The following is a 113360-nucleotide window of genomic DNA, read 5'->3' on the forward strand; positions in this document are numbered from 1 at the left end:
AGCAGGCCCATTTTTGAGGCCGCTGCGCGGCCTATCGGGAGCAAGTCGAATCGTCGCACCGCCCCTCCCACAGTGATAGCGTCAAGTCTTAACTGACAGGTATTGGGGAAAGCCCCCACATTTTTATATTCCGGGCATAAAAAAACGCCGCGTATCTTGCGATGCGCGGCGTCCTTTACATCAACATACCGTTAAGCTTGAACTACCGGAATGTTGGCGCTTGCTGCGATCTTGCGGAACTCGGCGATCTGGTCGAAGTTCAGGTAGCGATAGACGTCACTGGCCATGGTGTCCAGTTTCGCAGCGTAACCCATGTACTCTTCGACGGTCGGCAGGCGACCCAGGGTGGAAGCCACTGCCGCCAGCTCGGCCGAAGCCAGGTAGACGTTCGCGCCGTCACCCAGACGGTTCGGGAAGTTACGGGTCGAGGTCGACACCACGGTCGAGTTCGGCTCTACGCGTGCCTGGTTACCCATGCACAGCGAGCAGCCTGGCATTTCCATGCGTGCGCCAGCCTTGCCGTAGATGCCGTAGTAGCCTTCTTCGGTCAGTTGGTGAGCGTCCATCTTGGTCGGCGGCGACAGCCACAGACGGGTTGGCAGCTGACCCTTGACCTGTTCCAGCAGCTTACCGGCAGCGCGGAAGTGACCGATGTTGGTCATGCACGAACCGATGAACACTTCGTCGATCTTCTCGCCGGCAACGCTCGACAGCAGACGGGCATCGTCCGGGTCGTTCGGTGCACAGAGGATAGGCTCGTTGATGTCGTTCAGGTCGATCTCGATGACTTCGGCGTATTCCGCGTCGGCATCGGCTTCCATCAGTTCAGGGTTGGCGACCCAGGCTTCCATCGCTTGGGCGCGACGTTCCAGGGTGCGTGCATCGCCGTAGCCTTCGCCGATCATCCAGCGCAGCAGGGTGATGTTGGAGTTCAGGTACTCGGTGATGGACTCTTTGGACAGCTTGATGGTGCAACCGGCAGCCGAACGTTCGGCCGAGGCGTCGGACAGTTCGAAAGCCTGTTCCAGCGTCAGGTCGTTCAGGCCTTCGATCTCCAGGATGCGGCCGGAGAAGGCGTTCTTCTTGCCTTTCTTCTCGACGGTCAGCAGGCCGGACTGGATGGCGTAGTAAGGAATGGCATGAACCAGGTCACGCAGGGTGATGCCAGGTTTCATTTTGCCTTTGAAACGCACCAGGATCGATTCCGGCATGTCCAGCGGCATGACGCCGGTGGCAGCGGCGAACGCAACCAGGCCGGAACCGGCCGGGAACGAGATGCCCATCGGGAAGCGGGTGTGGGAGTCACCACCGGTACCGACGGTATCCGGCAGCAGCATGCGGTTCAGCCAGCTGTGGATGATGCCGTCGCCAGGGCGCAGCGATACGCCGCCACGGGTCATGATGAAGTCAGGCAGGGTGTGGTGGGTGGTCACGTCGATCGGCTTTGGATAGGCCGCGGTGTGGCAGAAGGACTGCATCACCAGATCGGTCGAGAAGCCCAGGCACGCCAAGTCTTTGAGTTCGTCACGGGTCATTGGACCGGTGGTGTCCTGGGAACCCACGGTGGTCATCTTCGGCTCGCAGTAGGTGCCTGGACGAACGCCTTTGCCTTCCGGCAGGCCGCAAGCCTTGCCGACCATCTTCTGTGCCAGGGTGTAGCCTTTGCCGGTATCGACAGGGGCTTCAGGCAGCTTGAACAGGTCGGTAGGGCCGAGGCCCAGTTCAGCGCGGGCCTTTTCAGTGAGGCCACGACCGATGATCAGCGGGATACGGCCGCCAGCGCGGACTTCGTCCAGCAGCACCGGGGTCTTCATTTCGAAGGTGGCCAGGACTTCGTCGGTACCGTGCTTGCAGACTTTGCCGGCATGCGGGTACAGGTCGATCACGTCGCCCATGTTCAGGTTGGACACGTCGAACTCGATCGGCAATGCGCCAGCATCTTCCATGGTGTTGTAGAAGATCGGGGCGATCTTGCTGCCGAAGCAGAAGCCGCCGGCACGCTTGTTCGGTACGTAAGGCACGTCGTCGCCGAAGAACCACAGTACGGAGTTGGTTGCCGATTTACGCGACGAACCGGTGCCGACCACGTCGCCCACGTAGGCGATCGGGAAGCCTTGGCCGCGCATTTCTTCGATCTGCTTCATCGGGCCGGTCTTGCCTTGCTCGTCCGGTACGATGCCTTCACGGGCCATTTTCAGCATGGCCAGGGCGTGCAGCGGGATATCAGGGCGGGACCAGGCATCCGGGGCAGGGGACAGGTCGTCGGTGTTGGTTTCGCCGGTGACCTTGAACACGCGCAGGCTGATCTTGTCGGCCAGGGTCGGACGGTTCTTGAACCATTCGCCGTCGGCCCAGGACTGGATCACGGCCTTGGCATGCACGTTGCCGTTCTTGGCTTTTTCGGACACGTCGTGGAACGCATCGAACATCAGCAGGGTGTGCTTGAGTTGGTCGGCCGCGACAGGTGCCAGGGTGGCATCGTCCAGCAGTTCGACCAGGGTCACGATGTTGTAGCCGCCTTGCATGGTGCCCAGCAGTTCAACGGCGCGTTGCTTGCTGATCAGGGGGGAAGTGGCCTCGCCCTTGGCCAGGGCAGACAGGAAACCGGCCTTGACGTAGGCAGCTTCGTCAACGCCTGGTGGAATGCGGTTGGTGATCAGGTCAACGAGGAATTCTTCTTCGCCAGCCGGAGGATTTTTCAGCAGCTCGACCAGGCCTGCGGTTTGTTCGGCGTTTAGCGGCTGGGGAACGATACCCAGTGCTGCGCGCTCTTCGATATGTTTGCGGTAGGCTTCAAGCACAGTTATTACCCTCATCAGTGGTCCCACGGGACGCTCATCCAGAAATGAACGGCACGCATGCGCTCAGGGGCTTTTTGGGCCGCAAAGCCAGCGCTGCCGGCATTCCTCACAGAAGCTGCTTTCAAAGTTTTACGCCTGCAGAACGGAGCTGATGAGGGTTGGCGCGGGCTTTGACCTACCGGGTCATAACACGCGCCAACACCGTTCTGAAGGAACGACTGTGCTCGTGACGCTTTGAAAACAGCTTCCAGCGGATATTATTGGCGCCTTACAAGGCCGGATGATTCTACGGCAAAAAAAATCTAAAGGTAAGTTGCCTGACCAAGTTTGCAGGGTGATCAACCTTAGACAAAGGGCTAACATGGCCCATTGTTCCGCTGAGCCGGGTGCCGTTGCCCATGTCCAATTCAACCATCAAGACCCCGTGCGTCGGCCTGTGCTCCACGGTTTACGGCGATCTCGTGTGCCGTGGCTGCAAGCGCTTCCACCATGAAGTGGTGCAGTGGAATGGCTATGACGAAGAGGCAAAACGTGCGGTCTGGCTGCGGTTGGAGCAGTTGCTGGTGCAGGTCATGGCCGGCAAGCTGGAAGTGTTCGACCCCAAGACGCTGCGCAGCCAACTGGAGCGGCGCAAGATTCGCTTCGTGCCGCACCAGTCCGAGTATTGCTGGGCCTACCAACTGATTGCCCGGGGCGCGCGGGTGATTTCCAACCTGGAGGCTTACGGCATGGTGCTGCTGCCGGAGTTCCGCGATTGGACGTTGCCGCAGCTGCGCGATGCCATTGATCGTGAGTTTTTCATCCTGTCCGAAGCCCACTACCAGCGCTACATCGCCCCGGATTTCCTGAGGGATGAGTCACTACATCTGTGAGAGGGGGCTTGCTCCCGATGGCGCCGGGTCAGTCAGCTCATAGGTAACTGAACCACCGCTATCGGGAGCAAGCCCCCTCCCACAATTGCACTTGATTGACTGGAGGAGCGGGTCAGGCTTTGTTGGCCAGTTCTTCCAACTGATCCATCAGGGTGCCGGGCTTGAGCACCAGCACATCGCTTTCCACGGCGTCGAGTATCACTTCCGCCGTATTGCCGATCAGCGCTCCGGAAATCCCGGTGCGCGCCACGGTGCCGATGATCGTCACCGCCGCTTGCAACTTATGCGCCTCGAAGGGGATCAGCACATCCGCCGGCCCTTCTTCGATATGCAGGTGGGCATCGTCCACATCGAACTCGGCCTGAAACGCCTTGCATTGCTCGCGATAACGCGCCTCGATGGTTTCCTTGAGCTGGAATGTCGGGTCCGCCGCCGACAACATCGGCGACGGATGGGCGCTGATCACATGCAACTGCGCCTTGGCCAGGCTGGCGATATCAAAGCCGTGGTCGATGATCGTATTGTGCAGGGCGCGATGCTCGCCGTCGTTATTGCCCACGTCGATGGCGGCCAGAATCACCCGCCCGGCCCAAGGGCCTGCGGTCTTGACCAGCAGCACCGGCGTCGGGCAATAACGCAGCAGCTTCCAGTCGGCCGGGGTGAGCAAGGCCTTTTTCAGCGGGCTGTCGGGGAAATGTTGCTTGATCACCAAGCCGCAGCCTTCGGCCTGCTGCACGTCGATGATGGTTTCATGCAGGCTGTCATTCCACGCCTGCTCGGTGGTCACGCTATAGCCGTCTTCCTGTAAACCGGATTTGAGCAGGCTCAGCAGCGCCGAGTGCTCATGCTTCTTGTCGCACACCAGTAAGTGCAGGTGCGCGCCGGTGACCCCGGCGATCAGCTTGGCGCGCTTGAGGGCCAGGCTTTCCGAATGTTCGGGTTCGATGACCACCAAAATGCTGCGGATGGCTTGCATAATCGGGATCTCCAGTAAGAGGGGGCATGTAACCACTATAGTTGCTGCCCGTCAGGCGGCATGTTGATACACATCAAGGCCCGTGACTGGTGGTCTGCGGCGTGGTCGGTATAATCGGCGGCCTTTTGTGATCCTTTTGCCCGTGAGCCCGATGAACCTGCCCGAAATCCACGAATTCCTCGGCTGCCGCACCCCCGACGCCTGGGTCCAGGCCGCATTGGCCGATCAGGAAACCCTGCTGATCGACCACAAGAACTGCGAGTTCAAAGCCGCCAGTACCGCTTTGAGCCTGATCGCCAAGTACCACGGCCATGTGGACTTGATCAATATGATGTCGCGCCTGGCCCGCGAAGAACTGGTGCATCACGAACAAGTCATGCGCCTGATGAAAAAGCGCAAGGTCGAACTGCGCCAACTGCACGCCGGCCGTTATGCCTCGGCGTTGCGTAAAGTGGTGCGCAGCCACGAGCCGGTCAAACTGGTGGACACCCTGGTGGTCGGTGCCTTTATCGAAGCGCGCAGTTGCGAGCGTTTCGAAGCACTGGTGCCGCATTTGGACGAAGAACTCGGCAAGTTCTACTTCGGCCTGCTGAAAAGCGAGGCTCGGCACTTTCAAGGTTACTTGAAGCTGGCGTACCAGTATGGCGACGCCAAGGATATTGCCCAAGTGATCGAACGGGTGAGGGCGGCCGAGCAGGAACTGATCGAGTCACCCGACGTCGAGTTCCGCTTTCACAGTGGCGTGCCAGCCTGAAGCGACCGCCGTGCCGATCAGCGCGGCGGCGCCCGCCAACAGCAGGATCACCGTTTGCGTGCCCCAGGGCGCGGCCAGCAGCGCAATCGCCAGGCCCGCCAAGGGTTGCGCCAGATTGTTGAGCAGTGTGATCACGCCGACTGTCTTGCCGAAATCCTGGACCGGAATGACCCGCTGACGGGTGCTGCGCAGGTAGACGTTGAACATCTTGTCGAAACCGGTGACCAGCAGAAAGCCCACGGCGTACAGCCATACGCTTGGGCTGACGGCCATGATCAGCGCCCCGATGCCGATCATCGAATACGACAGACCGCCCAGTACCCTCAATGGCAGGTCGGCCCGCGCCAGGTAAAACAGAATGCCGATCGTCACCAACGCTCCCAATGCTTGCAGCAACGCATACGCATCCTTGCCGGCGGCGAACTGGCCGGTGACCAGCGCCGCCGAAGTGGCGAGCGTCACGCCGATGATCAGGTTCACGCCCACCGCCAGGGTAATGACCCGCCTTAATTCCACCCGGTTGCGGATATGCCCGAATGCGATGCGCAACGGTTGCAGCCAGATATCCGGATGTTGCTCGAAGGTTTGCAGGTCTACCGCGCTGGTGCGCCGCCAGATCCGCATGGCCAGGTCCGCCAGCCAGAACAACCCGGCAACCCCCAGCACCACCCAATGCCAGGCCCAGATTTCCAGGAGCAGCGCGGCCGCCAACGGGCCCAGCACCAGGCCGCTCTGGTCGGCGATCTGTGAATAGGAGAGGGTCTTGGAGTAGGTGTAGTGTTTGAAAATATGCGGCATCAGCACTTCCCGCGCCATGATGCCCTGGGTGGTCAATACCCCGCATAACGCCGACAGCAGCACGATCCAATAGATACCGTCGAATAACGCGTACAGTCCTACCGTGATGGCACAGGCCAGCGCCCGGTAGACCTGGCTGATATGCAGGATGCGCACGGCAGGGAACTTGTCGCACAGGGCACCGCACACCGGGAAGGCCAGGTAACGCGGCAATGACTCGACAAAAAATGCAAAGCCCGCCCAGGCCACGCTCTGGGTGGTCTGAAATACGATCAAGGGCACGATGAACAATAGAATCTGGTCTGCCAGCCGCGACAGGAACAGCGAAACGAAGAACGCCAGGTAATCCTTGCGCATACAACTCCCTGTGAATGGCGTTAAAGATTGCAGGCTATTTGTTAAAAACTCTTAAAAGCATGAAGCTTCGTTGGGGCGTCATGGCCAGATGCTTCAGTCGAACAGCTTGCCACCTATAATGGCTGCACTTCAATCGGCGTTTGTACACTGAGAATTTATGGAAAACCTGGGGCTGGGCAAAGTTCTGCTCGTTGAGGACGATGAAAAACTGGCGGGGCTGATTGCGCATTTTCTGGCGCAGCACGGTTTCGAGGTGCGGGTGGTGCACCGGGGCGATAAAGCCCTGGCGGCGTTCCTGGACTTCAAGCCGAAGATCGTCGTGCTCGACCTGATGCTGCCGGGCCAGAGCGGCCTGCATGTGTGTCGTGAGATTCGTAACGTGTCTGACACGCCGATCGTGATCCTCACCGCCAAGGAAGATGACCTGGACCACATCCTGGGCCTGGAGTCCGGCGCTGATGACTATGTGATCAAGCCGATCAAGCCGCCGGTTTTGCTCGCACGCCTGCGTGCCCTGCAACGCCGACAAGTGCCCGAGCCCACCGTTCGCGGCTCCCTCGAATTCGGCCACCTGTCGATTGACCGTAGTTGCCGGGTGGTCAGCCTGGGAGGGGAAACCATCGACCTGACGACCATGGAGTTCGAATTGCTGTGGTTGCTGGCCAGCAATTCGGGAAAGATCCTCTCGCGCGATGACATCCTCAACCGCATGCGCGGTATTGCCTTCGACGGCCTCAACCGCAGCGTCGACGTCTACATCAGTAAATTACGCAGCAAACTCAACGATAACCCCCGTGAACCGGTGTGCATCAAGACCATCTGGGGCAAAGGCTACCTGTTCAATCCTTTCGCGTGGGAGGTTTAGATGCTGCGGCTGTTTCTGCGCCTGTATGTGATCCTGGCGCTGGGTCTGGCGGGGGCGATCTGGCTGGTCAACTACACCTTCGATGAGTTGACGCCTGAAACCAACGAAGTCTACAACCGCGAAGCGTTGCGCGGCCCGGCTTATGCCTTGGTGGAGCAACTGCGCACGCTGCAAGGGCCGGCGCGCGAAGCTCGGCTGGCCGAGTTGCAACCGCATTACGGGTTGCGGCTCAAGCTGGTCCAGAGCGACACACTGGCGTTGAACGAGCGCGAAAAAAATCTGCTGCGCGCCGGCCAGCTGGTGGTTCGCGGCGACTTCATGGAGTTCATCTCCAGCATCGACGGTGGCCCGCAGCTGTTGGAAATCAAGTTGCCGGAAGAACCCAAGTGGCTGTACCTGTGGGCCTACGGTTTTCTCGGCCTGTGCCTGGCCGTGGTGCTGTATTTCTGGGTACGCCCGCACTGGCGTGACCTGGAGCATATCCGCTTGGCTGCGCAACGTTTTGGCGATAACGAGCTTGGCTCGCGCATCCTGCTGCCGCGCCGTTCCACCGTGCGCGAACTGGCCGGGCACTTCAACCAGATGGCCGAGCGTATCGAAAGCCTGATCGCCAACCAGCGCGAACTGACCAACGCCGTGTCCCACGAATTGCGTACGCCGATTGCGCGCTTATCGTTCGAGCTCGATCAACTCAAGCAACAGGCCGACCCGCGCCAGAGCCGTGAGTTGATCAATGACATGTACGCCGACCTGGGCGAGTTGGAGGAGATGGTCTCCGAATTGCTCACCTACGCCAGCCTGGAGCGTGGCGCTACGCAGGTCACCCGGGAAAGCATCGAGGCCCATAGCTGGCTCGACAGTGTCATCGGCAGCGTGGCCCTCGAAGCGGAAGCGGCCGGTGTGCAGCTGTCGTTGCGTACCTGTGAAGTCGACGTTATCCAGATCGAACCGCGCTTCATGGCGCGGGCGGTGATCAACCTGCTGCGCAACGCCATCCGTTATGCCGAGCGCCGCGTGGAGGTGTCGCTGGTCAAGTTCGGCACGGGTTACGAAGTGCGGGTCAGCGATGACGGGCCCGGCGTACCGCTGGAGGGCCGGGCGAAGATCTTCGAACCTTTCATGCGCCTGGACTCCAGCCGCGACCGCCGCACCGGTGGCTTCGGCCTGGGCCTGGCGTTGGTGCAGCGGGTCAGCCAATGGCATGGCGGCCAGGTCGAAGTGCTGGACTCGGAGTGGGGCGGGGCGTCGTTTCGGATGACGTGGGCGTATGCCGAGTAGCAGTCTCTAGTAGGAGCGAGCAAGCTCGCTCCCGCGTTCTAATTGTATGGTCGGATCAGAAGGTGTATTCCACCATCCCCATCACCGACGTCTGCAACCGTCGCTCCACAATCGGGCTCTTGCCCGCCTCATCCGCCAGGTACTGCACGTCCAGCAAGGTCGAGAACCGGGTGTTTTCGCTGATCGGCAGGCTCCACGCCAGGTTCATGCCATTGCTGATGTTGCCGGCTCCGGCCTTGTATTCCTTGAAGCGGCTTTGTGCAGCCTGACCCGTGGTCACGCCGTACCAGGTCTGCAGGTAGTTACGGTCACCAAAATGGCTGCTCAGGGTGGCGTCGACGGAGCCAAAGCGGCCTTTATAGAGGTTGGTGCCCAGGCTCAACTCCAGGTGGGTGAAGGCCTTGCCGGTATCCTTGTGGTCATTTTCCTTGAGGGCGTGTTCCAGCGTCGCGCCGACAATCACGCCGCCGAGTTTATAGCTGGCGCTCACCCCCAGTTGCGGGCGTGACTTGATCTCGCCCATGCCTTTGAGGCGTTTGGAGCCGGCATGCAGGGTTTCATTTTTGTCCTTGCGTGAACCGCTGGCACCGACATAAGTGCTGAAGCTTGCCGCGTCGCCTTCGTAGCGCCATCCCAGGCCCTTGCCGGTGTCGAGGAAAATCCCCCAGGGGCTGACAATTTTGCCGCCCAGTTCCGGCCCGGTCCGGCGTTCGTCACTCCCGCTGTAGCGGGGCGCGTTGCTGACGCCGAGCTTGAGGCTGTATTGCCAGTCTTCGGCAATGGCGCTGTCGGCGGCGGCGAGCAGGCATACCGAGGTGAGGGACAGGCAAAGGTGATTTGAGCGCATTGAGGCGTTCTTCCTTGGTTAGAGATTCAGAGGTTTATGCGGTGCTTGGGTGCGCTTGAAGGAGTAACCCGAAGCGCTGAGGCCATTGACCTGACGGCTGACGGTGTCGCCCAGGCCATAGCCATTACCGGCCAGTACCGCGTGGGCGTTGTCGACGGGCAATAGGATGTAGTCGGTCAGCGGCTCGCCATGCAGTTGGCCGCGCAATACCAGGAAACCTTCTTCCAGGCGTACGCTGATGCCGCTCAGCGGCGCGTTCGGCTCATGGGTGTTGAGCACGTGATAGGTGCCGATGGTGTCGGCCCAGGCCAGGGGCAGCGGCGGCGGGTCGACGCGCTCACCGATGGCGATGCGTTGGCCATGGCTGCGGGCAGTGAGCATCTGGCGGCCTTGTACGGTCACCACATCCAGCTGCACGCGGCCCAATTCGCCGAGATCCTTGAGCCAGAACCCGAGGACTTTTTTCTGTGCGCGCAACCAGCCGTGCTCGTCACGCACCAATTCAAAGTCAAAACCGGCCAGTTCGCCGGACAGCCGATTTTTATCGTCCTTGAGGCGCAGTACGCCCCAGGCCGTTGCATAAAACCCGGCCAGGCGTTTACGGTCCACGGCCGCCGGCACCTGGCGCAGCTTCAACCCGTGGCTGGGGGGCTGGCAGTCGCCGCTGCACACTGGCGTGCCGGTTTGTGCCTGGAGCATCAAGCGCAGCGCGTCGGTGGACAGCGACACCACCATGTCCTCGGCATTGCTGTCATTGGCCATGATGATCACCGCCAACTGCTGATCAGGCAGCACGCTCAATTGGGCGGCAAAATCATCGCCACCGCCGCTGTGCTGATAGGTCCGAATGCCGGGGCCGACCGGCTCATCCCCACAAGGCGCCAGAAACCAGCCCAGGCCCATCTGGCAATCGAAGTCCAGGGCGTTGCCGGTGTTTTGCTGGGTGAACATCGCCTCGATGGACGCGTTACTCAGCACTTGTCTGCCTTTATAGGTGCCTTGGGCGAACAGCATCTGCACGTAGTGGCTGAGGTCTTTCGGGCTGGCCCACAGCCCGGTGGCCGCGAGGTCACGCACCTGTGCATCGGTGCTGGCCTGGCCGTCTTCGTAACCCATGGCGCGATAACCCAGCTGTGCGCCGGTACCGACGAAGCTGGACTGGTCCATCGCCAACGGCTTGAGCAGGCTGCTTTGTAGCTGAGCCTCGAAGCTTTTGCCGGTGCTGCGCTCAATGGCCGCGCCGACCAAGGCGTAGCCGAGGTTGGAATAGGCCACCTGAGAGCCCGGCGGGCTGCTCAGCCACACACCCGACACACGCATGGGCATCTGGCCCATCGCATAGGTACTGCGCAGGTCGCGCAGGTGCTCGCTGGGCAGGCCGGACTGGTGGCTGAGCAAGCGACGCAAGGTGATATCGCGGTCAGCCGCAGTCTGGTCGGCATGAAAACGCGAACGCACGTAAAACTCGCGCAGGGTTTGCTGGATCGGCGCATCCAGCGCCAGACGCTGCTGCTCCACCAATTGCAACACCGCCGTGGTGGTCAGCAGTTTGGAAATGCCCCCGGCGCGAAACGCCGTGTTACGTGTAACCGGTACGCCGCGCGCCTTGTCCGCCATGCCGAAGCCACGGGTCCAGAGCAATTCCTGGCCATTGACCAACGCAATCGACAATCCCGCCACGTTATCTCGGGCCATGTCCTGGGGAATTCGGGTTTGCAGGTAACGGATGATTGCACCGTAATCACCCTTTTGAATCGGCGGCGGAGCAGGGGGTTGCCCATGGCAACCGATACTGCTCAGCAGGCAACCCAGCAGAGGAATACTGCGCAATGTGCGAAACATGAAGAACACCCGAATGGTGGTTTGGATGCTCAAATGCTAGGGCGGTGGCGGCCGATAATCTTTGACAGCTTTGTCGAGAAACTGTCAAAGACTGTTAAAGATCAGGCGCCAGGAAATCTCAAGGCAGAATCAGGGAAGCCCCTTGCTGAAAAAGGGAAGTTTTCCGGCATTTCCAGAGGATATTCAGACTTTAATCTCAGCGCTCTTGTGAAATCAGGAGCGACACCGCCATGGACGCTACACGCTGGAGCCACCCGTTCAAGGATCAAAACCACCCGTTGTCGCAGTTGACCCAACTGGCCCATGCCGGCGCGGGTTATTACCCCATAGGACGCAATGCGCTGTGGCATGGCGGCGTGCATTTTGACAGCGGCACCGCAGCCCTGCTGGACCAGTCGGCGGTCTACTGTGTGGCAGACGGTGAGGTCGTGGCTTACCGCATCGATGAGCATTCACCCAACACTACTTACGTGGACGACGACCAGTGCGTGGCGAAACCGTTCTCGCGCAACTTTGTACTGGTGCGCCATCGTCTTGCGCCGCCGACCATCGCAGGCCACTCACAGACGCCTCCCAGACTGACCTTCTACAGCCTGTATATGCACCTGCAGGAGGGGATGTTCTATCGCGACGACTCAAAGCACGTTCGACCTGCCTTCTGGCCTGAAGAGGCAACGGATGGCGCGGTTGTGCTGCAAGCGCCTGTCGCAATCAAGGCCGCCGATCTGATCGGGCACATCGGGCTGTATCACTGCGCGGATACAAAGCGCCCGGAAAGCAAACTGCATCTGGAAGTGTTCAGTGGTGATGACGTCGAAGGCTTTATCGACGCCAGCCGGGCTTGGGCGCAACAGTTGCCTGCCGATGAACAGACTTGGCTCAAGCTGGTGGCAGGCACTGTCGTCGTCCCCCATCAAGAGGGCTTTGGCGTTGCGCAATGCCCCGTTCCCGGCACTGCCGGTGCGGTCAGTGGTGCTGACTTGCTACTGCCCAAAGTGTTGCTCGACAGCTTGCCGCCCGAGAGCAAAATCAGCAGCGCCCTGGGTAGGAAGTGCACATGGTATCGCCTGGATGGGTTGCTCATGGATGCCGACAACCATCCGCTCGATGGCTGGGTCTGCGAAGAGGTGGGGATTACCCCCTGGGTCAGTCCGTGGTCGTGGGAGGGCTACTCCATTGTCTACAGCCTCGACTCTTCCCTTGGCACGCTTGCCGCGCTGTGGCGTGACCTGGGGCGGTTCAGCGAGGCTCAACTTGCACGGTTTGCTCGCGTGGCGGACGAGGGCAACAGAAGCCGCATAAAAAGCCGTCTCTACGACATCATCGACCGCAATCGCGATGGACGGGTCACCGCTGCCGAGCTGCAGGCAGCCATTCGCCGGCCGGCTCACGCGCAGTCGATTTCACGGTTGATCATTCATACCGAAAGCGAATGGTCCCAGCCGAACAAGTGGGATGGGTTGGACGAGTTGCTAGGCCACAGTGGCGCAACACCGCACTTGAACTGGTTGGCGGAGAAACAACGGATCAATGCGCTGTGTTGGTGGGAAGAGGTGGCGCCGAAGCTTGGCCTGCCTGCGAATGGGGCGGTGTTTCACTTTCATCCGGTGGGGTTGGTGGGGCAGTTCTGCGCGGCTAATCCATTGGCAATTACTCCGGCACAACTAAAGCAAATATTTCCCTTGGCCGACGATGCCGATATTGAGGTGGTAGTCAATGAAATAAACGGTCGATTAGTCGAGTTCAAGTTGGACACCCGGCTTAGGCAACGGCACTTTTTCGCCCAGATCAAGGGCGAGGTGGGGGCGTCTATGAAAGCAGTGACCGAAAGTTGGGAGTTTTCCCCGGAGGTACTTAAGTCGTTCAGTGTTTACTATCGAACGCATCCTTTGGAGGCGGAACAGGATGGATATTTGAAGGATTCGAATGGACGGATTATTCGTAGAGCGAATCAACACGAAATTGGGGTGAAGCATTTTTTGCGCTTAAATGGAAATCGAAGGTCTCATCCTGCAGATGGGTATAATTTCAGGGGGAGGGGTTTGTTACAACTTACGGGCTATGAAAAATACAAGGGTTTCAAGGCTGGTTACTCAAGATACTGGAAGGGTGTAGCGCCAGATACAGTCGGGCAACCAGAGCTGATTAATGAAATGCCTACGGCCATAAGGAGTGCAATATGGTTCTGGATTGATCTCAATATTTTTAAACAGGTGCAGTCTGGTGGTTATTCAGATGTCGTAAGAGTTACTAAAGCTGTAAATGGTGGGACGATGGGACTTGAGGAAAGGAAAGCAGCCTACAGAATTGCTGAAGGCGCACTGAAATGAAGATGACCCTGTTTTTTATAGGGCAGCTACTAATGTTTTCCAGTCAGAGTGTTTTTGGCTCCGAAAGTAGCCTCTGTAAGGCTAATGAAACAATGATCGCGTCGTGTCATTTGCATGAAGGGAAAAATAGGGTGGTGTCTCTGTGTGCAAGTGCGGACAGTACTTTGGTTTTTTATAGAATTGGCAAGGAGCAAAGCATGGAATTGGTAAATGACTTTTCGAAACGACGAGTATTATCTCGATGGGTGGATAAAGCTACTTACACTACATATTTTGGATTTAGGTTGCCTCCTTATTCCTATGTTTTTGGTGTGCCGCAGCAGACGTACGGAGCTAAGGCGTTCCTGGAAGCTTATAAAGACGACAAAGAAATTATGTTGCGCGTATGCACCGAAAACTCTTTTGGAGAGACGGCGCTTAGAAGTGAAGCTATACGCGAGGTGCCAGATGATCTTGTAAGGGGTAATGACTTTCTGTTTCCGCCTTATTGAGAGTTCTTGTTAGTTTGGTATGGTTTTAAAAACTCACTGCTCTGAGAGTTGCTTACGCGGAATTACAATGTGTGTGGTGTCACTCGCTCATGCCACTGAGCAATCGACTCCTCAGGATACTCATCAAACTGCAAATCCCCCTTGCGCACCGTTACCTCCACCCACGGTGCCTTGGACCCCAGCATCAAGTGCGTATGTTCCGGCGGCACTGGCAGTGGTGTGTCGATGGCTGACGCGAACGGGTGGATCAGCTCTGGCCATTCCGGGCTGAACAGCCATAGGGCGCTGCCGCATTGCGAACAGAAATGCCGCTCGGCGGTGCTGGCGTGGGCACGGCTGGCGCCTTCTGGTTTGAGCTTGGCGTGGTAGATCGAAATCTGCTTGCGCCCCTGTACCTTGAGACTCTTGGCGTCGCCACCGAGGTTGATCGCGTAGCCACCGCCGCCCTGGGTCTTGCGGCAGATCGAGCAATAGCAACGCTGGTAGGGGTAAGGGTGGGCGCTGTTCAAACTGAAGGTGACAGCGCCGCAATGGCAGGATCCTTCTAGCTGCATGGGAGTCTCCTTGGCAAGGTGACTGTTCAGCTTAGGCGGTTTTCGGCATCAAGGTAGCGATCAATGCGCGAATGGTCCCTGGCAAGGCGTCCAGTTCCCGCACCAGGATACTGCGCTCGCGAATGGCCCACGGCTCCTGGAGCTTGACCGCCACCAGTTGCATGGTGCGGCTGTGCCGCACGGCGGCGGATTCGGGGATGATGCCAATGCCCACGCCGGCCTCGACCATTCGGCAGATCGCCTCGAAGCTCGAGACCTGAATGCGCAGCGACAGCTGTTTGCCGAGTCGGTCGACGTGTTCGCGCAGAAAGCTCAGCAACGTGCTGCCCTCATGCAAGCCAATGTGCTGATAGGCGAGGGTCTGTTCCAGCGTCACTGACGCTTGACCGGCTAACGGGTGATCGACGGGTACCATCAACACCAGTTCATCGGTGCTGAAATGCAATACCTGCAAGCCTGCCGCTTCCACGGGGCCGGCAATGATGCCCATATCGCTGGTGCCATCCAGCACGCCGCGCACGATATCCCGGGACAGGCGCTCTTGCAGGTCGACCGTGACGCCGGGGCGCTGCGACAGGAACCCCGCCAGCACCTCCGGCAGAAACTCGGTGACCGCCGTGGTATTGGCGAAGATGCGGATATGCCCAGCCGAATCCGCGCCGTATTGGGTGAATTCGCTTTTCAGGTAGTCCACCTGGCGCATGATCAGCCGCGCATGGTGCAGCAGGCGTGCGCCCGCCGGGGTGATTTCCACGCCACGGCTGTCGCGGTACAGCAGGCGCGTGTCGAGCTGGCTTTCCAGGGCCTTGATCCGCGCACTGGCAGCGGCCGGCGAGAGGAACGCACGCTTGGCGCCCTGGGTCAGGCTGGGGGATTCAGCGATATGGATAAACAGGCGCAGGTCGGCCAGGTCGAAGTGCATGCAAAACTCCGGGAGCAGAATGGCGGCGTTCAGCATAACCGAACGCTGGTTTATTGAAATGCAAATTCTCAGAACGGATGAGGGCTTGCATGATCCGGGGCAGACACCCACTGCCCGAGGACCTGGACCCCATGAGCGCCACTGATTGGATCGGCCGAAGTGAAACCACGCACGACCTCCTGAGCCATAACCTGCTCAAGCGTATCGCCGCGACGTTCGGTGAAGAGGTGCCGAGCGATGGCGAAGCGATTGCGCCGTTGTGGCAGTGGTGCTTTTTTCAGGATCCACTGCCGGAAGCGGCACTGGGCACTGATGGCCACCCGGCCCGTGGCGGGTTCCTGCCGCCGGCGGATAACCGCAATCGCATGTGGGCCGGTGGCCGCATTGAATTTGTGCAGGCGTTGCGGGCCGGTGCGGCAGCCACTCGCGTGTCCACGATCACTGCCGTAGAAGAGAAGGCCGGCCGCACCGGCTCGCTGCTGTTTGTCACAGTGCGTCATGACTATTCCCAGGACGGTCGCCTGGCGATCCGCGAAGAACAGGACATCGTCTACCGCGAACCCACGCCACCCAAGCAGGGCGGCGGTGAGGCACTGCCCCTCAGCGAGTGGCGTGAAGCCGTCGAGCCGACCCCCACTTTGTTGTTTCGCTACAGCGCCGTGACCTTCAACGGCCACCGCATTCACTACGACTACCCCTATGTCACAGGCACCGAGGGTTATCCGGGGTTGGTGGTGCATGGGCCATTGATCGCCACCCTGAGCCTGCGTGCCTTTTGTCGTGCCCACCCTGAAGCCCGGTTGCGCCGTTTTGCCTACCGTGGCGTGCGCCCGTTGATTGCACCGCAACCGTTTGAAGTGGGCGGTCGGATCACCTCGGACGGTGTTGCCGAACTGTGGGCCGGTAACGCCGGTGGCCTGGCGCAACAAGCCCAAGTGCACTTCGAATAACCCCAGAACAACAGGCGGAGAGCCGTTACATGACCCCTAATGACCTTGAAGAACTCAACGCTATCCGCGACGGCGTGCGTGCGTTGTGCGCTGAATTCGATGCCGCTTACTGGCGCAAGATCGACGAAGAAAAAGGCTTTCCCGAGGCGTTCGTCAAGGCCCTGACCGATGCCGGCTGGTTGTCGGCGATGATCCCGCAGGAGTACGGCGGCTCCGGCCTGGGCCTGGCCGAAGCCTCGGTGATCCTGGAGGAAGTGAACCGTTGCGGCGGCAATTCCGGCACGGTGCACGGCCAGATGTACAACATGTTCACCTTGTTGCGTCACGGCAGCGAGGCGCAGAAGCGTTTCTACCTGCCCAAGCTCGCCAGTGGCGAATTGCGCTTGCAGTCCATGGGCGTCACCGAGCCCAGTACCGGCACCGACACCACCAAGATCAAGACCACCGCGATCAAACGCGGCGACAAGTACGTGATCAACGGCCAGAAGGTGTGGATCTCGCGTATCCAGCATTCCGACCTGATGATCCTGCTGGCGCGCACCACGCCACTGGCCGAGGTGACGAAAAAATCCGAAGGCATGTCGATCTTCCTGGTGGACCTGCGCGAAGCGATCGGCAATGGCCTGACCGTGCAGCCCATCGCCAATATGGTCAACCACGAAACCAATGAGCTGTTCTTCGACAACCTGGAACTGCCGCTCGACAGCCTGATCGGCGAGGAGGGCAAGGGTTTCAAATACATTCTCGATGGCCTGAATGCCGAGCGCACGTTGATTGCCGCCGAGTGCATTGGTGACGGCCGCTGGTTTATCGAAAAAGCCAGCGCCTATGCCCGCGACCGCGTGGTATTTGGCCGACCCATCGGGCAGAACCAGGGCGTGCAATTCCCGATTGCCGAAGCCCATATCGAAATCGAAGCCGCTGACTTGATGCGCTGGCGCGCCTGCGAGGAATACGACCGCGGCGCCAATGCCGGGGCCAGCGCGAACATGGCCAAGTACCTGGCGGCCAAGGCGTCCTGGGAAGCTGCCAACGCGTGCCTGCAAACCCACGGCGGTTTTGGTTTTGCCTGCGAATACGACGTGGAGCGCAAATTCCGCGAGACCCGCCTGTACCAGGTGGCGCCGATCTCCACCAACCTGATCCTGTCCTACGTGGCCGAGCATCTGCTCGAACTGCCCCGCAGCTTCTGAGGCTTTTGACCATGAGCCATACCCTAGCCTTGTGTCGGTTCCTTGCGCAGCTGGATTACGAGCAGCTGCCGGAAACGCTGCTGGCGCGCACCGAAGAGCTTTATCTGGATTGGCTGGGCTCGGCCCTGGCCAGCCAGGGCATGCATCCGATCCCGTTGTTTGAACGCTATGCACAAAAGATGGGGCCCGGCAGCGGCCCGGCGCAGGTGATCGTCAATGGTGGCAGCAGCAGTGCGTACTTTGCCGCCCTGGTCAACGCCGCCGCCTCGCACCTGGTCGAGCAGGATGACCTGCACAACAGCTCGGTGCTGCATCCGGCCACCGTTGTGTTTCCGGCTGCCCTGGCCGCCGCGCAGGACCTCGGTAAATCCGGGCGTGAGCTGCTGCTGGCGTCGGTCGCCGGTTACGAGGCCGGGATCCGCATCGGCGAATTCATGGGCCGTTCCCACTACCGAATCTTTCATACCACGGCCACCGTCGGCACGCTCGCCGCTGCGGTGGCGGTGGGCAAATTGCTGGGTTTCAACCAGGAGCAGTTCGTCAACCTGCTCGGCAGTGCCGGCACCCAGGCCGCCGGTTTGTGGGAGTTCCTGCGCGATGCCGCAGACTCAAAGCAACTGCATACGGCCAAGGCCGCGGCGGATGGTTTGCTCGCCGCTTACCTGACAGCGGATGGGTTGACCGGCGCGCGCAATATCCTGGAAGGCGATCAGGGCTTGGCGGCCGGCATGTCCCAGGATGCGCAGCCGAGCCGCTTGTCGGCCGGCCTCGGGAACCGCTGGGCGTTGCTGGAGACGTCGTTCAAGTTCCACGCGTCGTGCCGTCACACCCATCCTGCCGCAGACGCGTTGTTGCACCTGATGCAGCGTGAGGGTTTGAGCGCCGCCGATATGGCCCACGTGCAAACCCGTGTCCATCAAGGCGCAATTGACGTACTGGGGCGCGTGAAAGTGCCTGCCACCGTGCATCAGGCCAAGTTTTCCATGGGCACGGTACTGGGCCTGATCGCGGTGCATGGCAAGGCCGGGCTGACCGAGTTCCACGAACTGGCGTTGAGCGATCCGGCGGTGGCCAGCGTGCGCGACAAGGTCAGCATGACCCTCGACCCCGAGGTCGACGACGCCTACCCGCAACGCTGGCTGGGCCGCGTTACGGTCACCACCACCGATGGCCGCACCCTGCACGGCGCGATTGACGAGCCCAAAGGCGACCCGGGCAACACCTTGAGCCGCGTCGAACTGGCCGACAAATTCCGCCGGCTCTGTCAATTCAGCGGCGCACGCACACCGGCACAGGCCGATGCCCTGATCGAAAAAGTCTGGAACCTGCGCAGCGCAGCGTCCATGGCCCACTGGCTCTGAGGAACTGCCATGACTCATCAACGACCGCTGGACGGCATCACCGTCGTCAGCCTGGAACACGCGATTGCCGCCCCGTTTTGTACCCGTCAGTTGGCCGACCTGGGCGCTCGGGTGATCAAGATCGAGCGCCCCGGCGCCGGTGACTTTGCCCGTGGCTATGACGAGCGGGTGCGCGGCCTGGCCTCGCACTTCGTGTGGACCAACCGCTCCAAGGAAAGCCTGACCCTGGACCTCAAGCAGGATGAGGCAGGATCTATCCTCGAAACCTTGCTGGCCGATGCCGATGTGCTGGTGCAGAACCTGGCACCCGGCGCGGCGGCACGCATGGGCTTGTCGTTCGAGGCGCTGCATGAGCGTTTTCCGCGGCTGATCGTCTGCGATATTTCCGGTTATGGCGAAGGCGGGCCTTACGAAAAGAAGAAGGCTTATGACCTGCTGATCCAGAGCGAAGGCGGCTTTCTGTCGGTGACCGGTGGCCCGGGTGACGAGCAGATGGCCAAGGCCGGTTGTTCGATTGCCGACATCTCCGCCGGCATGTACGCCTACAGCGCCATCCTCTCGGCGCTGTTGTTGCGTGGCACGACGGGGCAGGGCAGTCGCATCGACGTGAGCATGTTGGAAAGCCTGGTGGAGTGGATGGGCTACCCGATGTATTACGCCTTCGATGGCGCCCCGCAACCACCGCGTGCCGGTGCGGCGCACTCGACGATCTACCCCTATGGGCCGTTCCCGACCGGCGACGGCGGCACGGTGATGCTCGGTTTGCAGAACGAACGCGAATGGGCGGCGTTCTGCGACAAGGTGCTGCTCACCCCTGAGCTTGCGACGGATGAGCGTTTCAGCGCGAACTTCAAGCGTTCGGCCAATCGTGAGGTGCTGCGCGCGATCATCGTCGACCGCTTCGCGCAGCTGGATACCGAAGCCGTGATCCAACGGCTGGAGCATGCGCAGATCGCCAGTGCCCGGGTCAACGATATGCAAGGTGTGTGGGACCACCCGCAACTCAAGGCGCGGGACCGCTGGCGTGAAGTCGCAAGCCCCGCTGGCCCGTTGCCGGCGTTGTTGCCACCGGCACGCAATACCGCGTTTTCGCCACGTATGGACGGGGTGCCGGCGCTGGGGCAGCACAGCCAGGCCATCCTCCATCAGATCGGTTACTCGGCTGATGCCATCGACCGCCTGCGCACGCGTGGCGTTATCTGAAAAGGAATGTCAGTGATGTCCCAATCTTTAGTTCGTTCAGCCCTGTTTGTCCCCGGCAGCCGCCCGGAACGTTTCGCCAAAGCCCTGTCCAGTGGGGCCGATGCGGTGATCGTGGATTTTGAAGATGCCGTGGAAGAACCGCTCAAGCGCCAGGCACGGGATAACCTCGCGGCGTTTTTGACCGTCCAGCCTGATGCCCGGGTGTGGGTGCGCATCAATGCGCCTGGGCATGCCGAGCATTTTGCGGATGTGGCGTTTTGCAAAGCCCATGCGAGTGTGGCCGGTGTGCTGTTGCCGAAGGTGGAGAGTGCCGCCCAGGTGGCCGTGGTGGCCGCCGCCGGTAAAGTGATCTGGCCGATTATCGAAAGCGCACGGGGCTTGCTGGCCATCGCCGAGATCGCCCATGCGCCGCAGGTGGAGCGTCTGTCATTTGGTGGCCTGGATCTGGCCCTGGACTTGAACCTGAGCAGCCAGTCGGCGGCGGCACGGTTTGCGCTGGATCAGGCGCGCCTGTCGCTGATCGTGCATTCCCGCGCCGCCGGCCTGGTTGCGCCGCTGGATGGCGTACATCCGGCAATCGACGATCCCGAGGGCCTGCACCGTTCGATCCGCCATGCCTATGAAATGGGCTTTGCCGGAGCGCTGTGCATCCATCCCAAGCAGGTCGCGGTGATCCATGCCGCCCTGGCGCCCAGCGCCGAAGACCTGGCCTGGGCCAGGCGCGTCGTGGAGGCCGGAGCCCATGGGGCAGGGGCCTATCAGATCGATGGGCAGATGGTGGATGCGCCGGTATTGCTCAGAGCCCAACGATTGCTGGCAGCCCGGACCTGACTGCAAAAACCGGATTGAACGTGGGAGGGGGCTTGCTCCCGATGACAGTGGATCAGTACCTGATGTGTTGACTGACACGCCGCTATCGGGAGCAAGCCCCCTCCCACAGGCGTGTCGATTGTTTATGCGGTTGGCGTTCAGTTTGGCAGAACGCAGGTATCTGGAATTCTAAATTCACTAAACGCTTTACATCAGGCACCTTGCCTCACAACACAACAATAAGAAGGTGATTTTCCATGCTCAAGCTATCCCGGGCGCTGCTGTGCGCCGCCACCTTGTTTGCCGCAGGCCTGGCCCAGGCGGCGGACCCGATTGTGATCAAGTTCGCTCACGTGGTCGCCGAGAACACCCCCAAAGGTCAAGGCGCGCTGCTGTTCAAGAAGCTCGCCGAAGAGCGTCTGCCGGGGCAGGTCAAGGTCGAGGTATACCCCAACTCGTCGTTGTTCGGTGATGGCAAGGAGATGGAAGCCCTGTTGCTGGGCGACGTGCAGATGCTCGCACCTTCGCTGGCCAAGTTCGAGCAATACACCAAACAGGTGCAGATCTACGACTTGCCGTTCCTGTTCAACGACCTGGCGGCCGTCGACCGTTTCCAGGCGGCCCAGGGCAAGGAGCTGCTGACCTCGATGCAGGGCAAGAACATTCTCGGCCTGGCCTATTGGCACAACGGTCTCAAGCAACTGTCCGCCAACAAGGCACTGCATGAACCCAAGGATGCCCGTGGCCTGAAATTCCGTGTGCAGGCTTCCAGCGTGCTGGAAGAACAGTTCAAGGCGATCCGCGCCAACCCGCGCAAGATGAGCTTTGCCGAGGTCTACCAGGGCCTGCAGACCGGCACGGTCAACGGTACGGAGAACACCTGGTCGAACTACGAAAGCCAGAAGGTCAATGAGGTGCAGAAGTACTTCACCGAGTCCAACCATGGCCTGATCGACTACATGGTGATCACCAACGCCAAATTCTGGAATGGCCTGCCGCCAGACGTGCGCAGCACCCTGGAGCAGATCATGGCCGAGGTCACCGTCGAGGTGAACAAGCAGGCCGAAGCGCTGAACCAGTCGGCCAAGCAGAAAATCATCGACGCCAAAACCAGCGAAATCATCGAGCTGACACCCGAGCAACGTGCGCTCTGGCGCGAAGCCATGCGCCCGGTATGGCAGAAGTTCGAAGGGGAGATCGGGGCTGACCTGATCAAGGCGGCGGATGCCGCCAACCAGTAACACCCCGAGCCTTGCACTTACCTATCTCTGCCTCGCGAGGTTTTGCCATGCAAACGCTAAGGCGCGTCTGGGAGCACCTTGAGGAAGGCTTCATTGCCTTCCTGCTGGCCGCCATGACCCTGGTGACATTCGTTTACGTGATGCTCAACAACATCTACACGCTGTTCTTCGCCCTGGCCGACAAGTGGGCTGTAAGCAGCCCGTTTTTCAATGCCCTGGGTGACCATACCATGACCTGGGCGCAGGACATGACCTGGAGCGTGGCACTGACCAAGGCCATGTTCGGCTGGCTGATCTTCTTCGGTATTTCCTATGGTGTGCGGACCGCCGGGCATTTGGGTGTGGACGCTCTGGTCAAGCTGACCCGGCGCCGCGTGCAACGCCTGCTGGGCATGCTGGCGTGCCTGTGCTGCCTGGCCTACGCCGGGTTGTTCATGGTCGCCAGCTACAAATGGGTCAGCGCGGTGATGACGGCCCATATCGGCGCCGAAGACCTCGACCAGTACGGCGTCGATGTCGGTGACATCGTAGTGATCGTGCCCATCGGGTTTGCGCTGGTGTTTATTCGCTACCTGGAAATCTTCTACCGCCTGTTCACCCACCGTCAGGTCGGGTTGGGGCTGGCCGACGAGGCCGGTGAGGCCAGCAAGTTGGCCGGCAGCCATGAGGAGCGTCACTGATGGCCGTGCTCTGTCTGTTTTTGCTGTTGTTCGTGTTCATGTTCCTTGGCGTGCCGATCGCGATTTCCCTGGGACTGTCCGGTGCGGTGTCGATCCTGATGTTCAGCCAGGACTCGGTGAGCTCGCTGGCAATCAAGTTGTTTGAAACCTCTGACGCCTACACTTTCCTCGCGATTCCGTTCTTCCTGCTGTCTGGTGCGTTCATGACCACCGGGGGCGTGGCGCAACGGCTCATCGACTTCGCCAACGCGTGTGTCGGCCATATCCGTGGCGGCCTGGCGATTGCGGCGGTATTGGCGTGCATGCTGTTTGCGGCATTGTCAGGCTCTTCGCCAGCCACGGTGGCGGCGGTGGGCTCGATTGCCGTGGCCGGCATGGTGCGCTCCGGGTACCCCAAGGAGTTTGGCGCAGGGATCATTTGCAACGCCGGCACCCTGGGTATCCTGATTCCGCCTTCGATTGTGATGGTGGTGTACTCGGCGGCCACTGAAACATCAGTGGGCAAACTGTTCATGGCCGGGGTGGTGCCTGGGTTATTGCTTGGCTTGATGCTGATGGTCACGATTTATATCGTTGCGCGCATCAAGAAACTGCCGGCGCAGCCGCGCGCGACGTTGCGTGAATGGCTGACCTGTGCGCGTCGGGCGTTCTGGGGCTTGCTGTTGCTGGTGATCATCCTCGGCGGCATCTACAGCGGCATGTTCACCCCGACCGAAGCGGCGGCCGTGGCGGCGGTGTATTCGGCGTTCGTGGCGTTGTTCGTGTACAGGGACATGAAGCTGCGCGACTGCCCCAAGGTGCTGCTGGAGTCCGGGCGCCTGGCAATCATGCTGATGTTTATCATCGCCAACGCCATGCTCTTCGCCCACGTGCTGACCACCGAGCAGATCCCGCAGGAAATCACCGCCTGGGTGATCTCTGAAGGGCTGACGCCGATTGGCTTCCTGATCATGGTCAACATTGTGCTGCTGGTGGCCGGCAGCTTCATGGAGCCGTCGGCTATTGTGTTGATCCTGGCGCCGATCTTCTTCCCGATTGCGATGAAGCTGGGCATTGACCCGATTCACCTGGGGATCGTGATGGTGGTCAACATGGAAATCGGGCTGGTGCATCCGCCGGTGGGGCTGAACCTGTTCGTGACCTCGGCGGTGACCGGGTTGACGCTGGGGCAGACCATTCGTGCAGCGATGCCGTGGTTGATGATCCTGTTGGTGTTCCTGATCATGGTCACCTACTTGCCGTTTATTTCCCTGGCACTGCCGCACTGGCTGGGCATGTAGCGCGGTCAAGCGGTGTGGGAGGGCAAGCCGCTCCCACACCCAGGCGCTATTGGTCCATGGCACTCAAGATCGCATGGGCCACCTTGACCCGTTCGGCATTCGGGTAGTTCTTGTTCGCCAGGATCACCACACCGATGTCCTTGCTCGGTACGTACGCCACATACGCGCCGAAACCACGGGTAGAGCCGGTCTTGTTGAACAGCACGTTGGCCGGTTGCACGCGCGGTGTACTCAGCCATTGAACCTTGTGCGGCTCCATGGCCATCGGCGTGGAGTTGCCGTCAATCAGCGCTTGCAGCGTGATGGGGTAGGGGTAGGACTCCCAACCCAGGCCCTGGGTCATGCCGTTGACCGTGTAATAACCGGTCTGGGTGGTGGCGATGGCCTGCTGCAACGGCTTGCCCAGGGTCTGCGGGTGCAGGTTGGCGATCACGTAGCGGGCCAGGTCCTGGCTGCTGGTCTTGATGCCGTAGGCTTCGCTGTCCAGGGCGCCGGGGCCGACGCGTACGGGTTTCTGGGCGCTGTCATAGCCTTGGGCGTAGTCGCCAGCTCGGGCAGCGGGGACGCTGACGTAGGTGTTCTTCAAGCCCAGCTTGGGCAGCAGGGTTTTCTCCATGGCGGTATTGAAGGGTTGCCCCAGGCTTTGGGCCGTAAGGTAGCCGAACAGGCCGATGCTCGGGTTGGAATAGAGCCGTTGGGTGCCGGGGGCGTAGGTGGGTTTCCAGTGTTGGAAGTAGTTGAGCATGGTCGCGGCGCTGTCGGCGGCGTCGGGAAACTGCAGGGGCAGGCCGCCTGCGGTGTAGGTTGCCAATTGCAGCAAGCTGATGCCGTCGAAGGCACTGCCGGTCAATGCGCTCAGGTGCTCACTGGCCTTGTCCGACAGCTTGAGCTTGCCGGTGGCCTGCGTATACCCGCCCAGGGTGGCGGTGAAGGTTTTACTGACCGAGCCGACTTCAAACAAGGTGTCTTCGGTCACGGGCTTCTGGGTTTCCCTGGACGCCAGGCCGTAGTTAAAGTATTGCACCTGGTCCTTGTTGACCACCGCGACCGACACGCCCGCAATGCCTTGTTGTTGCATCAGGGGTTGAACGCTGCTGTCCACGACCTGGCGCATATCGGTGGCCGCCATGCAGCTGCCGGAGCCGAGCAGTAAAGCGCAAATCAGAAGTTTTTGTAGAGGGGCATTCATGGTGACTCGCTTCCCTGTAGGTGATGTACTGACGATTGGGGCCTGCGCAGGCGTGGCAAATCTAGGTGGATTCCGGCTTTGCGGCAAACGATGATATCTTGCAGCTGGCATTAGAAAAATTAAGGTCAAGGCATGCTTCGCTCTCATCTACCGCTGAATGCCCTGCGCGCATTCGAGGCTTCCGCCCGCCACCTGAGCTTTACCCGCGCAGCTATCGAGCTGTGCGTGACCCAGGCCGCAGTCAGCCATCAAGTGAAAAGCCTGGAAGCGCAACTCAATGTCACCTTGTTCAAGCGCCTGCCACGCGGCCTGATGCTCACTCGCGAGGGCGAAACCTTGCTGCCTGTGCTGCGCGAATCGTTTGATCGCATCGCCCATACCTTAGGCCAGTTCGAAGGCGGGCATTACCGTGAGGTGCTCACCGTGGGCGCCGTCGGTACCTTTGCCGTGGGGTGGCTGTTACCGCGTCTGCCGGATTTTCAAAGCCGCCACCCGTTTATCGACCTGCGCCTGTCGACTAACAACAACCGCGTCGACGTCGCCGCGGAAGGGCTCGACTACGCTATCCGCTTCGGTGCAGGCGCCTGGCATGGCACCGACGCCTGCCAATTGCTGGCGGCACCGCTGAACGTACTCTGTGTGCCGCACATTGCCGAGCAGTTGCAGGTGCCCGCAGACCTGTTGAAACACACGTTGCTGCGCTCCTACCGGGCCGATGAGTGGACCCACTGGTTCCAGGCGGCCGGGTTGCCCGCCGATACCGTGGTGCCGCGCAGCATCATGTTCGATTCATCCTTGGCCATGATGGAGGCGGCGCTGCAAGGCATTGGCGTGGCACTCGCCCCGGCGATGATGTTTTCGCGGCAGCTGGAAAGCGACGTGATCCGCAAACCGTTCGACATTGGCATCACCACCGGCAGCTATTGGCTGACCCGCCTGCAATCGCGGGCCGAAACCCCGGCCATGCTGGCATTCAAGGGCTGGCTGAAAGAGGCGGCTGGGCAGGGCTGATAGTTTTATCTTTGAAACAAAATGAAACATTCGTCACGGGCTACCCTCTACCGTAGCCCCTACCGAGTGCCTTCATGAAAAGTCCGCGCCCCTCCGACCGTATGCCCCACCTCACGCAATTGCGCAACCTGAAGATGGCCCGTTCCGCCCACGCTTATGTGCGCGGCAGTACGGTGCAGTTTTATGAATGGCTGCACAGCCAACCCGGTCGACGCTTGCCTCATGGCCCGGCTATCTGGATCTGCGGCGATTGCCACGCGGGCAACCTAGGCCCGACCGGGGATATCAAGGGGCGCATCGACATGCATATTCGCGACCTCGACCAGACTGTGATCGGTAACCCGGCCCACGACCTGGTGCGCCTGGCCCTGTCCCTGGCGACCGCCGCTCGCGGCTCGGACCTGCCGGGCGTGACGACCGCCCGCATGCTCGAAGAAATGATGGTGGGCTACGAACAAGCCTTCAAAGACAAACCCGACGAAGTGCCGCCACGCCCGTCCCAGGTCAAGGCCGGCATGCGCAGCGCAGTTGAGCGCACCTGGAAGAACCTGGCGCGTGAACGTATCGAAAATGCACGGCCGAGTATCCCGTTGGGCAAGCACTTCTGGTCGCTGTCGCGTGCGGAAAAGAGTGCCCTGCAAAGCGTCTGTGCGTCCGATGAGATCCAGCAACTGGTGACGTCACTCAAAGGCCGCCCCAAAGATGCCAAGGTCGAGCTGCTGGATTCGGCCTATTGGGTCAAGGGGTGCAGTTCCCTGGGCTTGCTGCGTTATGCGGCGTTGTTGGGAGTGGGCGACAAGGACGAACAGGAATACTGCCTGATCGATATCAAGGAAGCGGTCGGCGCCGCCGCCCCCCGTGCGCCGCGGGCGAAGATGCCCAGGGACAACGGTCGCCGCGTGGTCGAAGGCGCCCGTCAGCTGTCACCGAGTTTGGGTGAGCGCATGGTTGCCACGCGGTTTCTGGATCACGGGTTCTTCATCCGCGAATTGCTGCCCCAGGACATGAAGCTGGAACTGGACGAGTTGAGCGAGACCGATGCCATGCACGCCGCCGGTTATCTGGCCCGCGTCGTCGGGATCGCCCATGCCCGGCAAATGGACCGCGACACACGCAAGGCGTGGATGTCGGTATTGCAGGAGAACCGTTCCAGGCAGTTGGATGCGCCTTCCTGGTTATGGACCAGCGTGGTGCAACTGGTGGGCAGCCATGAGCAGGGCTATCTCAACCATTGCCGCAGGTATGCGCTGGAGCACTGACCACGGCAGCGGCGACATCCAAATGCGACGCAGGGTCAGGTGTGGCGAGCAAGCTTGCTTGCGCTGGGGGGCGAAGCGCCCCCATAAAGCGGGAGACTGCTGCGCAGTCAACGGGAGCAAGCTCCCTCGCCACAGCAAGCTCCCTCGCCACACAAGCCCGCCCCACAGGACTCATGACATTCAGGCCAGATACTTGCGGAACCAGCCGAGGGTGCGTTCCCACGCCAGGTTCGCGGCCGCCTCGTCGTACCGTGGCGTTGAGTCATTATGGAAGCCATGGTTGGCGCCTTTGTAGAGGTACGCCTCATAGGTCGTCCCGGCCGCCTTCAAGGCCTTTTCATACGCCGGCCACCCTTCATTGATCCGCGTGTCCAGCTCGGCGTAATGCAGCATGACCGGCGCCTTGATGCGCGGTACGTCCTTGGCCTCCGGTTGGCGCCCATAGAACGAGACCGCCGCACCCAACTCCGGATAGGCCACCGCCGCTGCATTGGTCACGCCACCGCCGTAACAGAAACCGGTTATCCCGACTTTGCCGGTGCTGGCGTCGTGGTGCATCAACCACTCGATGGCGGCGAAGAAGTCGTTCATCAGCTTTTCGGGATCGACTTTCTGCTGCAGCTCCACGCCTTTTTCATCGTTGCCCGGGTAGCCGCCCACCGATGTCAGGCCATCCGGCGCCAGGGCGATAAAACCGGCCTTGGCCAGGCGCCTGGCGACGTCTTCGATATACGGGTTGAGGCCCCGGTTTTCATGCACCACCACCACGGCCGGCACCTTGCCACTGGTTTTGGCCGGGCGCACCAGGTAACCGCGCACGGTACCGTTGCCTTTGGGCGAAGGGTAGGTGATGTAATCGGCGACGATATCCGGGTCGGTGAATTTCACCTGCTCGGCCAGGGCATAGTCGGGGCTCAGGGCCGCCAGCAACGCGGAGGCGGTGAGGCCGCCGAAGGTGAACAGCGCGGCGCGGTCGAGAAACTCACGACGGTTGAGCTTGCCGTGGGCATAGCCGTCGTAGAGTTCCAGCAGTTCGGGGGCGAAGTCTTTCGCGGTGAGACGCGTCATCGGGGCAGTCCTCGGGAGCGGTGGCGTTCACTGTAGACCAGGATCAACCTTCGCGGCCATGGGCGGCGGCGGCCAATTGCCCGGTGTCGACGCGCACGAACACCGAGTCGCCGATGGCCGTGAGGACGTCGCCGGCGTACACCTCGCAGACCACGCGGCTTTTACGCCCGACCTCGCCCTCGACCCGTGCACGCAGGGTCAGTGTCACGCCCATGGGCGTCGGTTTGATGAATTTGATCCCGAGGTTGCCGGTCACGCAGTCGATGCGCGGCAAGGTGCCGGGTTCACGCTGCTCTGCGCGGTAGTGGTAGGCCATGGCGGTCCAGTTGGAATGGCAGTCCACCAACATGGCGATCAGGCCGCCGTAGACCAGGTCCGGCCAGCCGGTGTATTGGGGCTGGGGTTGATGTTCGGCGATCAGGTGGACGCCATCGGCATCCCAGCGGCTCTTGATGTGCAAGCCATGCGGGTTGCTGCCACCGCAGCCGTAGCAAATGCCTTGCGGCGCGGTGATGTCCTGCAGAGAAGGGGGCAGCATGCAAAGTCCTTATTGTTCTGGGCGACTACTCTGTTTAACAGCCCACGGGCAGAATGGGAACCAGGCGTCCTTACTTCTTGCGGAGCGTTGCATGAACCGTCGAACTTTCCCCGCTGTGCTGCTGGTGCTTGCCCTCATTGGTTGCTCCAGTGCCCAGGCCGTGGAGTACAAGGACGTCAACCGCACGGCGAGCCAGATCAGCTTCACCTTCCAGCAGTTCGGGCAGCGGGTGTATGGCACCTTCAGCGATTTCGAAGGAACGCTGACATTCGACACGCAGAAGCCCGAGGCTGCCCATGCGTTGCTCAAGATCCAGCTGGCCAGCATCGACGCCGGCAGCCCGGATGCCAACACCCAACTGCAGCAACCTGCCTGGTTCGACACCGCGACCTACCCGGTGGGCGTGTATGAATCCAGCGGTGCCGTCGCCTTGGGCGAGAACCGCTACAAGATCAGCGGCCACCTGACGATCAAAGGCATCACGCAGCCGGTGGTGATCGATGTGCTGCTCAAGGAGCAGGGCGGCATCGGTGTGTTCGACGGCGAGTTCGTACTCAATCGCGCAGACTATCGGATCGGCGAGGGTGAGTGGGCGGGCAACAGCGTGGTGTCCAACGACATCCACATCAAATTCAAGATGGTCGCCCCTCAACGTTAACGCGCGAAATGCTTGGCCCCGGCCACGCAGCCGATCACGGCCAGGGTCACCAGCAGCATGCCAAGGCTGACCTGTTCATGCAGCAGGCCCGCCGCCAGCGCCAGGCCGAAGAACGGTTGCAGCAACTGCAACTGGCCGACGGCGGCGATACCGCCCTGGGCCAGGCCGCGATACCAGAACACAAAACCGATCAACATGCTGAACAGCGACACGTAGCCCAGGCTCAGCCAGGCGGGCAACGGGATGCCGCTGAAACTGTGCGGCGCCAGGATCACGCTCAACGGTGCCACCACCGGCAACGACACCACCAGCGCCCAGCAGATCACCTGCCAGCCGCCCAGGCTGCGCGACAACCGGGCGCCCTCGGCATAACCCAGCCCGCACACCAGCACCGCCAGCAGCATCAGCAAATCGCCCGCCGGCGCGGCGCTCAAGCCTTGCGCAAAGGCATAGCCCATCACCAGCGCGCTGCCCAGGATTGAAAACAGCCAGAACACCGGCCGTGGCCGCTCCCCGCCACGCAATACGCCGAATACCGCCGTGGCCAGGGGCAGCAGGCCGATAAACACGATCGAATGCGCCGACGTCACGTATTGCAGCGCGAGGGCGGTCAGCAGGGGGAAACCGATGACCACGCCCAGGGCGACGATCACCAGGGGCATGTATTGCCCGCGCGAGGGGCGTTTTTCCTTGAACAACCGCAGTAGCAACAGGCCGAGCAAGCCTGCGAGGGTGGCGCGGATCAGGGTCAGAAACACCGGATCAAACGCCATCACGGCCAGGCGTGTGGCGGGCAATGAGCCGCTGAAAATCAGCACGCCGATAAAGCCGTTGATCCAACCTTGGGTACTGCTATCGAGGGTGCTGAACCGCGAGGTACGTTCCATGGAAGATGCCCGAAGAAAGAAAAGTTGCGTGTCCGGCATCCTAAAAGTGAAGATTGAGACAATCAAAGAATTGTCATGGATACACCGCCTATGCCGCGCGCCCGCTACAAGTCGCTGGTCGACCGCTTCGCCGCCGATATCCGCAGCGGGAAGATGCTGCCTGGCACACGACTGCCGACCCACCGGCAACTGGCCGCCGAGCATGGCCTGGCCCTGGTCACCGCCAGCCGCGTGTATGCCGAGCTGGAGGCCATGGGCCTGGTCAGCGGTGAGACCGGCCGTGGCACGTTTGTCAGGGAGATTGCGTTGCCGCCGGGGCAGGGCAGTGGCCAGATGATCGTCGCTACGGGCATGCTCGACCTCAACTTCAACTACCCCGCGTTGCCTGGCCAGGCCGACCTGTTGCGCACTGCGTTGCGCCAGTTGGCCCTGTCGGGTGACCTCGAAGCCCTGTTGCGCTATCAGCCCCACGCCGGTCGCCTGCACGAGCGCGCAGCGGTGGCGCGACACTTGTTGAGTCGGGGGTTGGCGGTGGACGCTGAACAGGTGCTGGTGGTCAGCGGCGCCCAGCACGGCTTGGCGGTAAGCCTGATGGCATTGCTCAAGCCCGGGGAGGTGATCGCCGTGGATGCACTGACGTATTCGGGCTTCAAAGTGCTGGCCGAGACCCTGCACCTGGAGGTCGTCGCGATTCCGGTCGGTGCCGAGGGGCCGGACCTTGAGTTCCTGCAGCGTTTGTGTCGCCAGCGACCGGTGCGCGCCGTGTATAGCATTCCGACCTTGCACAACCCTTTGGGCTGGGTGTTGAACCTGGCACAGCGTGAGCAACTGGTCGAGATTGCCCGTCGGCACAATCTGATGATTATCGAAGATGCGGCCTACGCATTTCTCGCCGACGACGCGCCACTGCCCTTGGCGAGCCTGGCGCCGGAGCGCACGGTGTATGTCGGTGGCTTTTCCAAGAGTGTGGCCACGGGACTGCGCGTCGGCTTCATCGCTGCGCCGCTTGCCTGGGTGAAAGGGTTGGAGCGCAGGATCATGGCCACCACCTGGAACGTGCCGGGGGTGATGAGTGCGATTGCCGTGGCCTGGATCGAAGACGGCACCGTGGCGCGGCTGGAGGCGCAAAAACGCCAGGATGCCCGGATGCGGCAGGCTTTGGCGGCGCAGGTGCTGAAGGGTGTTGATTACATCAGTCACCCCTCGTCGTACTTTCTATGGTTGCCGCTGGGGGAGGATGCCCGCGCTGACCAGATCGCCATGACCTTGCAGCGCGAGCAGATTTCCGTGTCCACCGCCGAGCCGTTTGCGGTCTCGGCCTACGTGCCCCACGCGTTGCGACTGGCGCTCGGCTCGGTGGAAATACCGGCGTTGCGCGAGGCGTTGCTCAAGGTGCGCAAGGTGGTGGCATGGTGAGTCAGTACTTGTAGGCTTGACGCCCGATCAGCAGCCACTTGCCTTGCTGTTTCTGCCAGACCTGGAAGTTGTCGATATCGGTGGGCACTTCGACGCCGCTGTTCACCGCCAAGGCGTGAAAGTGGTTGCGCACCAAGGCGGTGTCGCCGTCGAGCGTGATGGTCTGGTTCTGCATCTCCAGGGTCTTGAATGCGCTAGTGTGGTTTTCCAGGTCGGCGATGAATTGCGCCTTGTTCTGGACCTTGCCGCTGGAGTGGCCGTAGGTGAGCTTGTCGGACGTCAACGCGTGCAGTTGCTTGAGGTCCAGGTGGAGCATGGCTTGGGTCAGTTGGTCGACGGCCTGCGCCACCTCTTTTTCGGCGGGGGCGGGCGCAGCTGAGACCGCAGCGGAAAACAGGCACAGAAAACCGATCAGCACTTTGATGTTGGGCATGGGTGTTTCCTTATTGTTGTCAGGGGGTACGAACACTTAAGTCGTCGTACAACCATGCCGTATTTTTAATCTGCAAGGAAAGTGAATTTTTTGAATGCCTTTGAAATATTGGCATAGGTCACGCTTTAAATAGCGTGCGACATCATATGACGTCTCAACACTTGCTCAGTTTCTTTCTGGAATTTGCCCCACTTCCTGCCTTTGTGGCACATGGCTATGCTAGCGCCACACTGATCAAATCCACCAGGAAGCCAGCCATGCTACCGAACCCAAACTACCAGGCCGTTCAACCCTCCATCGGTGCAGGGAGGCCGGTTGCGAACCCGGCGTCGGTCAAAATCGACATGATCGCTATCGCCCGGGGTTGAAGCGTTGATGATTACCCAAGGCATGGAAGTATTGATTGACTACGGCCTCCACTTGGCGCCAGGTCTGTTGCTGTTCGGGTTGTGGTTTGCGCTGACGCCCAGCACCTTGTCCGCAATGCGCATCCTGATCCTGCTGGCGGCGTTCGTATTGATGCGCGACGTGATGACGCCGCTGGGCATGTGGTCACTCGGCAGGGAGGCGCAGATCGCCTTCACCCACAATACGTTCGTATTGGCCATGCTGGGTGGTTTATCGGCGTTGCTGATCCTGTTGCTGGCGCGGATCGCTCCGCAGTTGTGGCAGATGGTGCGCTGGTCCATCGGCAATCCGGCTGTTGGCCTGGCCGTGGGACTGTTGGTGGGCTGCCTGATCGGTGTGCCGCTACGGGTTCATCAAGGTATCGACGCGTCCGCGATCCATGGCTATTGGGTGTGGCTGCCGGGCATGCTGGTATTGGCTTACGGCGCCAACGCGCTGGAAGAGGTGTTGTTTCGCGGGTTCCTGCAGGGTTACCTGGAGCAGCAGCTCACGCCGTTGCGTGCCGCCTTGATCAGCGGCGTGGCCTTTGCCGCCTGCCATACGTTCCTGGCCTTGAGTGTGACCCAACTGGGTGCGACGGTGTTGCTGTTCACCCTGATCGAAGGGCTGGCCTGCGCCTGGGTGCGGATGCGTTATGGCGTGTTGCCAGCCACGCTGACCCATGGCACGGCCATTTTGTTGATAGCCGTGCCGTTGGTTTGAAATGCAGTCGAAAGTGGGAGCGGGGCAAGCCCCCTCCCACAGGTTATCCGTCGTCGACTCAATCGCTTAACTGAGAGGCATTAGGGCTTGCCCGATATCAGTCTGCCGCCAAGGGCGGAGTACGCGGGGGAATCACGCGTTTGCTGCCGGTGGCTTCAAACGCCGAAGCGAAGCGCAGTAGTTGCGAGTCGTCATAGGCACGCCCGGCAAAGGTCAGCCCCACCGGCATGCCGATGTCCGCCATCACGCCCATCGGCACGGTGACGGTGGGCACACCCAGGTGTCGAATGGCGAGGTTGCCATTGGCGACCCAAACCCCGTTGCTCCAGGCGATATCGGCACTGGTTTCGTTCACATCGGCATCTGCCGGGCCCACGTCGGCCACGGTCGGGAACAGCACGGCGTCCAGCCCCAGGTTGTCCATCCAGTCTTCCAGGTCAATCCGCCGGGTTTGCTCCAGGCCACGCAGGCCGTCGGGCACGGTGCTGATCTCATTCCACGGTGTGATGCCACGTTTGGCCATGCGCACGTACTCGTCCATGCCGGCGGCCAGGTCGTCTTCACGGTTGGGCAGGGTGCCTGGGTCGTGCGGGAAGATCTGCGGGCCGTCGACATCGGCCAGGCGATTGAGGGTCGGGTCGCCATTGGCACGCAGGAAGTCATCGAAGGCCCAGGCCGACAGCTCCCACAGTTCGTCGTGCAGGAATTCCTTGGACACCAGGCCGCGGGTAAACACGGTCGGCGCGCCGGGGCGGTCGCCTTCGCAGTTGGACACCAGCGGGAAATCCACCTCGATCACCTCGGCGCCGGCGGCTTCCAGCGCCTGGCGGGCGGCTTGCCACAGGTCGATCACGCTGGCACGGGTGTTGATCTTTTGCCCGGTCGGCCCGCCGATCCCGGGTTTTTCGCTGGTGCCGGCCTCGGGGTCGGCGTTGATGTACATGCGCGGCACGCCGAAGCGTTTACCTGCGAGTGTCTCGCGAGGCGCTGCCAGTTCAGCGTAGGAAACCGGGCGCACCGAAGCCACGCTCGGGATCGGCACCCAGGGTTGCAGGCGCCACAGGTCGCCACGGGTGTCGGGGTCTTCGGCAACCACCACATCGAGCACTTCCAGCAGGTCGGCCATGGTGCGTGCATACGGCACCACCACGTCCATGGTCGGCGTCAACGGCCAGTTGCCGCGCACCGAAATCACCCCACGGGACGGGGTGTAGGCGCACAGGCCATTGTTGGACGCCGGACCGCGCCCGCTCGACCAGGTTTCTTCGGCCAGGCCGAATGCGGCAAAGCTGGCGGCTGTCGCGGTGCCTGCGCCGTTGGAGGAGCCGGAAGCAAAGGGCGCGGTGAGGTAGGCGGCGTTGTACGGGCTCTCTGCGCGGCCATATACGCCGCGTTGCATCCCGCCATTGGCCATCGGTGGCATGTTGGTCTTGCCCAGGCAGATGGCGCCACCGGCCCGCAGGCGCTCGATGGTGAAGGCGTCGCGATGGGCCGTCAGCTTGGCGAAGGCCGGGCTGCCCGAGGCGGCCGTCAGACCCTTGACCAGGTAGCTGTCTTTGGCGGTGTAGGGGATGCCATCCAGTGGTCCCAAGGTTTCGCCCTTGGCCCGACGCGCATCGGACGCCTTGGCTTCTTCAAGGGCCTGGGGGTTGCGCACGACCACGGCGTTCAAGGCAGTGGCCGTCTGCGGGCCGTCATAGGCATCGATCCGCGCCAGGTAGGCCTTGACCAGTTCAACGGCAGTGGTCTGGCCGGTTTCAAGCGCCGCGCGCAATTGGGCAATGGAGACTTCGGTAACTTGCATCACGTTTTTTTCGCCGCCTTCAGGTGGGAGGTATGGCGGCAGTCTACGGACAGATATTTCACAAAACCAGCGCCGCATAATCCGCGTAGGCGGCACGCATTACTTGCCATGTAGCCGCGTCAGCGGGAATCAGATGTTCGATCCGCAGCGAAGTCAGGGTGATGTCCTGAGGCATGCCAAACGTGGTGAAGGTCGACAGGAAGTTCAGTTCGCCCCGCTTCGAACGGATACGCGTCAGCACCAACGGCGGCATCGACCCGGGCAGTTCGGTGCCGGCCGGTGTCGGTAAGCCCGCCAATAACGTGGCCAATCCGGGATTACCCAGTGCTTCGCGGGTTGCCCGTTGCCAGGCCAGGCTGCGGATTTCTTCGGCGTTGATCAGGTGATCGCCCAGGCCACCTGTCTGCAGCAACGTGGTGAGCAGGTTGATGCCATCGGCCGCATCCGGCGGGATGCCCACCAGTTCAAACAACACGCCGGTACTCGCGTTCGCCGCCAACACTTCCCACTGGCTGCCCAGCAGAATCGCTGGTGCAGGGTTGTTGGCATGCAACACATGGCTGACCGCCTCGCGAATCGCCGCCATGGCGGGCGATGCCAACGGGGTGGCGGCGTAGCGGGGGGCATAACCGGCGGCGAGGAACATACGGTTGCACTGCTCCAACGGGGCTTCCAACGCCGTCAGCAGATTATGCAAGGTGCCCGGGCTCGGCTTGGCGCGGCCGGTTTCGATGCAACTGAGGTGACGCTGCGAGACGCCCGTGATCAAGGCCAGGTCCAGTTGGCTCAGGCGGGCGTGGCGGCGCAGTTGGCGTAACAGTTCGCCGGCGCTGACAGTGATGTCCATGGCGTGGTCATGACCTCCGAGGTCATTGCGAGGGCCGCCACCTTATCACTAGGGTGAGCCTCGTTCACTGCAAGGAAGAGTCCATGTCCAGAAGACCCTCTATCGCCCTGGCCGCTCTGCTCGGGTTTTCGCTGTACAGCCTGGCGGTGATGCTCACTGCCGAGCAATCGTTGCTGGCGTTCGGCTGGGAGCTGATGACGCGGCCGGACACGGCGCAGGTCGTGATCGACCTGTACCTGATGGCGGTGCTGGCATGTGTGTGGATGTATCGGGATGCGCGGGCCCGGGGGCGCTCGGTGATTGGCGTGCTGCCGTATTTTTTGCTGACGGCGGTGTTCGTCTCGGTGGGGCCGTTGTTGTACATCGTTGTGAACGCCTACCGGGATGAATGAGCGTACGCGCCGGTACGGTCCACCAGGCGAATGCTGTCGCGCCCACCCCGCTTGGTTTCATAGAGTGCGCTGTCACCCAGTTCAATCAACACCGCGAGGCTGTGCGGCGGTTGGTCGAACAGGTTGGCGCCGATACTCAACGTGATCGGCGCGGGCGTGGTGAAGGACTGCGAGGCGAATTGGTGGAACTGGGCACGCAGGCGGCTGCCCAGTTCCACGATCCGCTCGGTCGAGGTGTCGTTGAGCAGGATCACGAACTCATCGCCGCCCAGGCGGGCGGCCAGCGAGCCGTCGGGGGCCACGGTGCGAATCATCTCGCTCAAGGTGATCAGCAAGCGGTCGCCGGCGGTATGGCCGTAGAGGTCATTGACCAGTTTGAAGTTATCGATGTCGATCAGCAGCAGCGCGCCCGGTTGTGCCGCTGAAACCTGGGTGAGCAGGGGCGGCGCGTGCAGGTCGAGGGCGCGGCGGTTGTAGAGGGCGGTCAACGGGTCGCGGGCGGCCAGGTGGGCAATCTGTTGTTCGCGGCGGTAGCGTTCGGAACCGGTCATCGACAAGGCAATCAGCATGATCGCCATGGCGCCCTCCACCAGGGAGACCTGGATGATCTCGCCCTTGAACGCCGTCAGGTCGATCAAGGTGCCGGGGATCAGCACCGACAGGGCCTTGGCCACATAGAACGCGCCATGGATCAGCAGCACGTAACGCAGTTGCACCGCGCCGATGCTGAGGGATTTGCCATGGGGCCGCAGCAGGAAACTGGCGCACAAGGTGGGCAGTGCCACCAGCAATGACTGCACCGCCAGCATGATTTTGGACCATAGCAGGTCGGCCGGGAGCATCAGCAGCCCGAACCATATGGCCGGCATCAGTAGCCAAAACGCTGACAGCCGCCGCTGGGTGAAGCGTGCCACGCCCAACAGGAATAAAAAGTGCGCGCTGACCAGCAAACCGTTGGCGAACCAGATGCCGATCATCCAGAAGCCGCTGCTGCGCAGCAGGGCGAGGATGGAGCCGAAGCTGATGATGGCGAAGCCGGCGCTCCAGAACAGCAGCGAGGGTTCGCGCACGCTGCGCCATTCAACGGCCAGGTACAGGGCGGCAGCGGCTGCCAGGGCAACGGTGAGTGCCAGAATGGTCGGGGGATCGAGCGTCATTGGGTGCCGGGTCTGCCTGGGTGTGCGCTAAAAGCCAGGATTGTAAGCGCACACGCAGGTTTCTCAGAGCATTCATCGTGCTGGCGTACGGCCAGCCGATGATCGGCGGGTCAGGCGCCTTTGGTCGATGGCAGCAATATCGTCAGGATCCCCACCAGCGGCAGGAACGAGCACAGTTTGTAGACGTACTCGATGCCGTGGCTGTCGGCGAGCAAGCCGAGCAGTGCCGCGCCGATGCCGCTGAAGCCGAACATCAGGCCGAAGAAGATCCCGGCGATCATGCCCACATTGCCCGGCACCAGTTCCTGGGCATAGACCACGATGGCGGAAAAGGCCGAGGCGATGATAAACCCGATCACCACGCTCAAGACCGCCGTCCAGAACAGGTCGACATAGGGCAGGGCCAGGGTGAAAGGGGCCGCGCCGAGGATGGAGAACCAGATGACTTTCTTGCGCCCGATCTTGTCGCCGATCGGGCCGCCCGCGAAGGTGCCGACGGCCACGGCGCCGAGGAACAGGAACAGGTACATCTGAGAACTGGCGACCGACAGCTGGAATTTTTCGATCAGGTAGAACGTGAAGTAGCTGGTCAGGCTGGTCATGTACCAGTATTTGGAGAACACCAGCAGGGCCAGCACCACCAGGGCGAAGGTCACGCGGCCTTTGGACAAACCATGGGTTGCCTGGGTGCCTTGCTTGAGCTTGAACAGGTTGAGGTGGTTGCGGTACCAGCGGCTCAAGCCATACAGCACCAGGATCGCGAAGACCGCGAACAGGCCGAACCAGGCGATGTGCGTCTGGCCGTAGGGAATGATGATGGCCGCCGCGAGCAACGGGCCGAAGGCGCTGCCGGTGTTGCCGCCGACCTGGAAGGTCGATTGCGCCAGGCCATAGCGGCCGCCCGAGGCCAGGCGTGCCACCCGCGAGGTTTCCGGGTGGAAGGTCGACGAGCCGACGCCGACCAACCCCGCTGCCAGCAGGATCGCCGGGAAGGAACCGACGAACGCCAGCATCAGAATGCCGATCAAGGTGCAGACCATGCCCGCCGGCAACAGCCAAGGCTTGGGATGGCGGTCGGTGTGGTAACCGATCCAGGGCTGCAGCAAGGACGCGGTCAGTTGAAAGGTCAGGGTGATCAGGCCCACCTGGGTGAAGCTCAGCCCATAGTTGGCTTTGAGCATCGGGTAGATCGAGGGCAGCACGGCCTGGATCAAGTCATTGATCAGGTGCGCCAGGGCGCAGGCACCGAGGACGCGCATGACCAGAGGGCTTATCTGGGGCGCAGGGGTTGCAGCGGCGGGTGACGCGGTCAGTGTCGACATGCAGGCATTCCATACAAGGCAGCGTTCCAGGGCTGCCAGTACTTGAGCTGGCTGCCCATTTCAAATTGTTTCGGCGTTCATGCTAGATTCGGCGTAAATGCCTGTCTCGCGAAAATCGGGAGGCAACTATCGCAAAAAGGGCGAAATGATCAAACCATTGGATGAATTTTTGCAGGAGATCGATGAGGGCGACTGGGCGGTGATCAGTTCCGCCACCGATTATCCTGAAAACTGGGTGATCCCGGATCACAGCCACGAAAAACACCAACTACTCTACGCCATCGAAGGCGTGATGGTGGTGCACTCGGCGCAGAACCAGTGGACGGTGCCGTCCAATCGCGGCTTCTGGATGCCCAGCGGGCAAGTGCATTCGCTGCGTTGCGTGGGCACGCTGAAGATGCGCAGCGTGTTCGTGCGCCCGGATGCCTTCCCGAATTTGCCCACCGAGACCAAGGCGGTGAGCATTTCACCGCTGCTCAGTGAACTGATCAAGGCATCGGTGAGTTTGAAGCCGCCTTATGCCGAAGACTCCCGCGATGCGCGGATCATGCACCTGATCCTCGACGAGCTGGCGATTCTGCCGGCGTTGCCGCTGTCGTTGCCCCAGCCCGCCGACTCACGCATCAACCATATCTGCCAGGCGTTGCAACAGGATGCCGGTGATGCATCGACGGTAGCGGACTGGAGCGACCGACTGGGCCTGGACCAGAAGACCATCCAGCGCCTGTTCCGCAAGGAAACCGGCCTGACGTTCGGCCAGTGGCGCCAGCAGGCGCGGTTGCTGCTGGCGCTGGAGCGCATTGCAGTGGGGGAGAAGATCATCGATGTGGCGATCGAGCTGGGCTACGACAGCCCGAGCGCCTTTACCAATATGTTCAAGAAACAGTTCGGCAAGACGCCGAGTCAGTTTTTCCGCTAGGGCGGCCGACCACGGTTGTCAACGAGGCGCGCCGTGCGGCCAGGCAAGCCAGCAGCGCGGCGATACTCAACGACGCCGCGCTCAGCTCAAAGGTCGCTTGATAGCCCCAGTGATCGAACGCCAGGCCGCCGACCGTGGCACCGGCAGTAATCGCCAATTGAATGATTGCGACCATCAAGCCGCCGCCAGCCTCCGCGTCATCGGGCAGCTCGCGCGACAGCCAGGTCCACCAACCCACCGGCGCAGCAGTGGCCACCAGGCCCCAGAAACCCAGCAATGCCGTGGTGGCGACTGGCGAACTGCCCATTACCAACAACGCCACGGCGATCACGGCCATCAACAGCGGGATGGCGATAAGCGCCGGGTAAAGAGCGTTTTTCAGGCACCGTTCTATCAGGAACGTCCCCACAAGGCCGGTGAGGCCGAGCACCAGCAGCATCAATGACAGTGTGGACACACTCACTTGAGTCACGTTTTCCAGGAACGGGCGCAGGTAAGTGAACAGCATGAACTGGCCCATGAAAAATACACTGACTGCGAGCATGCCCAGAGCCACCGAAGCCTTTCTGAGTAAGCGCAGCACGTTGCCGGAATGGGGTGCGGTCTGCATCTTTATCGATGGCAGGCTCACCAGCAGCCATACGCCCGCCAACATGGCGACCGGTACGACGCAAAAGAATGCGCCGCGCCATCCGATCAATCCGCCGAGAAAGCTACCCAGCGGTGCTGCAATGACGGTTGCCAATGCGTTGCCGCCATTGACGATAGCCAAGGCGCGCGGCACCTGGGCCGATGGCACCAGGCGCATGGCAGTGGCGGCCGACAGTGACCAGAAGCCGCCTATGGCCACGCCGATCAGCACGCGGCCGAGCATGAACACCCGATAGTCCGGCGCCAGTGCCACCACGGTTCCCGACAGGATCATCAGTAAGGTCAACCCCAGCAACAGGCGTTTGCGATCAACCCGTGCCGCGACAGCCGCAATGACCAGACTGGTGAGCAAGGCGAACAGTCCGGATACCGAAATGCCCTGGCCGGCCTGACCCTCGGAGATCTGCAGGTCGGCCGCCAACGGCGTCAGCAAGCTCACGGGCATGAATTCAGAGGCGACCAACGCGAACGCCGCCAGAGACATCGCGAACACCGCAGCCCAACCGTGTGTATGAGTGTTAGGGGAGGTCACTTCAAGTTGCCTTTGAAGAAGGCGGTGAGCTTGACGAACGGGATCAGATTGACTCGGTCGTACAGATCCACATGGCCGGCCCCCGGGATGATCACCAATTCCTTGGGCTCGGCGGCACGCTGATAGGCGTCCTCGCTGAATTCGCGAGAGTGGGCATCAGCGCCGGCGATCAATAACAGTGGGCGTGGGGAGATCGTCTCGATGTCGTTGAACGGATAGAAGTTCATGAACTTCACGTTGCTGGTCAGTGTCGGCTGCGTGGTGGTTTGCGCCGACGCGCCGGCCGGGGTGAATTCGCCGCGCGGGGTGCGGTAGAAATCGTAGAACTCATCGCCTACCGCATCGCCGCTGAGGGCGTGCGGAGTGCCGCCGGTGTAGACGCTGTCGCCACCCTGAAATTCCACGTAGCGCTGGTTGGCAGCCTGACGCAGCAGTTGTCGACGTTGCTCCAGCGTTACGCCGTGTTTGAGTCCGTTGCGGTTGGCCGCCCCCATGTCGTACATGCTCACGGTGGCGATGGCCTTGAAGCGTGGGTCGATTTTCGCCGCGGCAATGGCGAAGCTGCCACTGCCGCAGATGCCGATCACACCGATGCGTTCGCGATCAACCAGCGGGCGTGTGCCGAGGAAATCCACCGCGGCGCTGAAGTCTTCAATGTAGAGGTCAGGCAGCACCGCGTTACGCGGCGAGCCTGCGCTTTCACCCCAGAACGACAGGTCCAGAGACAGGGTGACGAAGCCTTGTTCGGCCATTTTGGTCGCGTAGAGATTCGCGCTCTGTTCTTTGACGGCGCCCATGGGGTGGCCGACGACGATGGCTGCGTTCTTGGAGGCCGGCGCAAGGTTTTTTGGCACGAATAGATTAGCCACGACCGGCATGCCATATAGGTTGTTGAAGGTGACTTTTTCGACGGTCACCTTGTCGCTTTTGTAGAAGTTGTCAGCACCGTTGATCATATCGGCTCCCAGTGAAGAAAAAGACGTCAGCAGCACGCTCAGGGCGAGCAAAAGGCTTTTCATGGCGTGATCCGTGAGAAGGTTGGTCCGTGCATTTTCCTGATGTGGCCTGTGGTTCTGTAGTGCGTTTCACTGGATTACTTGCCTGATCCTCTGAGTCTTGGCGTTTGCTGGGGACGTTCATGGGGCGTCCGGGGTAAAGTTCGATGAAGAGAGAAAAGAGCCTTTTATGAAGAACAACCCAACGCCTTTGGATAGCTTGATCCAAGCCATCGGTTCGCAGGTTTGCACGCCGGGTGACCGCCCCATGGCGATCCCGGGCCTGGGCTTTTATCGGCGGGAGCAGCCGGCGGCGCCGGTGGTCTGCATGGTCGAGCCCAGCATTGTGTTGGTCGCCCAAGGTGCGAAGCAGTTGTGGGTGGGCGGGCTGGGTTACGCCTACGACACCTCGCGATTTCTGGTGACCTCGCTGGACATTCCGGCCAACTCCGAGGTGCTGGCCGCCAGCCCGGCTCAACCTTGCCTGGGCCTGACCTTCAAGCTGGACCTGCAGATCCTGGCTGAACTGATCGCCCAGGGTGAGTTGCCGCCAACCCGAGAACGGGCAGCGCTGAAGGGCGTGGGTATCGGTACTGTTACCGAGGGCATGCTCCAGGCGTTCGCGCGGCTGGTGGCTCTGCTGGATGAGCCCGAGGCGATCCCGGTGCTTGCCCCGTTGATTCAGCGCGAAATCCACTACCGCCTGCTCAAGAGTGATCAGGCCGGGCGCCTGCGCAAGATCTGTGCGGTGGACGGTCAGGGCTATCGGATCGCCAAGGCGATTGACTGGCTGAAGCTTAATTACGACGAACCGCTACGGGTGGATGAGTTGGCCGCCCGCGTGCAAATGAGCCCGGCCACTTTTCATCATCACTTTCGCCAACTCACCGCAATGAGCCCGTTGCAGTATCAAAAATGGCTGCGTTTGAACGAGGCGCGGCGCTTGATGTTGAACGAACATCAGGACGTGTCCAGCGCCGCCTTCAAAGTCGGGTATGAAAGCCCGTCACAATTCAGTCGAGAGTACAGCCGGCTGTTCGGCGTGCCTCCCAAGCGCGATGTGGCCGTGTTGCGAGGCAAGCGTGTTGTTACTGTTCGGCCGCCGTTAAGTTAGCGAAGAAGATACAGCCGATCAGCCGCGCAAACAGGCTCAGGGTTTCCGACAGGTTGGGGTCGTCAAACAGCATCGCCCGTGAATCCAGGGCGCACAGCGCGCCGAACAGGCGGCCGTCCGGCAGGAAGATAGGTGCGCCGGCGTAGCTTTCAATGGCGTACTGCTTGACCACCGGGCGGGTTGAAAAACGGCCATCCTGGCTGACTTGCGGGATGAACAGTGCGTGGGGGTTGATGCAGAACTCACTGCACAGGGTGGTTTCCAGATCGAGCACGTCATCCACATGGATGCCCATGTTGGCGGTGTCGTACACGGAGCAGACTATCCACTCCACGTCGGTGAATTTGGCAATGCCGGCGAAGCGCATGTTGGTCAAGCGAGTCACCAATTGCAGGATGCTGGTGGTGGCCTCGATTTCCGCGATGGCGGCACGCTCCTCCGGGCTGAGAAACGAATGGGTCGGGTTGACGCTGGGGATCATGGCTGAACACTCCGATGGCGTGACGGCAGACGCCGCCACGCCAGCCGCTTAGTTGATACGTGGGTGCTGCTCGACCAGGCTCTTGCGCTTGGCTTCCAGCTCGGCAATCTCGGCGTCAATCGCTTCGATCTTCTGTTCGATACTGTCGTGGTGCTCCTGCAGCAACTCCTTGGCCTCTTCTATATCAGAGGCGGCCGGTGCGGCGCCGCGCAGGGGGCGGTTGGCGGTTTCCTTCATGGTCAGGCCGGTGATCAGGCCGATCACGGCAAACGCCATCAGGTAGTAGGCCGGCATGTACAGGTCGTCGGTGCTTTCCACCAGCCAGGCCGTGGCGGTAGGGGTGAGACCGGCGATCAGTACCGAGACGTTGAAGGCACTCGCCAGCGCGCTGTAGCGAATATGGGTGGGGAACATGGCCGGCAGGGTCGAGGCCATCACGCCGATGTAGAAGTTCAGCACGACGGCCAGGATCAGCAGGCCGCCGAAGATCAGGCCGATCTTGCCGCTGGTGATCAGCATGAACGCTGGAATAGCCAACAACAGCAGGCCGATGCTACCGGCGATGATGAAAGGCTTGCGGCCAATCTTGTCGCTGATAAAGCCAATGAATGGCTGTACGAACAGCATGCCGACCATGATCGCGATGATGATCAGCACGCCGCTGTTTTCTTTGTAGTGCAGGTTGTGCGACAGGTAGCTGGGCATGTAGGTGAGCAGCATGTAGTAGGTCACGTTGGTGGCCGCGACGATACCGATGCAGGTCAGCAGGCTGCGCCAGTGCTTGGTGGCGACCTCCTTGAACGACACTTTGGGGCCGTGGGTCAGGCCCTGGCGATCACCTTGCTCGAGTTTGTCCATGTGCTGCTGGAAGGCCGGGGTTTCTTCCAGCGCATGGCGCAGGTACAGGCCGATGATGCCCAGGGGCAGGGCGAGGAAGAACGGCAGGCGCCAGCCCCAGGCTTCGAACTGTTCCTCGCCCAGCACGCTGGAAATCAACACCACCACGCCCGCGCCGAGCACGAAGCCGGCGATGGAGCCGAAGTCCAGCCAACTGCCGAGGAAGCCGCGCTTGCGGTCCGGGGCATATTCGGCGACGAAGATCGAGGCGCCGGTGTATTCGCCGCCCACCGAAAACCCCTGGGCCATCTTGCAGAGCAGCAACAGGATCGGTGCCCAGATGCCAATGGAGGCGTAACCTGGGATCAAGCCGATGGCAAAGGTACTCAGGGACATGATCACGATGGTGGCGGCGAGGACTTTCTGCCGCCCGTATTTGTCGCCCAATGCGCCGAAGAACAGGCCGCCCAGAGGACGGATCAGGAAGGGGACGGAGAAGGTAGCCAGTGCGGCGATCATTTGTACGCTGGGCGAGGCGTCGGGGAAGAACACTTTGCCCAGTACATAGGCGACGAAACCGTAGACGCCGAAGTCGAACCACTCCATGGCGTTACCCAGGGCTGCGGCGGTGATTGCCTTGCGCACCTTGGTATCGTCGACGATGGTGATGTCTTTCAATCCGATGGGTTTGACGCTTTTCTTGCGTAATTTCATGCGGGCCACTCTAAATCTGAACAGGGGAGGTGCCATCGTTGCGATGGCACCGCTCTGTCAGTTCAGATACAAGCGCATACGAAATAATTCACCACTGATTGGTTTTTTTTGCAGTGGGGATGGCCAGGCGTGCTCTTCGCGGAGTAATCAGCAGCGTCATCCTACAACTGTGCCTGCCCGATTCTTCCTATCCCTGCGAGGGCCTCAACAAAGCTGAATCTTTCAGATTGACAGTGCTCGGGCCTCTCGATATAAAAGCCATAAGTTGTACGACGACATATGACGTTACGTGTGTCTTACTAAAAACAATAAAAAGTGATGCCATGAACTTGAACGAGCCCCTCAACGCCCAGCGCGTGGGCCAGGCGGTAGGCAACTATCGCTGGACCATCTGCGCGATGCTGTTCTTCGCGACTACCGTCAACTACCTCGACCGCCAGGTGCTCAGCCTGCTGGCGCCACAACTGTCGACGCAATTTGGCTGGAGCAATACCGACTACGCCAACATTGCTGCGGTGTTCCAGTTCGTCTATGCGATTTCCATGTTGTTTGCCGGGCGGTTTGTCGACAGGATCGGCACCAAGGCGGCGTATGTCGTGGCGATCGGCATCTGGTCCACCGGCGCAATCATGCATGCGTTCGCGGTGCCGATGGGCGAGGGGATTGCGGCGGTCAGCGGAGCCATTGGTCTTGCGGTGATCCCGGTGTCGATTGCCGGCTTCATGCTGTCCCGCGCCGTCCTGGCCATTGGCGAAGCAGGTAACTTCCCCATCGCGATCAAGGCCACCGCCGAGTACTTCCCGAAGAAAGAACGCTCCCTGGCCACCGGCATCTTCAACTCGGGGGCCAACGTGGGGGCGATCCTGGCGCCGATCTGCGTGCCGTTGATTGCCGGGCTGTGGGGGTGGGAAGCGGCGTTCATCGTCATCGGCATGCTGGGGTTTGTGTGGGTCGCGGTGTGGGGCGTGCTTTACCAGAAACCGGAGGAGCAGAAGCGCCTTTCGGCCGAAGAACTGGCCTACATCCGCAGTGACCAGACCCTACAACCCTTTACCCCTGCACCTGCCGGCGCGCCGCAGAAAAAAGTCTCCTGGTTCAAGTTGCTGACCTATCGCCAGACCTGGGCATTCGCTTTTGGCAAGTTCATGACCGACGGCGTGTGGTGGTTCTTTCTGTTCTGGCTGCCGACTTACCTGTCAGCGCAGTACGGCATGAAAGGCGCGGATATCGTTATGCCGCTGGCGGTGCTGTACAGCATGACCATGGTCGGCAGTATCGGCGGCGGCTGGTTCCCCAGTTACTTCATGGCGCGTGGCGATGCACCTTACGACGGCCGGATGAAAGCCATGCTGGTGATCGCGCTGTTCCCGCTGGTGGTGTTGCTCGCGCAGCCTTTGGGTTACCTGAGCTTCTGGGTGCCGGTGCTGCTGATCGGTATCGGTGCCTCGGCGCATCAGGCGTGGTCGTGCAATATCTTCACCACCGTGTCCGACATGTTCCCGCAGAAAACCGTGGCGTCCGTGGTGGGGATCGGCGGCATGGCCGGCGGTCTGGGCGGCGTGGTCATGACCAAGATCGGCGGCTGGGTGTTCGACTACTACAAGTCCGTCAATGATATTCACACCGGCTACATGATCATGTTTGCGATCTGTGCGCTGGCGTACCTGGTGGCGTGGAGCGTGATGAAAGCGCTGGTGCCACGCCACAAGGAAATCACCGATCTGTAAGCGGTGCGGGGCTTGGGTGACCAGGCCCCGATCTACAGATCACGCGCCCAGGTCTGGCTGACCAGGGGCTTGCCGAAGCTTTGGGTGGGTTCTTCTTCGATCAACTCGAAACCGGCTTTCTGGTAGAGCCTGCAGGCGTCGGTCAGCGCACTCATGGTCCAGAGCACCATGCGTTGGTAGCCGGCATGTCGGGCAAAGCGCAGGCATTCGTCCACCAGGCGCTGGCCGATACCCATGCCCCGCGCACTGGCGTCCACGTAGAGCATGCGCAGTTTGGCCGTGGTCTCGTCATGACGTATCACGAATACCGAGCCCACCACCTCACCGTCCTTTTCCGCGATCCAGCAGCGCTCGCAACTGGGGTCAAATTCGCGCAGGTACTTGGCGACAATTTCCGCCACCAACGCTTCGAATTCCCAGTTCCAGTGGTACTCACGGGCATACAACGCCGCTTGCTGTTGCACCACCAGGCCCATATCGCCGGGTTGCGGGTCGCGCAGCAGGTAGCTGGGTGCGCGACCTTTCAGCAGCGTCTGGATGCGCTGCATGGCTGCGGTCAGTTGCTGTTGTTGCAGTTCGGGCAGGCCTTGCAGCAAGGCGATGACTTCCAGCTGGGTTTTCTGTTCCAGGGGCGCGAGCACGGAGCGGCCAAGGTCGCTGAGGTGCAGTTGTACTGCGCGCGCATCAGTGACCGAGCGCACTTTCTCGACCAGGCCCTTCTTCTCGAATCCTTTGATCAGCCGGCTCAGGTATCCGGCATCCAGGCCCAGCATCTGGCACAGGTCGGCACTGGTCAGATCGCCACGGGACGACAACTCGTACATCACACGGATTTCGGTCAGGGAGAAGTCGCTTTGCAGCAGGTGTTCCTGCAGTACACCGATCTGGTGCGTATAGAAACGATTGAAACCACGGATGATGCTGGCGCGTTCGGAAAGGGTGGTGGACATGATGGCGCTCAAATGGTTGCCTGAGGCAACAATATGGTTGCCTCGGGCAAGCATGTCAAACCCTTTGCCTACGGATTGCGCGTCACCCGCCAAACGGTGTTGGCCAAGTCATCGGCGATGATCAGCGCACCTTTCGGGTCCACCGTCACGCCCACCGGGCGCCCCCGGGTCTTGCCGTCGTCGCCGCGAAAACCGGTGGCGAAGTCAACGGGTTCGCCGGATGGCTTGCCGTTGCTGAACGGCACGAAGATCACCTTGTAGCCCACCGGGTTGTCGCGGTTCCAACTGCCGTGTTCGCCGACGAACACGCCGTCGGCGAACTTCTCACCCATTGCGGGGATGGAGAAATCCACACCCAACGCTGCAACGTGGGAGCCCAGGCTGTAATCGGGTTTGACCGCCGCTGCCACTTTCGCCGGGTTCTGCGGCTGTGCGCGGCTGTCGACGTTCTGGCCCCAGTAGCTGTAGGGCCACCCGTAGAAGGCACCCTCGCGCACCGAAGTCAGGTAATCCGGCACCAGGTCGGGGCCGAGTTCATCGCGCTCGTTGACCACTGTCCACAGTTGGCCGGTGCCCGGCTGCACCTTCAGCGCCGTCGGGTTGCGCAGGCCGGTGGCATAGGGTTTGTGCGCGCCGGTGGCGGCATCGATCTGCCAGACCATCGCCCGGTCGATCTCCACTTCCATGCCACGCTCGGTAATGTTGCTGTTGGAGCCGATGCCCACGTAGAGCTGGCGCCCGTCGGCGCTCACGGCCAGGGACTTGGTCCAGTGGTGGTTGATCTGCGCCGGCAGGTCAGTGACTTTGACGGGGGGCGCGCTGGCTTTGGTCTGGCCATCGGTGTAGTCAAAGCGCACCAGCGCGTCCTGGTTGGCCACGTAGAGTTTGCCGTCGGCGAAGGCCAGGCCATAGGGGGCGTTGAGATTGTCGGCAAACACGGTTTTCAGCTCATAAGTGCCGTCACCATCGGTATCGCGCAACAGGGTCAGGCGGTTGCCGCCTTTGACCTGGGTATTGCCCTGGGCCTTGATCACACTGGCAATCACGTCTTTGGGCTTGAGCTTGGCCGCGCTACTACCACGGCCTTCGGCGACCAGAATGTCGCCGTTGGGCAGGACCAGGGTTTGACGCGGGATGGCCAGGCCGGTGGCGATGGCGGTGACACTGTAGCCTTCGGGCACTTTGGGTTTTTGCGAACCCCAGGGCGTGGGTTCGGCAATTTTCATGCTCGGCAACAGGCTGCTTTGCTGCTCCGGCAGCTTGGGGTCAGGGCCGTGAGGTTGCGGTCTGTCGGCTTCGCCGCCACAAGCACTGAGCAACAGTGCTGCGCTTAACAGGGTCAGGGTGTGGGCAGTCTTCATTGGGCACCTCCCGAGCGCAGGCCGGTCCAGGTGGCGGCCAGCGTCAGCAGCGTCACGATCACCGACAGGACCAGCCCGGCAGGCATGGCGGCGTAGGCGTCTTTGGCGTGCTGGAACGCGTTGATCAGGCCCAGCACCCAGGTTGCCACGAGCAATAGCACGTAGACGGTCGGTTGCCCGGCTTTGTGTTCGGCACGCAGCAGGTTGATCAGTGCGCACAACAGCGCAAGACCACAAAACACCAGCGCGCCGGCGATCAGCCATGAGGCGAAGTTGGCCCACTGAATCTGGTAGGTCTGGGTGTAGGCGATATCACTGAGCAGGGCACCCAGAAACAACGGCACGGTACCGGCGAGCAGCGTCGTGTGCAGCGGCCCGGGGGCGTAGCGATAGGCGGGTAGGGTGGTCATGGGATGGCGGCTCCTTGTTATACAACGCCCCTGGAATCGGGGCAGCGCATAGGAAAGGAGCCCTGCGTTTGTCAGATAGTTCAGTGTATTTCGTATCGAAAGAATGACGGCACAGTGCCCGCGCTAGGACTTGAAGCGCCCGACCAGCCCGTTCAGTTCTGCCGACAGGTTCGACAACCGCCCCGAATCATCCTGCGCCGAGTGGGCCAGGGTCTCGACTAAACGTGCCTCGTCATAGATCTGCTGGATATGCCGGTTGATCTCCTCCGCCACGCTGTGTTGCTCTTCGGCGGCGGCGGAAATCTGCAGGTTCTGGTCGCGGATCTCATTGACCGACAACTGAATGCCTTCAAAGCTGTCGCGCGCGCTCTCGATGGACGACACACTGGCCCGGGACAGGTCCAGGCAACTGCTCATCTTCTGCGTGACTTCCTCGGTCTTGCTGCCGAGGGTACCGAGCAGGCTTTCTATCTCGCCGGTGGAGTCGGACGTGCGCTTGGCCAGCGCGCGCACTTCATCCGCCACCACCGCAAACCCCCGGCCTTGATCACCGGCCCGGGCGGCTTCGATGGCGGCGTTGAGGGCCAGCAGGTTGGTCTGTTCGGCAATGGCGCGGATGGTACCGAGTATCTGGTTGATGCTGCGGCTGCCGGCTTCGAGTTCGACCATCGCCTGGGACGACTCGGTCAAGCGCCGACCCAGGCGGTTGACGTTATCGGTGGTCACCTCGATCTGCTGCTTGCCTTCGGCCACCCGGCGATGGCCATTCTCGGCGGATTCCGCCGCGCCACTGCATGAACGCGCGACTTCGTTGGCCGTGGCAACCATTTCGTTGAACGCCGTGGACACCAACTCCACGGCTTCACGCTGGCGCCCGGCCGCTTCGTTCATGTTGTGCGCCACTTCGCTGTTGACCTTGGACGCGTCGTGCAAGTTGGTCGAGGCCGCACCGATATGCTGGATCAGTTGCCGGATCGCGGCGAGAAACTTGTTGAACCAGCCGGCCAGCTCGGCGGTTTCATCCTTGCCCTGCACCTGCAACTCATGGCGCAGGTCACCTTCGCCCTGGGCGATCGACTGCAAGCCGGTGCTGACCTGGCCAATCGGCTTGACGATCACCTTGGAAAACGCCGCGGCAATCAGCCCGAAGATCAGCACCAGCACCGCCACGATCACGGCGGTCAGGTAGGTCATGCGCGTGGCGGCTGCCATGACTTCGTTGTATTCGATCAACCCCACATAACGCCAGCCGAGGCCCGGGGAGGTCCAGACGTTGGCCATGTAACGCACACCGTCGATCACCACCTCGGTGGAACCCTGGGGCGTATCGGCCAACTGCGCATAAGGGGCGCCGAGGTCCTTGAGCGGCTTGAAGTTGTGCGCCGCATTGCGTGGGTCGACCAGCACCACGCCGTCCTCGATCAGCATCACATAGCCGCTTTCACCCAGCTTGATGCTCTTGAGCAATTCGGTGAGGTTCTTCAGCGACACACTGACCACGAACACTCCCTTGGGCTTGCCGGTGTTATCCAGCAACGCCCGTGCGGTGCCCACCAGGGCGACGTCATCTTTGTCGTAATAGTAAGCCGGGGTGCGCACGGTCTTGCCGGGGCTGGCCATCGCCGCCTTGTACCAGGGGCGAGCGCGCGGATCGTATTTGGCCAGTTGCGGGTCATCCGGCCATTTGGCGTAGGTGCCGTCTTCCAGGCCGATGGACAGGATCGCCGCCGACGGATGCGTCGAACCGAAACGCGCAAACTGCTCAATCACCTGCTGGGCCTGCGCCGGCATCGGCTGGCTGGGCGCATTGGCGGACTGGTAGTCTTTCAGCGTGTTCACGGAAGTGTATACAGGATCGGCAGCCATTTGATCGACGTTCTGCACCGTGCCATCGAAGAACTGCCGAATGTTGCCGTCGATCTGGCGGATCTCACGGGTGCTGCCATCAATGAACTGCTCGACCGCCTGAGTGCGCGTATTCATCACGGAGATCACTGCAACCAGGCTCACCGGGATAAAAGCGACGGATACGAAAGCAAGCACCAGCTTATTTTTTATTTTCATCGGGACGACCATCAGCGGGGAGGGCGGCCAAATCACCCTTCCCGAAACTGCGGGTAGGCGATTTGATATCACTGTCTGTTTCGGCTCGATGTGGATAAAGCTTTAGCGGTATTTTGTGTACAACAAGGAATAATTTTGTTCTGAAAAATCGCCTCGATAAGCGCTGTGCAAAGCAGCGATGCACCGATGCACTTGCGTCCGACTCCGACCGACCTTGTCAGCAGCAAGCCAATAACTGAGTCGTCTCGGCGATCCTGGCGTAATCCATTGCCAGGTTACTCAGCGACAGAGCATGCACGTCCTCGGCCGGCCAGAGGTGGCCGCGCAAGTCGGTTTGATCAAAGGTGTAGCAAGCATCCTCGACGACGATGACATCGAAGCCCAGGTTACCGCCGGATCGCGCGGTGGCTTCGACAGAGTTGTTGGTAATCACGCCAGCGATCACCAATTGCTGGATCGAGCGCATGTGCAGCCAACGCTCCAGGCCGGTTGCAGTGAAGGCATCGGGAACGTTTTTTTCCACGACATGCTCATGCTCGAGCGGCGCCAGCGCGGCCTGGAATTCGCAGCCCGGCTGGCCGGGCCAGAACACCGAGCCAGGGGTGCGGGAAATATGCCGGACATGCACGACGGGGCGCCGGGACTGCCGCCACGCGCTGAGCAGGTGCTGTAGGTGCAATTCGGCGTGCGGATTATTGCGTCGCCCAAGCTTGGCGTCGTTCATGCCCTGTTGCATGTCGATGATCATCAATGCCGCGTTTGTCGCTAACGGTTCCATGGCACATCCCTTCGCAGGAGAGGAGCAAAACATATCAGCGATTGCGCAAATCCAGACAGGGATTTGTTCGAAAGCACCCGGCATTGTCTTTACACTGCGATCGCCATCCCGAGTTGAGATCCTATGCCTGCCCACATCCGCTTCGCGCATCGAGAGGACGCGCCTTTGTTACCCGCCATTGAGCGGTCTGCTGCCCAGGTGTTCCGTGAGATCGACGGGTTGGGCGGGTTGGCGGACAGCGCCACCCTGACGGTCGAGCGCCATCAGCAACTGATCGCTTTATCGACCTGTTGGGTGGTGGTCGACGCCAACGATCAGCTTCAAGGCTTCCTCAGCGCAGAACCTCAGGATGGCGTTTTACATATCCATGAGATGTCAGTTGCGCAAGCCGTCCAGGGCCAGGGCTGGGGGCGCAAGCTGCTGGAGACCGCCAAGGACTATGCCCAATCAAATGCATTGCGTGCGGTGACGCTGACGACGTTCAAGCACGTGCCGTGGAACGCTCCGTTCTACACACGACTGGGGTTCAAACCCGAAACGGACCCGCGTCTGGCGCAAATCCTGGCGGATGAATATGCCCACGGGTTTGAGCCTGGCAGCCGCTGCGCGATGTCGTGGAGCATCAGCCTTGGTTGAGCGTATTCACATAAGCATGAAACATGTCCGCCATACCGTCCGCGTAAACCGCAATCTCTGCCGGCGTACGCGGGCTGCCTGAAAAGTCCTTGCCCACCGAACTGAGGGTGGTGAGGATCAGGTCGCACGCCAGGGCGCGGGATTCGTCGCGTACCTCGGGCAGCAGTTCCAGCATGAAACGCTGGAACGCCTGGCGACCTGCCGCGCGCACTTGCACGGCTTCAGGCGCATCCCGATACAGTGGCGCTGCGTCGTGCAGAGCCCCGCGCATCTGCGCTTCCTCGCATTCGGAGTGGATGAAGGCATGCACCAGGGTCCGTAGACGCGTCAACGGTGGCTCGTCGGCAGCGTCGAGGATGTCACACAGCATTTGCGTGGTCTGTTGCCACTCATCACTTTGCAGTCGAAACAGAATCGACGCCTTGTTGGGAAAGTACTGATACACCGAGCCCACACTCACACCGGCCTTTTCCGCCACCCGCGCGGTGGTGAAACGGGTGGCACCTTCTTTGGCCAAAACCTGAGTAGCGGCCTGCAGGATAGCCGCCACCAGTTCGGTGGAACGGGCCTGTTGCGGTTGCTTGCGCGAGGAAATACGCGGGGTCTGGCGGGTGGTCATGGAGAGCTCCGGCTGCTGGGCCAATGCGAATAGCGAAGACGATGAATCACTCGCATACTTTTAATGCGACGAATTAGTCGCATCCTAGCCCCAACCTGACGGAAAGCAACCATGACGACCCTGACCACCGCGCCATTGGCGCCGCTGATCGAACGCCTCTACACCCAAGCCAATGCGGCCACCAGCCCGATCATCGACAGCGTCCCCCGCGAAGAGCGCGACCGCCTGATGCACAGTAAAACCGAATACCTGGCGCTCTACACAATGCTCAAGGACCTGTGGCTGCCGGTCTCCCGCGACACCGGCAACCTGCTTTACATGCTCGCCCGCAGCAGCCGGGCACGGGCCATCGTCGAGTTCGGCACCTCGTTCGGCCTGTCCACGCTGTTCCTGGCTGCTGCCTTGCGCGACAACGGCGGCGGGGTGCTGGTCGGCAGCGAATTCGAAGCGTCGAAGATCGCCCTGGCACGCGAGCATTTCATCGAAGGAGGGGTCAGCGACCTGATCGAAATCCGTGAAGGCGATGCGCTGGTTACCCTGGCCACGGGGCTGCCGGAAACCGTCGACCTGTTGCTGCTCGACGGCGCCAAGTCGTTGTATGGCGATGTGCTGGGCCTGGTGGAAAAACACCTGCGGCCCGGTGCCCTGGTGGTGGCCGACAACACTGACTATTGCCCGGAGTACCTGGCGCATGTGCGTTCGGCGGATAACGGTTACCTGTCCGTGCCCTTTGCCGATGATATTGAGCTGTCGATCCGCCTGCGCTGATACTCCGCGCTGGCTGAACGCCAGCCGCACGGCCCGAAGATCATCCCGGTGGTGGGGTCCATCCACCGGCTTGACCCACCGATCAGCAGTTGATTGGCAAAACCCTGAAACTTCCCGGCGAAAATCCTCATAATAGCGGCCATTTTGTTTAGCTCGTTATTCTGGTGTGCCCGCATGGAAATTAAGGTCAACTTTCTCGACAACCTTCGGCTTGAAGCCAAGTTCGATGACTTCACGGTGATTGCCGATCAGCCGATCCGCTACAAAGGCGACGGTTCGGCACCGGGGCCATTCGATTACTTCCTGGCTTCGTCAGCGTTGTGCGCGGCGTACTTCGTCAAGCTTTATTGCCAGACGCGCAATATTCCGACTGAGAATATTCGCCTGTCGCAGAACAATATTGTCGACCCGGAAAACCGCTACAACCAGATCTTCAAGATCCAGGTCGAGTTGCCGGCGGATATTTCCGACAAGGACCGCCAGGGCATCCTGCGTTCCATCGACCGTTGCACCGTGAAAAAAGTCGTACAGGCCGGCCCTGAATTCGTCATCGAAGAAGTGGACAACCTCGATGCCGATGCCCAGGCGTTGCTGATGCCCAACTCTACTTCCTCGACCGGTACCTACATTGCGGGCAAGGACCTGCCGCTGGAACAGACCATTGCCAACATGTCCGGCATTCTGGCCGGCCTGGGCATGAAGATTGAAATCGCCTCGTGGCGCAATATCGTGCCTAACGTGTGGTCGTTGCATATCCGCGACGCGCATTCGCCGATGTGCTTCACCAACGGCAAGGGTGCGACCAAAGAGGGCGCCTTGGCGTCGGCGTTGGGCGAGTTCATCGAGCGGCTCAACTGCAACTTCTTCTACAACGATCAGTTCTGGGGTGAGGAACTGGCCAACGCGCCCTTCGTGCATTACCCGGATGAGCGCTGGTTCCAGCCGGGCCCCAAGGATGAGCTGCCGCCGGAAATCCTCGACGCCTACTGCCTGAAGATCTACAACCGCGATGGCGAGCTGCGCGGTTCGCATCTGTTCGACACCAACTCGGGCAATGAAGAACGCGGTATTGTTTCGCTGCCTTTCGTGCGCCAGTCCGACGGTGAAGTGGTGTACTTTCCGTCCAACTTGATCGAAAACCTCTACCTCAGCAACGGCATGAGCGCGGGCAACACCTTGGCTGAAGCGCAGGTTCAGTGCCTGTCGGAAATCTTCGAGCGGGCGGTGAAGCGCGAAATCATTGAAGGTGAATTTGCGTTGCCGGACGTGCCTGCCGAGGTACTGGCCAAATACCCGAGCATTCTGGCGGGTATTCAAGGCCTTGAAGCCCAAGGCTTCCCGGTATTGGTCAAGGACGCGTCCTTGGGCGGTGAATTCCCAGTGATGTGTGTGACCTTGATGAACCCCCGCACCGGTGGCGTATTCGCCTCGTTCGGCGCGCACCCCAGCCTGGAAGTGGCCTTGGAACGCAGCCTGACCGAACTGCTGCAGGGCCGTAGCTTCGAGGGCTTGAACGACCTGCCGCAGCCAACGTTCGAAGGCCACGCGGTGACCGAACCGAACAACTTCGTCGAACACTTCATCGATTCCAGTGGCGTGGTTTCGTGGCGCTTCTTCAGTGCCCAGTCGGATTATGAATTCGTCGAGTGGGATTTCTCGGGCCATGGCGAAGACTCCAACGCCCAGGAAGCCGCGACCCTGTTCGGGATTCTCGAAGGCATGGGCAAAGAGTCCTATATGGCGGTGTACGAACACCTCGGTGCCACCGCGTGCCGCATCCTGGTGCCGGACTACTCGGAAATCTACCCGGTGGACGACCTGATCTGGGACAACACCAACAAGGCGCTGTTTTTCCGCGAGGACATCCTCAACCTGCACCGTCTCAGCGATGACGAGCTGAAGGGGCTGGCCGAGCGCCTGGTGGAAAGCGAACTGGATGACTACACCGACATCACCACCTTGATCGGCATCGAGTTCGACGACAACACCGCGTGGGGGCAACTGACCATCCTGGAGTTGAAGCTGCTGATTTATCTCGCCTTGCAGCAATATGAAGAGGCGAAAGAGTGCGTGGAGATGTTCTTGCAGTACAACGACAACACTGTCGACCGCGGGCTGTTTTACCAGGCGGTGAATGCGGTGCTGGAGATGCATCTGGATGAAGATCTGGAGCTGGAGGACTACGAGGCCAACTTCCGCCGGATGTTCGGTAATGAGCGTATGGACGCAGTGATTGGCTCGGTCAACGGCAAGCTGCGGTTCTACGGCTTGACGCCGACCAGCATGAAGCTGGAAGGCTTGGACCGGCATCTGCGCTTGATCGACAGCTACAAGAAACTGCACGCGGCGCGGGCCAACATCACCTCAGCCTGACCCATATGTCGGTGGGAGGGTGCTTGACGCCGGCCAGCACGAAGCTGCGGGGCAACATCATTTCAGCCTGACGCCTTTGTAGTGAGCGGGCTTGCCCCGCGCTGGGGGGCAAGCCCGCTCACTACAGCCACTAGGGGTGTTTAGATGTATGACAGGGCATGGGCCAGGTCTGCGCGTAGATCTTCCACCTCTTCGACCCCCACCGACAACCTTACCAACCCATCGCCAATCCCCAGCTGCGCCCGCGTAGCGGCCGGGATGCTCGCGTGGGTCATGATTGCCGGGTGTTCGATCAGGCTTTCCACGCCGCCCAGGCTTTCCGCCAGGGCGAAGATCCTGACGTTTTCCAGGAAGCGTGTGGCGCCGGCCAGGTTGCTGTTCAAGTCGACTGAAATCATCCCGCCAAACCCGTGCATCTGCCGGCGGGCCAGCTCGTGCTGTGGATGAGACGCCAGCCCTGGGTAATACACCCGTGACACTTGCGGCTGTTGTTCCAGCCAGGTGGCCAGTTCCAGGGCGTTGCTGCAATGGCGTTCCATGCGCAGCGCCAGGGTTTTCACGCCGCGCAGGGTCAGGAAGGCATCGAACGGACCGGCGATGGCGCCGACCGAGTTCTGCAGGAAGCCCAGGCGCTGCGCCAATTCCGGATTGTGACCCACAACGGCGATGCCACCGATCACGTCGGAATGGCCGTTCAGGTACTTGGTGGTGGAGTGCACCACAATGTCGAAACCCAGCTCCAGCGGGCGCTGAATCCATGGGCTGGCGAAGGTGTTATCGGCGACGCAGATAATCCCGCGATCCCGGCAGATACGCGCGATTGCACTGAGGTCGGTGAGGCTCAGCAGCGGGTTGCTCGGCGTTTCGACCCAGACCATGCGCGTGTTCGCCTGCAACGCCGCCTCAAACGCCGCGACATTGCTCAAGTCGACGTAGCTGAAGGTGTGCCCGGCACTGCGTTGGCGCACTTTGTCGAACAGGCGAAAAGTGCCACCGTACAAATCGTTGCCGGAGACGATATGCGCGCCGGCATCGAGCAGTTCCAGCACGGTGGAGATCGCCGCCAACCCCGAGGCGAAGGCAAACGCCTGGCTGCCACCTTCGAGGTCGGCGACGCAGCGTTCCAGGGCAAAACGCGTGGGGTTATGCGAGCGCCCGTAATCGAACCCCTGGTGCACGCCGGGGCTGCTTTGCCGGTACGTGGAGTTGGCGTAGATCGGCGGCATCAACGCGCCCGTGGTCGGGTCTGGAGATTGCCCGGCATGGATCACGCGGGTGGCGAAAGCGCTTTTATCGGACTGACTCATGCAAGGGATCTCCGTAGGTGGTTGAGCAGGTCGACGCGGGTAATCAAGCCGTGGAAGCCTGAGGCGTCGGCGATGATGGCGACCAGGCCGCGATCTAGTTCGGCCTGCAACTCAACCAGGCTGGCACTCGGCGACAAGGTGTGCAGGGTGTTGGTCATGGCGCTGGCAACGATCATGGTGAACTCCGCAGCGTCATGATGTAGCCCCAGTAAAATATCGGACTCGTCGATCACCCCGACCAGTTGCTGGCCATCCACCAGCACCGGCAGTTGCGAGACATCGGCCAGGCGCATGCGCTGGAAGGCGGTGAGCAAGGTGTCATCGGGGCTGACGCTGATCACCCGGCCGTCTTCGAAGCGCCGGGCGATCAGGTCGCGCAGGTCGCCGTAATGCTTGTAGTGCAACAGGCCGGCATCCTGCATCCATTGGTCGTTATAGACTTTCGACAGATAGCGCGTGCCGGTGTCGCACACGAACGTGACCACGCGCTTGGGCACAGTCTGCTCGCGGCAATAGCGCAGGGCGGCGGCGAGCAGGGTGCCGGTCGAGGACCCGCCGAGAATCCCTTCGGCCTTGAGCAGTTGACGGGCGTGGTCGAAGCTCTCTTCATCGCTGATGGAATAGGCATGACGCACGCTGGAAAGGTCGGCAATCGACGGCACAAAGTCTTCCCCGATGCCTTCCACGGCCCAGGAACCAGGGGTTTCCAACTGGCCGCTGCGGCTGTATTCGGCCATCACCGAGCCCACCGGGTCGGCCAGCACTATTTCCAGCTCTGGCTGCACGCGTTGGAAGAAGCGGGTCAGGCCGGTGAGGGTACCGGCCGAGCCGACGCCCACTACGATCGCGTCGACGTCGTGCTGGGTCTGTGCCCAGATCTCCGGCGCGGTGCTGGTTTCGTGGGCCATGGGGTTGGCGGGGTTGTTGAACTGGTCGGCGAAAAACGAGCCGGGAATGTCCTTGGCCAGGCGTGCGGCCACGTCCTGGTAGTACTCGGGGTGGCCCTTGCCGACGTCGGAGCGGGTGATATGCACTTCGGCTCCCATGGCCTTGAGGTGCAGCACCTTTTCGGTGGACATCTTGTCGGGCACCACCAGCACCACGCGGTAGCCCTTGGCCCGGCCCACCAGCGCCAGGCCCAGGCCGGTGTTGCCGGCGGTGGCTTCGACGATGGTGCCTCCGGGGCGCAGGCGGCCGTCACGCTCGGCGGCGTCGATCATGGCCAGGCCGATGCGGTCTTTGATCGAACCGCCGGGGTTCTGCGATTCCAGTTTGAGAAACAGTGTGCAGAGGCCAGTGTCAAAGCGGCTGACCCGGACCAACGGTGTGTTGCCGATCAGCTCGAGTACGGCGGGGCGGGGTTGTACGGGCATGGGGTCACCTGGGGGCTGAAGGGGCCTAAGGGTCAACGTCCGGCTACGGCAGCCTCGATGGCGGCGACGTCGATCTTGGTCATGCTCATCATGGCGTCAAAGGCGCGCTTGGCGATGGCCGGGTCGGGATGGCTGATCGCTGCGCTCAACACTCGCGGGGTGATCTGCCAAGACACGCCCCACTTGTCCTTGCACCAGCCACAGGCGCTGGCCTGGCCACCGTTATCGATAATGGCGTGCCAATAACGGTCGGTTTCAGCCTGGTCGTCCGTCGCCACCTGGAACGAAAACGCTTCAGTCTGCGGGAACACCGGGCCGCCATTGAGGCCCAGGCAGGCAACGCCCATCACCGTGAATTCGACGGTCAACACGTCGCCTTGCTTGCCCGAAGGGTAGTCGCCCGGCGCAAGGTGCACGGCGTCGACGCGGCTGTCGGGAAAGGTCGCGGCATAGAAGGCCGCCGCCTCCTGGGCGGTACCGTTGTACCAGAGGCACAGGGTATTTTTATGCTTCATCTCAACGCTCCACTGGGTTGATGGGTGCGTGGAGTTTAGACGACGCCAGCCATCACAGCTGTCGTTCGACCGCCGCCTTGTCGATCACCGACCAGACGTGCGCAAATCTGCCGTTGTCGACTTCGTAAAAGACGTTCTCATCAAAGACCACCTGTTTGCCGTTGATCGGCAATCCGAAAAACTCCCCACGAGGGTGAACGTTGAAGTTAAGCCGGCTGGCAATCCTGGGCGGGTCGATCACCAGCAGTTGGATGCGAAACACCAGGTCGGGAATTTCGCGAAAGTCGCGCTCCAGCATGGCGCGATAACCCGCGAGCCCTACGGCGGTGGCGTTGTAGGTGACGTCAGGCGCGACGAAATCACCCAGGTGCGCCCAATCCTGGCGGTTGAGGCAGTCGATGTAGCCGTTGTAGAGATCGGTGAGTTCGGTTTTGGTCATCGAATGTTTTCTCTTAAAGGGGGCTTTCCTGTTGCGGGCCAGGACGCTACTTGAGACAACGCATGAATGACATCCGCCGCCATCTTTTCAGCACTGCTCAACCCATCGACTCTGACAATCGGAACGGTTTGCTTCGACAACCACCGTTCGTGGCGCGCCCTGTTGCGCCCGGAAAAGGTCGGGTCGTCGTACCGCGAAGCCCATTCCTTGAAGGCCACATGGATCTCATGCATGTCGCCACCCGGTTCGAGTCTATCGCCATAGCGCTGTTTTTCACGTGCGGCCAGGCGTTCAAGGCGAACAGAGGTTGGCGTTACAACAAACACAATCAGGTCAGCGTTTTTGATCAGTGCATCTCCCCACTCCGCACAAGAACCGGTGAGTACCCAATTGTCATCACCGAAGCGTTGCTGAATCAGCGCCACGCGTTCCTCGGGCGCACGTTTGGTTGTAAACGGTGGGTTAGTGGGTAGCCAATAAAAGTCATCGACATCGAAGTGACGAAGGCTGAGTGAAGAGGCGAGGGCATGACCCAGTGTTGTCACGCCTGCACATGACGCGCCTGTGATGTGGATCCGCACCTTTCCCTCCATACAACGTTGTTTTTGAGGTCAGCAAGAAGCGTTTGGACGTTTATGTACGGGCCTCTAGCGAACATCATGATTGCCTTGCTCAAGCTCGCTTGGCGTGTGACCCGCTTCGTCCCGAAGCGCAAGCCGATGGGTTTCTTTAACCATCCAGGTCAAAAAATCGCGTAGCAGGCACGCAAATGCTTTTGACTCAGCACAAGGACTCCTCGCCTCAGACAAGAAAAAAGAGACCTGCATTCCCATGTCGGGATAGTGATGCACAAACAGCTCGACGTGCTCTTCCAACGTTTGTGGCCACATCAGGTCCTGTTCGACGCAAAGTACTTGAGTCGAGCGGATGAGTTTGCGTGAGGCCTCTCGTTGCAAGCGTAGTGATTGCGCAGGCGTGGTCGTCTGATCGATAACTTCGGCATAGCGTGCCAACACGGTCTCAAAGTCACCATTGACGGCAATGGCGATGTCACGCGACGGCTTGAGCCGATCAAAGCGGTTGCTCAGGTCATTTCCCCACAAGCAACGGCAGTGGTGCTTGAGCCAGTACCCCCAGCTCAACCGATTATCAGCCGCCAGTACTTCAGAGCGACTGCCGATGTCGAAATCGATTTTGATGACTTCAGCATGCTGACTTTCCAGCCTGCGCTTTTTCGATTCGAGTATTTCCAGATCCTGTGATGTAGCGGCGCTTTGCAGCACAAGGGTCAGGTCAAGGTCAGAACCGCCCGGAATGGCGTCGCCTCGAGCAACACTGCCGTAGATATAGATTCCATCCAGTAGGGGGCTCGACTGCGTGAGCGTCGTGCAAACGTCCCGCAATAAATCCTGGAATTGTGGCTGCATCTCGACGTTGGACGGGGTGAGGATATAACCGTCTGCATCAATGCCACGAGGATCAAGTCGTTCCATGAAGCCGTCCGTGAGTTGGAGTGAAAATAGGGGCGGACTGAAATTGTGGTCTGAACCTGGCTTTATTCCTTCAAACCCTGCGTGTCGTTGCAACGACAAATCCTAATGCGCTACCGATAGGTCGTCTATTGTCGAGCACTTCGGACCATGACTGTCATCAGTGTTTCGTCGTCAGGGGACATATTGAGGCGACTGACTACCTCTAGCGCTCAATGACCAAACAAGGCCTTCATCAATGATTCGCAAAGCATTACCTACCGACGCAAGGGCGATTGCCCAGGTTCATATCAGCAGTTGGCAAGATGCCTATCGGGACTTGATGCCTGCCGAATACCTGACCTCGTTGCAAGCCACTCTGGCTCAGCGTGAGGTGTTTTGGGCTCGCTCGATTGAAGCGGGCGAATCGAACGTATGGGTGGCTGAGCTGGGCAAGCAGGTCGTTGGCTGGATCTCGGTCGGCGCCAGCCGTGATGAAGATGCCGCCCAGGGGCAGGTGGGTGAGGTCATGGCGATCTACCTGTTAGCCGGGTGCTGGCACACCGGTATCGGGCTCGCTTTGTGGAAAGCCGGCGAGCAGTACTTGATGGCGCAGGGCTTTCAGCGTTTGACGATTTGGGTCCTGGCCGGTAATCAAAGAGCTATCCGGTTTTATCGCCGGGCCGGGTGCGTGGAGGAAACCGGGAGCGAGCGCGATCTGCAGAGGGGCGGGACAGCACTGGTCGAGGTGAGATACGGGTTATCCTTGACCCCACCCCGGTTGTGAGCCCCGACGACATCATCCGGCCCGGCGTGCGGTCAACAGCACCGTCGCCGCAGCCGACAACAACCCTGCGCAGCAACGATTGAATATCCGCTTGCCCCGTGGCTCGGCAAACCAGCGGCGCATGTGCAGGCCCATGTAGGCATAAGCGCTGATGGCGATCCACTCCAGTGCCAGGAACAGTGCACCCAGTAGCGCGAACTGTGGCGTGATCGGTTGGCCGGGTACTACAAACTGTGGAAGGAAGGCGGTGAAGATCAGGATGGCTTTCGGGTTGCCTGCCGCCACCAGAAACTCCTGGCGTGCCAACCCCCACAAACCCACCTTGGCCGTACTCGCCTGCGCCTCTGCCTGGGGATTGGCCCGCCACAACTGAAACGCCAGATAAAACAGGTACGCTGCCCCCAGAATCTTGATCCCGTAGAACAACAACTCCGAGGTTTGCAGCACCACCGCCAAGCCTGCAGAGGCGAGGGCGATCATGCCGGCGAAAGCCAGCAGGCGGCCGATGCCCGCGAGGCAGGAGGTACGGTAGCCGTAGCGTGTGGCGTTGCTCACGGACAGCAGGTTGTTGGGGCCTGGGGCCATGTTCAGGGCGAAGCAGGCGGGGAGGAAGAGGGTGAGGGTGGTCAGGTCCATGTGCACTCCAGTGTCGACTCGGGCAGAGGTGGTCACTAGGGTAAGAGAGGGGCAGGGGCTGTAACAACCGATGAATTCAAGCCGGTATCCGCTTTGCCTGAGCTGACTGATCCAGAATGACCTTGCCGTTGCTATGAGCACTCGAACTGACGTCTCTTCTCGTTGAAGCGCCACGGAGGTGAAGGCTAGCTTTTTGAATTGACATATCGGTAAATCTCGATATGATCCGGCGCTATGGAATTGATCGAAATATTCAAAGCCCTTTCGAACCCCACGCGGCTTGAGATTCTGCAAGGTTTGAAAGACCCCGCCAAGAACTTCCCTGCACAAGACGAGGGTGACGTTCTCACGGTCGGCGTTTGCGTCAGCAGTATTCAAGAAGGTGTCGGGCTGTCGCAGTCAACGGTGTCGGGTTACCTGACGACGCTGCAACGGGCAGGTTTGGTTGAAGTCCGGCGCATAGGCCAGTGGACCTACTACAAGCGTAATGAAGCAGCCATCAGCCGGCTTGCCGAGATCATAGGCAAAGCATTGTAATTTTTTACATCAGGATATCGAGAAATCGAGATATCCCCAATTGGCGAAAAGAGGATCCTCCATGAAAGCGCTGATACTCAATTCATTTGGCGGCCCGCAATCGTTCGAACTGTGCGAGGTGCCCAAGCCGGTGCCACAAGCGGGGCAAGTGCTGGTCCGAGTCCATGCAACCTCCATCAACCCGTTGGATTACCAGGTCCGGCGTGGCGACTATGCCGATCTGGTGCCGCTACCGGCTATTACCGGGCATGACGTTTCCGGCGTTGTTGAAGCAGTGGGGCCGGGTGTGACGGCTTTCGTTGCGGGCGACGAAGTCTGGTACACCCCACAAATATTTGATGGGCCAGGCAGTTATGCCGAATACCACGTGGCGGCCGAGAGCATCATCGGCAAAAAACCTTCTTCGTTGAGCCATCTTGAGGCGGCCAGTTTGAGCCTGGTCGGCGGGACGGTATGGGAAGCCCTGGTGGTGCGTGCCGCACTCAGGGTGGGGGAAAGTATTCTGGTGCACGGTGGCGCGGGCGGCGTCGGGCATGTGGCGATCCAGTTGGCCAAAGCTATCGGCGCCAGGGTGTTCACCACGGTGCGCGAAGCCAACGCTGAGTTTGTACGCAACTTGGGGGCCGATGTAATCATCGACTATGAAAAGGCGGATTACGTCGACGTCGTCATGGCGCAAACCGGTGGCCTCGGCGTTGACGTGGTGTTCGATACGATCGGCGGCGACACCTTGTCGCGCAGCCCTGACGCGTTGGCACAACTGGGCCGCGTTGTCTCTATCGTGGACATAGCACAGCCCCAGAACCTCGTGAATGCCTGGGGCAAGAACGCAAGTTATCACTTTGTGTTCACCCGTCAGCACCGCGGCAAGCTCGATGAGTTGAGCGCACTGGTAGAGCGTGGCCAGTTGCGACCGCACATCGGGGCGGTCTATTCGCTGGCCGACATTGGGCTTGCCCATGCACGCCTGGAAAGCCGCAACAACGGCGTTCAAGGCAAAATCGCAATTGCCGTTGGGCTATCGCTCATCCCATAGCAAACTTTGTCGACGTTTCAGGGTGAATGGAGCCCGTGACGCGTTACTGGGTATAGACGGGCGGCCGAGATTATTTGTGCACGTTCTTATCAAACATCCCTAAGGCGGCGAAGCGGTGCTTAGTGATGAGCATCGCTCCTGGCCGACATCCGATGTACTGTCCTCGTCCTGCGCCCATCTCATCAATTCATGCACTACTGATATAACTCCTATGTCATTCCTTCCATTTATATATTAATCCTCAAAAGCTATCGTGCACCTACCCCCTTGAACACCTGTATCCCAGGGGGCAGCCCTATGGGCGTGGTGTTCGGCATGTCGGCCGCTAAGCCTGATTTAACCGATCACCCGTTAAACCCTTTTCGTGCGATGTATCGGCTGGCGTCTTTGCGAACAGCACCATTGAGCGACTGACCCTGTTCGATGCCAGAACATCCTGGCTTGAGGATTTCATCATGAAAAAAACCCTTATCGGTATCGCGATGTGCGCTACCACGCCGCTTGCCGCTGACGCTGAAACCGTCAACGAGAACGACCACACCCAGCAGATCCTGCGCGCAACCACCCAAGCGTCGATGGCAGGGCCGCAAGCCTATTTTTCCGGGCAGGTTCGTGTTGATCCGCTGTTTCCTGCCTCTGATGAGATCAATGCGTCGGGCGCCTATGTTAGCTTTGAGCCGGGTGCCCGTTCGGCCTGGCATACGCACCCGGCAGGGCAGCAGTTAGTGGTCATATCGGGTATCGGACTGACTCAGGAGTGGGGCAAGCCGGTACAGAAAATTTTGCCAGGTGACGTCATCGTCTGCCCGGCGGGTGTAAAGCATTGGCATGGCGCGGCCCCGAACAGCGCCATGATGCACCTTGCGGTGACCGGCAGCGTAGACGGTAAAAATGTGGAGTGGCTGGAGAAGGTTACAGATGCCGAATACCGTACGCTTACGTCGTCACAGGCCGTGGCCGCTGAGGCGCTCTCGTTGACGCAACAGGCTATCCCGCTGATCGCGGCATCGATGGCCACCAGTGATCTTGCAGCGCTCGATGTGGCGTTGAACCGGGGTTTGGACGCAGGGTTGACGGTCAGTGAGACCAAGGAAATCCTGGTGCAGCTCTATGCTTACGTCGGCTTTCCCCGCAGTTTGAACGCGCTGGGTGAGTTGATGAAGGTGGTGCAGGTCCGCGTGGAACGGGGCATCGAGGATAATCCGGGTTCCGAGCCGACGCAGGCGATCCCTACGGGGGATCAGTTGTTGGCTGTGGGCAAGGCCAACCAGACAAAAATCGCGGGTGCACCGGTCCAGGGGCCTTTGTTTGATTTTGTCCCGGTGATCAACCAATACCTGCAAACCCATTTGTTTGGCGATATCTTTGCGCGGGATAACCTTGATTGGCAGAGCCGCGAACTGGCGACGGTGGCCGCGCTCGCAGTAACACCGGGCGTAGAGGCGCAGTTGCGTGCCCACGTGGCGGCCAGCCTGCGGGTCGGCTTGAATGTTGCGCAATTGCGTGAGTTGGCGCAGTTACTGCTGGACCACGATCAAGCCCAGGCGGCCGAGCGTGTGGGGGCGGCGCTGGATCAGCACTTGGCTAGCCACGATAACGTAGAGCCTCGCGTAACAAAGTGAACGCGGGTGAGCTCTGGCGGCGGCTTGGGTAATACAGATGGTAGCCGCAGAAGGGTTCGCACCAGTCTTCCAGTACCCGAATCAGCCGCCCCTGAGCCACATGCTCGTGCACCAGATCTTCAGGCATATTGGCCAGGCCCAAGCCTTGCAACGTGGCATCCAGCCGCATGGCGATGGTGTTAAACACCAGTTGCCCTTCGACACGTACGTTGATTGCCTGGCCGTTCTTTTCAAACTCCCACGCATATAGCCCGCCGTGAGTGGGCATGCGCAGGGTGATGCAGTTGTGCGCCATGAGGTCGTTGGGGGTCAGTGGCGTCGGGTGGCGGGCGAAATAGGCGGGTGACCCCACCACCGCCATGCGCATGTCCGGGCCGATGCGCATGGCAATCATGTCCTTGGCCACTTGCTCACCCAGACGAACGCCGGCATCGAAACCTTGGGCGACGATATCAGTGAAACCGTAGTCCACGATGATCTCGATGTTGAGGTCAGGGTTATCCGGCAGCAGCTTGACGAGCACCGGTTGCAATACACTGATTGCCGAGTGTTCACCGGCGTTAATGCGCAGTTTACCCATCGGCCTGTCGCGGAATTCGCTGAGCAGGGCAAGTTCGCTGTCGATTTCTTCGAACCTGGGGGCGATGACCCGTAACAGGTGCTCACCCGCTTCGGTCGCCGACACGCTGCGTGTGGTTCGCGCCAGCAGGCGTACACCCAATCGATCTTCAAGCTGGCGCATGGCTCGGCTCAACGCCGGTTGTGACATGCCGAGCTTCGCCGCTGCACGGGTGAAGCTGCGCTCCTGAGCCACAATCGAGAAGATCGCCAGTTGGTCGTAACGCTCGGTGGTCATTGAGACGGGCCTGTCATGAGCAGCCTGTGATTATGCCAGATCTGTAAGCCCTGTCGTGGTGGGCTGTGCACCGGTAATGAAGTCGAGCATAAGCCGCTCTTCTTCATCCGTTAAAAGAAACGTCTCTGTGCGACCTTCGAATTCTTCCTCTGCTCGAAACAGACATTGGGCAAACACTTTTACCGTGGCTTGCTCTATTTCATAGAGGTCGATCAGCTTACCCTCACATTCGAACAGGGATTGGTGATCGAACGCCCCTAACCTGCGTGCCGTGGTTTTCTGAGTGATCCCTATCTTGTGCAGGGTGCCTCCGTCAAAGCGGATCTTGACGAAATATAACGTCCCGGGACTCGCGGCCAACGCTGAATTCTTTTTGAATACACCCGCTGAATAGCGCCCGGTGGTTGGGGTGTAGGTCAAGGCATCTTCCAGACTCATGCTCAAGAGCCGCGAGTTAAGGGCGGGGAGGGTCAGGCTGTGGGCGGCGGCTACCTCCGCAAGTGTGGAGTACTTGACGCCGGCGACCTCGTAGCGATCCAGCGACGGCAACGGCTCTAAGCCAAGGCTGACCATGAGTGAATGCCCGTTGGCTATCCGGCCCTGGTAGGTTGCCAGTGTGGTCTTGCCGATCTTTTCCCATGCACACGTCGCGCTACGATAGTGCGCCCCGTTGACGACGACAGGGTTTGTCGGCGGTTCAGTGACCGCCTTTTTCGCGGTCCATTTGTTGATATGGATTCTGTTGTAGACGAGGGCTGTCGCAAGGTTGTACTTGCGGGCTAATGCGGCGACTGAGTCAAACCGTTCGCCATCCACGAGGTAGTGTTTTTTCGCCAGTGATTCTCGTACTCGACGGAGATCTTTTTGCCGGATGAGGCTGCCCGATGGGATTTTTTCCTGTCCGATGGCTTGCAGGTCGCTCGCCTCTCGACGCAGTCGATCCAGTAGGGTGTTGTAGGGGACGCGGAAGTGTCGAGCGGCCTCGGCGGGCGTATAAGGATTGCCGTCGATGACCAGTCTGCGGGTGCTGGCCTTGGCTGTGCGCCCATCAACCTTTTTGATCAGCTCAAACGCCTCTTCCAGTGACCAATGCTGTTTCAAACGGGCGAGCAAGGTTCTGTAGGAACAACCAGGCTTGAGCGCCGCATGGGCTTTGCTCAAACTGTCGTAGCCGGTGCCATTTACCTTGACGGCGTTTCTTGCGACTTTGACCGGTGCTGCCGCGCCCGCATGGGTGGACTGCCGCGGCGCCTTTCCATGGAGAATTTCAGCGTCCGACCACCCTCGGTGTGCACGTTTTACTGCGGCGTTGTAAGAAATATCAGCGGCTTTGGCCAGTGCCTTGAGATCCTTGAATGTCTGATTACCCACTTTGTATTGGCGGGACGTTTTCTTGCCAACAGGTTCATGAATCGCTTTTTCCAATGCCCACCCGTCACGCATTCTTGCCACTACGCCTGCATAAGTGACGCCGGGCGACGCTTGGGCCGCCACCAGTTTCTTAAGGGATGTGTAGGTTTGACCTTTGTAACTCCATGGGGCGGGCATTGATCATTCCTTGAAAGTGAATAGATAAAGGCATAGTGCCACTCTCCTTGCTCGACGCAAATACGCTGCTATTGCTCAATTCAATGGGGTGACAGTAACGGTACCCCTTCGTCACAAATGATCCGCATCCACCACAGCCCTGGCGAACGCCTCGGGCGCTTCCTGGGGCAAGTTGTGGCCGATACCGCCATTGACCTGACGGAACTGGTACTTGCCGGTGAACCGCTTGGCATAGTCCTCCGGTTGCGGGTGCGGTGCGCCGTTGGCGTCGCCTTCCAGGGTGATGGTCGGCACGCCAATGGACGGCGAAGCGGCGAGTTGCTGCTCCAGTGCGGCGTACTGCGCCTCTCCCTGCACCAGCCCCAGGCGCCAGCGGTAATTGAAGACGGTGATGGCGACGTGGTCGGGGTTGTCCAGGCCCTGGGCGCTGCGGTTGAAGGTGGCGTCGTCGAACTGCCATTGCGGTGAGGCGGTCTGCCAGATCAGCTTGGCGAAGTCGCGAGTGTTGTTCTGATAGCCCGCCGCGCCGCGTTCGGTGGCGAAGTAGAACTGGTACCACCATTGCAACTCGGCCTTGGGTGGCAACGGGTTCTTGCCGGCGGCCTGGTTGCCGATCAGGTAGCCGCTGACCGACACCAGCGCCTTGACCCGCTCCGGCCACAGCGCCGAGACGATATCCGCCGAGCGTGCACCCCAGTCATAACCCCCCAGCACCGCTTGCTGGATCTTCAGGGCATCCATGAAGTCGATCACATCCTGGGCCAACGCGGCGGGTTCGCCATTGCGCAGGGTTTTATCCGACAGAAAACGCGTGTCGCCATAACCACGGGCGTAGGGGATCAGCACGCGATAACCTTTGGCTGCGAGCAGTGGGGCAACGTTGGCGTAACTGTCGATATCGTAGGGCCAGCCGTGCAGCAGGATCACCGCCTGGCCGTTGGCCGGGCCGACTTCGGCGTAGGCCACCTCCAGCAGGCCTGCCTTGATGTGCTTGAGGGCACCGAAGCTGGGCTGGCTGACGGCGTGTGGAATATTGGTCTCAGGCATTTCGGCATTGGCCACGCCCACGGCGCCGAGTGGCGACAGGGCCAGGGCCAGGAACAGAGAGCGGCGGTTCAACTGAGAGTGCATGGCGAGCCTCCTACGGCTTGATGTGTGCCTGGCTCTCAGTTGAACGCCGGGTGGTATCTGGCGTGTGTCAGCAATGCGCCTCGGTTCAGGGGTTATGTATCGCAGTGGTCGCCATACACACTGCGATACAAAGACTCAGAAATCGACCTGCACACCCACGGTGCCTGATCGTCCGTTGACGGCATTGCTGTCGAGATTGCGGGTGTAACCCAACTCGCCGTAAACGCTGACATCTTGGGCGACCTTCAGCGTTGCGCCGACTTTGAGCTCCATTGTGGTGGATTTCTGCTCGGTATCGATGTCGGTCACGCCGTTGAACCTCACGGTATTCATGCCGGCGCTGGTATGCCAAACGTTGGCCCGCACATAGGGTTGCAGCGGCATGCCACGCACCTGGTAGTCACCCCGCAGCCGCGCGCCAAGGCGGGTGGTGACGTTGGTGTCGCTGTGGAACGTGATTGCGGAGGGACCGTCATTTTGACTATCCAGTGAGCTGCGCCCCACGATGAACTGACCCTGGGGTTCAAGTTCCCAATGTGGGCTGATGGAAAACGGCCAGCCGACTTCGGCCGAGGCCGTCACGTCGCGCCCCTTGACCTTCATCTTGATGCCCCGATCAGACTCGCTATGCCCGTCGATCCAGGACTTCATCAGCACCAGGTCGAGGTAGGCACGGTTGGCCCCAATCAACGTCCAATAGACGCCCAGGCTCTTGTTGCGCAAGGTGACGTCGCCGGCATTGTTGTCCTCAAAGCCGTCATTGAAGCCTTTGATACTGCCTTGCAAACGACCCTGGCCAACGAACAGGCCGGCGCGTTGGGTCTGGCCGTTGTCGTGAGCGTGGGCATAGAGATCGGTGCCCAGTTGGTAGCCGCTCCGCGAGCTGTTCAATGTGGGGTTCACCGTCCCGGTAAAACCCTGGCGACCATTACTGCCATACACCCTGGCCCAGCCGGTAGGGAATACACCGGTCTGTCGCGGTTGGGCCTGGTCACCCTGGCGCTCGTGATAGGTGCCGAGCATGCCTTGCACCATTTGTTGCACTGCGGGATACAACGCGGAATAGAGGGGCACTTCCTCGCGGTAGAGCGGGATCGGCTTGACGACGGGATTAATCGGGGCCGCCGGGTCTACGGGCGTGACGACAGGGTTCGGCGGCAGCGGCGGGGTGCCCGGTACCGGCTCCGGTAGCGGGGTGACGATGACCGGGTCAGGCGGTGGCGTGACAGGAACGGTGTTGCGCAGGTAATAGTTTTGCTCCGTGCCTGGGGTGACACCGCCCTTGAACAGGTAGTAATTGAAGGCGCCTGCGGATACCCCGGAGGAGGTAAAGGCAGTGCCAGCGCCGGTCGCGCCGTTGATCGCCTGCACCACCAGAATACCGTCTTGCAAGGTCGCAGCGCCTTTGCCGCCGAGGTTGGTGACACTGAGGCTGGTGGTGCCGCTGAGGGTGCCTTGGCTCACCACCAGCTTGTCACTGGGCGAACCGTCGCCGTCCAATACGCTACTGAGCGCGAGCCGGCCACCGGTGCCGTTATAGTTACCATTGACGGTCAGACTGTGGGTGGCCGTGGGGGTGCCGGTCATGTCGATCAGCCCGCCGTTGTTCAGTGTGGCCAGTTGACCGCTGGTGAAGGGGCTGATGACACCCGTGTCTACCAACAGCTTGCTTGAGCCGTCGACTGTCATCGTGCCAGTTCCGCTGCCGCTGTCTCCCAGCACGAAGGTGCCGCCCAACTGCAGGCTTGAGTGGTTGTCGAGCAGCACTGTTTCCCAGTTGGTAAAGCGTTCGGGTGTGGCAACCTGGGTGTTATCGAAGGTCAGCTTGTCGTTGCCTGGGCCGCCATCCAATTGCGGTGTCGAGGACACGATGCTCTCGGTCAGATTCTGGAGCAAGGCAGTATCGTCATCGGCGCCCATCAGGATCGTTCCACGAATGAACCCAGCGTCGCGCCAGATGAAGGTGTCGTTGCCCGTACCGGCGAGAATCTGGCCCAGGATCTCCCCACCAGTGACCTGGATGAAATCTTGGCCGCCGCTGGTGCTGATATTGCCGCCGATACGTGCGGTGCCTGAAATCAGGATGGTGTCGTCGTCAAATCCGGTGACCAGGTTGGCGATAATCCTGCCGCCGCGCATATCAAATTCATTTTTCTCCAACCGCATATCCACTCGGTTGATGGTCCCGCCGGTCATCAGTGCCTTGTCGCCGCTTAATAAAGCCCCCGTGATCTCACCGCCGCTCATAAAGAACTGGTCGGTGCCATCTCCCTGGTCCACCGAAAGAACCTTACCTGCACTCATTGCAAAACTGTCGGCGCCTGAGCCTTGTAAAATGGCTCCAGCCTGTCCACCACTGATCTGCATCACATCCTGGCCTGCACCTTGGTTGACTGAGCCGGTGATGGTGCCCTTGTTCAGCCGGAAGATATTGGCGCCATCGCCCATATCCACCGAGCCATTGACCTGTGTGTCGGGTGCATCCAGTTGCACCAGGTCGCCGCCTGGCCCCAAGCGGATATTGCCGCTGATCACCGCATTACCACTGGGGAACAGCACCTGGTTATCGCCCGTCAAGGCGGTAATGCCAGGGGGGGTGCCGCTGGTGCAGGTGAAAATCTGGCCTGAAGGCCCGGGGCTCGTGGTACAGGCCCCTTGGGAAAGAAGCGGCCAGGTGGCGAGCATCGCTGATGCAGCAATGCCCAGGTAAAGCCTGGGTGAAGTTGGTGTGCGCATGATCCGCCCTCGCTCAAGAGGCTCGTTGTCCTGGTACCTGAGCAATCCAGGTAGGGTTCAGGCCATGACAACGTGAAGCGCGATACGGATCAGGGAATACGGGTTACCTGTTCGAAAACACCGGCCAATGCAAAGGGTTGGCATGGCTTTCTCGACTGCACCTCAACTTGTGCAGCACTTTGCGCACCTTAGTCGCAGTTCGCCAGGGGCACCACTGTCAGAAATAACAGGTATAGACGAGTGCCCGGCTAGACAAATACGATCTCATAAGGCTCGCGCATCCGTTCGAGCAGCACCTGGGCCATCATCGGGGCGAGGCCAATTTGCGGGTCGCCGGCCAACTGGCTGGCGTAGGCGTGCGCGGCGTGCAGCTTGCGCGCCACGCTCCAGCTGTCCAGCCGTACCTTGCGCGCGCGCTGCCAGGGAATCACCACGCCTTCCCGTGCCGACCAATGCCAGGCCCAGATGGGTAGTTCATACAACTGCGCACCTACCAGGCTGCACGCCTTGGCGCTGGCCCGGCCGACGGCATCGTGGTCTGCATTGCCGTCGCGGCGCCAGGTGGTGAAGACCACGTCGCCGGGTTGCAGGTAGCGGGCGATGAATTGGCTCATCGGCTGCTCGCGTGCAGGCAGCGCATTGTCGAGGAAGCCACCGCGAATCCATTTCAGGCTGTGCAAAGGCATGCCCAGGCGGCGCAGGGCTTCGACGCTTTCCTGTGGTCGTACCACGCTCAGGCGCCTGGCCGGCCATACGTTCGAGCCAGGATGGCTGGCACTGCCATCGGTGATGGAGATCAACTTCAGCGGATGCTCGCGGCTGCTGAGCAGTTGCAGCAAACCGCCACAGGCCAGGACTTCATCGCCAGGGTGGGGCGCAATCACCACCACGCGGGCGCCGGGCGGCACCAGTGAGGTCAAAGAAATGATGGGTATTTGCGCCAGTTGCGGCGCGCTGTTCCAGATTTGCGCGGGGCCGCGACGGCCTTCGCTTAACGAGGCAGGCTTCATGGGGGTGTCACATCCTTGTCGGTTGATGCGGGGTCGTGCCCGGTTGACGGGACGACTCCTTTTTATTCACCTCAGGCTCCTGCCTGTAGTGAGTGCGCGGCGTTCCAACCCTGGAACGCTGTGCAAGGCGTTATGAGCATAGACAAGGATCTAGCGCTTTTACATGTCGGCCCGGCGTTTTTTTACGCAAGCTGCACCAGGCTTTTCAGGTAGTCACCGAACCCGCCTTGGGCGCGACAATCCAGGCGTGCGCTGGTGATCACCTGCGGCGAATGGCTCCAGGCAATGGAGGCGCCGCAGCGTTCCAGGTTGCGCACCAACTGCACATCTTCATGGCACGCCAGCGGCTCGAAACCACCGGCCTGTACGTAGGCACCGGCACTCACGCCCAGGTTGGCGCCGTGGATATGCCGATGGCCGTCACGGGCCTCATACGCCTGGTGATAGCGAATTTGCGCCGCCGGGTCGAAACCTTCGCTCCAGGCATCCACGGTGACCGTGCCGCACACCGCATCCACGCCCAGCGCCAGTTGCGCTACCAACCAATCGGGGGCGACGCGGCTGTCGGCGTCCGTGCAGGCGATCCATCGCGCGCCCTGGTTGAGCAAGTGTCGCGCGCCCACACCGCGCGCCTGGCCCACATTGCGCGCCTGCACCTGAAGGCTGTGTACCTCGTACGCCTGGGCAATCGACGCGCTGGCGTCGCTGCAACTGTCGAGCACCACGAGGATGTGTACCGCCTCGCCGAGCAAGCCAGGGTGACTGGCCGCGATCATCGCCGCCTTCAAGCACTCGCCCAACAACTTTTCTTCGTTATGGACCGGGATCAAAATGCCGATCATCGCAGGCCCTCATGGCTTGCGACCGAGGTGCCATCGCGGCTCCACAGGTCGAGTAGAAAATCCTCTTCGTGATGCTGCACCACCGGATGCATGCCCAGTCGCTGCTGGAGCAGGGCGTGCACCTGTTCAGCGGTCTGCGGGCAACCCTCGATAAGCGGCCGCCAGTGGCAGGCCAGCAGTTGGCCGTTGGGGGCCAGTGAGGCGAGGGCGCAGTCAATCAGACGGCGCAGATCAGCTGCGTCCAGGTAGTAGCCCAACTCGCTGAGTACGATCAACTCGAACTGGCCGGTCGGCCATTGTTCGGGCAGGCGGCGTTGCTGCACCTGGGCGTGGGGAAAAGCCGAGAGACGCGTCCTGGCCAGGCCCACAGCCGTCGCTGCGGTGTCGCAACACACCAGTTGATCGCAGCGCGTGGCCAGTTCGGCGCTCAGTTCGCCGTTGGCACAGCCGGGTTCGAAGATCGATGCGTAGTGCGCTCGTGTGAGCACGGCCAGGGTCAGGGCGCGCTTGCGCTGTTCATACCAGCGTTGACGAAAGGCCCAGGGGTCGTCGTTGCCGGCAAATAGTTGGTCGAAATACGGGGTGGCCACGCTCATACAAACACCACTTCAAAAGGTTGCAGCAAGCGTTCCACCACATAAGGCGCCAGCACCGGGGCCAAGCCCGCCTGCGGGTCGCCCTCCAGTTGGCTGGCAAAGGCGTGGATGGCGTGACGCTTGCGGGCGACCGCCTGGGGCGTCATCGGGATCTGGCGGGCGCGGTGCCAGGGCACCTGACTGTCTTCGGGGGTGGCCCAGTGCCAAGTCCACACCGGCAATTCGTACAAGGTTGCGCCCACGGCCTGGGCCGCTTGGGCGCTGGCACGACCGACCGCTTCATGATCGCAATGACCGTCCTCACGCCAGGTGGTGAATACCACGTCGCTGGGCTTTAGGTAGCGCTGGATGAACGCGGCCAATTGCGCTTCCCGCGCCGCGACCTGGCTGTCGGCAAAGCCCGCCCGCAGCCATTTCAAGCTGTGCAGCGGCAGGCCAAGGCGGTGCAGGGCCTGGGCCGACTCCTGCGGGCGCACCACGCTCAAGCGTTCCACCGGCCAGCGCCGCGAGCCCGGATGACTGGCGCTGCCGTCGGTGACGGAAATCAACTGAATGGGCCGCTCCAACGTCGCGAGGACCTGCATCAGGCCGCCACACCCGAGCACTTCATCGTCCGGGTGGGGTGCGATGATCACGGCGCGATGGCCTTCGGGCACCAACTGTTCGACGCTGACCACCGGCAACTCGGCCAGGCGCGTCGATGCCTGCCATTGATGCAACGGCGTGCCTTGGCCGACGATCGGATTGGGTCTCATAACTGCCACCTTCCTGTGGGTTCGCCTGCGACCTGTTCACCCAGGGCGGCCAGGTCGCGTTCGGCGTGACTTTGACGCACATACACCGGCAGATCCGCGATCAACTGGGCGAAGTGCGGGTCCTTGCAATAAGGCCCCGCGCCCACGGCCCGGCCGACGTGGTGGATCACCTGTTCAACGGTGTCCTCAATGCAGGCGCGTGTCTGTTGAGCCAACAGCCGCGCATCGGCGTTCGGCTGCCGGTCGATCTGTTCGGCACTGGCGCGCAGTACACACGCGGCGCTGTTCAAGGCACTGTCGACCGCGCCGAGATGGGCGAGGGCGTGAGGTTCGGGGCGTTTTGCACACTGCTCACGCAGCACCTCAGCCAGGCGTTGTGCGGCGCCATACCAACAGGCGGCGATCCCGATCCCGCCTTGCCAGAAACCCGGGCGTGACAGGTAATCGCCCGGGCCACCGACCGCGAGGCCGCGGGCCTCGTTGAAGACGATTTCGACACTGCCGGTAGCCGCCATGCCGACGGCATCCCAGCCCTCGTCGGTCACGGTGATGCCGGGTTGATCCATGGCCACCGCGACCAATTGCTGGCGATCATGCTCATCCCAGGCCGTCAGCAACCCGTGGCTGACCACCGCCGCGCCGGAGCACCAAGCCTTGCGCCCGTCGATCAGCAACCGGTGCCCGTCACGCCGCACCCGCACCTTCGCGGTGGGCGGCTCGGCGGCCCACATGCCCCAGGTGCTGCCCAAGGGCGGCGCGGGGCTGTGCAGCTCGGCGATGATCGCCAAGGCATCGGTATGCCCTTCGAACAACTTGCACAGGCGCAAATCATGCCCAGCCACTTGAGCCAGGCGGCTGAAGCGCGCCAATGTCGCGCCGCCGCCGGGCAACGGCAGCTGGTCCAGGCCTTCCTCCTGCAGCGCCCTCAGCGCCTGGCCGAGGGCCTGCGTATCCGCATAGCCCTGATAGCCTTGAAGGAAATGATGCAACGCCATGTCACACCTCGTCGTCGCGCTGCAGTTCGAACAGCAGCAGTGAACGTCCCGTCACCGCGTACTCGTGGTCGAAATCAAAGCGCTCCTGGCCACGTACCGCGGGTTGATTGGTGTCGAGCAGGCAGGTCCAGCATTCACCTTCAGGCACCGGCGGCAGACGGAAATTGACCATGTCGTGGTGCGCGTTGACCACCAGCAGCAAGGTGGCGTCAGCACCCGCGCGGCGAATCCCGGTTTCCTGGGCGCGGCCATCCATCAACATGCCCAGGCAACGGCCGTGGCTTTCCTGCCATTGTTCGGTGCTCATCTCATTGCCGTCCGGCGCCAGCCATGTGACGTCTTTCACACCGATATCTTCGTTGTAGTCGCCCACCAGGAAGCGGCCCCGACGCAGGATAGGGTAGGCCAGACGCAACTTGATCAGGCGTTTGACGAACTTGAGCAGTGCCTTGCCGTCATCGTCCAGGTCCCAGTTGACCCAGCCGATCTCGCTGTCCTGGCAATACGCGTTGTTGTTGCCGTGTTGGGTGCGCGCAAACTCGTCGCCGGCCACAATCATGGGCGTGCCCTGGGCCAGCAGCAGGGTGGCGAAGAAGTTGCGCATCTGGCGCAGGCGCAGCGCGTTGATTTCCGGATCATCAGTGGGGCCTTCGACGCCATGGTTCCACGACAGGTTGTTGTTGCTGCCGTCCTGGTTGTTTTCGTCGTTGGCTTCGTTGTGCTTGTCGTTATAGGAGACCAGATCGTGCAGGGTGAAACCGTCGTGGGCGGTAATGAAGTTCACCGAGCTGTACGGCCGGCGGCCCCGATGGTTGAACATCTCACCGGAGGCGGTCATGCGCCCGGCGAAATCCGCCAGTTGGCCATCGTCGCCTTTCCAGAAGGCGCGCACGGTATCGCGGAAGCGGTCGTTCCATTCCACCCAGCCCGGTGGGAAGTTGCCGACTTGATAACCGCCTGGGCCGCAGTCCCATGGCTCGGCAATCAGTTTCAACTGGCGCAACACCGGGTCCTGGCGGCAGGCGACCAGGAAGCTGTGGCGCTCGTCGAAGCCGTCACGGTAGCGTCCAAGGATTGTCGCCAGATCGAAGCGGAAACCGTCGACGTGCATCTCGTTGGCCCAGTAACGCAAGGAGTCGGTGACCATTTGCAGGACGCACGGATGGCTCAGATCCAGGGTATTGCCGGTGCCGGAGTCGTTGATGTAGAAGCGCTTGTCGTCGGGCATCAGCCGGTAGTAGGAGGCGTTGTCGATACCGCGCATGGACAGGGTCGGGCCGCGTTCGTTGCCTTCGGCGGTGTGGTTGTAGACCACGTCGAGGATTACTTCCAGCTTCTGCTCGTGCAGGTGCGCGACCATCTCCTTGAATTCTGCGATCTTGCCGCTGGCCAGGTAACGCGGGTCGGGGGCAAAGAACGCGATGCTGTTGTAGCCCCAATAGTTGGTCATGCCTTTTTGCAGCAGGTGCTGGTCGTTGACGAACGCATGCACAGGCAGCAACTCGACCGACGATACGCCCAATTGGCGGATGTGCTTGAGCACATCGTCGTTCATCAACCCGGCGCAGGTGCCGCGTACCGAGTCGCCCACCGAAGGGTGACGCATGCTGATGCCGCGCAGGTGGGTCTCGTAGATGATCGTACGGTCCCATGGCACTCGCACCGGTTGGTCGTTGCCCCAGGTGTGTGCCGGGTCAATCACTTTGCACTTGGGCACGAAGGGCGCGCTGTCGCGTTCGTCGAAACTGAGGTCGTCGTCCGGATGGCCGATGGTGTAGCCGAACAGCGCCTCGGACCATTTGAGTTCGCCCACCAGCTGTTTGGCGTAGGGGTCGATCAGCAATTTGTTATGGTTGAAGCGATGGCCGTTGGCCGGGTCATAGGGGCCGTACACCCGGTAGCCATAGATCAACCCGGGGTGGGCGTCGGGCAGGTAGCCGTGGAAGATCTCGTCGGTGTATTCAGGCAGTTCGATACGCTCAAGCTCTACCTCACCAGCGTCATCGAACAGGCACAGTTCGACCTTGGTGGCATTCGCCGAGAACAGCGCGAAGTTGACGCCCAGACCGTCCCAGGTGGCGCCCAGAGGGAAGGGCAAGCCTTCACGGATTCGCGACGGCTCATTGCCCGACGTCGATGGGGTCTTTTGGGGTTTGCTCATTCGATGTTGCTCCTGCAAGGGTCTTTTTCCGGGCCGAACGAAGCCGCGCTGACGAGGGTTCAGCTGAGAAGTTTGAAAAGTGAGTGCACCTCCTGCCGGCGAGACCGGCAGAAGGCTTATGGCGTCACAAGGCTTAAGGCTTGGGCTTTTTCGGCGCCGCCGGTTTCTTGGCCGGCGGCGGTGCCGGTTTGCTTACCGCTGCCGGCTTGGCTTTTGTCGCAGGCGGCTTGGCAGCGGCCTTCGGTTTGGCGGCGGGCTTAGGTTTGCTTGGCGTCAATGCTTCGGCTTCCGCCAACTTGCGCGCCATCTCCCAGTGGCGTGCATCTTCGCCGTGAGGCTTGCCTTCAGACTCCCAGATCTGATGCGCCAGTTCGCGTATTCGTTTGTCGTCAGTACTCATCACAATGCTCCTCGCAGAAAATTTTCAGCTTTCTTGATCATCAGGATTGATAAAGACATTGACTGGGCATTCCCCCAGGGCAGTGCTGATCAACAACTCCTTGTTGGGTGTGACTGCGCCCGTTTGAAAAAGTCCCTTCCAGTTTTGCGTTATGCCGGTAAACGGTAATTTCACCCGCGTATCGCCCCAAACCCGCGCAGGAATATGCGGCCGTTCACTGTTTTCAAGCAGGCGATGGGGCCAGCGTGGCACCACCACCAGTACGCGTTTGCCCTGCTGTTCGCGGTAGAACGCGACCACGTGTTCGGCATGGGTGCCCTCGACCTCCAAGGGCGTGTAGCTGCCCCGGCTGAACACTTCGGGGTGGGCCTTGCGCAAGGCCAGTACCTGGGCGATCACCGCTTGTTTGATACGCCCATCGCGCCAGTTGGACAAGCCTTCTTCGATGCCCGGTGGTGCCTGCAACGCGCGTTGCCGTGAGCTGAAATCCACCGGACGGCGGTTGTCCGGGTCCACCAGGCTGAAGTCCCAGAACTCATCGCCCTGGTACAGGTCCGGCACCCCCGGCACGGTAAGGCGAAGCAAGGTTTGCGCCAGACCATTCAAGGCGCCGGCCGGTGCGATGGCATCGGCGGCTTGCGCCAGCGCAGTGCGTAATGGCTGGCCTTCAGGGCTGAGCAACAGGCGCGACAGGAACGTTTCAACCCCTTTCTCATAGGCTTCGTTCGGTGCGCTCCAACTGCTCTGCAACTTGGCCTCGCGCAGGGCCTTCTGTTGCCATTGCCAGAGTCGTTGCTGGTAGCCCTCAAGGTCAGGGTTGGCGTTCAGCGGCCAACTGCCGAGCAGTACTTGATAAAGGATCAGTTCATCGCCGGCGGAGGGGCCATTGCCATCCTCGCGTAACGGCGTCGCCAGGTGGCGCCAGTGCTGTACTTGTTCGGCGTACCACGGTGCGCACTCGCTGATCACCGCCAGGCGCGCACGGCTGTCTTCACCGCGTTTATGGTCATGGGTGGCGGTGGCCAGCAGGTTATCCGGAAAGCTCTGCAAGCGTTGTTGGTTGGCGGTGTGAAAGTCGGCCAGGGAGGCGCTGAACTGCTCAGTGCTGAAGCCCACATCGTTACGCGACAGCAACACCGCCGACCGATAAAACGCAGTGTCCTCCACCGCCTTGGCCGCTGCCGGCGAGGTCAGTTGCTGGAAGCGCACGCAGGCATGCTTGAGTATCTTGCGCTCGCGGCCGCGCGGGCGATTGCGCCAGGGCTGGCCGCCCAACCAGTTTTCCAGGTGGTCGAGCACCGGCCAGTCACCTTCACTCAGGATCTCGCGGGCGCCGCTCATGGCGTGCTGGAAGACACGCTCATCGTCGGCACTGCGGCCCTGGGCGCTGATATAAGTGCGATACACCGGGAAGTGCACGATCAGCGCCTGCAACGCACGGCGGATCGCGCCCAGTGTCAGGTCACGCGTCATCACATCGTCGCGGGCCACTTGCAACAGTGCCTGGGCAACGCTTTCAAAGTCGCCGGCCAAGGAGCCGTTGAGGATTTGCTGGCGCGCCAGCCACGCCTCTTCGATGAATGCCGAGGGGCGTTCGCTATGGTGCGTCCATAATTGCGCCAGCGGCTCAAAGCCTTGCGGGTCATGTTGCAGCAGTGACAGCTGGTTCATGAATTCATAGCCTGTGGTTCCGTCCACCTGCCAGTCCTGGCGCAGGGTTTCGCCTTCGCCCAGAATCTTTTCCACGAAGATCGGCACGTGCCGCCCGGGCGCCAGCGCATCCACTCGACGACGCAACTTGCGGCAGTAGCCCCGTGGGTCGGCCAGGCCGTCGACATGGTCAATGCGCAAGCCGTCCACCAGGCCCTGGCTGATCAGTTCGAAGATCTTGGCGTGGGTGGCCTCGAATACGGCGCTGCGCTCGACGCGCAGGCCACCCAGTTCGTTCACGTCGAAGAAGCGTCGCCAGTTGATGTCGTCGGCGGCGGTACGCCAGCTGGCCAGGCGGTAAGTCTGTTGTTCCAGCAACTGGTGCAGTTGCTCGAAGCCCTCAGGCGTACGGCTGTCGAATGCCTTGAGCCGCTGTTCGATGGCCGGCGACACTGCGCTCGCGCGCTCGGCAAGCGCCTGCTTGAGCGCGGCCGCTTCGCGGTAGGCATCGTCCTGATAGGCGAGGGCGCTGAAACGGTCGGCCAATGGTTTGAGCGATTCATCGTGGCCGAGAATCACGCCATAATCTCTCGGGCAGATCGGAAAGCGATGTTCGTAATGCTCGACGTAGAAAGCGCCGTGTTCAGCATCGAAATGCAGGGTCAGCGTGCCGCTTTGCAAGGCTTCGCCGTAGTCGCTGCCCAGGAACGGCATCAACAGTTGGCCCTTGAGCAGCGGGTCGGGGGAGTGCCACTGGATATCGAAGAATTCGCTGTAGGGGCTCAGGCGGCCCCACTCCAGCAAGTCCAGCCACCAGGGGTTGTCGGCACCGCCGACGGCCATGTGGTTGGAGACGATATCCAGGATCAACCCCATCCCGTGCTCACGCAAGGTGGCCACGAGGCGGTGCAGGGCAGGCTCGCCGCCCAGCTCCGGGTTGATGCGGGTGGGGTCGACGACATCGTACCCGTGCATGGAGCCGGCCCGGGCGCAGAGCAGTGGTGAGGCGTATAGATGGCTGATGCCCAGCCGGGCGAAATACGGCACCAGCGGCACCGCATCATCGAGGGTGAAACCTTTATGAAATTGCAGGCGTTGGGTGGCGCGTAAAGGGAATGCTTTCATCGGTCACGCTCGTGGGCCTGGTTACGGGCTACGGCCAGCAGTTCTAGGCGGCGGGCGGCACCGGCATTGTCGAGTAGGCTGGACGCCTCGCCGGGCAGGCGGCGGCGCCAATTGGGGTGGGTGTCGGTGGTACCGGGCAGGTTGGCCTGCTCTTCCAGGCCCAGCGCGTCCTCCAGTGGCAGCAGCACCAACGGTGCACGGGTGTGGCCCAGGTAGCGTACGCTGGCGTCGATCATATGGTCGGTCTCATTGCGGATCTCATCGACGAAATTCTGCGGGTCCTGGCTCAACGCCTGACGCAACGCCTGGCGTTCACGCAGGCGGTGTTCGCTCCATTGCTCCACGGTGGGGGCATCGATCAGGCCCAGTTGGATATTCCATTCGATATCGCGGCTATGCCACCAGCCGTTGAGGGTCGGCAAATCATGGGTGCTGGTGGTGGCCAAGGCGTTATCCGGCCAGTCGAGAATCGGTTTGAATTGGCCATCGTGATGCTGTTCGAACAACAGCACGCGCATGCCAAGGATCGAGCGGCCGCTGAGTTTTTCCCGCAGGCCGTCGGGCACCGTGCCCAGGTCTTCACCCAGCACAATGGCCTGGTGGCGATGGGACTCCAGGGCCAATAGGCGCAGCATGTCATCCACCGGGTAATACAGGTACGCCCCGTCACGTGGCGATGCGCCGTTGGGGATCACCCACAGGCGTTGCAGGCCCATCACATGGTCGATACGCAGGCCGCCGGCATGTGCGAAGTTGGCCCGCAACATCTCGATAAAGGCCCGAAAACCGTTGCGCTTGAGGCCCTCCGGGGAGAATGCGGAGATGCCCCAGCCTTGGCCCGCGCGGTTAAGGATGTCCGGTGGTGCTCCCACGGTGAGGTCGGCCAGCAGTTCATCCTGGCGGCTCCACGCCTGGCTGCCGCCGCCGTCGGCGCCGACGGCCAGGTCAGCGATCAGGCCAACGCCCATGCCGCTGCCCCGGGCGGCTTGCTGTGCCCGTTGCAGGCTGCGGGCGATCAGCCATTGGCAGAAGGCGAAGTAGCCGATCTCGTCGCGGTGTTCCTCGGCGAACTGGGCCAGGGCCGGGCTCTGCGGGGTACGCCAGTCTTGTGGCCAGTGGCGCCAGTCGAGGTCTTCGCCGGCAGCGGCGCGCTGGGCTTGCACGGCTTCGAAGCGGCAGTGGTTTTCCAGGGCTTCACCGCCGGTCTGGCGGAAACTGAGGAAGTCGGCGTGTTGCGGGTGCTCGCCCTGGCGGAAATCTTCATACAGCGTGCGCAGCAAGCGTTGCTTGGCCTTGGCGGCGGCGGGCCAGTCGATCAGCGGCAGTTGTTCAAGGGCATGCAGTTCCTCTTCCAACCCGGCGGCGGCAATCGCGTTGCGTACTTCACGCTCGCCCAGGATGCACGCCGGGGAGGCATACAGGCTGTTGAGAAACAGGCGGCTGGACGGTGAATAAGGGCTGTAGCGCTCGGTGTCGGCGCTGAACATGGCGTGCATCGGGCTGATCGCCAGGGCGTCGGCACCGCGTTCGGCGGCGGAACGGACCAGGTGCTCCAGGGCCAGGGTGTCGCCAAAACCGCCGTCACCGAGGCGCCGCAGGCCATACAGTTGGGCGCTCAGGCCCCAGGCGCGGGCGGGACGGCTGTCGACCGCCTCGGCCACGCTGTAGCAGTGGTCGGGAGCCACGGCCAGGGTGAAAGTCTGGTCGGCGATATGCACACAGTGGTAGCCCAGGGCAATGATGCCAGGCAGCACGGCATCACCGTCGAGGCGCAACTCCAGGGTTTCACCCTGTTCCAGGCTGACCCGGCAGGGCGTGTCCGGCGCGAAGTAGCGCGCCAGGTCCAAGGGCTCACCGGAGTCGATGGTCATGAGGGGCGGCAGGTGCTTGTCTTGTTGCACCTGCTCAAGTTCCAGCAGGCTGGCTTCGATCTCGGCGTCGGTGTCGGCCGGGTGGCCCAGGCCTTTGAGCACCGCGCGCAGGGCGTCGGGTTTCACATGTTGCGGGCGGCCGTTGGCGTCGATCCAATCGACGGCCAGGCCCGCGCGGCTGGCGAGGATTTCCAGGTTCGCTTCGCTCAAGGGTGATCTCCAACAGGGGTTAGGAAGACGCGTGCGCTGAAGGGCGCCAGAAGCGCGCCCTGATTGGCCGGCGTTTGGAAAAGACAGGCGTGCGGCGCTGCGTGTTCGAGGGGCTCGGCGCTCAGGTTGAGGTCGATTTGCAACAGGCTGCCGTTGCCCAGCCGCCAGCGGGCGCTGACGGCGCCGTCGGCCAGCACCCGCGCCCCGAGAGCCACGCAGCCGGGCAAGTGAGGCACGATATGTTGGTGACGCAGGCTCAGCAGTTGCCGGTAGAGCTGGGTGTGTTCGTTCTCGCTAAACGAAGGGATCGAACGCTGGAAGGTTGTCAGGGCATTGGGATCGGGGATCCGCTCACGCTGTTCAGGGTCATTGAAGGCGGCGAAGTCGGCAAACTCATTGCGTCGGCCTTCGCGTACCGCCTCAGCCAGTTCGCCGTGATGATCGGTGAAAAACAGGAAGGGTTCTTCGGCCGCCACCTCATCGCCCATGAACACCAGGGGAATCATCGGCGACAGCAGCAATAACGTAGTGGCGGCTTTCAGGGCCTGGGGTGAACACAACTGATGCAGGCGTTCACCCAAGGCGCGATTGCCGATCTGGTCATGGTTCTGCAAGAACAGTACGAAGGCACTCGGCGGCAGGTGCCCGCTGGGCTCACCGCGAGGGACGCCGTGGCGGTTGGCCTGCCCCTGGTAGATAAAACCTTCGCTCAGGCAGCGAGCCAACAGGGCCGTGGTGTCTGCGGCAAAGTCGCGGTAATAGGCGTCGGTCTCGCCGGTCAGCAGCACATGCAGGGCATTGTGGCCGTCGTCGTTCCATTGCGCATCGAAATCCTGTTCCAGCAGGTTGGCCTGGTTGTGCTCGTTTTCCAGCAACAGCCACACCTGGCGGCCCAGGTCGACCTGTTCGCGCACACGCTGCGCCAACGCGTGCAGGAACCCGGGGTTGTCGATGGCGTGCACGGCGTCCAGGCGCAAGCCGTCGAAGCGATATTCCAGCAGCCACATCAGCGCGTTATCGAGGAAGAAGTCGCGTACTTCCCGGCGATCGAAATCGATCCCGGCGCCCCAGGGCGTGTGCACGTCCTCTTGAAAGAACGCCTTGGCGTATTGGCCCAGATAGTTACCGTCGGGCCCGAAGTGGTTGTAGACCACATCGAGAATCACCGCCAGGCCGTGTCCATGGGCGCTGTCGATCAGGTGCTTGAGTTGTTCAGGCGTGCCGTAGGAGGCCTGCGGTGCATAGGGCAGCACCCCGTCGTAGCCCCAATTGCGCTCGCCGGGAAACTGCGCCAAGGGCATCAGTTCGATAGCGGTGAAGCCCAGTTCAGCCAGGCGTGGCAGGTGTTTTTCAACGGCGGCGTAGCCCCCCAGTGCGCCGACATGCAGCTCGTAGATCACCGCTTCGTGCCAGGGCCGGCCCTGCCAGTGGCTGTTCTGCCAGGGGTAAGCGAGCGGGTCGACGACCCGGCTCCAACCGTGGACATCCGAGGCCTGGGCCCTGGACGCCGGGTCGGGGACATCGGTTTCACCGTCGATGTTGTAGCGGTAGCAAGTGCCCGCCGGGCACTTGATCTCTACTTCGAACCAGCCATCTGCCTGGGGCAGCATGGCAATGGATTTTCCGTCTTTGAATTCAACGCTGACATAAAACGCGTCTGGCGCCCACAAGGCAAAACGCGTGTGTTGCGCGTCCAGCATGATTGCACCGTGGGGCCAGGTTTCCAGAGTCCATGACGGCATCTGTGAAGACCTCCCTTGATTACTTGGCCGATTTCCCTAAAGCCTTGGCCACCAGTTGTTCGTAGAGTTCGGCGTAGGGTTCCACGGCCTGGCACCAGTTGAACGGTTGAGTCATGGCGCGGCTGCGCATCGCATTAAGCAGGCCGGGGAAGGCAAATACCTTGAAGGCGCGGGTGAGGGCGGCTTTATAGCTGTCCACCGTGGATTCATTGAACAGGAAGCCGGTCACGCCATCTTCGATAGTGTCGGCCAGGCCGCCGGTATTGCGCGCCACCGGCAGCGAGCCGAAGCGCTGCGCGTACATCTGGCTCAGGCCGCAGGGTTCGTAGCGCGATGGCATCAACAGGAAATCGCTGCCGGCGAACATGCGGCGGGCATCGGTTTCGTTGAAGCCGATCCGCACGCCCACTTGACCGGGAAAGCGCAGGGCCAGCTCGCGCATGGCCTGTTCTTCTTCCGGCTCGCCACGCCCGATAATGGCGATCTGGCCGCCGTTTTCGACGATAAAGCTGGCCACCGCCTCGGTGAGGTCCAGACCTTTCTGATAGACCAGACGCGAGACCACGGCGAACAACGGGCCGGTGGAGTCGTGCAGGCCGAACAGTTCGCGCACATGGGCGGCGTTGATGGCCTTGCCGTTCCAGTCACCGATATTGAAGTTGTGGACCAGGTGGGTGTCGGTGGACGTTTCCCAGCTTTCATCAATGCCGTTGGGAATACCGCTGAGCAGACCCTGTTGGGTCTTGCTGGCTAAAAAGCCATCCAGGCCGCAGCCGAATTCGGGGGTGGTGATTTCCTGGGCGTAGGTGGCACTCACCGTGGTGATATGACTTGAATAGGCCATGCCCGCCTTGAGGAACGACATCTTGCCGTAGAACTCCATGCCTTCCTGTTGCAGCGCATGCGGTGGAATCCCCAGCTCTGGGGTGGACGCCAGGCTGACGACGCCCTGATACGCCAGGTTGTGAATGGTGAACAGGGTTGGCGTGCGTGACCCGCGCCAGTGCATGTAGGCCGGGGCCAGGCCCGCCGGCCAGTCATGGGCGTGCACCAGGTCCGGGCACCAGTGGATCTGCGCGAGGTTGGCGGCGATGTCGGCGGCGGCCAGGCCCAGACGGGCGAAGCGAATATGGTTGTCCGGCCAGTCGCGGCCGTTATTGGCGCCGTAGGGCGTGCCTTCACGCTCGTAGAGTTCGGGGCAGATCAGCACGTAGATGACCAGCCCATCCTTGAGGTCCATGCGCCCGATCTTGCACGGCGGCAGCGCGGCGTGACCGCCCAGCTCGCCAATGATATGAATCGGGTTGTCGCTCTCCATCACTTGCGGATAACCCGGGATCAACACTCGCACATCGTGCAGATGCGCCATGGCGCGGGGCAGGGCGGCAGACACATCGCCCAGGCCGCCGGTCTTCACCAGGTCGGCGAATTCGGAGGTGACGAAGAGGACTTTTTTCCGATTGGGGTTGTGACTCACGACCGGCCGCACCGTGTTGATGTCAACTAAAGAGCTCGCCCCGCCAACTGGCTGACTAACACGTTCTCCCTGAATACTTGAAACGGCACTGATCATAGTTCTCTCCACGTGTAGGGTCGGTTAGTGGCCCGCTGCCACTAGCTCGATGACCGCATCCTGCGGCCACGCGCACAAGTGCAATACAATTCTGGCAAGGCTTATGCCAGTTGCACGGTTGGCAGAAATAGATTGGATGGGCGGGCATCGGGGTGTTAATCCAGTGTGCTCGCCCTACCTTAAAACTTGACCAGTGGCCGAGTTGGAAAGTTTAGATTTTTTGCGGGGTTTTTGTTTTGGAACGGACCCATCGGTCATGAGTCTAGGACAGATCCCAGAGCCTGTAGGCTTTCTAAGGAAATTTTGTAGGACAAAAAACTTCTAACCCCAAAACCGCAGGTTGTAGTGAGCGGGCTTGCCCCGCGCTGGAGTGCGAAGCGCTCCCATTCATTTTCCGTCGGCAGTACCGGGGTAAGGCCACCAAAACGCCCCACCCCAGTGCAAACCCGCTCCCAGCATTGGTGCAGGGTGCGTCAGCCCAGCACGCGAATGGGCGTACCGGCCGCCCAAGCTTGAACATCCTCGATCATCTGCTGATAGAACTGCCGGTAATTCTGCTCGCTCACATAACCGATATGGGGCGTGGCCAATACGTTGGGCAGGCGGCGGAAGGGGTGGTCCGCCGGTAGTGGCTCTTCGCCGTATACGTCCAGGGCGGCCCCGGCCAAGCGGCCACTTTCCAGCGCGGCCACCAGCGCCTGTTCATCCACAATCGGCCCGCGTGCGGTGTTCACCAGGCGTGCCGTCGGCTTCATCCAGCCCAGCGCCTGGGCGTCGACCAGCCCGCGGCTGCGCTCGCTGAGTACCAAGTGCACGCTGAGGATGTCGGCTTGTTCAAACAGCGCCTGTTTGCTGACCCAGGTTACACCGCATTGCGCGGCCCGTTCCGGGGTCAGGTTTTCACTCCAGGCGATGACGCGCATACCGAACACCTGGGCAAACTGCGCGACTTTCTGGCCAATGCTGCCCAGGCCGAGAATGCCCAGGGTCTTGCCATACAAGTCGCCGCCCAGGCCGACTTGCCAGCCGCCGGCACGCAACGAGTTGGCTTCGGCCAGCAGGTTGCGGGTGGCGGCCATGATCAAGGCCCAGGTCAATTCCGGCGCTGCCTGTTTATAGCTGTCGGTGCCGCACACCTGAATGCCCAGGGCCTGGGCGGCGGCAATGTCGATAGCGGCATTGCGCATGCCGCCGGTCACCAGCAGCTTGAGATCAGGCAGGCCCTGCAGCAGCGCCTTATCGAAGGTGGAGCGCTCACGCATCACGCAGATCACCTCGAAGCCTTTCAAGCGTTCGATCATCGTCGCGGTGTCTGCCGGGTAGTCGTGCAGGAAGTGCACTTGGCCAACTGGCGCCAGCCCTGACCAATCCACCACGCCACTGGCCACCTGCTGCCAATCATCAATGACTGCTATCTGTAATGACATTCACCCGTGCCTCGATCAAATGGGATTAAAGGGCGTTCAAACCCTGCAACAGTGCCGCGTGAAACTGGGCCGGCTCCTCCATTTGCGGTGCGTGCCCCAGCCCGGGGAACTCCACCAGGGTCGCATGGGGGATCAACTGGGCCACCTGCTTGCCCAACACGGCGTAGTTGCCGATCTTCGCCTTGACCTCAGGTGGCGCAAGGTCCTTGCCGATTGCCGTGGTATCGGCGGTGCCGATCAGCAGCAGGGTCGGCATCTGCAAGTCCTTGAACTCGTAGTACACCGGCTGGGTGAAGATCATGTCGTAAATCAGCGCCGAGTTCCATGCGACCTGGGTATGCCCCGGGCCCTGGTTGAGGCCGGCGAGCATATCCACCCAGCGTTCGTATTCGGGCTTCCAGCGGCCGACGTAGTAGGTCTCCTGTTCATACTTGCGGATGCCCTCGGCGCTGAGTTTCAACTCTCGCTCGTACCATTGGTCCACGCTGCGATAAGGCACGTCCTGCGCTTTCCAATCTTCCAGGCCAATGGGATTGACCAAGGCCAGCTGTTCGGTTTGTGCCGGGTAGAGCAGTGCATAACGGGTTGCCAGCATGCCGCCGGTGGAATGGCCGAGGATCGTGGCCTTTTGAATGCCGAGCTTTTCCAGCAACTGATGGGTGTTGATTGCCAATTGCTGGAAGCTGTACTGGTAGTGATCGGGCTTGCTGGAGGTACAGAAACCGATCTGGTCCGGCGCAATCACCCGGTAGCCGGCGTCGCTCAGGGCTTTGATCGAACCTTCCCAGGTGGCGCCGCAGAAGTTCTTGCCATGCATCAGCACCACGCTGCGGCCGTTGGCGTGGCCTTTGGGGGGTACGTCCATATAGCCCATTTGCAGGTGTTTGCCTTGGGACTGGAAGTCAAAGTGTTGTACCGGATACGGGTATTCGAAGCCTTGCAACTCAGGCCCGTAGGTAGCGGCAAACGCCGGGGCGGTACCCAGGGCGAACAGGCCGGACAGACAGGCAGCGCGGACGAGTGACATGGTACGTGCTCCGAATAGAATGCCCGGATGCTGTTTGGAGGGGATTAAGTGGGGATTAACACCCAGTGCAACGTCAGCGCCGCGAGCACGGCGTAGCGCAAACCTTTGGCCAGTGTCACCAGGAGCAGGAAGCGCCACAGCGGCTCGCGCATGACGCCTGCGACCAGGGTCAGCGGGTCACCGATAATCGGCACCCAACTGAGCAGCAGCGTCCAGTGCCCCCAGCGCTCGTAGTGGCGGCGTGCCTTGTCCAGCTGTTTTGTGCTGACGGGAAACCAGCGCCGGGCCTTGAAGTGTTCAACCCAGCGCCCCAGCCACCAGTTCACCAGCGAGCCCAGTACGTTGCCCAAGGTGGCAATGCCCAGCAGCAGCCAGAGGCTGTAGTGCCCGCTGAGCAGCAGCCCGACCAACACCGCTTCGGACTGCAACGGCAGCAGGGTGGCGGCACCGAAGGCCGCCACGAATAAGCCCAGGTAACCTGTGATCATCGTGCCGGGTATTCAGCCACCACCACATCGCTGCCGTCCCGGGTCAGGCCGATCACTTGATAGGCCTCGCTGTGACCGTCGACTTCCATGCCGGGTGAGCCCAGCGGCATGCCCGGCGCGGCAATGCCGAGCAGATCGTCGCGTTTGCGCAAGGCCAGCACCTGTTCGGCCGGCACGTGGCCTTCGACGAACTTGCCGTCGATCACGGCGGTATGGCATGAGCCCAGGCGCGGTGCCACGCCCAGGCGCTGTTTGACGGCGCTCATATCCGCCTCGACGTGGTCGTTGACCTTGAAACCGTTGCTTTGCAGATGGCTGATCCACTTTTTGCAGCAACCGCAATTTGCGTCGCGGTGCACATCGATCGGGATCAGGTCGGCCGCCTGGGCCAGGGTGCTGGTGAACAGGGCTGAAAGCAGGACCAAGCGCAATGGGTTTTTCATTCGGGTGTCGTCCAATACCGGGCAGTAAGCCGAGCATTCTCCCTGCTTTTTTGGTTGGGACACTGTTGTAATGTTTCTAAATTATACGAAGGGCGGGTTTTCCAGCCTGCATTTGAGCCGGTCGAGGGCCGTAGCCGAAAGCTGGACCATGCGCTCACGCAAGCTGGTCAACTGCAATTCGGTTTCGTAGGTCAGCACGCGCTTGAACAGCGTGCCGCCTTGATGGGGCAGCAGGAAATAGTGAATGGAGCCGTCAACGGCCAGAGACGTGAACACGGTCTTGAATTCGCTGGGCGGCCGGGCGATCTGCACGCGATAACTCATGGGCACCCGTACGCCCATGAGATCGATAATTTCCGTGAAGCGAGTGCCGGCCGGCAGTGAACCGCTGGTGCCGGTCTCGGCGCTGAGTGAGGTCGGGTGCCATTCGTGCCAGCGATCCGGCTGGGTCACGTAATCGTAGACAAGGTCGATGGGGGCCTGAATAAAACGTTCCTGACTGACCTGCTCCAAGCGGATCGAATGCTCAACAACGTGCATCACACACCTCCTGTGTGGCGGGAATTTGCACTAGGAACTGTCAGAATAGTCCCACTCCCGAGCATTGCACGGGAGTGTTCCGGTGTTTTTTTCAGCGCACCTTGAAGCGACTCATCAACGCAATCACTCGGCCATTAGCGTCCAGCAGGCTCTGGGTATTGCTTTGCGTGGCATGCCCGCTATGCACCAGCTCTTCGACCATTTGTCGGATCTGCACCATGCTGCGGTTGATCTCCTCGGTCACTGCGCTTTGCTGCTCGGCGGCCGTGGCGATCTGGGTGCTGAGGTTATTGATATGGCTGACCGAGCCGGCCATCTCATCCAGGCCGGTGTTGACCCGTGCCGTGGCGTCCGCTGCCGACTGGCAACTGGCCTGGGTGTTTTCCATGGCGGCCACCGAGGAACTCACGCCGCTGGTCAAGCGTGCCAGCATCTCGTTGATCTGCGACGTGCTGGCCTGGGTGCGCGCCGCCAGCGCACGTACCTCATCGGCTACGACCGCAAACCCACGGCCTTGCTCACCCGCGCGGGCCGCTTCGATGGCCGCGTTGAGAGCCAGCAGGTTGGTCTGGCCGGCAATCGCGCCGATTACCCCCAGGGTCTCGGTGATGCGCGCGGCATCCTGGCGCATGTTCTCCACGGTGTGGGTTGCGCTGGCGACTTCGTCGATCAGCGCGCTGACGCTACTGGACGCTTCGCCCACGACCACTCGGGAGTGATCGGCGTGCTCGTTGGCACGCTGGGTGAACGCAGCGGTTTCAGCGGCGCTGTGCGCGACGGTGTCGGCGGTGGAACTCATTTCGGTGATCGCCGTGACGGTCTGGTCGGTCTCGCTGGCATGCCGCATCAGGATCTGGTTGGTGTGCGCCGAGGTTTGCTGCAACTGCTCAAGGCTCGACGACATCGCGCCGGTGGCCTGGGTCACTTCGCCGATCATGTTTTGCAGGTAGACGATAAAGCGGTTCACCGAATGACCGATGGCGCCCAGTTCGTCTTCGGCGCGGATGGTGATCCGCCGCGTCAGGTCGGCATCCCCGGTCGACAGGGCGTCGATGTTGGTTTTCAGCGTCTTCATGCGCTGTACCAGCTTGCGAATGGCATAGACGGCCAGTATCACCAGCAGCAACACCATCGGAATTTGCAGCAGGGCCAGGCTGCTGAGCACGTCATCGCGTTGCGCCGTAATCAGCGAAGTCGGCAGGGCGGTGGCGAGGAACCAGGGCGTGCCCTCGATGGCGCGCAAGTAGAAGGTACTGGCCACGCCCTGGTTGTCGAACTCGCTGCGTTGCAGCGCCTGGTCGCGGTGGGCGAGGGCCTGGCTGACCTGGGCGGCGAATGCCGAGGTGCCGGCCAGTTCGCTGATGTTTTTCAAGACCACCGGGCCGCTGATGCGCGAGCTGTTGCTGATGATCTTGCCGTCGCCCTCGACGATCAGCATCTGCCCGCCGATGTCTTTTTCCTTGTTGGCCACCAGCTCATTGAAGAAACCCAGCGTCACGTCGATGGTGGCCACGCCATAGGCGGCACCGTCACGCTGGATCGCCATGGCGCAGTTGGTGCGCGGCTCCTGGCTGGCGTCGTCCTTGTAGGCGGCGGCCCAGGCACACTGGCCACGGGGGGAGGCGAGGCCGCCCTTGTACCAGCTCTGGTCGTAATAGTTGGGTGCGGCGTCACTGTTCCAGAAGGTGTTGACCGCCAACTTGCCCGAGGCGTCGCGGTGCCAGAACGTGCTGTGTTTATTGCGCCCCGGAGTACGCTGGTTGGGCAACGGCCAGATCCCGCCACCAAACACTTTCAGCTCACCATATTGGTCCACCAGGCCAGGCAGCACCTTATCAATGGCGTCGCTGTCGAGCAGGGGAATGGTTTGGGTGATGGTGCGTTGCTGGGCCTGAACCTTGTTCAGCTCGCCCTGGATCTGTTCGGCGACTTCACTGATGCGGTTGAGCACGACCTGTTCTTCGGTATGGCGCAGCTTGGGCGCGACCAACTGGCCGATACCCACGACGGTCAATACAAATAACACCAGGACGAACAGCACCAGAAACAGGGTATAGCGGGCTTGGATGGAGCGCAGTGCAGGCATGGGACCGTCCTTACGAAGCGTTTATTGTCGACGCGGCTTTGTTGGAGCTTCGTAGGGCTATCGGCTTGGGATGACGGAGCTTTAGGTACTATCGTGCAAGAAAGTGGCAGCGCCGGCCGGCGGCGCTGCCAAGTGCTGCGGGTCAGATATCCAGCATGGCCATGACTTCTTCCGGGTAGCGCAAACCTGCGGTTGCATCGGCCGGGAAAATCGCATTCAACGCGGCCCGCTCAGCCTCGTTCAGTACGATCGAAACCGCCGCGACGTTCTCCTCCAGGTACTTGCGTTGCTTGGTGCCCGGAATCGGCACGATGAAATCACCCTGCGCCAGCACCCACGCCAATGCCAGTTGCCCGGCGGTCACACCTTTGTCCGCCGCCAGGGTTTGCACCTGTTTGACCAGCAGCAGGTTTTTCGCAAAGTTCTCGCCCTGGAAACGTGGGTTGAAGCGACGGTAGTCATCGGCGGCGAAGTCGTCCGGGCTTTTCAGCGCGCCGGTGAGGAAACCGCGACCAAGCGGGCTGTACGGTACAAAGGCGATACCCAGCCGCTGGCAGGCGGCGAGGCAGCCGTTATCTTCCTGGTCTCGGCTCCACAGCGAATATTCGCTTTGCAGGGCGGTGATGGGGTGCACCTTATGGGCGCGCTCCAGGGTGGCGGCGCTGGCTTCGCTCAGGCCCAGGTAACGGACTTTGCCCTGTTTGACCAACTCGGCCATGGCGCCGACGGTTTCTTCGATGGCCACATCCGGGTCGATACGGTGCTGGTAGTACAGGTCCAGGGTTTCAATGCCCAGCCGCTTCAGCGTGCCGTCGATGGAGTTGCGGATGTAGTCAGGGCGGCCATTCACGCCGCGCAGTGCCGGGTTGGCCGGGTCGCGCACGATGCCGAACTTGCTGGCCAGGAATACCTGGTCGCGCTTGCCGGCGATGGCGTTGCCGATCAGTTGTTCATTGGTATGCGGGCCGTACATGTCGGCGGTATCGAGGAAGTTGACCCCCAGTTCCAGGGCGCGGTGCAGGGTGGCGATGGCCTCCCGGGTGTCAGTGCCGGTCGTGTAGAAATCGGTCATGCCCATGCAGCCGAGGCCGATGGCGCTGACTGTGGGACCGTTTTTGCCGAGTTGACGAGTGTGCATGGGTTCAGCTCCTGTGTGGGGAAGGTCGCCATTGTTATCCTCGACAAAACTTAGATAAACCGGCTAAAAGCACTATCAGTATTCGTAAAATCTAAATAATCCAGGAGCAACCGTCCCTTGGACCGTTTTAATGCAATGCGCGTGTTTACCCGGATTGTCGAACTGGGCGGGTTTGCCAAGGCGGCTGACAGCCTGCAACTGCCACGGGCATCGGTGACCATCCTGATCAAGCAATTGGAAGCCCACCTGGGGGTGCAACTGTTGCAGCGCACCACGCGCCAGGTCAGCCCGACGTTGGACGGCGCCGCGTATTACCAACGCTGTGTGCAGTTGCTGGCGGACCTGGAGGAAACCGAGGCGGTGTTTTCCACGCGCCGCCAGAACCCGCGCGGCACCTTGAGCATCGATATGCCGTCAGGTATCGGGCGTTTTATCGTGATCCCGGCGTTGCCGAGCTTTACCGCCCGTTACCCGCAGATCGACCTGGAGATCGGCCTCAACGACCGCCCGGTGGACCTGATCCGCGAGGGCGTGGATTGCGTGCTGCGCGGTGGCCCGGCCCTGGATGAATCGTTGGTGGCGCGGCCTTTGGTGATGCTCGATCAAATGACCCTGGCCAGCCCGGATTACCTGGCGCGCATGGGCGTCCCGCAGTGCATCGACGACCTGGCCGGGCATCGGATGGTCGAGTACATCTCCAGCGCCAGCGGCAAACGGTTTGGCCTGGAGTTCCAGATCGGCGATGCACTGCGCCCGGTCAACCTGGCCAAGACCGTTGCGGTCAACAGCGCTGACGGTTATTTCGCCGCCTGCGAGGCGGGTTATGGCTTGATCCAGGCGCCGCACTATCATGCAATGGCGCGCCTGGCGCAGGGCACGCTGGTGGAAGTGCTGCCTCAGTTGGCGGTGCCGCCGATGGCCTTGACGGCGCTATACCCACCGCACCGCCAGTTGTCGCTGCGGGTGCGGGTGTTTGTCGATTGGCTGGTGGAACTGTGCGCTCGACCGGGCAATGGCTTGCGGCGCTAGGCTTGTGCCCGGCGATAGGCGCCCGGTTGCTGCCCGGTGACTTTATGGAAGGCCCGGGTAAAAGCGGCGACCGACTGGTAACCCACCGCCAGCGACACGTCGGCCACGGTCTGGTCCTGCTTGAACAACTGGCAGGCGTGGCGCATGCGCATCATCAGCAGCACTTGCCCCGGCGACTGCCCGCACAATTCGTTGAAACGCTTGAAGAACGCCGAGCGCGACAACCCGGTGCAGGCCGCCATGCTTTCCAGGGTCCAGGGATCGGCCGGGCGGGCGATCAACTGTTCCAGCAACTGCGCAAACGCCGGTTGCCGACCCAGCGCGGCCAGGCCGCCGAGATCGGTGTTGTCGATGACTTGCTGGCGCAACACATACAGGAACAACAAATGGCAAAGACGCTCAAGTAAGGTGGGAGAGGGCGCGGGGATACGCTGGCACTCTTGCAGGATCAGTTCGAACAGATTGCGTGCGGCGGTCAGTGACGGGTCACCGGCGCGCAGAATGATCCAGGCGGGCAGGGTATCGACAATCATGGCCGACAAGCCGGACTGGAAATGAAAGAAACCGCAGACCAGCCCCACGCCGTCATTGGCCGTGCTGTCCAGGGGCAGCATCGGGCGCCGTGGACATTCCCGGGCGCCGGCGGCCGTGGCTTCACCCGAGAGCCGATAGGCCAGGTCACGCAAGAGAAACACGGCGTCGCCATTATTCAAGCGCTGGGGCACGGGATCGTCTTCGATATGCAGCCAGCATTCACCCTGCACAATCAGATGGAAACTGGCGCTGGCCAGGCCATGCGTACTGGCATGCCAGTCGCCGCAATAGCGGCCGACATGGAACAGGCTGGTATCGAGTTCGAGGCTGTCTAATAACCAATCGACAAGGGCACTGGACGAATTCATCTAAAGGAAAGACTCAAGAGCAAGTAATCGCTACTTTAGCCTATTGAGTCGATTTTTTATAACCAACAGACTGGTTACACGAACCCATCAGGAGACCACTCCATGTCCCGTGTACCCTTGTTGACCCCGGAAACCGCGCCGGAAGCCGCCAAGCCGTTCCTCGAAAATGCACTGAAAGCCTCGGGGTTCATCCCTAATCTGCTTGCCGTATTGGCTAACGCACCAGCGGCCCTGGAAACCTACGTCACGGTGTCCGGCCTCAACGCCAAGGCGGAACTGAGCCTGGCCGACCGTGAAGTGGTGCAATTGATTGCGGCCACCACCCACGGTTGCGATTTTTGCGTCGCCGGCCATACCGCCGTGGCGCGCAACAAAGCCAAGTTGCCTGAAGAAGTGATCGACGCGCTGCGCCAGCGCGGTGAGCTGCCCAACGCCCGCTATGAGACACTCGCCGCGTTTACCCGTGAAGTGATCGCCACCCGTGGCGATGTCAGCGACGCCGGTTTTGAGGCATTTCTCGCCGCCGGTTATACGCAGGGTCAGGCGTTGGAGGTTATTTTGGGCGTCAGCCTGGCAACCCTGTGCAACTTCGCTAACGTGTTTGCGCGTACCCCGCTGAACCCTGAGTTGGCGCAATACCGTTGGGAACAACCGGCCAGCTGAATCGGCGATGGTCCACCTGCTGTAAAAAGGAGATACATAAATGCTTGACCCAATCTTGAGCCGTTGGCTCGATGTTCAAGCGCAGGCCCTGGATGTGGGCAGTTGCGATCCGCAGGAAGTGTTGCCACGCCTGGCACAAGCCGACGTATTACGTATCGGCGTGCCGAAGCACCTCGGTGGCCTGGGCGGTGATGTGGCCGGTGCGGTGGAAGCGATCGCCAATGTCGCCAGCCACTCCCTGGCGGCGGCGTTTGTCTGCTGGGGCCAGCGCTCCTTTATCGAATATTTGCTGCAAAGCCCGAATGAACGGCTGCGTGACCAACTGATGCCGGACTTGCTCAGCGGCAAGCTGGCCGGGGCCACGGGGCTGTCGAATGCGATGAAGTTTTTGTCCGGAATAGAGGCGTTGCAGATCAGCGCCGAACCGACCGCCGACGGCTGGACCCTCAACGGTCGCCTGCATTGGGTGACCAACCTGCGCAAGAACGGTTTTGTCGCGGCGGCGGCGATCGAGGACGCTCAGGGTGGAGCGCCGTTTATCCTGGCGATCCCGGATTCCGTGGCGGGTTTGCAGCGCTCCCGCGACCTGGACCTGCTGGGCCTGCAATCGAGCAACACGGCCGCCCTGGGCCTGGAGGGCGTCGCGCTGAGTCGTGACTGGTTGTTGCATGAGGATGCGCGCAAGTTCCTGCCGGCAGTACGCCCGGCGTTCCTGGGGCTGCAATGTGGCATGTCGATAGGCTTGGCCCGCCGGTCCCTGGCAGAGGTGGCCAACCATTTGGGCGCCAGCCGCACCGTATTGCGCGATGAGTTGGAAGCGCTGCGCGTAACCTTGGATCACCTGGTCACCGAGCTCAAGAATGGCTTGCTCGCCGGACGTTTTGCCGCAGAGCCGGTGCCGCTGTTCAAGCTGCGCATCGCCCTCGCCGAAACCGCCGGCAGTGCCGTGCAACTTGAGTTGCAGGCGAGCGGCGGCAAGGCTTACCTCACCGCCCACGGCAGCGGTTTCGCCCGGCGCTGGCGAGAGTCGGCCTTTGTGCCGATCGTGACCCCAAGCCTGGTGCAACTGCGCACCGAGCTGCAGCGCCAGGCCAGCCTGTGAGCCGGGCGGTACTGAGCGCCCAGGGCATTTGCCTGGGGTACACCGCCGGCCCGGTGCTGCAAGGCTTTGACTTGCATTTGCAAGCCGGTGAAGTGGTGTCGATCCTGGGTCCCAGCGGGGTCGGCAAGTCGAGCCTGCTGCGGGTGCTCGCCGGTTTGCAGGCGCCCCAGGGCGGTACTGTCACCGTGCTGGGCGAACCGTTGAACGGCCCGCACCCGCGCGTGGCGGTCGCCTTTCAAGACCCCAGCTTGTTGCCCTGGCTGAACCTGGAAAAGAATGTCGCCTTTGGCCTGGATTTCGACCGCCAACCGCGCTTGAGCCACGAACAGCGCCGTCAGCGGGTCGACCATGCGATCGCCGCCGTCGGCCTGCAACACGCGCGCCAGCAGTTTCCGGCACAGCTGTCCGGCGGTATGGCCCAACGTACGGCGCTGGCCCGCTGCCTGGCGCGGCAACCGCAGGTGCTACTGCTGGATGAGCCATTCGGCGCCCTGGACGAAGTGACCCGCGCCGATATGCAGCACCTTTTGCTCAAGGTCAACCGCGAGCAAGGCTCGGCGGCGGTATTGATCACCCATGATATTGACGAAGCGCTGCTGTTGTCCGACCGCATCCTGCTACTGGGCAACCGCCCGGCGCGCACGTTGGGCGAATGGCACATCGACCTGCCGCAACCTCGGGAAGAGCAGGTGGAGGCCATCGGTGCGCTGCGTATCGACATTCTGAAAACCTTACGGCAGGCGAGCCGCCCTCAACCCAACCCCCTTGATCAACAGGAGCTTAACCATGTGTCTGGATGACCTGACCCACTCGCGCCGTGACTTTCTCAAACTTTCGGCGGTGCTCAGTGCCGCCGGTGCCTTGCCCCTGCTGAGCAGCCTGCAAGCGCGCGCCGCCAGCGAGCCGGACGCGCCGGTACGCATCGGCTACCTGCCGATCACCGATGCGACGCCACTGTTGGTCGCGCATAACAACGGCCTGTTCGAAGCCGAAGGCATCAAGGCCGAGCGCCCGGTGCTGTTGCGCAGTTGGGCCCAGGTGATCGAGGCGTTCATTTCCGGGCAGGTCAACGTGATTCATCTGTTGTCGCCGATGACCGTCTGGGCGCGTTACGGCAGCCAAGTGCCGGCCAAGGTGGTGGCGTGGAACCACGTCGGCGGCTCCGGGTTGACCGTGGCCCCCGGGATTACCGATGTGAAGCAATTGGGCGGCAAGTCGGTGGCGATTCCCTTCTGGTATTCGATCCATAACGTGGTGGTGCAGCAGTTGTTCCGCGACAACGGCCTGACCCCTGTGGCTCGCGCCGCGGGCACTGCCATCGCGGCCAACGAGGTCAACCTGATCGTGCTGCCCCCTTCAGACATGCCGCCGGCCCTGGCCAGCAAGCGCATCGACGGCTACATCGTTGCCGAACCGTTCAATGCCCTGGCCGAAAACCTCAAGGTGGGCCGCGTGCAGCGTTTTACCGGCGATGTGTGGCGCAATCACGCGTGCTGCGTGGTGTTCATGCACGAGCATGACCTGGCCAACCGTCCCGAGTGGTCGCAGAAGGTGGTGAACGCTATCGTCAAGGCCCAGGTGTGGACCCGTGACAATCGCGAAGCAGCGGTGAAATTGCTCTCCAAGGACGGCCCGAACCGCTATACGCCCCATGCCGAGCCGGTGTTGAGTAAAGTCCTGGCACCGCTGGCCGGCGACCGCGCCGCCTACCTGGCCGACGGTGCAATCCGGCATGCCGACTGGGACGAACACCGTATCGACTTTCAACCTTACCCGTTTCCCAGCTACACCGAAGAACTGGTGCGCCGCCTGAAGGACACCCTGATCGAGGGCGACAAGAAATTCCTCGCCGACCTCGACCCGGCGTTTGTCGCCAAGGACCTGGTGGATGACCGCTTCGTGCGTAACGCCATCGAGGCGGTCGGCGGCATGCAGACGTTCGGTTTGCCGGACGGGTTTGAACGGCACGAGGAGATCGGCGTTTGAACAACCGCGTAATCCCGGGCTGGCTGCTCGGGTTGATGGGCTTGGCAGGTTTGCTGGGGCTGTGGTGGCTGGGGGTCAAGGTGTTTGGTGAGGCTGACGGTTTGTCGGCGCGCTTCTCGCTGGTGGCCACTGCCGGCAGCTTGTGGGAACTGCTGGGGCGTGGAGACCTGTACCTGCACGTTGCGGTAAGCCTCAAGCGTATTTTCGTCGGCTTGTTCCTGTCGTTGTTGGCAGGGGTGCCGCTGGGGTTGCTGGTGGGCAGTTCGCGTAATCTGGAGGCCGCGACGACGCCTGCGTTTCAGTTTCTGCGGATGATTTCACCGCTGTCCTGGATGCCTATCGTGGTGATGCTGATGGGCGTCGGCGACCAGCCGATCTACTTCTTGCTGGCCTTTGCCGCCGTGTGGCCGATCATGCTCAATACCGCTGCCGGCGTGCGCCAGTTGGACCCGCGCTGGCTACAGTTGAGCAAGAGCTTGAGCGCCACGCGCTGGGAGACGTTGCGCCGGGTGATCATTCCCGGTGTGGTGGGGCACGTGCTGACGGGTGTGCGCCTGGCCATCGGGATCTTGTGGATCGTGCTGGTGCCGTGCGAAATGCTCGGGGTCAGTGCCGGGTTGGGCTACTACATTCTCGATACCCGCGATCGGTTGGCGTATTCGGAGTTGATGGCCATGGTGGTGCTGATCGGGCTGCTGGGCTTTGCACTGGATGCGTTGGCGCGCTGGCTGCATCAGCGGTGGGTGCATGCGCGTTGATACGGTTCATTGGGTATTTTGGCCCGTGGCGAGGGAGCTTGCTCCCGCTGGGCTGCGAAGCGGCCCCCCGCTCTTGGTTTGAAAAGACTGGGCCTGCTACGCAGTCCAACGGGAGCAAGCTCCCTCGCCACGAGGTGTTGGCTAGGTTTAGGGCGTCATGTAAATCTGGAAGTCGCCCGGCACATCCCCTGGTTTCAAGGGCTTCATGGGGTCGGGCAGTTGACGGGTGTCTTTGAGGCCGATGGACTTCGCGATGCCCGGGTTGTCGAATACGCCGATACCGATGGCGCCTGTCAGCTCGGCCAGGCCCGGAACGCCCTCGGCGGTACTCATGTGAGAGGCGCCCACCAGGGCAATCCATTTTTCGGTGCCCGAGTTGGCCTGGATGACCTCCGAGGCGTGGTAGTTGAACTCCTGAAGCCGTTGTACAGAGCCGGAACCTGTTGTGGTGGCGCCATAGAGCGCCTTTACGTCCTTGTGCCGCGTCAAGTAATAGTGGTCCAGAGGCAAGACCTCGATGCCCTTGCTTTCAAATAGCTTTTTAAGCTCCTCGAATGTCGGGCTGGTGCGCGGCATCTGTTTGCCGAGCATGCCGATGCCGTCGTCCACCAGGCCGTAGGGAGGCAAATCGATCAGGCCTTCGAAATACACCTTTTTTACTTTTTGGCTGACAAGCGTATCAATCTGCTGTGCCAGCAATTTGAAACTGGCCATCTGATCATGCTTCTCCCCAAACACGATCCCATCCGCAGCTTGCAAGGAACGGGTAATCAGCTCGGGTATTTCGACCTCTCCCGCCAGGGACGGCAGCGTCGGGCGCGGCACTGGGTTGAGAGCTATCTCGTCATAAAATTCGAACATGTCATCCACGAATTTTTTGAAGGTTTCATCTTTTCCATCACCTCGAATGAAATGGCCGACCTCCAGTTTGCCTTTCGTGGCTTCCGAGTAGCTGCCTTCGGGCAACGCCTTGCGGGTAATTTTGGGTCGTTGACGCAGACCACTGTGATGGTAGGGGTGAACGCGGTGTGTGCCTGGGGTGTGGGTGTTGGGGCTGGGCGCCAATGTCTGCAGGGCCGAGAAGTCCTCAAGGGGGGAGCCGTAGGGCTGCATCCTGTCTGCATCGAAGGCATACCATTTACCGTTGAGCAACACGGCACTGCCTTCGACAGTGTGCTCGCCCAATTTAAAGGTCCCGTTGGCGGCTGACTCAAAGTGTTTGCCGGCTTCCAGCAAATCCACGCGGGTGGCGGTGCCGCGCAGTTTTTTAATGCCCTGCGCGGCAGTGCTCAGCCCGCAAGTCAGTAGTTTTCCAGCCCCCACCCAGAGATCGCCGGTGCCGCTCAGAGGGTTGAGTTCACCCAGGGTGGCGGTGCCGAAGATTTTTCCGACCTTGAGCACTTTGCTGACGGCGGAGCCGGTACTTTTCAAAGCTTTGAGTACCTTGCCGCCAGCCCCGAGGCCGGCCGTGACAAGCGCAAAAATATCCAGCGTCAAGTCGAAGGCGCCTGCACCGTAGTGACCGGCGCGGAAGTTGACGATGGCTGACCTGAGCGGCACAAGGTCCAGCAGAAAATCGGCGACGGCTGCTTGCTGCCCTCGCTCTACGTCATAGGAGGTAAGCCCCCGCGCCTGTTGCTCGAGGCCGAGGGCCGCGACGTAAACCTCGGCGATGTGCTGGCTGCGTTCGCTGGAGAAGCTTTTGGGGACACCGGGGCTAATCCTGACGTCCTGTAGCGTTTGCGCATTTTTGCCTTGCGGCTGCACCCGTTCGGCCTGGAACAGGGTGCTGCCGTTTCGGCTACTTTTGAGGTCGTTGAGGTTGGGCCGCTTTGTCAGCAAGCCCTTTTCCGGGTCCAGCGCATAAAGATGGGTTTCTTTATTGCGCGTGACTTTTAGCAGCAGGCGGTTTTTTTGCTCGATCAGTTCAGGGGCATCGAGAAAGCCCGTGCCGATTTTGTAAGTCCCTTCCTTGTAAAACTCGAGCTTTCCTTGTTCAAGGTTTTCCCGATCCTCCAGCGGCAGGTTGGCGATCAGGTATTTGACGAGTGTCTGGTGGAGTTGCTTTTGCGCGTCCAGCGCGGAGTTGAATGCCTGCAGGATATTTGCGTCTGCGCTCCGGCTGAACGTATTGAAGCGCTTGAGCGGCACGTCTTTATCAAAGGTTTGCCATTCTTCGCCAGGGGGCAGTGTGTGTCCCTCCATGATGATGTCGAGCATTGAGCGCGCGCCGGGGTTGAACTCGCGGTCCTTGATCGACAGTACTCCTTTCTCGAAGACGTCATCCGCCACATCCGGGAAATGCGCCTTTAGCGCGGCCAGGGCCATGGCCTTGCGACTGGGCAGTGCGTCACCCAGTCGGCTGGAGGCAATATGCAGGGCGTCCTGTTGAGCCTTGAAGGCAGTTTGCGCACCGGCGATTTCTTCGCTGTCGTAGTGATCGTCATAGCGCTTGGGCAGGTGACCATTGCACACCGCCCAATCGATCAGCTCGTTCAGCAGCGTCGTGTCGGCGGGTGGAATCTGCGAGGCGTCGGCATCGATCATGACCTGGGCATAGGTTTTGTGGCGGACCGAGCCGGGGGCTTGGGCTTCCTGTGTGGCCACATTGATGCAGAAGTTGGCCCATGCCTGGCTGCCACAGACCACCTGAGGGGGAATGTCCTTGACCAGAAATTCGGGCGCCCGGGTTGCCAATAGCAGGCGGGCCGCCAACTGGCCCCGGCCTTTTGCGGTCCTGCCTTGCTGTTCCAGGTGGTGGGCCAGTTCATTGATCACTTCTGCGGCGGATTTACCCCAATGGCGCTCGCTTGCAAGGTCGAAATTGGCCACTCTGTTGCGATGGGGCGTGTTGATCGATTCGGGGTCGAGACCAATATGGATCGCCGCCAGCACATAGTCCGCCACACTGGTGTCGGTCTCGATGCCGTCAAGTCGGGTCCGTATGGCGTTGCCCAATACCCGCGCCTGGGGCGTCTTGAGCAGGGTTTCCAAAGCCTTGTCCAGGTCGGTTAGTGCCTCAGTGGACAACGGCTGTAGGTTCATCAGGTAGTCCAGCGCTCCGGCACGTCCCAGCCGAGTGAAGCCGGGCAGGTTGGGCGTATTGTCGGTGACCAGGGTTTCAATGGCGCGTTGCTGTTCGATACTCGGTGGAACGGCCCAGGACAAGGCACCGCCGAGATTGCCCAAGGGCGGCAAGGTCGAGCGGCTATCGATCGGAAGACGCTCCGTTGGAAAAGACGTCTGGCCTGTAATGGATTGCGGCAATGCAGGTGGGGAGAGCGGCGAAGGGCTTATGAGCATTGGTGTTAACACCTGTGTTCGTACCGGAAAGATGCACCTTCCCTAGGTCGATCCCTAGTGTCAGGCACTCTTCTGAGGTGTTGAAAACAGGTGTTTGGGTTCCAGCGCCAGGCGGTTGAGAGTGTAAGAGCCGATCTCACGGAGCCAAACGTTTACATCGCCTGTAACATAGGCGCTGGCCGACTCACCGATCCATCCCCGTTAACGGATAGATCGCGGCGTTACAAAGTGGACATACTCTCTAGGTTCAGGAACCCGTCATGACCCAAAAGCAACGTTTGAAATATTCCATTCTGATTTCCCTGATCGTACTGGCGACCATGCTTGGCCTGTCTCACCTGCAGAACACTGGGGTTATCAGCGAGAAAACCTTCCAGTACATCGCCATTGCCGTGGCAGTGGTCGTGGTGGTCATCAACGGCATCATGCGGCGCAAGGTCAAGCCTGGCTTCTGATCTCGCGGCGGGATTCAAGCGCGGCCGTCGAGCACTTTGGCAGCCTCTTCATGCAGGCTGTAGCTTTTGTCGGCATTGAGGGTGAGCACGCCCTCGCTGCACAGGCGCTTGAGCACCTCGCGCACGCTGAGAAACGACAGCGGAATGCCCAGCTCGAGCAAATGGCTGTGCACGCCACGTACCCCGAGGGTGCGCTGGTTGTCTGCGGCAGTGAGCAGGGCGTCGATGACTTTCAGCCGGATCAGGCTGGTGCGCAGCCCGAAGCATTTGAGCAAATGGCGAATGCGCTGGTTGCCTTGCTGTTCAGTGGCTTTGCCAAGCGCTTGGGGGCCGGCGCTGAAATGGGCATCGGCAGCCGGTGAGTGTCCGTCCGTGGGCAGTTGCGAGTTGTACATGCAAAAAACTCCTTATCAGAGCCTGATCAGGAAAAATGATGGCGCTCTTAGCCAATAAGACGAACGAGCGACGTAAATCATGAAGCGGCAGATGTAGAAAATTTGTCGGTATCACGTTTGTCACAGGTCAAACGCTGCAAATCACCCATGCCGTGGCTAAATTGTTCCCGGCGGGATGCGTCCTTAGGGTGGGGAGGTTTCCCGCGTGTTGTTCAATTTGACTGTGGAGCTTGCGTGATTATTTCCAACGGGTGGGTGAGGGTGTGCCTGGCAGGGGCATTGCTGGGGTCGAGTCTTGCCGCATCGGCACGCGAGCCGGTGGCGCAGGCATCCGCAGAAATCCGCCGCACCACATACGGCGTGCCGCACATTCGTGCCAATGACGAGCGCGGCCTGGGCTACGGCATCGGCTATGCCTATGCCCAGGACAACCTGTGTCTGTTGGCCAACGAAGTGGTCACCGTGAACGGCGAGCGCGCCAGGTTCTTTGGCCCGGAGCAGGCGACGCTGGAAGAGCGTAACAACCTTGCCAGCGATATCTTTTTCACCTGGCTCAACACCCCTGAGGCGGTTGGCGCGTTCTGGAAGGCGCAGAGCCCGCAGATGCGCCAGCGCATGGAAGGTTATGTCGCAGGCTACAACCGCTATCTGAAAGAGCAGGGCGCACCCGCTCAGTGCCAGGCTGACTGGGTTCGACCGCTGGTGGTGGAGGATCTGGTCAAGCTGACACGCCGGCTGCTGGTGGAAGGCGGCGTCGGCCAATTCGTCGAAGCCCTGGTCGGCGCCGCGCCGCCTCACGCCACGGCGCGTGTGCAACCTGGCACACAATCCTTTGAGCTGGCCGCGGCCCATCAACAGCGCTTCAACCTTGAGCGGGGCAGCAATGCGGTGGCGGTTGGCCGCGACCGTTCGTTCAATGGCCGTGGGATGCTGTTGGCCAACCCGCATTTCCCTTGGGTGGGCGGCATGCGCTTTTATGAGATGCACCTGACCATTCCAGGCCAACTGGATGTGATGGGGGCGGCGCTGCCAGGCTTGCCGGTGATCAATATCGGCTTCAACCAGCATGTGGCCTGGACGCATACGGTCGACACCTCCAAGCATTTCACCCTGTATCGCCTGACGCTCGACCCCAAGGACTCCACGCGTTACCTGCTCGACGGCAAATCCATCCCCCTGGATAAAACCACGCTGACGGTGCAGGTCAAACAGCTTGGCGGTGGCCTCAAGGCGCAGACACATACGGTCTATAGCTCGCAGTTCGGCCCCATGGTGCAATGGCCCGGCAAGCTCGACTGGGACAGCCGCTACGCGTTCAGCCTGCGCGACGCCAACCTGGGCAATGACCGCGTGTTGCAGCAGTGGTACGCGATGAACCGCGCCGCCAGCCTCCAGGAACTGCAGACCTCGGTGCATAGCCTGCAAGGTATTCCGTGGGTCAACACCCTGGCCGCCGACGACCAGGGCCAGAGCCTGTACATGAACCTGTCGGTGGTGCCCAACGTCAGCGCCGCCAAACTCAAACAGTGCAGCGACCCACGGGCCGGCCTGCAAATGATCCTGCTCGATGGCGCCCACAGCGCCTGCGCCTGGGACATCGACCCGCGCGCGGCCCAGCCCGGCATCTTCCCCGCCGACCAATTGCCGCAATTGCAACGCAGTGACTACGTGCAGCATTCCAATGACTCGGCGTGGCTGGTCAATCCCAAGGCGCCATTGACCGGGTTCTCACCGGTGATCAGCCAGGACAACATCGGTCTCGGCCCACGCGCGCGTTTCGCTGTGCAGCGCCTGCAATCCCTGGAAAAACAGCCGATCAGCGTGAATGATCTGCAAAATATGGTCATGGACAACGAGGTGTACCTCGCCAGCCAAGTGATGCCCGACCTGCTCGAATTCTGCGCCAAACACCTCGGTGCCGACGCCACGGCCTTGCAGCCACTGTGCGCCAGCCTGAAAAACTGGGACCAGCACGCCAACCTCGACAGCGGGCTGGGCCTGGTGCACTTCATCAACCTGGTGGACCACCTGCAGCAAATCCCCGATGCCTGGCGCGTTGCCTTCGACCCAGCCCAACCGCTGACCACGCCGCGTGGCCTGGCTATCGACCGAGCCCCCGTGGCCAAGGTCTTGCGCGAAGCCATGCTCGCGTCGACGGCAGCCGTGAGCAAACTTGGCCTGAGCCGCTGGGGCGATATCCAAGTCAGTGGCCAGATCCCGATGCACGGCGGCCCGCAACACCTGGGCATCTACAACGCCATGCAAACCGTGCCCCGCGCCGACGGCAAACGCGAAGTCATCAGCGGCACCAGCTACCTGCAAATCGTCACCTTCGACGACAAAGGGCCCCAAGCCCTCGGGCTGTTGGCGTTCTCCGAATCCAGCAACCCCACCTCGCCACATGCCAAGGACCAGACCCAAGCCTTCTCCGATAAAAAACTGCGCCCACTGCCATTCACCGACGCCCAGATCAAGGCCGACCCGCAGTATCAGGAGCAGCGCATCCAGGAGTGAGACAGCCCCGCAACCCCTTGATGCCAATACGAAATATTTTTGAAATCAAGGGGTTGCAGGCAAAAGCAAATGAGTACATAATGGCGCCCATCGAACGCAACGAGGCATTAAAAACCTCAATTTATTCAATGAGTTAGAGTAGAGGCAGGGTTTTATAGCCCACTCAAGTTTATATGCGGTGAATGCCAGTGGTAAGGGCATTGATCGTTTGAGGCCGAGTAGCAAAATGGTTATGCAGCGGATTGCAAATCCGCCTACGCCGGTTCGATTCCGACCTCGGCCTCCACTCTTAAAGCCCCGTAGATCAATGGTCTACGGGGTTTTTTATTGCCTGCGACTTAAGAGCCGTTCCGCAACTTTTGGGATTAGTTCCGCAACCCCCCCAAAAGGTGCTCACCTTGAGGGGGCTAAGCATACGCCTTTATTTTGATGCTACGGATGACTGAGAATTAGCTATTCCATGCACGTATTTTTTTGACCAATTCCGTCATCCGCTGCTCCAGTTCAGGGCGAAACTCTAAATTTTTCCGGGTAAGGTGCTCCGCATAGGCGAATGCTTTATTGTGCTTGTCAGTATAAGATTGAGCTTTTGAAATGTCGTTATTACTAAGGTATTCCTGTATCGGCTCATATTCCCCAATCTGGGGTAAATGCTTCAGGTTGTGAACAGCTTCAAACGCATCGTTAGGGATATAGTTTTCAATTTCTTTGCAGCGAGTTACCCAAACGAGCGCTCGCGTTTCTGCCACCTCTTTCATAAGCTGTACTACGCGTGGTTTGAGCGGGCCGTTCGAGCTCTTTCGATCGCTATCACAAACAAAAGCAAAATTGCGATTGATTTTAAATGCTTTGATAGCTTCTCTCGTTTCATTTTCTGAAATACTGGCGTCAATGTTAGCAAGCACACTCCCACCGTAAAAAACGAACTGATAGTGTCGGCCCTCACTCAGTTCTCCGTTGCTCCATATATCGATCCATTTTTTTAGAAAAACACGATCAGATGGGCCCTCCACCCAAATTAAACCGTTTGCCTGTAATAGATCACTCGCTCTTGCACCGAGATCGTCCAGCACGCCATGCCCGTTAGCTTCTCCAGCATACGTGCTTCCAATAACTCCATCTGAACCTCGTGTGATATGTAGTATTTGCGCGTGCTCAGAACTGCCAAATATGTCGATAGCAACATTCGAATGGGTTGTGAGAAATATATGGCAGTCATTTGTTACGGCAAAATCTTCGAGGAATACAAATAGGTTTCTCTGAAGCGCGGGATGTAAGTTGTTTTCCAGTTCTTCTAGAGAGAAGATATATTTGTTTAATGATATTGATTCAAAACTTGGTCGAACTAATAAATTCAATAGCGTCAGAATTACAGTTTTTAGCCCGCTTCCGGATGCGGATAACGCAATGGGGCCTTTTCCCTCTTCGCCCAAAAATATTTCCCATTGATCAGTAGCTGAGTGATAGCGAGTAGCTATTTCATTAAAGAACAAATCTGGTGCAAAAATTTGGTTTAGTGCGCTGAGTAGCTTTTCTTGGATTAGTGATCTATCGAATTCTACGTGTAGTAGGTATTTATGAATGATGCGTGTAGCACCAGCGCCGCTGCTTGAAAGCGACATGCTGCCATCTATGTTTTCGGCGGTGATATCTCTGTCTGCATCAAGCTTAATGTGTTTGTAAGTGCGGAGCAGTGGTGTTAGTTTCATTCTGGATAGGTAGCGAAACTCCACTGGAGAAGCTTCTCTCTCTAAGTTAAGAATATTAATGGAGTCTTTGCCTTCAATCTTCCAAGTGATGTTAGTGTCGACGAAATTAATTCCATGGTCATTCCAGTGACTCCCTCCTAATTCACCTGAGCTAGTGTTGCGATGAAAGACCTGCTGCAGCTGGTAGTCGGTAAGTGAGCTCGTGATTTCAATGCTGTTATGAATGTCTGTCTTGTTTATTTTGTCTATGCATAAATAATCAAGTGCATGCAATAAGGCTGACTTTCCTATGTTGTTCCGGCCGATGATTACATTTATCTTCTTGATTTCTTCAATTTTGGCGCCGATGGCACCAAAACTTTTATAGTTTTTTAAGTGGAACCCGCACTCTATCGTCATATGGCCCTCCTGGTGAGGGAAGCATTTTTACCTAAATTTCATGATTTGTACCACTGCCGTAGAAATTTTATCTTTCGTTCACGATGGATGTTTGTTTTCCTCATAAAAAATCGGTATTTGGAAAGCTGACGCCTCTATTTCTATCTAGTTGGCTTTACTATTTCTCCCACTCGACGGTACACTTTTATCCATTTCTTATTTTACAGCCAAGGTTATTGTTTATGAAGCGAAACTGACTAGCATTGGTCAATCCGTCATCAACTTGGTTAAGGTTTTTCCAAAGTTTGTAGTTGAAAGAAGGTCTTTCATTGCGACAGCTAATTCGCCAATCTCATTGCAAATATATTCCGAACCATCAAAGGTTATAATGCAAGGAAAGCCACCTGTGTTTTGTCTCCATTTGGCTACAGGGAGAGATTGTTTATCCTTGATCAATGAAAGTTGGTCAGCGTCCATAAATTCTCTGGTTGTGCTATTATCCTCAAAAGCTGTGGCTATTTTTCTAATGTTTCCCGCTGTAGAAACGGTCTTGCTTAATTTTATGTCTTTTCCAGTAAACGAATGTAGTTCGCTGCTTATGCTGCTGAGTAGTTCGTTCACTTGTTTTATATTGATGTCTGCCTGGCTAGCCTTTTCTATGCCAGTCTTAATCGACTCTAAGAAGTTCATGATTGTATCCTTGTCACATGGCTGAGTATTGGGTAGTGGTCAGAGATGTCTTTCCACTGAATGTTGGGTTCAGCAAAATTTATATCTGAAATTATGGCGGCGTGCTCTTTAAATTCCCATTCTCTTACAAAGTGAGATGAAAAGAGTATCTGATCAAAAACGGCGCCATCACTTCCAATGCATTTAGGATGTATAAAAGTTCCTGCTGGGCCTTCGGGGTGCGGCGATAGACGGGACCAGAAAGGATTATAAAAATACTTGCTGGCTTTTTTTACGTAATTGATGTCTCTGCTCGCACCAATGCCTCTGACTATAGATATATCGAACGGCTCGTCATTATAGTCACCCAAAAGCACAATCGGGCTGCTTGGGTGCACGTCTAAAATTGTCATCGCTTTAGTGCGTAAAGCGTCACCGAGGCGGAGTCTCTCGGTGCTTCCATATGCATACGTGCCTCGACTTTGCCAATGAGACAGTCCGAAAAATATCTCATTACCTTGGGTAGGGGTGAGCCCTATAAATATACCAGCTTTTAACCATTGATCGGTATGAGAGTCTCTGATGTTTGCATCGACAGCTTCGGTAGATACTGACAGTTTTTCAGAGTTAAAGATTAGGCAGAAGTCATCAATGGATTTGCCAGGAGAGTATAAATCTAGGACTATGTATTTGCTATAACTACCTTCGTTTAAAGCTTGTTGTAGATGTTGGATATTATTGCGATCAACCTCGCATAGGCCAAGAATATCTACTTCTCGTTGGAGGATGGCATGGATTACACTGAAAAAATTATCAGTGACCGGATATCGAGTTGCGCCATTTTTTGGAGGGCTTAACTTACAATTCCACCATGCGCATTTCAATTCCATTGTGTGTCCATCATCGGTTGTTAGGATCCGGAGAGGCGTCCTAGTCCGATAGTTATACACTTTCCGAAAGAATAATACTCGTAAAGGTGTAAAAGGCCACCTCGGCTCTGGCCGGGAATGAGCTTGCTGGAGTCTGGCGTGCTGGGGCATCAGGGAGAGGCAATTGTGCGGACCGACTCGCTTATCTAGAAGTGGCGTCGGACGTGTGCATTGGCGAGTCAGGTCAAGCAGAAATGCTAGGGCGGGCATGGATGATGTCTTAGGGCGGTTTTAGGGCAAATGAGGGGACCCATGGGCGTTGGCCGAAACCGTAAGGGCGAGCCTAGAGCATTCTCGTTGCGTAAGCGTGATCGTCCGAAGTCTCTCTATCCTTGGGCGCATGCATGAAAGCTTAGTATGACCAGTAGAATAGATGCTTTAAGGTAGGTGACGAAGCACGGGAAATCCATTCCGCAACCGAAATAAAGCCGCCCGTTTCTAAAGGGCTCCAGCGACGTGTGCATCTCGGCGATGCGGAATTGATTGTGGTGTAACTCATTGATAAATAAGTTGATATTCGTGGATTACAAATCCGCCTACGCCGGTTCGATTCCGACCTCGGCCTCCACTCTCGAAAGCCCCGCAGCCATTAGGCTGCGGGGCTTTTTTGTGCCTGCGAATTTTGCTAAGCCAGGCAATTGGGACAATTATCTGCGCGGTGCTGGCCCCACACCTACTCCGAACCTCGCCATTGCACGAGGCAATTTGCTTTGCGCCGTTCGTCCAGTGCCCGGCACTCGCTACAACCTGCCGACTCCCATCTTTAAGCGCGGATATCCTGTGCGTTAGAACGGAGAGCCAGCATGGAAATCAACGAGAACGCCCCGGACAATCAGACAGGGCACGATTCGAAGCGCGATGAGGATGGTATTCCATTGCCTCCAGACGATGACGCGCCTCTTGAAGAGGACATGTCGGATGTAGACGCTGCTGATTCAGTGGCGAGCGAGCATCCCGACAACTGAAAATGTGTAATGCGTCGAGCCCGGCCACCGCGCCGGGTTTTTAATTGCCTCGAATTTACCTGTAGTCAGGACAGCCCCAGGGAGGGCTGGGACGCTTGCGTGCGACT

General features: G+C 60.5%; 100 protein-coding genes, 1 tRNA gene and 2 pseudogenes. 40 read left to right on the top strand and 63 right to left on the bottom strand.

Translation table 11 applies throughout. The annotated features are described in order from the left end of the window. Nucleotides 1-191: 191 nt before the first annotated feature. The gene (gene acnB, locus ACQRBT_RS21355; protein WP_060752641.1) at nucleotides 192-2801 is read right to left on the bottom strand and encodes a bifunctional aconitate hydratase 2/2-methylisocitrate dehydratase; all 2610 of its coding nucleotides are present in this window, start codon (nucleotides 2799-2801) and stop codon (nucleotides 192-194) included. 398 nt (nucleotides 2802-3199) lie between these two features. Here acnB and ACQRBT_RS21360 point away from each other — a divergent pair, with 398 nt between their 5' ends. Further along, complete coding sequence (locus tag ACQRBT_RS21360) at nucleotides 3200-3673, top strand: DUF1289 domain-containing protein (RefSeq protein ID WP_104993960.1); 474 nt, start codon at nucleotides 3200-3202, stop codon at nucleotides 3671-3673. 112 nt (nucleotides 3674-3785) lie between these two features. On the opposite strand, the gene ACQRBT_RS21365 is transcribed toward ACQRBT_RS21360, so the two are convergent. Beyond that, nucleotides 3786-4649, bottom strand: coding sequence for a universal stress protein (locus tag ACQRBT_RS21365; protein WP_060752642.1), 864 nt, complete (start codon nucleotides 4647-4649; stop codon nucleotides 3786-3788). 151 nt (nucleotides 4650-4800) lie between these two features. Here ACQRBT_RS21365 and ACQRBT_RS21370 point away from each other — a divergent pair, with 151 nt between their 5' ends. Then, nucleotides 4801-5403 (top strand): tRNA-(ms[2]io[6]A)-hydroxylase, encoded by a 603-nt coding sequence (locus tag ACQRBT_RS21370; protein WP_060752643.1) that lies wholly within the window; start codon nucleotides 4801-4803, stop codon nucleotides 5401-5403. Here ACQRBT_RS21370 and ACQRBT_RS21375 read toward each other — a convergent pair. Then, a complete protein-coding gene (locus ACQRBT_RS21375) occupies nucleotides 5359-6558 on the bottom strand; it encodes an MFS transporter (protein ID WP_060752644.1) in 1200 nt (399 codons plus the stop codon). The genes ACQRBT_RS21370 and ACQRBT_RS21375 overlap by 45 nt on opposite strands. Nucleotides 6559-6715: 157 nt before the next feature. Between ACQRBT_RS21375 and ACQRBT_RS21380 the strand changes: the two genes are divergently transcribed. Both ACQRBT_RS21380 and ACQRBT_RS21385 read left to right on the top strand, forming a co-directional pair. Then, nucleotides 6716-7423, top strand: a complete 708-nt coding sequence (locus tag ACQRBT_RS21380; protein ID WP_060752645.1) for a winged helix-turn-helix domain-containing protein — start codon at nucleotides 6716-6718, stop codon at nucleotides 7421-7423. Next, nucleotides 7424-8701 carry an ATP-binding protein gene (locus ACQRBT_RS21385; RefSeq protein WP_412046146.1) on the top strand — a complete coding sequence of 426 codons (1278 nt, stop codon included), beginning with the start codon at nucleotides 7424-7426 and terminating at the stop codon, nucleotides 8699-8701. Between the two features lie 55 nt (nucleotides 8702-8756). On the opposite strand, the gene ACQRBT_RS21390 is transcribed toward ACQRBT_RS21385, so the two are convergent. Beyond that, nucleotides 8757-9548 carry a MipA/OmpV family protein gene (locus ACQRBT_RS21390; protein ID WP_412046145.1) on the bottom strand — a complete coding sequence of 264 codons (792 nt, stop codon included), beginning with the start codon at nucleotides 9546-9548 and terminating at the stop codon, nucleotides 8757-8759. An 18-nt stretch (nucleotides 9549-9566) separates the two neighbouring features. After that, nucleotides 9567-11390: a serine hydrolase domain-containing protein gene (locus tag ACQRBT_RS21395; protein ID WP_412046144.1), complete on the bottom strand. Its 1824-nt coding sequence runs from the start codon at nucleotides 11388-11390 to the stop codon at nucleotides 9567-9569. A gap of 230 nt (nucleotides 11391-11620) precedes the next feature. Between ACQRBT_RS21395 and ACQRBT_RS21400 the strand changes: the two genes are divergently transcribed. Next, the gene (locus tag ACQRBT_RS21400; protein ID WP_412046143.1) at nucleotides 11621-13720 is read left to right on the top strand and encodes a hypothetical protein; all 2100 of its coding nucleotides are present in this window, start codon (nucleotides 11621-11623) and stop codon (nucleotides 13718-13720) included. Then, a complete protein-coding gene (locus ACQRBT_RS21405; protein ID WP_104993953.1) occupies nucleotides 13717-14211 on the top strand; it encodes a hypothetical protein in 495 nt (164 codons plus the stop codon). Before ACQRBT_RS21400 ends, ACQRBT_RS21405 begins: the two co-directional genes overlap by 4 nt. A 62-nt stretch (nucleotides 14212-14273) precedes the next feature. Here ACQRBT_RS21405 and ACQRBT_RS21410 read toward each other — a convergent pair whose 3' ends face one another. Further along, nucleotides 14274-14765 carry a GFA family protein gene (locus tag ACQRBT_RS21410; protein ID WP_104993952.1) on the bottom strand — a complete coding sequence of 164 codons (492 nt, stop codon included), beginning with the start codon at nucleotides 14763-14765 and terminating at the stop codon, nucleotides 14274-14276. Nucleotides 14766-14796: 31 nt separating this feature from the next. After that, nucleotides 14797-15687 (bottom strand): LysR family transcriptional regulator, encoded by an 891-nt coding sequence (locus tag ACQRBT_RS21415; protein WP_060752651.1) that lies wholly within the window; start codon nucleotides 15685-15687, stop codon nucleotides 14797-14799. Between the two features lie 131 nt (nucleotides 15688-15818). Between ACQRBT_RS21415 and ACQRBT_RS21420 the strand changes: the two genes are divergently transcribed. From ACQRBT_RS21420 to dctM, 8 genes are all read left to right on the top strand, one after another. Further along, the gene (locus ACQRBT_RS21420) at nucleotides 15819-16637 is read left to right on the top strand and encodes an FAS1-like dehydratase domain-containing protein (protein ID WP_161547850.1); all 819 of its coding nucleotides are present in this window, start codon (nucleotides 15819-15821) and stop codon (nucleotides 16635-16637) included. A gap of 29 nt (nucleotides 16638-16666) precedes the next feature. Beyond that, nucleotides 16667-17830: an acyl-CoA dehydrogenase family protein gene (locus ACQRBT_RS21425; protein ID WP_161547851.1), complete on the top strand. Its 1164-nt coding sequence runs from the start codon at nucleotides 16667-16669 to the stop codon at nucleotides 17828-17830. Nucleotides 17831-17841: 11 nt separating this feature from the next. Beyond that, nucleotides 17842-19191, top strand: a complete 1350-nt coding sequence (locus ACQRBT_RS21430) for an MmgE/PrpD family protein (RefSeq protein WP_412046142.1) — start codon at nucleotides 17842-17844, stop codon at nucleotides 19189-19191. Between the two features lie 9 nt (nucleotides 19192-19200). Beyond that, entirely contained in the window at nucleotides 19201-20394 is a 1194-nt protein-coding gene (locus tag ACQRBT_RS21435) for a CaiB/BaiF CoA transferase family protein (protein WP_060752655.1), read from the top strand. 15 nt (nucleotides 20395-20409) lie between these two features. Continuing rightward, nucleotides 20410-21225 (top strand): HpcH/HpaI aldolase/citrate lyase family protein, encoded by an 816-nt coding sequence (locus ACQRBT_RS21440; protein WP_412046141.1) that lies wholly within the window; start codon nucleotides 20410-20412, stop codon nucleotides 21223-21225. A 236-nt stretch (nucleotides 21226-21461) separates the two neighbouring features. Continuing rightward, entirely contained in the window at nucleotides 21462-22445 is a 984-nt protein-coding gene (dctP, locus tag ACQRBT_RS21445; RefSeq protein WP_060752657.1) for a C4-dicarboxylate TRAP substrate-binding protein DctP, read from the top strand. 47 nt (nucleotides 22446-22492) lie between these two features. Continuing rightward, on the top strand, nucleotides 22493-23125 hold the full coding sequence (locus ACQRBT_RS21450; protein ID WP_060752658.1) for a TRAP transporter small permease: 633 nt from the start codon (nucleotides 22493-22495) through the stop codon (nucleotides 23123-23125). Next, complete coding sequence (gene dctM, locus ACQRBT_RS21455; RefSeq protein ID WP_060752659.1) at nucleotides 23125-24405, top strand: C4-dicarboxylate TRAP transporter large permease protein DctM; 1281 nt, start codon at nucleotides 23125-23127, stop codon at nucleotides 24403-24405. The genes ACQRBT_RS21450 and dctM overlap by 1 nt, the downstream gene beginning before the upstream one ends. Nucleotides 24406-24451: 46 nt before the next feature. On the opposite strand, the gene ampC is transcribed toward dctM, so the two are convergent. Beyond that, nucleotides 24452-25594 (bottom strand): class C beta-lactamase, encoded by a 1143-nt coding sequence (gene ampC, locus ACQRBT_RS21460; RefSeq protein ID WP_412046140.1) that lies wholly within the window; start codon nucleotides 25592-25594, stop codon nucleotides 24452-24454. Between the two features lie 132 nt (nucleotides 25595-25726). Here ampC and ACQRBT_RS21465 point away from each other — a divergent pair, with 132 nt between their 5' ends. Continuing rightward, nucleotides 25727-26605, top strand: coding sequence for a LysR family transcriptional regulator (locus tag ACQRBT_RS21465; protein ID WP_161547854.1), 879 nt, complete (start codon nucleotides 25727-25729; stop codon nucleotides 26603-26605). A 74-nt stretch (nucleotides 26606-26679) separates the two neighbouring features. Further along, nucleotides 26680-27864 carry a DUF2252 family protein gene (locus tag ACQRBT_RS21470; RefSeq protein ID WP_412046139.1) on the top strand — a complete coding sequence of 395 codons (1185 nt, stop codon included), beginning with the start codon at nucleotides 26680-26682 and terminating at the stop codon, nucleotides 27862-27864. Between the two features lie 180 nt (nucleotides 27865-28044). On the opposite strand, the gene yghX is transcribed toward ACQRBT_RS21470, so the two are convergent. Both yghX and ACQRBT_RS21480 read right to left on the bottom strand, forming a co-directional pair. Further along, on the bottom strand, nucleotides 28045-28932 hold the full coding sequence (gene yghX, locus ACQRBT_RS21475; RefSeq protein WP_411984240.1) for a YghX family hydrolase: 888 nt from the start codon (nucleotides 28930-28932) through the stop codon (nucleotides 28045-28047). A 43-nt stretch (nucleotides 28933-28975) separates the two neighbouring features. Then, nucleotides 28976-29470 carry a PaaI family thioesterase gene (locus ACQRBT_RS21480; RefSeq protein ID WP_090370729.1) on the bottom strand — a complete coding sequence of 165 codons (495 nt, stop codon included), beginning with the start codon at nucleotides 29468-29470 and terminating at the stop codon, nucleotides 28976-28978. 91 nt (nucleotides 29471-29561) lie between these two features. Between ACQRBT_RS21480 and ACQRBT_RS21485 the strand changes: the two genes are divergently transcribed. After that, nucleotides 29562-30128 (top strand): YceI family protein, encoded by a 567-nt coding sequence (locus ACQRBT_RS21485; protein ID WP_090370732.1) that lies wholly within the window; start codon nucleotides 29562-29564, stop codon nucleotides 30126-30128. On the opposite strand, the gene ACQRBT_RS21490 is transcribed toward ACQRBT_RS21485, so the two are convergent. Further along, on the bottom strand, nucleotides 30125-31015 hold the full coding sequence (locus tag ACQRBT_RS21490; protein ID WP_090370733.1) for a DMT family transporter: 891 nt from the start codon (nucleotides 31013-31015) through the stop codon (nucleotides 30125-30127). The two genes, ACQRBT_RS21485 and ACQRBT_RS21490, sit on opposite strands and share 4 nt — an antisense overlap. Nucleotides 31016-31105: 90 nt before the next feature. Between ACQRBT_RS21490 and ACQRBT_RS21495 the strand changes: the two genes are divergently transcribed. Then, on the top strand, nucleotides 31106-32431 hold the full coding sequence (locus ACQRBT_RS21495; protein WP_205343974.1) for a PLP-dependent aminotransferase family protein: 1326 nt from the start codon (nucleotides 31106-31108) through the stop codon (nucleotides 32429-32431). Nucleotide 32432: 1 nt separating this feature from the next. Here the strand turns inward: ACQRBT_RS21495 and ACQRBT_RS21500 are convergent, their stop codons facing one another. Next, the gene (locus ACQRBT_RS21500; protein ID WP_060752668.1) at nucleotides 32433-32864 is read right to left on the bottom strand and encodes a nuclear transport factor 2 family protein; all 432 of its coding nucleotides are present in this window, start codon (nucleotides 32862-32864) and stop codon (nucleotides 32433-32435) included. 375 nt (nucleotides 32865-33239) lie between these two features. On the opposite strand from ACQRBT_RS21500, the gene ACQRBT_RS21505 reads away from it, so the two are divergent. Continuing rightward, nucleotides 33240-33974, top strand: coding sequence for a CPBP family intramembrane glutamic endopeptidase (locus tag ACQRBT_RS21505; RefSeq protein WP_244383370.1), 735 nt, complete (start codon nucleotides 33240-33242; stop codon nucleotides 33972-33974). A 97-nt stretch (nucleotides 33975-34071) separates the two neighbouring features. Here ACQRBT_RS21505 and ACQRBT_RS21510 read toward each other — a convergent pair whose 3' ends face one another. Continuing rightward, nucleotides 34072-35781: an amidase gene (locus tag ACQRBT_RS21510; RefSeq protein ID WP_412046138.1), complete on the bottom strand. Its 1710-nt coding sequence runs from the start codon at nucleotides 35779-35781 to the stop codon at nucleotides 34072-34074. A gap of 55 nt (nucleotides 35782-35836) precedes the next feature. After that, complete coding sequence (locus ACQRBT_RS21515) at nucleotides 35837-36625, bottom strand: helix-turn-helix domain-containing protein (RefSeq protein WP_104993937.1); 789 nt, start codon at nucleotides 36623-36625, stop codon at nucleotides 35837-35839. Between the two features lie 83 nt (nucleotides 36626-36708). On the opposite strand from ACQRBT_RS21515, the gene ACQRBT_RS21520 reads away from it, so the two are divergent. Further along, on the top strand, nucleotides 36709-37017 hold the full coding sequence (locus tag ACQRBT_RS21520; protein WP_412046137.1) for a DUF2834 domain-containing protein: 309 nt from the start codon (nucleotides 36709-36711) through the stop codon (nucleotides 37015-37017). On the opposite strand, the gene ACQRBT_RS21525 is transcribed toward ACQRBT_RS21520, so the two are convergent. Together ACQRBT_RS21525 and ACQRBT_RS21530 are read right to left on the bottom strand one after the other, a co-directional pair. Further along, complete coding sequence (locus ACQRBT_RS21525) at nucleotides 37002-38174, bottom strand: GGDEF domain-containing protein (protein WP_161547860.1); 1173 nt, start codon at nucleotides 38172-38174, stop codon at nucleotides 37002-37004. The genes ACQRBT_RS21520 and ACQRBT_RS21525 overlap by 16 nt on opposite strands. Nucleotides 38175-38284: 110 nt before the next feature. Then, nucleotides 38285-39496 (bottom strand): MFS transporter, encoded by a 1212-nt coding sequence (locus tag ACQRBT_RS21530; protein ID WP_060752674.1) that lies wholly within the window; start codon nucleotides 39494-39496, stop codon nucleotides 38285-38287. 97 nt (nucleotides 39497-39593) lie between these two features. Between ACQRBT_RS21530 and ACQRBT_RS21535 the strand changes: the two genes are divergently transcribed. Beyond that, nucleotides 39594-40415, top strand: coding sequence for an AraC family transcriptional regulator (locus ACQRBT_RS21535; protein WP_090370750.1), 822 nt, complete (start codon nucleotides 39594-39596; stop codon nucleotides 40413-40415). On the opposite strand, the gene ACQRBT_RS21540 is transcribed toward ACQRBT_RS21535, so the two are convergent. Both ACQRBT_RS21540 and ACQRBT_RS21545 read right to left on the bottom strand, forming a co-directional pair. Continuing rightward, on the bottom strand, nucleotides 40372-41550 hold the full coding sequence (locus ACQRBT_RS21540; protein WP_104993934.1) for an MFS transporter: 1179 nt from the start codon (nucleotides 41548-41550) through the stop codon (nucleotides 40372-40374). The genes ACQRBT_RS21535 and ACQRBT_RS21540 overlap by 44 nt on opposite strands. A gap of 44 nt (nucleotides 41551-41594) precedes the next feature. After that, nucleotides 41595-42617 (bottom strand): alpha/beta hydrolase, encoded by a 1023-nt coding sequence (locus ACQRBT_RS21545; protein WP_060752677.1) that lies wholly within the window; start codon nucleotides 42615-42617, stop codon nucleotides 41595-41597. Nucleotides 42618-42783: 166 nt separating this feature from the next. On the opposite strand from ACQRBT_RS21545, the gene ACQRBT_RS21550 reads away from it, so the two are divergent. After that, nucleotides 42784-43707: an AraC family transcriptional regulator gene (locus ACQRBT_RS21550; protein WP_090370756.1), complete on the top strand. Its 924-nt coding sequence runs from the start codon at nucleotides 42784-42786 to the stop codon at nucleotides 43705-43707. Here the strand turns inward: ACQRBT_RS21550 and ACQRBT_RS21555 are convergent. Continuing rightward, a complete protein-coding gene (locus tag ACQRBT_RS21555) occupies nucleotides 43682-44188 on the bottom strand; it encodes a GAF domain-containing protein (RefSeq protein ID WP_060752679.1) in 507 nt (168 codons plus the stop codon). The two genes, ACQRBT_RS21550 and ACQRBT_RS21555, sit on opposite strands and share 26 nt — an antisense overlap. Before the next feature lie 48 nt (nucleotides 44189-44236). Next, a complete protein-coding gene (gene proP, locus ACQRBT_RS21560; RefSeq protein WP_060752680.1) occupies nucleotides 44237-45739 on the bottom strand; it encodes a glycine betaine/L-proline transporter ProP in 1503 nt (500 codons plus the stop codon). Nucleotides 45740-46062: 323 nt separating this feature from the next. Here proP and ACQRBT_RS21565 point away from each other — a divergent pair, with 323 nt between their 5' ends. Then, entirely contained in the window at nucleotides 46063-47466 is a 1404-nt protein-coding gene (locus ACQRBT_RS21565) for an MFS transporter (protein WP_060752681.1), read from the top strand. 32 nt (nucleotides 47467-47498) lie between these two features. Here ACQRBT_RS21565 and ACQRBT_RS21570 read toward each other — a convergent pair whose 3' ends face one another. The 6 genes and pseudogenes from ACQRBT_RS21570 to ACQRBT_RS21595 form a co-directional block, all read right to left on the bottom strand. Then, the gene (locus ACQRBT_RS21570; protein WP_412046136.1) at nucleotides 47499-48416 is read right to left on the bottom strand and encodes a bifunctional helix-turn-helix transcriptional regulator/GNAT family N-acetyltransferase; all 918 of its coding nucleotides are present in this window, start codon (nucleotides 48414-48416) and stop codon (nucleotides 47499-47501) included. Between the two features lie 68 nt (nucleotides 48417-48484). Next, nucleotides 48485-49777, bottom strand: coding sequence for a PQQ-dependent sugar dehydrogenase (locus ACQRBT_RS21575; protein ID WP_412046135.1), 1293 nt, complete (start codon nucleotides 49775-49777; stop codon nucleotides 48485-48487). Next, entirely contained in the window at nucleotides 49774-50187 is a 414-nt protein-coding gene (locus ACQRBT_RS21580; protein WP_060752684.1) for a DUF2231 domain-containing protein, read from the bottom strand. Before ACQRBT_RS21580 ends, ACQRBT_RS21575 begins: the two co-directional genes overlap by 4 nt. 123 nt (nucleotides 50188-50310) lie before the next feature. Then, a complete protein-coding gene (locus ACQRBT_RS21585; RefSeq protein ID WP_372241657.1) occupies nucleotides 50311-51078 on the bottom strand; it encodes a methyl-accepting chemotaxis protein in 768 nt (255 codons plus the stop codon). Between the two features lie 135 nt (nucleotides 51079-51213). Continuing rightward, nucleotides 51214-52263 (bottom strand): annotated as a pseudogene (locus ACQRBT_RS21590) (cache domain-containing protein); the annotation flags it as partial. Nucleotides 52264-52468: 205 nt separating this feature from the next. Then, nucleotides 52469-53029: a cysteine hydrolase family protein gene (locus ACQRBT_RS21595; RefSeq protein ID WP_412046134.1), complete on the bottom strand. Its 561-nt coding sequence runs from the start codon at nucleotides 53027-53029 to the stop codon at nucleotides 52469-52471. 123 nt (nucleotides 53030-53152) lie between these two features. On the opposite strand from ACQRBT_RS21595, the gene ACQRBT_RS21600 reads away from it, so the two are divergent. Further along, nucleotides 53153-53665 (top strand): GNAT family N-acetyltransferase, encoded by a 513-nt coding sequence (locus tag ACQRBT_RS21600; protein WP_090370768.1) that lies wholly within the window; start codon nucleotides 53153-53155, stop codon nucleotides 53663-53665. Here the strand turns inward: ACQRBT_RS21600 and ACQRBT_RS21605 are convergent. Next, on the bottom strand, nucleotides 53652-54284 hold the full coding sequence (locus ACQRBT_RS21605; RefSeq protein WP_060752688.1) for a TetR family transcriptional regulator: 633 nt from the start codon (nucleotides 54282-54284) through the stop codon (nucleotides 53652-53654). The genes ACQRBT_RS21600 and ACQRBT_RS21605 overlap by 14 nt on opposite strands. 111 nt (nucleotides 54285-54395) lie before the next feature. On the opposite strand from ACQRBT_RS21605, the gene ACQRBT_RS21610 reads away from it, so the two are divergent. Together ACQRBT_RS21610 and ACQRBT_RS21615 are read left to right on the top strand one after the other, a co-directional pair. Continuing rightward, nucleotides 54396-55052: an O-methyltransferase gene (locus ACQRBT_RS21610; RefSeq protein ID WP_060752689.1), complete on the top strand. Its 657-nt coding sequence runs from the start codon at nucleotides 54396-54398 to the stop codon at nucleotides 55050-55052. Between the two features lie 174 nt (nucleotides 55053-55226). Further along, entirely contained in the window at nucleotides 55227-57425 is a 2199-nt protein-coding gene (locus ACQRBT_RS21615) for an OsmC domain/YcaO domain-containing protein (RefSeq protein WP_412046133.1), read from the top strand. 140 nt (nucleotides 57426-57565) lie between these two features. Here ACQRBT_RS21615 and ACQRBT_RS21620 read toward each other — a convergent pair whose 3' ends face one another. From ACQRBT_RS21620 to ACQRBT_RS21645, 6 genes are all read right to left on the bottom strand, one after another. Then, entirely contained in the window at nucleotides 57566-58732 is a 1167-nt protein-coding gene (locus ACQRBT_RS21620) for a cystathionine gamma-synthase (protein WP_090370776.1), read from the bottom strand. Next, on the bottom strand, nucleotides 58729-60105 hold the full coding sequence (locus ACQRBT_RS21625) for a pyridoxal-phosphate dependent enzyme (protein ID WP_412046132.1): 1377 nt from the start codon (nucleotides 60103-60105) through the stop codon (nucleotides 58729-58731). The genes ACQRBT_RS21620 and ACQRBT_RS21625 overlap by 4 nt, the downstream gene beginning before the upstream one ends. A 32-nt stretch (nucleotides 60106-60137) precedes the next feature. Continuing rightward, nucleotides 60138-60620 carry a VOC family protein gene (locus ACQRBT_RS21630; protein WP_090370780.1) on the bottom strand — a complete coding sequence of 161 codons (483 nt, stop codon included), beginning with the start codon at nucleotides 60618-60620 and terminating at the stop codon, nucleotides 60138-60140. 52 nt (nucleotides 60621-60672) lie between these two features. Then, the gene (locus ACQRBT_RS21635; RefSeq protein ID WP_412046131.1) at nucleotides 60673-61059 is read right to left on the bottom strand and encodes an ester cyclase; all 387 of its coding nucleotides are present in this window, start codon (nucleotides 61057-61059) and stop codon (nucleotides 60673-60675) included. Next, on the bottom strand, nucleotides 61056-61640 hold the full coding sequence (locus tag ACQRBT_RS21640) for an AAA family ATPase (RefSeq protein ID WP_411984226.1): 585 nt from the start codon (nucleotides 61638-61640) through the stop codon (nucleotides 61056-61058). Before ACQRBT_RS21640 ends, ACQRBT_RS21635 begins: the two co-directional genes overlap by 4 nt. Before the next feature lie 66 nt (nucleotides 61641-61706). Then, nucleotides 61707-62552 carry a nucleotidyltransferase domain-containing protein gene (locus tag ACQRBT_RS21645; protein ID WP_412046130.1) on the bottom strand — a complete coding sequence of 282 codons (846 nt, stop codon included), beginning with the start codon at nucleotides 62550-62552 and terminating at the stop codon, nucleotides 61707-61709. Between the two features lie 235 nt (nucleotides 62553-62787). Between ACQRBT_RS21645 and ACQRBT_RS21650 the strand changes: the two genes are divergently transcribed. Beyond that, entirely contained in the window at nucleotides 62788-63315 is a 528-nt protein-coding gene (locus ACQRBT_RS21650) for a GNAT family N-acetyltransferase (RefSeq protein WP_412046129.1), read from the top strand. Nucleotides 63316-63327: 12 nt separating this feature from the next. Here the strand turns inward: ACQRBT_RS21650 and ACQRBT_RS21655 are convergent, their stop codons facing one another. Further along, nucleotides 63328-63951 carry a LysE family translocator gene (locus ACQRBT_RS21655; protein ID WP_060752697.1) on the bottom strand — a complete coding sequence of 208 codons (624 nt, stop codon included), beginning with the start codon at nucleotides 63949-63951 and terminating at the stop codon, nucleotides 63328-63330. 234 nt (nucleotides 63952-64185) lie between these two features. Here ACQRBT_RS21655 and ACQRBT_RS21660 point away from each other — a divergent pair, with 234 nt between their 5' ends. From ACQRBT_RS21660 to ACQRBT_RS21670, 3 genes are all read left to right on the top strand, one after another. Beyond that, nucleotides 64186-64488: an ArsR/SmtB family transcription factor gene (locus ACQRBT_RS21660; protein WP_060752698.1), complete on the top strand. Its 303-nt coding sequence runs from the start codon at nucleotides 64186-64188 to the stop codon at nucleotides 64486-64488. A 61-nt stretch (nucleotides 64489-64549) separates the two neighbouring features. After that, nucleotides 64550-65524: a zinc-dependent alcohol dehydrogenase family protein gene (locus ACQRBT_RS21665; RefSeq protein WP_060752699.1), complete on the top strand. Its 975-nt coding sequence runs from the start codon at nucleotides 64550-64552 to the stop codon at nucleotides 65522-65524. 455 nt (nucleotides 65525-65979) lie between these two features. Further along, complete coding sequence (locus ACQRBT_RS21670) at nucleotides 65980-67146, top strand: (R)-mandelonitrile lyase (RefSeq protein WP_060752700.1); 1167 nt, start codon at nucleotides 65980-65982, stop codon at nucleotides 67144-67146. On the opposite strand, the gene ACQRBT_RS21675 is transcribed toward ACQRBT_RS21670, so the two are convergent. The 23 genes and pseudogenes from ACQRBT_RS21675 to ACQRBT_RS21785 form a co-directional block, all read right to left on the bottom strand. Beyond that, nucleotides 67109-68002: a LysR family transcriptional regulator gene (locus ACQRBT_RS21675; RefSeq protein ID WP_060752701.1), complete on the bottom strand. Its 894-nt coding sequence runs from the start codon at nucleotides 68000-68002 to the stop codon at nucleotides 67109-67111. The two genes, ACQRBT_RS21670 and ACQRBT_RS21675, sit on opposite strands and share 38 nt — an antisense overlap. A gap of 30 nt (nucleotides 68003-68032) precedes the next feature. Beyond that, complete coding sequence (locus ACQRBT_RS21680; protein WP_412046128.1) at nucleotides 68033-69550, bottom strand: hypothetical protein; 1518 nt, start codon at nucleotides 69548-69550, stop codon at nucleotides 68033-68035. A gap of 111 nt (nucleotides 69551-69661) precedes the next feature. After that, nucleotides 69662-70681 carry an alpha/beta fold hydrolase gene (locus ACQRBT_RS21685; protein WP_412046127.1) on the bottom strand — a complete coding sequence of 340 codons (1020 nt, stop codon included), beginning with the start codon at nucleotides 70679-70681 and terminating at the stop codon, nucleotides 69662-69664. A 135-nt stretch (nucleotides 70682-70816) separates the two neighbouring features. Beyond that, a complete protein-coding gene (locus ACQRBT_RS21690) occupies nucleotides 70817-73417 on the bottom strand; it encodes an autotransporter outer membrane beta-barrel domain-containing protein (protein WP_412046126.1) in 2601 nt (866 codons plus the stop codon). A gap of 248 nt (nucleotides 73418-73665) precedes the next feature. Further along, nucleotides 73666-74427, bottom strand: a complete 762-nt coding sequence (locus ACQRBT_RS21695) for a PIG-L deacetylase family protein (RefSeq protein ID WP_060752705.1) — start codon at nucleotides 74425-74427, stop codon at nucleotides 73666-73668. A gap of 182 nt (nucleotides 74428-74609) precedes the next feature. Then, a complete protein-coding gene (locus ACQRBT_RS21700) occupies nucleotides 74610-75269 on the bottom strand; it encodes a glycosyltransferase (RefSeq protein WP_060752706.1) in 660 nt (219 codons plus the stop codon). Continuing rightward, on the bottom strand, nucleotides 75266-75865 hold the full coding sequence (locus ACQRBT_RS21705; RefSeq protein WP_244383396.1) for an SAM-dependent methyltransferase: 600 nt from the start codon (nucleotides 75863-75865) through the stop codon (nucleotides 75266-75268). The genes ACQRBT_RS21700 and ACQRBT_RS21705 overlap by 4 nt, the downstream gene beginning before the upstream one ends. Next, on the bottom strand, nucleotides 75862-76620 hold the full coding sequence (locus ACQRBT_RS21710) for a PIG-L deacetylase family protein (RefSeq protein WP_412046125.1): 759 nt from the start codon (nucleotides 76618-76620) through the stop codon (nucleotides 75862-75864). Before ACQRBT_RS21710 ends, ACQRBT_RS21705 begins: the two co-directional genes overlap by 4 nt. After that, nucleotides 76617-77615 (bottom strand): acyl-CoA dehydrogenase family protein, encoded by a 999-nt coding sequence (locus ACQRBT_RS21715; protein ID WP_244383398.1) that lies wholly within the window; start codon nucleotides 77613-77615, stop codon nucleotides 76617-76619. The genes ACQRBT_RS21710 and ACQRBT_RS21715 overlap by 4 nt, the downstream gene beginning before the upstream one ends. 1 nt (nucleotide 77616) lies before the next feature. Continuing rightward, a complete protein-coding gene (gene glgX / locus ACQRBT_RS21720) occupies nucleotides 77617-79776 on the bottom strand; it encodes a glycogen debranching protein GlgX (protein WP_161547884.1) in 2160 nt (719 codons plus the stop codon). Between the two features lie 133 nt (nucleotides 79777-79909). Beyond that, nucleotides 79910-80176 carry a DUF2934 domain-containing protein gene (locus ACQRBT_RS21725; RefSeq protein WP_060752711.1) on the bottom strand — a complete coding sequence of 89 codons (267 nt, stop codon included), beginning with the start codon at nucleotides 80174-80176 and terminating at the stop codon, nucleotides 79910-79912. A 24-nt stretch (nucleotides 80177-80200) separates the two neighbouring features. Then, nucleotides 80201-82951 carry a malto-oligosyltrehalose synthase gene (locus ACQRBT_RS21730; protein ID WP_412046124.1) on the bottom strand — a complete coding sequence of 917 codons (2751 nt, stop codon included), beginning with the start codon at nucleotides 82949-82951 and terminating at the stop codon, nucleotides 80201-80203. Next, nucleotides 82948-85032, bottom strand: a complete 2085-nt coding sequence (gene malQ, locus ACQRBT_RS21735) for a 4-alpha-glucanotransferase (protein ID WP_060752713.1) — start codon at nucleotides 85030-85032, stop codon at nucleotides 82948-82950. The genes ACQRBT_RS21730 and malQ overlap by 4 nt, the downstream gene beginning before the upstream one ends. After that, nucleotides 85029-86774 (bottom strand): malto-oligosyltrehalose trehalohydrolase, encoded by a 1746-nt coding sequence (treZ, locus tag ACQRBT_RS21740; RefSeq protein WP_060752714.1) that lies wholly within the window; start codon nucleotides 86772-86774, stop codon nucleotides 85029-85031. Before treZ ends, malQ begins: the two co-directional genes overlap by 4 nt. A 19-nt stretch (nucleotides 86775-86793) precedes the next feature. After that, the gene (gene glgA, locus ACQRBT_RS21745; protein WP_060752715.1) at nucleotides 86794-88347 is read right to left on the bottom strand and encodes a glycogen synthase GlgA; all 1554 of its coding nucleotides are present in this window, start codon (nucleotides 88345-88347) and stop codon (nucleotides 86794-86796) included. Between the two features lie 473 nt (nucleotides 88348-88820). Continuing rightward, nucleotides 88821-89774 (bottom strand): D-2-hydroxyacid dehydrogenase family protein, encoded by a 954-nt coding sequence (locus tag ACQRBT_RS21750; protein WP_205343946.1) that lies wholly within the window; start codon nucleotides 89772-89774, stop codon nucleotides 88821-88823. A gap of 25 nt (nucleotides 89775-89799) precedes the next feature. After that, nucleotides 89800-90801, bottom strand: a complete 1002-nt coding sequence (locus ACQRBT_RS21755; protein WP_060752717.1) for an alpha/beta fold hydrolase — start codon at nucleotides 90799-90801, stop codon at nucleotides 89800-89802. A 44-nt stretch (nucleotides 90802-90845) separates the two neighbouring features. Further along, entirely contained in the window at nucleotides 90846-91289 is a 444-nt protein-coding gene (locus ACQRBT_RS21760) for a YqaA family protein (protein WP_060752718.1), read from the bottom strand. Continuing rightward, nucleotides 91286-91732, bottom strand: coding sequence for a DUF411 domain-containing protein (locus ACQRBT_RS21765; RefSeq protein ID WP_060752719.1), 447 nt, complete (start codon nucleotides 91730-91732; stop codon nucleotides 91286-91288). Before ACQRBT_RS21765 ends, ACQRBT_RS21760 begins: the two co-directional genes overlap by 4 nt. 81 nt (nucleotides 91733-91813) lie before the next feature. Continuing rightward, nucleotides 91814-92272: an SRPBCC family protein gene (locus tag ACQRBT_RS21770; protein WP_060752720.1), complete on the bottom strand. Its 459-nt coding sequence runs from the start codon at nucleotides 92270-92272 to the stop codon at nucleotides 91814-91816. Nucleotides 92273-92363: 91 nt separating this feature from the next. After that, the gene (locus ACQRBT_RS21775; protein ID WP_412458293.1) at nucleotides 92364-93209 is read right to left on the bottom strand and encodes a methyl-accepting chemotaxis protein; all 846 of its coding nucleotides are present in this window, start codon (nucleotides 93207-93209) and stop codon (nucleotides 92364-92366) included. A 15-nt stretch (nucleotides 93210-93224) separates the two neighbouring features. Next, a pseudogene (locus ACQRBT_RS21780) lies at nucleotides 93225-94358 on the bottom strand (cache domain-containing protein); the annotation flags it as partial. A 142-nt stretch (nucleotides 94359-94500) separates the two neighbouring features. After that, complete coding sequence (locus tag ACQRBT_RS21785) at nucleotides 94501-95496, bottom strand: aldo/keto reductase (RefSeq protein ID WP_060752722.1); 996 nt, start codon at nucleotides 95494-95496, stop codon at nucleotides 94501-94503. A gap of 117 nt (nucleotides 95497-95613) precedes the next feature. On the opposite strand from ACQRBT_RS21785, the gene ACQRBT_RS21790 reads away from it, so the two are divergent. Continuing rightward, the gene (locus ACQRBT_RS21790; RefSeq protein WP_104993903.1) at nucleotides 95614-96525 is read left to right on the top strand and encodes a LysR family transcriptional regulator; all 912 of its coding nucleotides are present in this window, start codon (nucleotides 95614-95616) and stop codon (nucleotides 96523-96525) included. Here ACQRBT_RS21790 and ACQRBT_RS21795 read toward each other — a convergent pair. Continuing rightward, on the bottom strand, nucleotides 96522-97427 hold the full coding sequence (locus tag ACQRBT_RS21795; protein ID WP_412046123.1) for an AraC family transcriptional regulator: 906 nt from the start codon (nucleotides 97425-97427) through the stop codon (nucleotides 96522-96524). The genes ACQRBT_RS21790 and ACQRBT_RS21795 overlap by 4 nt on opposite strands. Before the next feature lie 102 nt (nucleotides 97428-97529). Between ACQRBT_RS21795 and ACQRBT_RS21800 the strand changes: the two genes are divergently transcribed. Genes ACQRBT_RS21800 through ACQRBT_RS21820 form a run of 5 tightly spaced genes read left to right on the top strand, consistent with a single transcriptional unit; the run spans nucleotide 97530 to nucleotide 101936 of the window. Then, the gene (locus ACQRBT_RS21800) at nucleotides 97530-98090 is read left to right on the top strand and encodes a carboxymuconolactone decarboxylase family protein (RefSeq protein ID WP_412046122.1); all 561 of its coding nucleotides are present in this window, start codon (nucleotides 97530-97532) and stop codon (nucleotides 98088-98090) included. Between the two features lie 40 nt (nucleotides 98091-98130). Beyond that, nucleotides 98131-99192 carry an acyl-CoA dehydrogenase family protein gene (locus ACQRBT_RS21805; RefSeq protein ID WP_090370831.1) on the top strand — a complete coding sequence of 354 codons (1062 nt, stop codon included), beginning with the start codon at nucleotides 98131-98133 and terminating at the stop codon, nucleotides 99190-99192. Beyond that, the gene (locus ACQRBT_RS21810; protein WP_244383410.1) at nucleotides 99189-99992 is read left to right on the top strand and encodes an ABC transporter ATP-binding protein; all 804 of its coding nucleotides are present in this window, start codon (nucleotides 99189-99191) and stop codon (nucleotides 99990-99992) included. Before ACQRBT_RS21805 ends, ACQRBT_RS21810 begins: the two co-directional genes overlap by 4 nt. Next, nucleotides 99979-101178: an ABC transporter substrate-binding protein gene (locus ACQRBT_RS21815; RefSeq protein WP_060752728.1), complete on the top strand. Its 1200-nt coding sequence runs from the start codon at nucleotides 99979-99981 to the stop codon at nucleotides 101176-101178. Before ACQRBT_RS21810 ends, ACQRBT_RS21815 begins: the two co-directional genes overlap by 14 nt. A gap of 35 nt (nucleotides 101179-101213) precedes the next feature. Next, nucleotides 101214-101936, top strand: a complete 723-nt coding sequence (locus ACQRBT_RS21820; RefSeq protein WP_412046154.1) for an ABC transporter permease — start codon at nucleotides 101214-101216, stop codon at nucleotides 101934-101936. Between the two features lie 147 nt (nucleotides 101937-102083). Here ACQRBT_RS21820 and ACQRBT_RS21825 read toward each other — a convergent pair whose 3' ends face one another. Continuing rightward, nucleotides 102084-104930 carry a membrane-targeted effector domain-containing toxin gene (locus ACQRBT_RS21825; RefSeq protein ID WP_412046121.1) on the bottom strand — a complete coding sequence of 949 codons (2847 nt, stop codon included), beginning with the start codon at nucleotides 104928-104930 and terminating at the stop codon, nucleotides 102084-102086. 569 nt (nucleotides 104931-105499) lie between these two features. Here ACQRBT_RS21825 and ACQRBT_RS21830 point away from each other — a divergent pair. Then, nucleotides 105500-105694 carry a hypothetical protein gene (locus ACQRBT_RS21830; RefSeq protein ID WP_060752731.1) on the top strand — a complete coding sequence of 65 codons (195 nt, stop codon included), beginning with the start codon at nucleotides 105500-105502 and terminating at the stop codon, nucleotides 105692-105694. Nucleotides 105695-105708: 14 nt separating this feature from the next. On the opposite strand, the gene ACQRBT_RS21835 is transcribed toward ACQRBT_RS21830, so the two are convergent. After that, nucleotides 105709-106089, bottom strand: coding sequence for a fe2+ zn2+ uptake regulation protein (locus tag ACQRBT_RS21835; protein ID WP_161547903.1), 381 nt, complete (start codon nucleotides 106087-106089; stop codon nucleotides 105709-105711). A gap of 234 nt (nucleotides 106090-106323) precedes the next feature. Here ACQRBT_RS21835 and ACQRBT_RS21840 point away from each other — a divergent pair, with 234 nt between their 5' ends. Both ACQRBT_RS21840 and ACQRBT_RS21845 read left to right on the top strand, forming a co-directional pair. Next, on the top strand, nucleotides 106324-108603 hold the full coding sequence (locus ACQRBT_RS21840; RefSeq protein WP_412046120.1) for an acylase: 2280 nt from the start codon (nucleotides 106324-106326) through the stop codon (nucleotides 108601-108603). Between the two features lie 212 nt (nucleotides 108604-108815). Beyond that, nucleotides 108816-108889, top strand: a tRNA-Cys gene (locus ACQRBT_RS21845). 163 nt (nucleotides 108890-109052) lie between these two features. Here ACQRBT_RS21845 and ACQRBT_RS21850 read toward each other — a convergent pair. The 3 genes from ACQRBT_RS21850 to ACQRBT_RS21860 all read right to left on the bottom strand — a co-directional run bounded on the left by ACQRBT_RS21850 (nucleotide 109053) and on the right by ACQRBT_RS21860 (nucleotide 112249). Further along, nucleotides 109053-110711 (bottom strand): ATP-dependent nuclease, encoded by a 1659-nt coding sequence (locus ACQRBT_RS21850; protein WP_412046119.1) that lies wholly within the window; start codon nucleotides 110709-110711, stop codon nucleotides 109053-109055. A 246-nt stretch (nucleotides 110712-110957) separates the two neighbouring features. Beyond that, on the bottom strand, nucleotides 110958-111380 hold the full coding sequence (locus ACQRBT_RS21855; RefSeq protein WP_412046118.1) for a hypothetical protein: 423 nt from the start codon (nucleotides 111378-111380) through the stop codon (nucleotides 110958-110960). Then, nucleotides 111377-112249: an endonuclease/exonuclease/phosphatase family protein gene (locus ACQRBT_RS21860; protein ID WP_412046117.1), complete on the bottom strand. Its 873-nt coding sequence runs from the start codon at nucleotides 112247-112249 to the stop codon at nucleotides 111377-111379. The genes ACQRBT_RS21855 and ACQRBT_RS21860 overlap by 4 nt, the downstream gene beginning before the upstream one ends. Nucleotides 112250-113091: 842 nt before the next feature. Here ACQRBT_RS21860 and ACQRBT_RS21865 point away from each other — a divergent pair. Further along, complete coding sequence (locus ACQRBT_RS21865; protein ID WP_162843529.1) at nucleotides 113092-113253, top strand: hypothetical protein; 162 nt, start codon at nucleotides 113092-113094, stop codon at nucleotides 113251-113253. Nucleotides 113254-113360 lie beyond the last annotated feature (107 nt).

This window comes from Pseudomonas sp. R19M (assembly GCF_050312585.1).
Taxonomy (GTDB): domain Bacteria; phylum Pseudomonadota; class Gammaproteobacteria; order Pseudomonadales; family Pseudomonadaceae; genus Aquipseudomonas; species Aquipseudomonas palleroniana.

Bases quoted from the DNA above. Each gene is read 5' to 3' on its own strand.
- ACQRBT_RS21435 (WP_060752655.1), top strand. From the start codon at position 19,201: ATGACTCATCAACGACCGCTGGACGGCATCACCGTCGTCAGCCTGGAA.
- ACQRBT_RS21375 (WP_060752644.1), bottom strand. From the start codon at position 6,558: ATGCGCAAGGATTACCTGGCGTTCTTCGTTTCGCTGTTCCTGTCGCGG.
- ACQRBT_RS21370 (WP_060752643.1), top strand. From the start codon at position 4,801: ATGAACCTGCCCGAAATCCACGAATTCCTCGGCTGCCGCACCCCCGAC.
- ACQRBT_RS21450 (WP_060752658.1), top strand. From the start codon at position 22,493: ATGCAAACGCTAAGGCGCGTCTGGGAGCACCTTGAGGAAGGCTTCATT.
- ACQRBT_RS21575 (WP_412046135.1), bottom strand. From the start codon at position 49,777: ATGAAGACTGCCCACACCCTGACCCTGTTAAGCGCAGCACTGTTGCTC.
- yghX (WP_411984240.1), bottom strand. From the start codon at position 28,932: ATGACGCGTCTCACCGCGAAAGACTTCGCCCCCGAACTGCTGGAACTC.
- ACQRBT_RS21360 (WP_104993960.1), top strand. From the start codon at position 3,200: ATGTCCAATTCAACCATCAAGACCCCGTGCGTCGGCCTGTGCTCCACG.
- ACQRBT_RS21630 (WP_090370780.1), bottom strand. From the start codon at position 60,620: ATGAAGCATAAAAATACCCTGTGCCTCTGGTACAACGGTACCGCCCAG.
- ACQRBT_RS21655 (WP_060752697.1), bottom strand. From the start codon at position 63,951: ATGGACCTGACCACCCTCACCCTCTTCCTCCCCGCCTGCTTCGCCCTG.
- ACQRBT_RS21700 (WP_060752706.1), bottom strand. From the start codon at position 75,269: ATGATCGGCATTTTGATCCCGGTCCATAACGAAGAAAAGTTGTTGGGC.
- ACQRBT_RS21485 (WP_090370732.1), top strand. From the start codon at position 29,562: ATGAACCGTCGAACTTTCCCCGCTGTGCTGCTGGTGCTTGCCCTCATT.
- ACQRBT_RS21715 (WP_244383398.1), bottom strand. From the start codon at position 77,615: ATGGCGTTGCATCATTTCCTTCAAGGCTATCAGGGCTATGCGGATACG.
- glgX (WP_161547884.1), bottom strand. From the start codon at position 79,776: ATGAGCAAACCCCAAAAGACCCCATCGACGTCGGGCAATGAGCCGTCG.
- ACQRBT_RS21585 (WP_372241657.1), bottom strand. From the start codon at position 51,078: ATGAACGAAGCGGCCGGGCGCCAGCGTGAAGCCGTGGAGTTGGTGTCC.
- ACQRBT_RS21770 (WP_060752720.1), bottom strand. From the start codon at position 92,272: ATGCACGTTGTTGAGCATTCGATCCGCTTGGAGCAGGTCAGTCAGGAA.
- ACQRBT_RS21385 (WP_412046146.1), top strand. From the start codon at position 7,424: ATGCTGCGGCTGTTTCTGCGCCTGTATGTGATCCTGGCGCTGGGTCTG.
- ACQRBT_RS21765 (WP_060752719.1), bottom strand. From the start codon at position 91,732: ATGAAAAACCCATTGCGCTTGGTCCTGCTTTCAGCCCTGTTCACCAGC.
- ACQRBT_RS21505 (WP_244383370.1), top strand. From the start codon at position 33,240: ATGATTACCCAAGGCATGGAAGTATTGATTGACTACGGCCTCCACTTG.
- treZ (WP_060752714.1), bottom strand. From the start codon at position 86,774: ATGCCGTCATGGACTCTGGAAACCTGGCCCCACGGTGCAATCATGCTG.
- ACQRBT_RS21860 (WP_412046117.1), bottom strand. From the start codon at position 112,249: ATGGAATTGAAATGCGCATGGTGGAATTGTAAGTTAAGCCCTCCAAAA.
- ACQRBT_RS21710 (WP_412046125.1), bottom strand. From the start codon at position 76,620: ATGAGACCCAATCCGATCGTCGGCCAAGGCACGCCGTTGCATCAATGG.
- ACQRBT_RS21660 (WP_060752698.1), top strand. From the start codon at position 64,186: ATGGAATTGATCGAAATATTCAAAGCCCTTTCGAACCCCACGCGGCTT.
- ACQRBT_RS21830 (WP_060752731.1), top strand. From the start codon at position 105,500: ATGACCCAAAAGCAACGTTTGAAATATTCCATTCTGATTTCCCTGATC.
- ACQRBT_RS21595 (WP_412046134.1), bottom strand. From the start codon at position 53,029: ATGGAACCGTTAGCGACAAACGCGGCATTGATGATCATCGACATGCAA.
- ACQRBT_RS21620 (WP_090370776.1), bottom strand. From the start codon at position 58,732: ATGAGTCAGTCCGATAAAAGCGCTTTCGCCACCCGCGTGATCCATGCC.
- ACQRBT_RS21540 (WP_104993934.1), bottom strand. From the start codon at position 41,550: ATGTCTCTGGCGGCGTTCGCGTTGGTCGCCTCTGAATTCATGCCCGTG.
- dctM (WP_060752659.1), top strand. From the start codon at position 23,125: ATGGCCGTGCTCTGTCTGTTTTTGCTGTTGTTCGTGTTCATGTTCCTT.
- ACQRBT_RS21515 (WP_104993937.1), bottom strand. From the start codon at position 36,625: ATGGACATCACTGTCAGCGCCGGCGAACTGTTACGCCAACTGCGCCGC.
- ACQRBT_RS21625 (WP_412046132.1), bottom strand. From the start codon at position 60,105: ATGCCCGTACAACCCCGCCCCGCCGTACTCGAGCTGATCGGCAACACA.
- ACQRBT_RS21705 (WP_244383396.1), bottom strand. From the start codon at position 75,865: ATGAGCGTGGCCACCCCGTATTTCGACCAACTATTTGCCGGCAACGAC.
- ACQRBT_RS21495 (WP_205343974.1), top strand. From the start codon at position 31,106: ATGCCGCGCGCCCGCTACAAGTCGCTGGTCGACCGCTTCGCCGCCGAT.
- ACQRBT_RS21565 (WP_060752681.1), top strand. From the start codon at position 46,063: ATGAACTTGAACGAGCCCCTCAACGCCCAGCGCGTGGGCCAGGCGGTA.
- ACQRBT_RS21525 (WP_161547860.1), bottom strand. From the start codon at position 38,174: ATGACGCTCGATCCCCCGACCATTCTGGCACTCACCGTTGCCCTGGCA.
- ACQRBT_RS21605 (WP_060752688.1), bottom strand. From the start codon at position 54,284: ATGACCACCCGCCAGACCCCGCGTATTTCCTCGCGCAAGCAACCGCAA.
- ACQRBT_RS21545 (WP_060752677.1), bottom strand. From the start codon at position 42,617: ATGAAAAGCCTTTTGCTCGCCCTGAGCGTGCTGCTGACGTCTTTTTCT.
- ACQRBT_RS21695 (WP_060752705.1), bottom strand. From the start codon at position 74,427: ATGAAGCCTGCCTCGTTAAGCGAAGGCCGTCGCGGCCCCGCGCAAATC.
- ACQRBT_RS21865 (WP_162843529.1), top strand. From the start codon at position 113,092: ATGGAAATCAACGAGAACGCCCCGGACAATCAGACAGGGCACGATTCG.
- proP (WP_060752680.1), bottom strand. From the start codon at position 45,739: ATGAAATTACGCAAGAAAAGCGTCAAACCCATCGGATTGAAAGACATC.
- ACQRBT_RS21410 (WP_104993952.1), bottom strand. From the start codon at position 14,765: ATGCAGCTAGAAGGATCCTGCCATTGCGGCGCTGTCACCTTCAGTTTG.
- ACQRBT_RS21670 (WP_060752700.1), top strand. From the start codon at position 65,980: ATGAAAAAAACCCTTATCGGTATCGCGATGTGCGCTACCACGCCGCTT.
- ACQRBT_RS21395 (WP_412046144.1), bottom strand. From the start codon at position 11,390: ATGTTTCGCACATTGCGCAGTATTCCTCTGCTGGGTTGCCTGCTGAGC.
- ACQRBT_RS21490 (WP_090370733.1), bottom strand. From the start codon at position 31,015: ATGGAACGTACCTCGCGGTTCAGCACCCTCGATAGCAGTACCCAAGGT.
- ACQRBT_RS21725 (WP_060752711.1), bottom strand. From the start codon at position 80,176: ATGAGTACTGACGACAAACGAATACGCGAACTGGCGCATCAGATCTGG.
- ACQRBT_RS21650 (WP_412046129.1), top strand. From the start codon at position 62,788: ATGATTCGCAAAGCATTACCTACCGACGCAAGGGCGATTGCCCAGGTT.
- ACQRBT_RS21415 (WP_060752651.1), bottom strand. From the start codon at position 15,687: ATGCACTTCGACCTGGCCGACCTGCGCCTGTTTATCCATATCGCTGAA.
- ACQRBT_RS21665 (WP_060752699.1), top strand. From the start codon at position 64,550: ATGAAAGCGCTGATACTCAATTCATTTGGCGGCCCGCAATCGTTCGAA.
- ACQRBT_RS21850 (WP_412046119.1), bottom strand. From the start codon at position 110,711: ATGACGATAGAGTGCGGGTTCCACTTAAAAAACTATAAAAGTTTTGGT.
- ACQRBT_RS21580 (WP_060752684.1), bottom strand. From the start codon at position 50,187: ATGACCACCCTACCCGCCTATCGCTACGCCCCCGGGCCGCTGCACACG.
- ACQRBT_RS21795 (WP_412046123.1), bottom strand. From the start codon at position 97,427: ATGAATTCGTCCAGTGCCCTTGTCGATTGGTTATTAGACAGCCTCGAA.
- ACQRBT_RS21535 (WP_090370750.1), top strand. From the start codon at position 39,594: ATGCCTGTCTCGCGAAAATCGGGAGGCAACTATCGCAAAAAGGGCGAA.
- ACQRBT_RS21430 (WP_412046142.1), top strand. From the start codon at position 17,842: ATGAGCCATACCCTAGCCTTGTGTCGGTTCCTTGCGCAGCTGGATTAC.
- ACQRBT_RS21805 (WP_090370831.1), top strand. From the start codon at position 98,131: ATGCTTGACCCAATCTTGAGCCGTTGGCTCGATGTTCAAGCGCAGGCC.
- ACQRBT_RS21470 (WP_412046139.1), top strand. From the start codon at position 26,680: ATGAAAAGTCCGCGCCCCTCCGACCGTATGCCCCACCTCACGCAATTG.
- ACQRBT_RS21815 (WP_060752728.1), top strand. From the start codon at position 99,979: ATGTGTCTGGATGACCTGACCCACTCGCGCCGTGACTTTCTCAAACTT.
- ACQRBT_RS21775 (WP_412458293.1), bottom strand. From the start codon at position 93,209: ATGATCGGCGAAGTGACCCAGGCCACCGGCGCGATGTCGTCGAGCCTT.
- ACQRBT_RS21690 (WP_412046126.1), bottom strand. From the start codon at position 73,417: ATGCGCACACCAACTTCACCCAGGCTTTACCTGGGCATTGCTGCATCA.
- ACQRBT_RS21750 (WP_205343946.1), bottom strand. From the start codon at position 89,774: ATGTCATTACAGATAGCAGTCATTGATGATTGGCAGCAGGTGGCCAGT.
- glgA (WP_060752715.1), bottom strand. From the start codon at position 88,347: ATGATCAGTGCCGTTTCAAGTATTCAGGGAGAACGTGTTAGTCAGCCA.
- ACQRBT_RS21400 (WP_412046143.1), top strand. From the start codon at position 11,621: ATGGACGCTACACGCTGGAGCCACCCGTTCAAGGATCAAAACCACCCG.
- ACQRBT_RS21760 (WP_060752718.1), bottom strand. From the start codon at position 91,289: ATGATCACAGGTTACCTGGGCTTATTCGTGGCGGCCTTCGGTGCCGCC.
- ACQRBT_RS21800 (WP_412046122.1), top strand. From the start codon at position 97,530: ATGTCCCGTGTACCCTTGTTGACCCCGGAAACCGCGCCGGAAGCCGCC.
- ACQRBT_RS21675 (WP_060752701.1), bottom strand. From the start codon at position 68,002: ATGACCACCGAGCGTTACGACCAACTGGCGATCTTCTCGATTGTGGCT.
- ACQRBT_RS21855 (WP_412046118.1), bottom strand. From the start codon at position 111,380: ATGAACTTCTTAGAGTCGATTAAGACTGGCATAGAAAAGGCTAGCCAG.
- ACQRBT_RS21520 (WP_412046137.1), top strand. From the start codon at position 36,709: ATGTCCAGAAGACCCTCTATCGCCCTGGCCGCTCTGCTCGGGTTTTCG.
- ACQRBT_RS21420 (WP_161547850.1), top strand. From the start codon at position 15,819: ATGAGCGCCACTGATTGGATCGGCCGAAGTGAAACCACGCACGACCTC.
- ACQRBT_RS21600 (WP_090370768.1), top strand. From the start codon at position 53,153: ATGCCTGCCCACATCCGCTTCGCGCATCGAGAGGACGCGCCTTTGTTA.
- ACQRBT_RS21730 (WP_412046124.1), bottom strand. From the start codon at position 82,951: ATGAAAGCATTCCCTTTACGCGCCACCCAACGCCTGCAATTTCATAAA.
- ACQRBT_RS21390 (WP_412046145.1), bottom strand. From the start codon at position 9,548: ATGCGCTCAAATCACCTTTGCCTGTCCCTCACCTCGGTATGCCTGCTC.
- ACQRBT_RS21380 (WP_060752645.1), top strand. From the start codon at position 6,716: ATGGAAAACCTGGGGCTGGGCAAAGTTCTGCTCGTTGAGGACGATGAA.
- dctP (WP_060752657.1), top strand. From the start codon at position 21,462: ATGCTCAAGCTATCCCGGGCGCTGCTGTGCGCCGCCACCTTGTTTGCC.
- ACQRBT_RS21645 (WP_412046130.1), bottom strand. From the start codon at position 62,552: ATGGAACGACTTGATCCTCGTGGCATTGATGCAGACGGTTATATCCTC.
- ACQRBT_RS21635 (WP_412046131.1), bottom strand. From the start codon at position 61,059: ATGACCAAAACCGAACTCACCGATCTCTACAACGGCTACATCGACTGC.
- ACQRBT_RS21570 (WP_412046136.1), bottom strand. From the start codon at position 48,416: ATGTCCACCACCCTTTCCGAACGCGCCAGCATCATCCGTGGTTTCAAT.
- ACQRBT_RS21785 (WP_060752722.1), bottom strand. From the start codon at position 95,496: ATGCACACTCGTCAACTCGGCAAAAACGGTCCCACAGTCAGCGCCATC.
- ACQRBT_RS21405 (WP_104993953.1), top strand. From the start codon at position 13,717: ATGAAGATGACCCTGTTTTTTATAGGGCAGCTACTAATGTTTTCCAGT.
- ACQRBT_RS21480 (WP_090370729.1), bottom strand. From the start codon at position 29,470: ATGCTGCCCCCTTCTCTGCAGGACATCACCGCGCCGCAAGGCATTTGC.
- ACQRBT_RS21685 (WP_412046127.1), bottom strand. From the start codon at position 70,681: ATGCACTCTCAGTTGAACCGCCGCTCTCTGTTCCTGGCCCTGGCCCTG.
- ACQRBT_RS21365 (WP_060752642.1), bottom strand. From the start codon at position 4,649: ATGCAAGCCATCCGCAGCATTTTGGTGGTCATCGAACCCGAACATTCG.
- ACQRBT_RS21440 (WP_412046141.1), top strand. From the start codon at position 20,410: ATGTCCCAATCTTTAGTTCGTTCAGCCCTGTTTGTCCCCGGCAGCCGC.
- ACQRBT_RS21680 (WP_412046128.1), bottom strand. From the start codon at position 69,550: ATGCCCGCCCCATGGAGTTACAAAGGTCAAACCTACACATCCCTTAAG.
- ACQRBT_RS21835 (WP_161547903.1), bottom strand. From the start codon at position 106,089: ATGTACAACTCGCAACTGCCCACGGACGGACACTCACCGGCTGCCGAT.
- ACQRBT_RS21550 (WP_090370756.1), top strand. From the start codon at position 42,784: ATGAAGAACAACCCAACGCCTTTGGATAGCTTGATCCAAGCCATCGGT.
- ACQRBT_RS21610 (WP_060752689.1), top strand. From the start codon at position 54,396: ATGACGACCCTGACCACCGCGCCATTGGCGCCGCTGATCGAACGCCTC.
- ACQRBT_RS21755 (WP_060752717.1), bottom strand. From the start codon at position 90,801: ATGTCACTCGTCCGCGCTGCCTGTCTGTCCGGCCTGTTCGCCCTGGGT.
- ACQRBT_RS21615 (WP_412046133.1), top strand. From the start codon at position 55,227: ATGGAAATTAAGGTCAACTTTCTCGACAACCTTCGGCTTGAAGCCAAG.
- ACQRBT_RS21465 (WP_161547854.1), top strand. From the start codon at position 25,727: ATGCTTCGCTCTCATCTACCGCTGAATGCCCTGCGCGCATTCGAGGCT.
- ACQRBT_RS21500 (WP_060752668.1), bottom strand. From the start codon at position 32,864: ATGCCCAACATCAAAGTGCTGATCGGTTTTCTGTGCCTGTTTTCCGCT.
- ACQRBT_RS21530 (WP_060752674.1), bottom strand. From the start codon at position 39,496: ATGTCGACACTGACCGCGTCACCCGCCGCTGCAACCCCTGCGCCCCAG.
- ACQRBT_RS21555 (WP_060752679.1), bottom strand. From the start codon at position 44,188: ATGATCCCCAGCGTCAACCCGACCCATTCGTTTCTCAGCCCGGAGGAG.
- ampC (WP_412046140.1), bottom strand. From the start codon at position 25,594: ATGAATGCCCCTCTACAAAAACTTCTGATTTGCGCTTTACTGCTCGGC.
- ACQRBT_RS21820 (WP_412046154.1), top strand. From the start codon at position 101,214: ATGGGCTTGGCAGGTTTGCTGGGGCTGTGGTGGCTGGGGGTCAAGGTG.
- ACQRBT_RS21425 (WP_161547851.1), top strand. From the start codon at position 16,667: ATGACCCCTAATGACCTTGAAGAACTCAACGCTATCCGCGACGGCGTG.